At 43.4% G+C, this 115343-nt stretch carries 106 protein-coding genes and 1 riboswitch (2 of these 107 cut by a window edge); of the genes, 84 read left to right on the top strand and 22 right to left on the bottom strand.

The window, feature by feature from the left end; genetic code table 11:
- On the bottom strand, positions 1–684 hold the start of the coding sequence (locus tag N780_RS03670) for a phytoene desaturase family protein (protein ID WP_232299485.1). 786 nt of this gene lie to the left of the window's left edge; the window shows 684 of its 1470 coding nt (coding positions 1–684); its start codon is at positions 682–684; its stop codon lies off the left edge, out of view.
- Positions 685–948: 264 nt separating this feature from the next.
- Here N780_RS03670 and N780_RS03665 point away from each other — a divergent pair, with 264 nt between their 5' ends.
- From N780_RS03665 to N780_RS03640, 6 genes are all read left to right on the top strand, one after another.
- Positions 949–1395 (top strand): OsmC family protein, encoded by a 447-nt coding sequence (locus N780_RS03665; protein WP_036780193.1) that lies wholly within the window; start codon positions 949–951, stop codon positions 1393–1395.
- Positions 1396–1566: 171 nt separating this feature from the next.
- A riboswitch (FMN riboswitch) is annotated at positions 1567–1711 on the top strand.
- A gap of 167 nt (positions 1712–1878) precedes the next feature.
- A complete protein-coding gene (gene ribD, locus N780_RS03660) occupies positions 1879–2949 on the top strand; it encodes a bifunctional diaminohydroxyphosphoribosylaminopyrimidine deaminase/5-amino-6-(5-phosphoribosylamino)uracil reductase RibD (RefSeq protein ID WP_232299491.1) in 1071 nt (356 codons plus the stop codon).
- A gap of 10 nt (positions 2950–2959) precedes the next feature.
- Positions 2960–3610, top strand: coding sequence for a riboflavin synthase (gene ribE / locus N780_RS03655; protein WP_036780191.1), 651 nt, complete (start codon positions 2960–2962; stop codon positions 3608–3610).
- 25 nt (positions 3611–3635) lie between these two features.
- Complete coding sequence (locus N780_RS03650; RefSeq protein ID WP_036780189.1) at positions 3636–4829, top strand: bifunctional 3,4-dihydroxy-2-butanone-4-phosphate synthase/GTP cyclohydrolase II; 1194 nt, start codon at positions 3636–3638, stop codon at positions 4827–4829.
- Between the two features lie 18 nt (positions 4830–4847).
- A complete protein-coding gene (gene ribH / locus N780_RS03645) occupies positions 4848–5318 on the top strand; it encodes a 6,7-dimethyl-8-ribityllumazine synthase (RefSeq protein WP_036780188.1) in 471 nt (156 codons plus the stop codon).
- Positions 5319–5428: 110 nt separating this feature from the next.
- Positions 5429–6421, top strand: coding sequence for a DUF4003 family protein (locus N780_RS03640; protein ID WP_036780187.1), 993 nt, complete (start codon positions 5429–5431; stop codon positions 6419–6421).
- A gap of 47 nt (positions 6422–6468) precedes the next feature.
- On the opposite strand, the gene N780_RS19405 is transcribed toward N780_RS03640, so the two are convergent.
- Together N780_RS19405 and N780_RS03635 are read right to left on the bottom strand one after the other, a co-directional pair.
- Complete coding sequence (locus tag N780_RS19405; RefSeq protein WP_084599317.1) at positions 6469–6570, bottom strand: YjcZ family sporulation protein; 102 nt, start codon at positions 6568–6570, stop codon at positions 6469–6471.
- A gap of 90 nt (positions 6571–6660) precedes the next feature.
- The gene (locus tag N780_RS03635) at positions 6661–7656 is read right to left on the bottom strand and encodes a YeiH family protein (RefSeq protein ID WP_036780186.1); all 996 of its coding nucleotides are present in this window, start codon (positions 7654–7656) and stop codon (positions 6661–6663) included.
- A 106-nt stretch (positions 7657–7762) separates the two neighbouring features.
- Between N780_RS03635 and N780_RS03630 the strand changes: the two genes are divergently transcribed.
- From N780_RS03630 to N780_RS03610, 5 genes are all read left to right on the top strand, one after another.
- Complete coding sequence (locus N780_RS03630) at positions 7763–8650, top strand: LysR family transcriptional regulator (protein ID WP_036780183.1); 888 nt, start codon at positions 7763–7765, stop codon at positions 8648–8650.
- Positions 8651–8826: 176 nt separating this feature from the next.
- Positions 8827–10269, top strand: a complete 1443-nt coding sequence (locus N780_RS03625) for a cryptochrome/photolyase family protein (RefSeq protein ID WP_036780181.1) — start codon at positions 8827–8829, stop codon at positions 10267–10269.
- Between the two features lie 95 nt (positions 10270–10364).
- Positions 10365–11606, top strand: coding sequence for an aminopeptidase (locus N780_RS03620; RefSeq protein WP_036780179.1), 1242 nt, complete (start codon positions 10365–10367; stop codon positions 11604–11606).
- Positions 11607–11989: 383 nt separating this feature from the next.
- Positions 11990–12433 carry a YueI family protein gene (locus tag N780_RS03615; protein WP_036780176.1) on the top strand — a complete coding sequence of 148 codons (444 nt, stop codon included), beginning with the start codon at positions 11990–11992 and terminating at the stop codon, positions 12431–12433.
- 64 nt (positions 12434–12497) lie between these two features.
- Positions 12498–13730: a Glu/Leu/Phe/Val family dehydrogenase gene (locus tag N780_RS03610; protein ID WP_232299484.1), complete on the top strand. Its 1233-nt coding sequence runs from the start codon at positions 12498–12500 to the stop codon at positions 13728–13730.
- A 66-nt stretch (positions 13731–13796) separates the two neighbouring features.
- On the opposite strand, the gene N780_RS03605 is transcribed toward N780_RS03610, so the two are convergent.
- A complete protein-coding gene (locus tag N780_RS03605) occupies positions 13797–14555 on the bottom strand; it encodes a TrmB family transcriptional regulator (RefSeq protein WP_036780171.1) in 759 nt (252 codons plus the stop codon).
- 206 nt (positions 14556–14761) lie between these two features.
- Here N780_RS03605 and N780_RS03600 point away from each other — a divergent pair, with 206 nt between their 5' ends.
- Complete coding sequence (locus tag N780_RS03600; RefSeq protein ID WP_036780169.1) at positions 14762–15922, top strand: MFS transporter; 1161 nt, start codon at positions 14762–14764, stop codon at positions 15920–15922.
- 188 nt (positions 15923–16110) lie between these two features.
- On the opposite strand, the gene N780_RS03595 is transcribed toward N780_RS03600, so the two are convergent.
- Entirely contained in the window at positions 16111–17883 is a 1773-nt protein-coding gene (locus N780_RS03595) for a DNA ligase D (RefSeq protein ID WP_036780733.1), read from the bottom strand.
- A gap of 454 nt (positions 17884–18337) precedes the next feature.
- Here N780_RS03595 and ku point away from each other — a divergent pair, with 454 nt between their 5' ends.
- Positions 18338–19192 (top strand): non-homologous end joining protein Ku, encoded by an 855-nt coding sequence (gene ku / locus N780_RS03590; protein ID WP_036780165.1) that lies wholly within the window; start codon positions 18338–18340, stop codon positions 19190–19192.
- A gap of 111 nt (positions 19193–19303) precedes the next feature.
- Entirely contained in the window at positions 19304–20317 is a 1014-nt protein-coding gene (locus tag N780_RS03585) for an acyltransferase family protein (protein WP_036780162.1), read from the top strand.
- A gap of 133 nt (positions 20318–20450) precedes the next feature.
- Here the strand turns inward: N780_RS03585 and N780_RS03580 are convergent, their stop codons facing one another.
- Positions 20451–20684 carry a hypothetical protein gene (locus tag N780_RS03580; protein WP_036780160.1) on the bottom strand — a complete coding sequence of 78 codons (234 nt, stop codon included), beginning with the start codon at positions 20682–20684 and terminating at the stop codon, positions 20451–20453.
- A gap of 199 nt (positions 20685–20883) precedes the next feature.
- Here N780_RS03580 and N780_RS03575 point away from each other — a divergent pair, with 199 nt between their 5' ends.
- Positions 20884–21546 (top strand): type 1 glutamine amidotransferase domain-containing protein, encoded by a 663-nt coding sequence (locus tag N780_RS03575; protein WP_198135828.1) that lies wholly within the window; start codon positions 20884–20886, stop codon positions 21544–21546.
- 600 nt (positions 21547–22146) lie between these two features.
- Here the strand turns inward: N780_RS03575 and N780_RS03570 are convergent.
- Complete coding sequence (locus N780_RS03570; protein WP_052114869.1) at positions 22147–23514, bottom strand: YjiH family protein; 1368 nt, start codon at positions 23512–23514, stop codon at positions 22147–22149.
- Positions 23515–23979: 465 nt separating this feature from the next.
- Between N780_RS03570 and N780_RS03565 the strand changes: the two genes are divergently transcribed.
- The 6 genes from N780_RS03565 (at position 23980) to N780_RS03540 (ending at position 29635) form a co-directional block, all read left to right on the top strand.
- On the top strand, positions 23980–24951 hold the full coding sequence (locus N780_RS03565; RefSeq protein WP_036780158.1) for a YbgA family protein: 972 nt from the start codon (positions 23980–23982) through the stop codon (positions 24949–24951).
- 258 nt (positions 24952–25209) lie between these two features.
- On the top strand, positions 25210–26382 hold the full coding sequence (locus N780_RS03560) for an MFS transporter (RefSeq protein ID WP_036780156.1): 1173 nt from the start codon (positions 25210–25212) through the stop codon (positions 26380–26382).
- A 189-nt stretch (positions 26383–26571) separates the two neighbouring features.
- On the top strand, positions 26572–27174 hold the full coding sequence (gene pcp / locus N780_RS03555) for a pyroglutamyl-peptidase I (protein WP_036780152.1): 603 nt from the start codon (positions 26572–26574) through the stop codon (positions 27172–27174).
- Positions 27175–27186: 12 nt separating this feature from the next.
- Positions 27187–27918, top strand: coding sequence for a 5-oxoprolinase subunit PxpB (gene pxpB, locus N780_RS03550; protein WP_036780150.1), 732 nt, complete (start codon positions 27187–27189; stop codon positions 27916–27918).
- Positions 27919–27920: 2 nt separating this feature from the next.
- The gene (locus N780_RS03545) at positions 27921–28685 is read left to right on the top strand and encodes a LamB/YcsF family protein (protein ID WP_036780147.1); all 765 of its coding nucleotides are present in this window, start codon (positions 27921–27923) and stop codon (positions 28683–28685) included.
- Between the two features lie 2 nt (positions 28686–28687).
- The gene (locus N780_RS03540) at positions 28688–29635 is read left to right on the top strand and encodes a 5-oxoprolinase subunit C family protein (RefSeq protein WP_052114868.1); all 948 of its coding nucleotides are present in this window, start codon (positions 28688–28690) and stop codon (positions 29633–29635) included.
- 523 nt (positions 29636–30158) lie between these two features.
- Here N780_RS03540 and N780_RS03535 read toward each other — a convergent pair.
- The 3 genes from N780_RS03535 to N780_RS03525 all read right to left on the bottom strand — a co-directional run bounded on the left by N780_RS03535 (position 30159) and on the right by N780_RS03525 (position 32955).
- Complete coding sequence (locus N780_RS03535) at positions 30159–31028, bottom strand: fructosamine kinase family protein (protein ID WP_036780144.1); 870 nt, start codon at positions 31026–31028, stop codon at positions 30159–30161.
- Positions 31029–31206: 178 nt separating this feature from the next.
- On the bottom strand, positions 31207–31968 hold the full coding sequence (locus N780_RS03530) for an AraC family transcriptional regulator (RefSeq protein WP_052114867.1): 762 nt from the start codon (positions 31966–31968) through the stop codon (positions 31207–31209).
- Positions 31969–32082: 114 nt separating this feature from the next.
- Complete coding sequence (locus N780_RS03525; RefSeq protein WP_036780142.1) at positions 32083–32955, bottom strand: GNAT family N-acetyltransferase; 873 nt, start codon at positions 32953–32955, stop codon at positions 32083–32085.
- 171 nt (positions 32956–33126) lie between these two features.
- Between N780_RS03525 and N780_RS03520 the strand changes: the two genes are divergently transcribed.
- From N780_RS03520 to N780_RS03510, 3 genes are all read left to right on the top strand, one after another.
- Entirely contained in the window at positions 33127–34782 is a 1656-nt protein-coding gene (locus N780_RS03520) for an ABC1 kinase family protein (RefSeq protein ID WP_036780724.1), read from the top strand.
- On the top strand, positions 34775–35092 hold the full coding sequence (locus tag N780_RS03515; protein WP_036780141.1) for a phasin family protein: 318 nt from the start codon (positions 34775–34777) through the stop codon (positions 35090–35092). The genes N780_RS03520 and N780_RS03515 overlap by 8 nt, the downstream gene beginning before the upstream one ends.
- 155 nt (positions 35093–35247) lie before the next feature.
- Positions 35248–35649 carry an IS3 family transposase gene (locus N780_RS03510; RefSeq protein ID WP_036780138.1) on the top strand — a complete coding sequence of 134 codons (402 nt, stop codon included), beginning with the start codon at positions 35248–35250 and terminating at the stop codon, positions 35647–35649.
- 68 nt (positions 35650–35717) lie between these two features.
- Here the strand turns inward: N780_RS03510 and N780_RS03505 are convergent, their stop codons facing one another.
- Positions 35718–36578, bottom strand: a complete 861-nt coding sequence (locus N780_RS03505) for an STAS domain-containing protein (protein ID WP_036780135.1) — start codon at positions 36576–36578, stop codon at positions 35718–35720.
- A gap of 190 nt (positions 36579–36768) precedes the next feature.
- Between N780_RS03505 and coxB the strand changes: the two genes are divergently transcribed.
- The 6 genes from coxB to N780_RS03475 all read left to right on the top strand — a co-directional run bounded on the left by coxB (position 36769) and on the right by N780_RS03475 (position 44317).
- On the top strand, positions 36769–37473 hold the full coding sequence (gene coxB, locus N780_RS03500) for a cytochrome c oxidase subunit II (protein ID WP_052114866.1): 705 nt from the start codon (positions 36769–36771) through the stop codon (positions 37471–37473).
- Positions 37474–37485: 12 nt separating this feature from the next.
- On the top strand, positions 37486–39414 hold the full coding sequence (ctaD, locus tag N780_RS03495; RefSeq protein WP_084599309.1) for a cytochrome c oxidase subunit I: 1929 nt from the start codon (positions 37486–37488) through the stop codon (positions 39412–39414).
- Positions 39401–39970: a cytochrome c oxidase subunit 3 gene (locus N780_RS03490; RefSeq protein ID WP_052114865.1), complete on the top strand. Its 570-nt coding sequence runs from the start codon at positions 39401–39403 to the stop codon at positions 39968–39970. The genes ctaD and N780_RS03490 overlap by 14 nt, the downstream gene beginning before the upstream one ends.
- Positions 39971–40231: 261 nt before the next feature.
- Entirely contained in the window at positions 40232–41650 is a 1419-nt protein-coding gene (locus N780_RS03485; protein WP_036780130.1) for a Na+/H+ antiporter NhaC family protein, read from the top strand.
- 19 nt (positions 41651–41669) lie between these two features.
- Positions 41670–42914 (top strand): NAD(P)/FAD-dependent oxidoreductase, encoded by a 1245-nt coding sequence (locus N780_RS03480; protein ID WP_052114864.1) that lies wholly within the window; start codon positions 41670–41672, stop codon positions 42912–42914.
- A gap of 128 nt (positions 42915–43042) precedes the next feature.
- Positions 43043–44317 (top strand): ammonium transporter, encoded by a 1275-nt coding sequence (locus N780_RS03475; protein WP_232299483.1) that lies wholly within the window; start codon positions 43043–43045, stop codon positions 44315–44317.
- 431 nt (positions 44318–44748) lie between these two features.
- Here N780_RS03475 and N780_RS03470 read toward each other — a convergent pair whose 3' ends face one another.
- Positions 44749–45492, bottom strand: a complete 744-nt coding sequence (locus tag N780_RS03470) for a YwaF family protein (protein ID WP_036780128.1) — start codon at positions 45490–45492, stop codon at positions 44749–44751.
- Positions 45493–45917: 425 nt separating this feature from the next.
- Here N780_RS03470 and N780_RS03465 point away from each other — a divergent pair, with 425 nt between their 5' ends.
- The 5 genes from N780_RS03465 (at position 45918) to N780_RS03445 (ending at position 50600) form a co-directional block, all read left to right on the top strand.
- Positions 45918–47258, top strand: coding sequence for a sodium-dependent transporter (locus tag N780_RS03465; RefSeq protein WP_036780716.1), 1341 nt, complete (start codon positions 45918–45920; stop codon positions 47256–47258).
- Positions 47259–47270: 12 nt separating this feature from the next.
- Positions 47271–47717, top strand: a complete 447-nt coding sequence (locus N780_RS03460; protein ID WP_036780126.1) for a GNAT family N-acetyltransferase — start codon at positions 47271–47273, stop codon at positions 47715–47717.
- A 455-nt stretch (positions 47718–48172) separates the two neighbouring features.
- Entirely contained in the window at positions 48173–49513 is a 1341-nt protein-coding gene (locus tag N780_RS03455; RefSeq protein ID WP_084599305.1) for an IS4 family transposase, read from the top strand.
- Positions 49514–49930: 417 nt separating this feature from the next.
- Entirely contained in the window at positions 49931–50212 is a 282-nt protein-coding gene (locus tag N780_RS03450; RefSeq protein WP_036780121.1) for a YwdI family protein, read from the top strand.
- A gap of 22 nt (positions 50213–50234) precedes the next feature.
- Positions 50235–50600 carry a DUF423 domain-containing protein gene (locus tag N780_RS03445; protein WP_036780117.1) on the top strand — a complete coding sequence of 122 codons (366 nt, stop codon included), beginning with the start codon at positions 50235–50237 and terminating at the stop codon, positions 50598–50600.
- Here N780_RS03445 and N780_RS03440 read toward each other — a convergent pair.
- The 3 genes from N780_RS03440 to hemQ form a co-directional block, all read right to left on the bottom strand.
- Positions 50597–50845: a hypothetical protein gene (locus N780_RS03440; RefSeq protein ID WP_036780115.1), complete on the bottom strand. Its 249-nt coding sequence runs from the start codon at positions 50843–50845 to the stop codon at positions 50597–50599. The two genes, N780_RS03445 and N780_RS03440, sit on opposite strands and share 4 nt — an antisense overlap.
- 139 nt (positions 50846–50984) lie before the next feature.
- Complete coding sequence (gene gerQ / locus N780_RS03435; RefSeq protein ID WP_084599303.1) at positions 50985–51467, bottom strand: spore coat protein GerQ; 483 nt, start codon at positions 51465–51467, stop codon at positions 50985–50987.
- A 436-nt stretch (positions 51468–51903) separates the two neighbouring features.
- The gene (hemQ, locus tag N780_RS03430; RefSeq protein ID WP_036780113.1) at positions 51904–52647 is read right to left on the bottom strand and encodes a hydrogen peroxide-dependent heme synthase; all 744 of its coding nucleotides are present in this window, start codon (positions 52645–52647) and stop codon (positions 51904–51906) included.
- Positions 52648–52877: 230 nt separating this feature from the next.
- Between hemQ and pta the strand changes: the two genes are divergently transcribed.
- On the top strand, positions 52878–53849 hold the full coding sequence (gene pta, locus N780_RS03425; protein ID WP_036780111.1) for a phosphate acetyltransferase: 972 nt from the start codon (positions 52878–52880) through the stop codon (positions 53847–53849).
- Positions 53850–54277: 428 nt separating this feature from the next.
- Here the strand turns inward: pta and N780_RS03420 are convergent, their stop codons facing one another.
- The gene (locus tag N780_RS03420; protein ID WP_036780109.1) at positions 54278–55120 is read right to left on the bottom strand and encodes a lipoate--protein ligase family protein; all 843 of its coding nucleotides are present in this window, start codon (positions 55118–55120) and stop codon (positions 54278–54280) included.
- Between the two features lie 648 nt (positions 55121–55768).
- On the opposite strand from N780_RS03420, the gene N780_RS03415 reads away from it, so the two are divergent.
- The 3 genes from N780_RS03415 (at position 55769) to N780_RS03405 (ending at position 58310) form a co-directional block, all read left to right on the top strand.
- A complete protein-coding gene (locus N780_RS03415; RefSeq protein ID WP_036780105.1) occupies positions 55769–57064 on the top strand; it encodes an HD domain-containing protein in 1296 nt (431 codons plus the stop codon).
- Between the two features lie 13 nt (positions 57065–57077).
- A complete protein-coding gene (locus N780_RS03410) occupies positions 57078–57575 on the top strand; it encodes a YwgA family protein (protein WP_036780103.1) in 498 nt (165 codons plus the stop codon).
- 207 nt (positions 57576–57782) lie between these two features.
- Positions 57783–58310, top strand: a complete 528-nt coding sequence (locus N780_RS03405) for a YwhD family protein (RefSeq protein ID WP_036780102.1) — start codon at positions 57783–57785, stop codon at positions 58308–58310.
- A gap of 142 nt (positions 58311–58452) precedes the next feature.
- Here N780_RS03405 and N780_RS03400 read toward each other — a convergent pair whose 3' ends face one another.
- Positions 58453–60525 carry a transglycosylase domain-containing protein gene (locus N780_RS03400; protein WP_036780101.1) on the bottom strand — a complete coding sequence of 691 codons (2073 nt, stop codon included), beginning with the start codon at positions 60523–60525 and terminating at the stop codon, positions 58453–58455.
- A 277-nt stretch (positions 60526–60802) separates the two neighbouring features.
- Between N780_RS03400 and speE the strand changes: the two genes are divergently transcribed.
- From speE to N780_RS03370, 6 genes are all read left to right on the top strand, one after another.
- Entirely contained in the window at positions 60803–61630 is an 828-nt protein-coding gene (gene speE, locus N780_RS03395) for a spermidine synthase (RefSeq protein WP_036780100.1), read from the top strand.
- 12 nt (positions 61631–61642) lie between these two features.
- Positions 61643–62515 carry an agmatinase gene (gene speB, locus N780_RS03390; RefSeq protein WP_036780099.1) on the top strand — a complete coding sequence of 291 codons (873 nt, stop codon included), beginning with the start codon at positions 61643–61645 and terminating at the stop codon, positions 62513–62515.
- 244 nt (positions 62516–62759) lie between these two features.
- Entirely contained in the window at positions 62760–63782 is a 1023-nt protein-coding gene (locus N780_RS03385) for an AimR family lysis-lysogeny pheromone receptor (protein WP_036780096.1), read from the top strand.
- 796 nt (positions 63783–64578) lie between these two features.
- Positions 64579–65022, top strand: a complete 444-nt coding sequence (locus N780_RS03380; protein WP_052114863.1) for a YwiB family protein — start codon at positions 64579–64581, stop codon at positions 65020–65022.
- Positions 65019–66689 carry an arginine--tRNA ligase gene (gene argS, locus N780_RS03375; RefSeq protein WP_036780094.1) on the top strand — a complete coding sequence of 557 codons (1671 nt, stop codon included), beginning with the start codon at positions 65019–65021 and terminating at the stop codon, positions 66687–66689. The genes N780_RS03380 and argS overlap by 4 nt, the downstream gene beginning before the upstream one ends.
- A 598-nt stretch (positions 66690–67287) precedes the next feature.
- Positions 67288–67467: a XapX domain-containing protein gene (locus tag N780_RS03370; RefSeq protein ID WP_036780091.1), complete on the top strand. Its 180-nt coding sequence runs from the start codon at positions 67288–67290 to the stop codon at positions 67465–67467.
- On the opposite strand, the gene uvsE is transcribed toward N780_RS03370, so the two are convergent.
- Both uvsE and cls read right to left on the bottom strand, forming a co-directional pair.
- A complete protein-coding gene (uvsE, locus tag N780_RS03365) occupies positions 67468–68421 on the bottom strand; it encodes a UV DNA damage repair endonuclease UvsE (RefSeq protein ID WP_036780089.1) in 954 nt (317 codons plus the stop codon).
- 15 nt (positions 68422–68436) lie between these two features.
- Positions 68437–69627 (bottom strand): cardiolipin synthase, encoded by a 1191-nt coding sequence (gene cls, locus N780_RS03360; protein WP_036780087.1) that lies wholly within the window; start codon positions 69625–69627, stop codon positions 68437–68439.
- Positions 69628–69856: 229 nt separating this feature from the next.
- Here cls and N780_RS03355 point away from each other — a divergent pair, with 229 nt between their 5' ends.
- The 10 genes from N780_RS03355 (at position 69857) to pyrG (ending at position 84093) form a co-directional block, all read left to right on the top strand.
- A complete protein-coding gene (locus tag N780_RS03355) occupies positions 69857–71983 on the top strand; it encodes a (Fe-S)-binding protein (protein ID WP_036780084.1) in 2127 nt (708 codons plus the stop codon).
- Between the two features lie 245 nt (positions 71984–72228).
- Complete coding sequence (locus N780_RS03350) at positions 72229–73416, top strand: acetyl-CoA C-acetyltransferase (RefSeq protein ID WP_036780080.1); 1188 nt, start codon at positions 72229–72231, stop codon at positions 73414–73416.
- Positions 73417–73436: 20 nt separating this feature from the next.
- Positions 73437–74288 carry a 3-hydroxybutyryl-CoA dehydrogenase gene (locus tag N780_RS03345; RefSeq protein WP_036780077.1) on the top strand — a complete coding sequence of 284 codons (852 nt, stop codon included), beginning with the start codon at positions 73437–73439 and terminating at the stop codon, positions 74286–74288.
- Between the two features lie 11 nt (positions 74289–74299).
- Positions 74300–75442, top strand: a complete 1143-nt coding sequence (locus tag N780_RS03340; protein WP_036780075.1) for an acyl-CoA dehydrogenase — start codon at positions 74300–74302, stop codon at positions 75440–75442.
- A gap of 15 nt (positions 75443–75457) precedes the next feature.
- The gene (locus N780_RS03335) at positions 75458–76600 is read left to right on the top strand and encodes an acyl-CoA dehydrogenase (RefSeq protein WP_036780072.1); all 1143 of its coding nucleotides are present in this window, start codon (positions 75458–75460) and stop codon (positions 76598–76600) included.
- 13 nt (positions 76601–76613) lie between these two features.
- Positions 76614–77567, top strand: coding sequence for a methylmalonyl Co-A mutase-associated GTPase MeaB (gene meaB / locus N780_RS03330; RefSeq protein ID WP_036780069.1), 954 nt, complete (start codon positions 76614–76616; stop codon positions 77565–77567).
- Positions 77564–78184, top strand: coding sequence for a TetR/AcrR family transcriptional regulator (locus N780_RS03325; protein WP_036780067.1), 621 nt, complete (start codon positions 77564–77566; stop codon positions 78182–78184). The genes meaB and N780_RS03325 overlap by 4 nt, the downstream gene beginning before the upstream one ends.
- Before the next feature lie 16 nt (positions 78185–78200).
- On the top strand, positions 78201–81443 hold the full coding sequence (gene icmF / locus N780_RS03320) for a fused isobutyryl-CoA mutase/GTPase IcmF (RefSeq protein WP_036780065.1): 3243 nt from the start codon (positions 78201–78203) through the stop codon (positions 81441–81443).
- 289 nt (positions 81444–81732) lie between these two features.
- A complete protein-coding gene (rpoE, locus tag N780_RS03315; protein WP_036780062.1) occupies positions 81733–82305 on the top strand; it encodes a DNA-directed RNA polymerase subunit delta in 573 nt (190 codons plus the stop codon).
- Between the two features lie 189 nt (positions 82306–82494).
- Positions 82495–84093, top strand: a complete 1599-nt coding sequence (gene pyrG / locus N780_RS03310; RefSeq protein WP_036780059.1) for a CTP synthase — start codon at positions 82495–82497, stop codon at positions 84091–84093.
- 290 nt (positions 84094–84383) lie between these two features.
- Here the strand turns inward: pyrG and N780_RS03305 are convergent, their stop codons facing one another.
- Positions 84384–84896 (bottom strand): DUF2529 family protein, encoded by a 513-nt coding sequence (locus tag N780_RS03305; protein ID WP_232299489.1) that lies wholly within the window; start codon positions 84894–84896, stop codon positions 84384–84386.
- A gap of 204 nt (positions 84897–85100) precedes the next feature.
- Here N780_RS03305 and N780_RS03300 point away from each other — a divergent pair, with 204 nt between their 5' ends.
- The 13 genes from N780_RS03300 (at position 85101) to N780_RS03240 (ending at position 96988) form a co-directional block, all read left to right on the top strand.
- The gene (locus tag N780_RS03300; RefSeq protein WP_036780052.1) at positions 85101–85460 is read left to right on the top strand and encodes a response regulator; all 360 of its coding nucleotides are present in this window, start codon (positions 85101–85103) and stop codon (positions 85458–85460) included.
- Positions 85461–85648: 188 nt separating this feature from the next.
- Positions 85649–86512 (top strand): class II fructose-1,6-bisphosphate aldolase, encoded by an 864-nt coding sequence (gene fba, locus N780_RS03295; protein WP_036780048.1) that lies wholly within the window; start codon positions 85649–85651, stop codon positions 86510–86512.
- 173 nt (positions 86513–86685) lie between these two features.
- A complete protein-coding gene (fsa, locus tag N780_RS03290; protein ID WP_036780705.1) occupies positions 86686–87324 on the top strand; it encodes a fructose-6-phosphate aldolase in 639 nt (212 codons plus the stop codon).
- A gap of 77 nt (positions 87325–87401) precedes the next feature.
- The gene (murA, locus tag N780_RS03285) at positions 87402–88688 is read left to right on the top strand and encodes a UDP-N-acetylglucosamine 1-carboxyvinyltransferase (RefSeq protein WP_036780046.1); all 1287 of its coding nucleotides are present in this window, start codon (positions 87402–87404) and stop codon (positions 88686–88688) included.
- A 112-nt stretch (positions 88689–88800) separates the two neighbouring features.
- Positions 88801–89769 carry a class II fructose-bisphosphatase gene (gene glpX / locus N780_RS03280; protein WP_036780043.1) on the top strand — a complete coding sequence of 323 codons (969 nt, stop codon included), beginning with the start codon at positions 88801–88803 and terminating at the stop codon, positions 89767–89769.
- 361 nt (positions 89770–90130) lie between these two features.
- The gene (gene rho / locus N780_RS03275; RefSeq protein ID WP_036780041.1) at positions 90131–91423 is read left to right on the top strand and encodes a transcription termination factor Rho; all 1293 of its coding nucleotides are present in this window, start codon (positions 90131–90133) and stop codon (positions 91421–91423) included.
- Positions 91424–91610: 187 nt separating this feature from the next.
- Positions 91611–91856: a type B 50S ribosomal protein L31 gene (locus N780_RS03270; RefSeq protein ID WP_036780038.1), complete on the top strand. Its 246-nt coding sequence runs from the start codon at positions 91611–91613 to the stop codon at positions 91854–91856.
- 209 nt (positions 91857–92065) lie between these two features.
- Positions 92066–92683 (top strand): thymidine kinase, encoded by a 618-nt coding sequence (locus N780_RS03265; RefSeq protein ID WP_036780035.1) that lies wholly within the window; start codon positions 92066–92068, stop codon positions 92681–92683.
- A 272-nt stretch (positions 92684–92955) separates the two neighbouring features.
- Positions 92956–93381, top strand: a complete 426-nt coding sequence (locus tag N780_RS19150; RefSeq protein WP_052114861.1) for a putative periplasmic lipoprotein — start codon at positions 92956–92958, stop codon at positions 93379–93381.
- Positions 93382–93596: 215 nt separating this feature from the next.
- Positions 93597–94667, top strand: a complete 1071-nt coding sequence (prfA, locus tag N780_RS03255; protein WP_036780032.1) for a peptide chain release factor 1 — start codon at positions 93597–93599, stop codon at positions 94665–94667.
- 1 nt (position 94668) lies between these two features.
- Positions 94669–95532: a peptide chain release factor N(5)-glutamine methyltransferase gene (gene prmC / locus N780_RS03250; protein WP_036780029.1), complete on the top strand. Its 864-nt coding sequence runs from the start codon at positions 94669–94671 to the stop codon at positions 95530–95532.
- A gap of 256 nt (positions 95533–95788) precedes the next feature.
- A complete protein-coding gene (gene spoIIR, locus N780_RS03245) occupies positions 95789–96493 on the top strand; it encodes a stage II sporulation protein R (RefSeq protein WP_232299482.1) in 705 nt (234 codons plus the stop codon).
- A 66-nt stretch (positions 96494–96559) separates the two neighbouring features.
- Positions 96560–96988: a GNAT family N-acetyltransferase gene (locus tag N780_RS03240; protein WP_036780026.1), complete on the top strand. Its 429-nt coding sequence runs from the start codon at positions 96560–96562 to the stop codon at positions 96986–96988.
- Positions 96989–97124: 136 nt separating this feature from the next.
- Here N780_RS03240 and N780_RS03235 read toward each other — a convergent pair whose 3' ends face one another.
- Entirely contained in the window at positions 97125–97541 is a 417-nt protein-coding gene (locus tag N780_RS03235; RefSeq protein ID WP_036780024.1) for an organic hydroperoxide resistance protein, read from the bottom strand.
- Between the two features lie 156 nt (positions 97542–97697).
- Between N780_RS03235 and N780_RS03230 the strand changes: the two genes are divergently transcribed.
- From N780_RS03230 to N780_RS03180, 11 genes are all read left to right on the top strand, one after another.
- A complete protein-coding gene (locus N780_RS03230; protein ID WP_052114860.1) occupies positions 97698–98741 on the top strand; it encodes an L-threonylcarbamoyladenylate synthase in 1044 nt (347 codons plus the stop codon).
- A 64-nt stretch (positions 98742–98805) separates the two neighbouring features.
- Complete coding sequence (locus N780_RS03225) at positions 98806–99360, top strand: manganese efflux pump MntP (RefSeq protein WP_036780022.1); 555 nt, start codon at positions 98806–98808, stop codon at positions 99358–99360.
- A 236-nt stretch (positions 99361–99596) separates the two neighbouring features.
- Positions 99597–100373 carry a sulfite exporter TauE/SafE family protein gene (locus tag N780_RS03220; RefSeq protein ID WP_036780018.1) on the top strand — a complete coding sequence of 259 codons (777 nt, stop codon included), beginning with the start codon at positions 99597–99599 and terminating at the stop codon, positions 100371–100373.
- Positions 100374–100394: 21 nt separating this feature from the next.
- Positions 100395–101516: an MBL fold metallo-hydrolase gene (locus N780_RS03215; protein ID WP_036780015.1), complete on the top strand. Its 1122-nt coding sequence runs from the start codon at positions 100395–100397 to the stop codon at positions 101514–101516.
- 99 nt (positions 101517–101615) lie between these two features.
- Positions 101616–103016 (top strand): WG repeat-containing protein, encoded by a 1401-nt coding sequence (locus tag N780_RS19145; RefSeq protein ID WP_052114859.1) that lies wholly within the window; start codon positions 101616–101618, stop codon positions 103014–103016.
- A 125-nt stretch (positions 103017–103141) separates the two neighbouring features.
- Complete coding sequence (locus tag N780_RS03205) at positions 103142–103756, top strand: low molecular weight protein arginine phosphatase (protein WP_036780012.1); 615 nt, start codon at positions 103142–103144, stop codon at positions 103754–103756.
- Between the two features lie 20 nt (positions 103757–103776).
- Complete coding sequence (locus tag N780_RS03200) at positions 103777–105099, top strand: methyl-accepting chemotaxis protein (RefSeq protein ID WP_036780009.1); 1323 nt, start codon at positions 103777–103779, stop codon at positions 105097–105099.
- 5 nt (positions 105100–105104) lie between these two features.
- Positions 105105–105542 carry a ribose 5-phosphate isomerase B gene (gene rpiB, locus N780_RS03195; protein ID WP_036780007.1) on the top strand — a complete coding sequence of 146 codons (438 nt, stop codon included), beginning with the start codon at positions 105105–105107 and terminating at the stop codon, positions 105540–105542.
- Between the two features lie 85 nt (positions 105543–105627).
- Complete coding sequence (locus N780_RS03190) at positions 105628–106197, top strand: TIGR01440 family protein (protein ID WP_036780004.1); 570 nt, start codon at positions 105628–105630, stop codon at positions 106195–106197.
- Positions 106198–106231: 34 nt separating this feature from the next.
- Positions 106232–107467 carry a serine hydroxymethyltransferase gene (gene glyA / locus N780_RS03185; protein WP_036780002.1) on the top strand — a complete coding sequence of 412 codons (1236 nt, stop codon included), beginning with the start codon at positions 106232–106234 and terminating at the stop codon, positions 107465–107467.
- Between the two features lie 470 nt (positions 107468–107937).
- Positions 107938–109236, top strand: a complete 1299-nt coding sequence (locus N780_RS03180; protein WP_036780000.1) for a globin-coupled sensor protein — start codon at positions 107938–107940, stop codon at positions 109234–109236.
- A 66-nt stretch (positions 109237–109302) separates the two neighbouring features.
- Here the strand turns inward: N780_RS03180 and N780_RS03175 are convergent, their stop codons facing one another.
- Positions 109303–109749 (bottom strand): GNAT family N-acetyltransferase, encoded by a 447-nt coding sequence (locus N780_RS03175; RefSeq protein ID WP_036779998.1) that lies wholly within the window; start codon positions 109747–109749, stop codon positions 109303–109305.
- A gap of 251 nt (positions 109750–110000) precedes the next feature.
- On the opposite strand from N780_RS03175, the gene upp reads away from it, so the two are divergent.
- The 5 genes from upp to N780_RS03150 form a co-directional block, all read left to right on the top strand.
- Entirely contained in the window at positions 110001–110630 is a 630-nt protein-coding gene (gene upp, locus N780_RS03170) for a uracil phosphoribosyltransferase (protein WP_036779997.1), read from the top strand.
- Between the two features lie 21 nt (positions 110631–110651).
- Positions 110652–111806: a non-hydrolyzing UDP-N-acetylglucosamine 2-epimerase gene (gene wecB / locus N780_RS03165; protein ID WP_036779994.1), complete on the top strand. Its 1155-nt coding sequence runs from the start codon at positions 110652–110654 to the stop codon at positions 111804–111806.
- Positions 111807–112071: 265 nt separating this feature from the next.
- A complete protein-coding gene (locus N780_RS03160; RefSeq protein ID WP_269746687.1) occupies positions 112072–114255 on the top strand; it encodes a S8 family serine peptidase in 2184 nt (727 codons plus the stop codon).
- Between the two features lie 723 nt (positions 114256–114978).
- Complete coding sequence (locus tag N780_RS03155; protein WP_036779991.1) at positions 114979–115197, top strand: AtpZ/AtpI family protein; 219 nt, start codon at positions 114979–114981, stop codon at positions 115195–115197.
- 2 nt (positions 115198–115199) lie between these two features.
- Positions 115200–115343, top strand: the 5' end (the start) of a protein-coding gene (locus N780_RS03150; RefSeq protein WP_036779989.1) for an ATP synthase subunit I. It continues 237 nt past the right edge of the window; the window shows 144 of its 381 coding nt (coding positions 1–144); the start codon lies at positions 115200–115202; its stop codon lies beyond the right edge, outside the window.

The following is a 115343-nucleotide window of genomic DNA, read 5'->3' as shown; positions in this document are numbered from 1 at the left end:
TGAAAAAGCACCTTTATGAAACGTTTGTAGGGCTGCATATCCAAGAAAGGCAGGACACTGGTCCGCAGTCGTTTGAACACTGTCCATCAACTGTCCATTCAAGAAGGACATAAATGCCTCATCTTGATGAAGGTTATATGATTTAAGCCGATCCATTACCGTTTGAGTCATGTATGGAGTGAGTGCGATTGAATTAGGGTTCACGTATTTAAGAAGCTTTGGCCAGTCTTTCCAACGGTTTGGTGGGAATACCGGCAGATCTAAGAGGAGCTGGTCAATGCGAGAGCCGATTCTAAAGACTTCTTCATAAAAACGTTTCACTTGTTGGCTGTTAGTAGGGAATACTCGATCGACCTCTTGATACCATTGGTCTGTTTTCTGATAGTAATGAATCGTATCATCTGGTGTATAAATGTTCATGATCGTTTCAAGGGAGGTCATAGGAGGTAACTCCATTTCAAGCTCTTCAAACAGCCGTTTTAGTACACCACCTTCTTCAAACCCCATCCCAACAGTAGCACCAGCCCCGAAGCGGTACCCATGGCGATCGAATTTGCCAGCACAACCTCCAAGCTCACTAGAGGCTTCAAGCACAGCAACCGAATATCCCTTTTTAGCAAGCCTTGCAGCTGACGTTAATCCTCCAAACCCTGCGCCAACAACAATCACATCATACCGCTCCATATCCATACACCCTCTCACGAAACTTTACACCCATTATACAGCACCCCCCTCACACTGTCTTACATTAGTAGGCTAAAGCGTGCCAGACACGCGTTACTGCTTTAGAGACATGCAGGGTGTCTGGCACGCCTCAATGCTTTAGAGGACTGCAGGGTGTCTGGCACCCTGCAGTGCATTACTGTGGTGAAGCGGGTGGCTTTGTTTTGAGAGTGAGGTGTGGTACGTTGGAGATAGATAGGTTTTACTCTTAAAGGAGGCAACACCATGCCAAAGCATTCTTTTCAACTCACAGCAGAATGGCCCGGTGGGCGCAATACTGTTGGTCAAATAGAGACAGATCGATTGAAAACCGAAATTTCAATTCCGCCAGAGATGGATGGACCAGGAGTGGGGACGAATCCTGATGAAATGCTTCTTGGAGCGGCGGCAACGTGTTATATCATCACACTTGGCGCGATGATTGAACGCGCTGAACTCCCACTTCATGAGATGAGCATGACTTCAGAAGGAATTGTGGATGTAACGAAAGGGGTCATTTCGTACGAAGAAATCATTCACCGCCCAGTAGTTTCTCTAAAAGAAGGGGCCACAGAGGCTCAGTTTGAGAAGCTAAAGAAGCTAGTCGAAAAGGCTGAAGCAAGCTGCATGATCTCAAGAGCGGTACAGGGCAATGTGAAGATTTCGCTTGAACCAACTCTCTCGATTCAATAACTTTAGCATAGTGAAGCGTGCCAGGCACCCTGTAAGACTTTACAGTATGAAAGCGTGTCTGGCACGCCTTGGTACGTTAGTGTGATAAAGCGCACGGAGGAGTGTTTTTTCGTTGCGTGAGATTGTAAAATAAATTATAGTGTAAGTGTACAATGGATTTTGACAATCGAATAGTTCCTTCGGGGTCGGGTGCAAATCCCAACCGGCGGTGATCAAGATTCGTCTTGCTAGCCCGCGACCCGCAGAGCATGCTCTTGCGGTTGATTTGGTGAGAAACCAGAGCCGACGGTAAAAGTCCGGATGGGAGAAGGAATAAGAGTAGACTTTACTGGTGCAAAGTAAAAACCAGCAGTAGTCAGAAAATTCTGGACGTATGTCCGTTTTTTAACACTCAATTTAGACCCTGGGGTAAGTGTATCTTCCTCAGGGTTTTTTATATGGAATGAGACAGGAGGTGGCAATGTGAACCAGGATAAGATGTATATGAGAACAGCCATTGAAATGGCTCAGGCTACCCAGGGCCAGACTTCACCAAATCCAGCCGTTGGAGCTGTTGTGGTTAAGAATGGAGAAGTGATCGGTATGGGTGCTCACCTAAAAGCAGGGCATGCGCACGCTGAAGTCCATGCATTGAACATGGCAGGAAGTGATGCTGAGGGAGCGACCATTTATGTCACGCTCGAGCCTTGCAGTCACCACGGCAAAACGCCACCCTGTGCAGACCGTATTGTGGAAGCAGGGGTTAAACGAGCTGTCATTGCTACTCTTGATCCGAATCCTCAGGTAGCCGGACGGGGTGTAGAGAAGCTGAAGAAAGCAGGCATTGAGGTCATCATCAATGTATTAAAAGAACAAGCAGATGATCTGAATGAAGTCTTTTACCACTATATTTCAACAAAAACACCTTACGTGACTCTTAAAAATGCAATGTCACTAGACGGGAAGATTGCAACGGTTACGGGTGAAAGCCAGTGGATAACTGGTGAAGAGGCAAGGGCTGATGTTCATCAGGATCGTCATAAACACGATGCCATTTTAGTCGGTGTGAACACGGTCATTCAAGACCAGCCGCGGCTAACGACGCGTTTACCTGATGGAGGAAAAAATCCTATTCGCATTGTACTGGATACGCATTTGCGCACTCCTGTTGAAACACCCCTCATTCAAAACCCCGATGCCCCAACTTGGTTAGTAGCAGGGAATAAAGTTACGAAAGAACAAATCGAAAAATATAAAGCATTTCCACATGTGGAAGTCCTCACTGTAGCTAATTCACATGTAAACGTAGAAGAGGCTCTCCATCTGCTTGGAGAAAAGGGGATTACCTCCATTTATGTAGAAGGAGGAGCGACAGTGAATGATGCATTCTTGAGAGCAGGTTCTGTACAGCAGGTCATTACTTATATCGCTCCTAAAATGATCGGAGGTCAAGATGCCCCGACGCCTGTTGGTGGTCAAGGAATCCATGCCCTCAAAGAAGCTCTAAACCTTCAAATGAAAGAAGTTGTTCATCTTGGCAACGACTTGAAAATCGTATCTAAACCTAACTGTTAGAGGTGAAACGATGTTTACTGGAATTATAGAAGAAATGGGTTCTGTAAAAGGAATCAAACAAGGACAAGAAGCAATGGAAATCACGGTAACGGCTCAAACCGTTTTAGAAGATGTCCATCTCGGGGATAGCATATCCGTTAACGGCGTATGCTTAACGGTAACAGAGTTTACTTCCCAAGAAGCGCGGTTTGATGTAATGCCTGAGACATTTCATGCAACAAATTTACGTGAAATCAAAACAGGAAGCAAGGTAAACCTGGAACGCTCAATGAAAGCAGATGGACGTTTTGGCGGTCATATGGTTTCAGGGCACGTAGATGGTGTAGGAACAATTACGAGTAAGAAACAAGACTCCAATGCTATTTATTATACGATTGAGCTTCCGGAAGATTTAATGGACTATTTTGTTTATAAAGGCTCAGTTGCCGTAGATGGCACAAGTTTAACGGTATTTGGTGTAGAAGGGCAGACCATTACCATCTCCCTTATTCCTCACACAGTAGAGCACACCGTTCTTGGTGATAAAGGCGAAGGGGACCGTGTAAATATTGAGATTGATATGCTTGGCAAATACGTTGTTAATTTCTTATCCAAGCAACAGCAACAAGCGAAATCCTCGTCGATTACAGAAGGGTTTCTAGCAGAAAACGGATTTAAATAATCCATAAAAAATGGAGTGAACGAATATGTTCGATTCAATACAAGATGCGCTAAACGATTTGAAACAAGGAAAAGTCGTCATTGTTTGTGACGACGAAGATCGTGAGAACGAAGGCGATCTGATTGCGCTCGCTGAACATGCAACACCTGAAGTGATCAACTTTATGATCACATATGGGAAAGGGCTTGTGTGTACTCCTGTAACAGAAGAACTAGCTGAGCGTTTAGAGCTTTTCCCAATGGTTGAACGAAACACCGATCCACATGGAACAGCTTTTACAGTAAGCATTGACCATAAAACAACTTCAACCGGGATCTCAGCCGCAGAGCGTTCTGTTACGGTTCAACAGCTTTTAAACAAAGAAGCAAAGTCTCAAGATTTCAAGCGTCCAGGTCACGTCTTCCCTCTTCTTGCTAAAGAAGGTGGTGTTCTTCGCCGAGCGGGTCATACAGAAGCGGCGGTAGATTTGGCTAAATTGGCAGGGGGCCAGCCCGCTGGTGTGATTTGTGAAATTATTAAAGACGACGGCGAAATGGCGCGAGTACCAGATCTCCGTCAGATGGCCGATGAGCATAACTTAAAGATGGTTACGATTCAAGACCTTATTCAATATCGAAATCGTGAAGATAAGCTCGTCCAACGAGAAGTTGAAATTAACCTCCCAACGGAATACGGTGAGTTTAGAGCTGTTGGATATTCGAATGAGATTGACGGAAAAGAACACGTCGCTCTTGTAAAAGGCGATATTAAGCCAGGTGAACCTACTCTTGTTCGTGTGCATTCAGAGTGCCTCACTGGAGATGTATTTGGTTCTTACCGATGTGACTGTGGTCCACAGTTACATGCTGCTTTAAAGCAAATTGATGAAGCTGGCCAAGGTGTATTGCTATACATGCGTCAGGAAGGCCGAGGGATTGGACTCCTCAATAAAATGCATGCTTATAAGCTACAAGAGCAAGGCCTAGATACGGTTGAGGCAAATGAAAAATTAGGATTTGCTGCTGACCTTCGTGATTACGGAATTGGAGCACAAATCTTAAAAGATCTTGGCATTACCAAATTAAATCTACTCACGAACAACCCTAAGAAAATCACAGGGTTAAAAGGTTATGGTTTAGAAGTCGTTGACCGCGTTCCCATTCAAATGGATCAACGCCTAGAAAATGAGCGCTATTTAAGCACAAAGCAATCTAAATTGGGTCACTTATTTCACTATTAATTCGAGGAGGAATCGTACATGGGACAAACATTTGAAGGACATTTAGTAGGGACGGGATTAAAAGTTGGGATTGTTGTTGGTCGATTCAACGACTTTATCACAAGTAAACTAAACGAAGGGGCTCAAGATGCCCTGAAGCGTCATGGTGTGGCAGAGAGTGACGTGGATGTAGCGTATGTGCCAGGAGCTTACGAGATTCCAATGATCGCAAAGCGCATGGCTGATACGGGCAAATATGACGCTGTAATTACGCTTGGTGCTGTTATTCGTGGTTCCACTCCTCACTTCGATTATGTGTGCGGAGAAGCCGCTAAAGGTGTTTCCCAGGCCTCTATGCAAACAGGAGTACCGGTAATTTTTGGTGTTATTACAACAGAAAACATCGAGCAAGCCATTGAACGTGCAGGTACTAAGGCAGGTAACAAAGGATGGGAAGCTGCAACCGCAGCCATTGAAATGGCAACATTAAATAAGGCTTTTGAACAATAAGTCGAATGGAAAAAGGGGGCCAATAGGCCTCCTTTTTATATTTATTGAAACAAAATTCAGAATACGCTCGTACATTATAGTAGTAACCGAACGATAAGGAGCGTGTTTGAATGGAACAGCAACGTTTAGAGCGCAAAATGGAAAGATACATAGAGATCGTAAGCCAGTTGAAGAGCAAGCTAAAGTGGTCTGTTTCGAACAATCAAACCTATATGATGATTGCTTCCATGTACATCGTGAATGAGAAAGAGTTTGATATGGACCGGTTTTTAGATATTAGTGAGTATATTAAAGATGAAGTGGGGTTGTTTTCGACTTTAAAATCACAAACTCGATTTACAACAGCCGCGATGCTTGATATTCATTTTGATACGCCTAAAGAAATGTTTCATAAATATTTAGAAGTGTATGAGGCTTTCGTTGATCAGAGATTCCAACGTGGGGTATTCACATATATTGCAGCTATGGTTCATTTTTTAAAGCATAAAGAACTTAATCTTCCGCTCGTTCAGCGTGCAAGGTCGATCTATAAGGGAATGCGCGTCGAACATCCATTTCTTACAACGAACATGGATTACCCGCTTTCTGTTCTGTTAGGAGAGGTAGATAAAGAAGAAGACGCCTTAATTAATTATGTGGAGGCCTTTTATGCTCATTTAAATGAGAATGGGTTTACGAAAGGGAATCAACTGCAATTTCTAAGTCATATCCTTGCCCTCCCTTCAGAGGAGTCAGAAAAGGTTCTGGTGGAGCGTGTACAAAAGGTCAAATCAACCTTTGTAGATTTTCGCTTGAAAGGAAAGCAAGCGTATTATCCGGAAATGGGTATGCTTTCTTTAATAGAAAATGGGGCAACGCATGTAAGCACTGTAAAGCAGCTTTCTAGTAAGCTTGATAAAGAGAAATTATTTAAATGGTATCCGGATATGAACGTAAAAATCACGACGAATATAGTTGTTAGTGAAATTACAGAAGATACAAATGTATCGGAGACGAATTTATATACAGCGATAGAAGCAATTGTGCAAGCTCAGCAGGCGGCTATGGTTGCTGTTTTGGCAAGTAGTTCAGCTGTAGTAGCTGGCGGTGGAGATGGATCATAAGGAAAGCGGACGCCCCTTTTGGTAAGGAGCGCCCGCTTTTTTCATTATTAGTATCCGTATCCGCCACTAAATGCGCCGGCACCGATGATGATAAGAAGAATAAATAACACAACGACTAAGGCGAATCCTCCGCCATAATTATGAGACATGTGTTCCACCTCTTTAATTTGAATTATAGTACTCTTTCATACCATATGCGTTTTCATCAAAAGAGGAAGGGCGAATGTCCCGGTTTCATTTTATAATGTTAAATAAGTCATGAAGGATAAGAGTACTGACGTAATGAGCATAGCCACCAGGGGTCGCATCGCCTTTGATTTAATACTAGCTATACTAACATTTAGTCCTAAGCCACTCATCGCCATTGCTAATAAGAATGTAGTGATGTTTGACACACCCGTCAAGAAAGAGTCGGAAGTTGGAATAACTTCTCCCAACACGTACGTTCCAACTACACTCATAATGATAAAACCAATTAGGAACCAAGGGAAGTTGACCTGTGCCTGAGTATCATCATGGTGCTTACGACGCATCCAAAATACAAGGATGAAAGAAAGAGGAATCAGGAGTAGAACCCGCCCCAACTTAGCTAGCAAGGCCATACCAAGTGAATCTTCACCAGCTGGTTCAGCAGCCAGAGCCACGTGTGCAATTTCATGTAAACTTAAGCCTGACCAAATACCGTATTGTTCAGGTGTAATTGGAAGAAAAGGCCCGACAATCGTGTAGGCAATACCAAATACTGTTCCTACAAGAGCAATAATTCCAACGCTCAAAGCGGTATCTTCTTCCTTTGATTTTAAAATGGGGGATACTGCCGCAATCGCTGCAGCTCCACACACCCCGGTACCCACTGCAAGTAACATAGAAATCATCCAGTTTGCTTTAAGCCATCTTGATAAAACCATCGTTACGACAATGGCTACAATAATCGTGCCAGCTCCTTTGGCTAGTAAGCCTAGACCTTCATTTAACACAACATCTATGTTGAGCTTTAGGCCAAATAATATAATGGCAACCCGAAGCAATTTCTTCGTTGAGAATTGTAGACCAGGCTGAAGGGCAGTTGGATAACCAAATGCTTGGCGAAACACAATGGCTAATAGAATGGATGTGGCTAAAGCTCCTATATACTGAAACCCAGGAAGCTCTGCAAGAAGAATGCCCATAGCAGCTAATATAAAAGTAAATCCGATCCCACCGAAGAAAGGATATCGGGATAAGAATGTATACATAACGTGCACCTCCGTTCATTTATGTTACGCTCCTTATGGGTATAAGTTAAATAAATCATGTTAATATAGATTATAAGTAAATGCTTATAGTAAAGAGGTGGTAAAGGTGAATGACACATTTAAAGTATTTATTACTGTAGTGGAGCAAAAAGGTTTCTCTAAAGCGGCTGAATCTTTATATATGACACAACCTGCAGTAAGTCAGTACATTAAGTCCCTTGAGTCTAAGATGGGTGTACAGTTATTGGACCGTAATTATAAAAGAATAGTACCGACAAAAGCAGGGGAGATCGTTTATGAACACGCTAAGCAAATGATCGGTCACCAAGAAACGATGCATCATTTAATTCATGAGTTGTTTAATGAACCAAAAGGTGAGCTCTCCATTGGAGCAAGCTACACGTTTGGCGAATATGTACTCCCTCGTATTATTGCAAAAATGCGGAAAGAGTATCCTTCTATTCACCCAAGGATCCATATTGGGAATACACAGGATGTCGCAAAGCAAGTAGCAAATATGGAGCTTGATATTGGAATTGTAGAAGGCGATGTGGATGAACCTTCTATTCATGCTCATCCATTTGCTGAGGATGAAATGAAAATCGTAGCCTCGATCAATCATCCTTTGGCGAAGAAGAAACATGTAACGTTGAGTGATATAGAACAAGCTATATGGATTACGAGGGAAAGGGGTTCAGGAACGCGTGAAGCAACGGAACGAATGTTTCATAATCTCTCCATATCACCAATAGAGCGCATGGAGTTTGGCAGCACTCAAATTATTAAGGAATCTGTAGAAGCAGGACTTGGTGTCACTTTCTTATCCTTATGGACCATACGAAAAGAGATTGCGATGGATAGCCTTGCTATGATTGATATACCAGAAGCAACCCTGAAGCGAAGCTTCTCCATTTTATTACGCCAAAAACCCATGCACACCAAAGCCACCACCATCTTTCAACAACTCATCCAATCCAACACTTTACCACAATAGAGTCATACAGCGTGCCAGACACCCTTTATCGCTTTAGCGAACAGCAGGGTGTCTGGCACGCTTTGTTGCTTTAACGGGTAATGGCTATGTTGTTGTGCCGGGGGACGCATTGAGAGTTTATGTGGGGGATGTGAGTTGGTTAGGATGAGGGTATAGTTTGGTATAGGAGGTGCCTTATGAATAAGGTAAATGTAGTATGGTTTCGGCAGGATTTACGTTTGAGTGATCATAAGGCGTTATATTATGCACTGAAAGACGCTGAGCAGTCAGGGGCTAAAGTGATTGGGCTGTTTCATATTCATCCGTCTCTAAACGATGAGTTTACGATTCGTCATGATTATTTCTTCAGGAGTCTAGAAGATCTTGTTCATCAAGCCGCTGATTATCAGTTCCCGGTTCATTTTATTACAGGGAAAGCAGAAGAAGCCTTTCAGCAATTGCTTGATCAAGACTTTACGGTTCAATCCGTATTTTATAATAAAGATGAAGTCGGTTTTGGCCGAGAGCGCGATCAGTCGGTTAATAAGTGGCTGGAAGCTCAAGACATACAAGTTGAAAGCTTTGTAGATGCTCATATTCACGGGGCTGAAGAAGTTCACAAAAAGGATGGGGGCCATTACAAAGTATTTACGCCTTATTACCGAATGTGGTCCTCTTTAGACAAGCCTGCAGTGTTTTCTGTTGATAAGAAGAAGCTTTCAGAGTTAGGGGCCGATTTCACAGATCAATTTCAGGAAGGGGAGGAAGCTTTCCGAGATTTGCTTTCAAAGTGCACGAAAGAATGGAAGCATATAGGAGAGCGCTCAGCCATTCAGCGACTGGCCCATTTTCTCCACAATAAGGTGCACCAATATGAAGAAAATCGTGACTTCCCTGCGAAGAATGCTACGAGTATGGTTTCGCCATATTTAAAGAATGGTGTACTTTCTCCCCGTACGGTCTATCATAAAGCGATGGAAGTGAAAAAGGAGAATGGTGGGGAGTCAAAAGGATTAGAAACGTACATCTCTGAAATTGCCTGGCGTGATTTCTATAATATGATTCACTACATGTATCCAAACAGTAAGCATGAGGAAGTAAGTGAGCAGTATCAAGGCATCGATTGGAATCAGGATGAAGATTACTTTGAAAAATGGAAAGAGGGTCAGACAGGTTACCCAATCGTTGATGCAGCCATGCGTCAGTTAAATACAATCGGATGGATGCACAATCGTCTGCGTATGGTTGTAGCTTCCTTTTTGACGAAAGATTACCTCGTTGATTGGCGAAAAGGAGAACAGTATTTTGAAGAACGCCTTATTGATTATGACGCTTCTTCAAACATCGGGGGATGGCAATGGGCGGCATCTACAGGCACAGATGCTGTGCCGTACTTTCGCGTATTTAATCCAACCCGGCAGTCTGAACGTTTTGACCCAGAAGGAGAATTCATCAAATCCTATCTTCCTCAACTAAAAGATGTACCTAAGAAGTATATCCATGAGCCTTCTAAGATGTCAGCAGAAGAGCAGGAGCAATACAATTGCAAAATAGGTGAAGATTATCCTGAACCAAGCGTCGATCATAAAACGATGCGTAAACGGGCGATTGAAGTTTTTGAAAAACAAAAGGATTCCTAATGAACGATAAAACCTTGCCTAAGTCCCCTTTACTAGGCAAGGTTTTGAAAATATGAAATAATAAGAAAAAAGCGATTGATGGAGGGAATGTTACGATGAAGCCAACAGAACAACAGTTGCAAAAATATGCTGATCTTGCGATACATACGGGTGTTAACTTACAAGAAGGACAAGCTCTAGTCATTAACTCCAGCGTAGAAAATGCTGAGTTTGTTCGTATTGTAGCAAAGCGAGCGTATGAAGCAGGAGCGAAGGATGTGCACGTTCGTTGGTCTGATGAGGACCTAACGTACTTGAAGATGAAGAATGCTCCAATGGAAGTATTAGAGAATGTACCAGGATGGAAAGTAGATGAAGTAATGAGTTATGCAAAAGACGGTGCTTCTGTTCTTTCGATTTATGCTCCTAACCCTGATCTGTTAAAAGACATCGACCCAGCTCGTGTTGCTGCAGCCAATAAAGCTGGCGGACAGGCAATGAAAGAATACCAGCAGTATGTAATGAACGATAAAATTACGTGGTCCATAGTATCTGTTCCTACTGTAAACTGGGCGAAGAAGGTTTATCCTAATGCCACTCAAGAAGAAGCAATGGATCAGTTGTGGGATCAAATCTTTAAGATTACAAGAATCGACCAGGAAGACCCAATCGCAGCTTGGGAAGAGCATAACGCTACATTACGCAAAGCTCGTGCTTATTTAAATGAAAAGCAGTACAAAAAGCTTGTATACAAAGCTCCTGGCACAGATTTATCAGTACAGCTCGTTGATAACCACATTTGGCATGGAGGAGATACAAAATCTCAGGACGGAGTGAAGTTTAATCCAAATATGCCTACTGAAGAAGTATTTACAATGCCGCATAAAGAAGGTATCAATGGTACCGTCACGAGCACGAAACCATTAAATTATGCAGGTAATCTAATTGAAAACTTCACACTTACATTTGATAACGGAAAAGTTGTAGACTTTAAGGCAGAAGAGGGAGAAGAAACGTTAAAACTACTCCTGGATACAGACGAAGGAGCCCGTCGTTTAGGAGAAGTAGCATTAGTCCCACACCACTCTCCAATATCCCAGTCAGGTCTGATCTTCTTCAACACGTTATATGATGAGAATGCTTCATGTCACTTAGCTCTAGGCGGCGCCTACCCTACCAACGTAGAAGGCGGATCTAACATGACCGAAGACGAGAAAGCCAAACATGGTGTGAACGAAAGCATGGTACACGAAGACTTTATGATGGGTTCATCCGACATGGATATCGACGGTGTCTATGAAGATGGCACAACCGAGCCAATCTTCCGAAACGGAAACTGGGCCATCGATTTTGAATAAAGAATGAACGAAAAAGCCCAAGCCTTGTGTTTGGGCTTTTCTTCTTTTTCTTAGGCTCTGTTAAAGTTTAATGTTATTTTTATTCTAGGTTCGTTTCAGGGCAGTACGATATGACATGCTTCCGTTACTACTAATATGGCAATGGTGGTTCGGGAAATTGCGAGACTCCTGCGGCAGTAGGAGCTTAGGGGAGACCCCACAGAGAGCGTTAGCGAACGAGGAGGCTTCCCAGCTCGCCGCGGAAAGCGAGTGATTTCCCGAGCCACCTTAAGCTCAATTAAGCAAACGGAAGCATACTCTTAACTTACATAGTGAAAGGACTCACATGGTTCCCAAATATTCGGGGAATCTAAATACCAGAACAGAAACAAAGGATGAGGAACATGAGTGATAAACAAGTAGAAGATTACCTGCAAAATGGAATCTATGGCACACCTGAAACGAAGCCGTCTGAGAGGAAGCGTTTCTTAGGAACCATTCGGGAACGAGTGGTTTTCGCCCTTACTAAAGGTCAGGTGATGAATAAAAAAGGTATACAAGAGATGGAAGCGAAGATAGCAAACAACAAAGGTGCACATCTTCTCATAAACGGCAAAATCAGTTCACGATACTATAAGAATTATCGTGACTTAGCTTTGAAATATGGGCTGGAGTATACAGTTGTTAATAACAAAGAGGCAGATTCAGATTTGGGAGCAGTCCTTACTTACGAGCATGCCGTCGATCATGAAGAAATTTTTTTACAAGAACATAAATCCCAACAGAAGCCAGCACCGAGGGGGAATTTCGTGAAGCGTTTTCTTAATTTCTTAAGAAGAACACCATAATTTGGTTTTGGGGGACTCTCCTTTGGGAAGAGGTCTTATAGACTAAGACGAAGGAGTGACCTCTGTGAGTACATTAGATTGGTTAAACAAACAGATCAACGAGGTAGTAGAAGAGCTGGATTTATCCTCTTCCGTCTACCAAATCTTGAAAGAACCGAAGCACTGCATTAAAGTATCGATTCCCCTTGAGAAGGATGACGGTACTGTAGAAACCTACACAGGCTTTCGCTCTGTTCATAGCGATCTACTTGGGCCAGGTAAGGGTGGCATTCGCTTTCACGAGAATGTAAGCGAGGAAGAAGTTGTGGCCCTTTCCATGTGGATGACAATGAAAACTGCTATTCTAAAACTTCCTTTTGGGGGAGCAAAAGGTGGCGTTCAAATTGATCCCAGCACACTCTCTAAACGCGAGCTTCAACAACTAAGCCGCCAATACATCCAGCAGATTGAACCTGTAATAGGTCCACAGAAAGACATCCCGGCCCCTGATGTAAATACAAATGGACGTGTCATGGGCTGGATGATGGATGAATTCTTTAAATTAAGAGGACGTAATATACCTGGATTTATTACAGGGAAACCTCCGGTGATAGGAGGTTCTGAAGGGCGTGTAGAAGCAACCGGAAAAGGCGTGGTTATTAATATATTAGAAGCCTTGAAGAAATTAGATATGGACGCTGATCAGGCAAAAGTCGCCATTCAAGGTTTCGGCAATGTTGGTTCCGTTACAGCGAAATCTCTTTCAGAAAAGGGCATGAAGGTTACCGCCGTAGCTGACGTGGATACGCTTGTTTATGACGAAAATGGACTTGATATCCCTGACATGCTTGAATATATGGAAGACAACCAGTCTCTAAAAGGGTACGCAGAAGAGAAGGACCCGAAAGAAATCTTTGATATAGATTGTGATATTTTCATTCCTGCAGCGCTTGAGGACCAGATTACAGAAGAAACAGCGCCAAAGATTAAAGCGAAAATTGTGGCCGAAGCAGCAAATGGCCCAACTACGGAAAAAGGGGACGATATTTTAGCCAAAAATGGCGTGTTTGTTATCCCTGATATTCTATGTAACGCAGGAGGCGTTATGGTATCTGCGTTTGAATGGATGCAAAACGATATGCACGACCATTGGGCAAAAGAAGTCGTTAATGAACGCTTAGAGAAAGACATGTCTACTGCCTTTCAGGAAGTGTACGACATGAAGGAAGAAATTGATAAAAGCATGCGCCATGCTGCGTTCTACTTAGCAGTGAAGCGGTTAGGTGATGCCATGTACGCACGCGGTTGGGTTGTTTAGGAGAAGAATGGCTTTACGCATGTACAAACAAAAACCCCGTCCACTATAGTGGACGGGATTTTTAGGTTAATAGCGCAACTTTAACAGTAATTCTCGAATAGAAGGATCCTCTAGGATGGTATCACTATATTTTTTAGTGATCTCTGTTAAAGCAACATCATGATAGAAAAATTCTTTGAAGAAGGTCACAAGAGGACGAGATTGAGTCTGTATGGCTTGCCATGCGTTTTGTTCAATACCAGCAAAAATCATTTCCTGGTTATCGATAATGAGAGTACGACTTCTTTCTAATGTTTGATGCATGGAGTTTGGTACCAGGATCGATACATTAGCGATGCTTGTATCCAATTCACCAATCGTATGGATTTCAACCTGTCCACCATTTCGGTCAAACTGTTCAAGAATAGGGAGGTGAACACGTAAATCATCTGCCCAGCCTGAAATGATAATGGAATCCTTTGCCCCTTGAATCATTTCTTTTTGAACAGCTTGAATGGATTGATCATCCTTCAATGTCCATACTCGATCATCTGAGGGCGCCTCTGTTATAGGAACATTTCTTAAATGCTCGACGTTGGCTTCAAAGTCAGATTTTAGTTTGTCGATTGTGGATTCAATGGGTAAGGCAGTATATTGTCTTTTCTTATCAACAGTTGACTCCAAAATCATTCCTTTTTCACTCATTCGTTGAAGCACTTCATATACCTTCGAGCGCGGAATGCCTGAACGCTTTACAATCCCTGTTGCGTCCAATGGCTCATTCACAGAAATAAGTGCCTCATATACTTTGCTTTCATACTGTGTAAATCCAAATGGTTGAAGCATGATTCATTAGCTCCTTACGTTCTAGTCGTTAGTTCTATCTTAGCATACCAAGCGCGAGATTTCGTTTCACATGAGAAGCTGTGGTATAAGTCGGTCTTTTCTTTCTGCAAAATTTTAACTCATAGGTGGGGAGATTTAGGTCTTGTGCTTTCACCATTTTAAAGTTACCATTATGGTGGTAACTTAAACGGAGAGGACGAGACATTATGGATAAGCGTGTCTATTTGTTAACGATCGTCGCCTTTGTCGTGGGCATGGTCGAACTTATTATAGGTGGTATTTTAGATTTAGTAGCAGGAGATCTTGGTGTTTCAGTAGGGAAAGCAGGTCTTTTGATCTCGATTTTTTCAGTTGTATTTGCGATTGCTGGCCCTGTCCTATTAGCTTTAACTGCTAAAATTGAACGGAAGAAACTGACCTTATGGACACTCGTTGTCTTCTTGATAGGGAATTTAATTGCTGTATTTGCACCGTCTTATTCGATTTTGATGGCAGCTAGAATGGTTTCAGCTGCTAGTGGTGCATTGCTTGTCGTTCTTTGTGTGACGCTTGCATCTAACATTGTAAGTGAAGCATACCGAGCAAGAGCGATTGGGATTGTATTTATGGGAATCAGCGGTTCGCTCGTATTAGGAGTTCCTTTTGGACTAATGCTTGGGAATGCGTTTGGATGGCGTGCTCCTTTTATCCTTATTACAGGCTTAACATTGCTTTCGATGGCCGGGGTTTATTTCTTTATGGAACGTATTGCACCTAAACCTTCTATTCCGATGAAAGAGCAACTGAAGACGTTAAAAGATAACAAGATCCTATTTGCCCAAATGACCTCTTTTCTGTTCCTGGCCGGTCATTTGACGTTATACGGATATTTAACCCCTTTCTTAAAAACAACAATGGGTCTGAATGGAACATGGGTTAGTATCGTGTACCTTATATTCGGTGTAGCAGCCGTACTAGGTGGGGGCATAGGTGGTATGTTAGCTGATCGATTTGGTACGAAACCTTCTGTATTAGGGATTATTGCCGTATTTGCGGTTTCGATTTTCTTAATTCCTTATACAACATTCTCGTTCCCACTCTTCTTAATCGTAATGGTCATCTGGAGTATGCTCAGCTGGGCCGTAACACCAGCTCAACAAAGTTATCTGATCGAATCAGCCCCTGAATCATCAGACATTCAGCAAAGCTTAAACAACTCAGCGCTTCACCTGGGTATTGCCCTTGGATCGTCAATTGGAAGTATTGTCATTGAACAATCATCAGTAGAATACAACGCAACAGTGGGCGGTATCTTCATCGTAATCGCTCTAGCCACAGCCGTATTTTCAATGACCAGAAACCGCAGTGAAGTAGCCGTAAGTGAATAAAAGTAGAAAGACCTCGTTCCTTCCAAAACGAGGTCTTTTTTATGAGTTAGATAGAGACGTTTCCCTCAGCTTTAATGGAGCGTAAGGTGGTCCTGGAAACTACTCGCTTTCCCGCAGGAAAGCGAGTTGTCCCCAAGCCTTCCCTAGCCTTCCCATACGCTAACAGACCTACCCTTAACAAAAGCAGGTTAATCTTCCTCGATTAGTTCTTTAACCAACTGTAAATCCTGCGTTTCACGTGCTTCCTGGTAGGAGGCAAATGGGCACCCTCTAGTTTCCACGCGTTCTAAAACATTTCCAATATGAAAATCAGCTGGATCTAATGATTCATTCACTTCTGACCAGTAGAGAGGTGTTGCTACGCTTGCGCCTTCACGGCCACGTGGTGAATAGGGGGCGACGATGGTCTTTCCTTCTGCGTGTTGGACGTAATCAATGTAAAGTCGGTTCCCTCGCTTTTTCTTTAATCGCTCTGTTGTAAAAAGGTCTGGCTCCTGGTTAATGAGTAATTGTGCGACATGTTCAGTGAATAAGCGGGTTTCTTCATACGTTAAACTTCCTGCTTGGATTGGAATATGAATTTGCATCCCTTTCCCGCCACTTGTCTTCACATAAGCTTCAAGGTTCAATCGGTCAAAGATGATTTTAAGAAGGTTGGCAGCCTTTATAGCCAGAGAGAAGGATTCTCTGTCAGGAGGATCAAGGTCAAATACAATCTCATCTGGGGCTGATGCTTGTACAGTCTCAAATGGGATGTGATATTCAATGGCTCCTTGGTTCCCGTGCCAGAGTAGAGAATTCAAATCGTTACAAACCATGTACGTTTCCTTAGATCCTTCTATACGATTTACATAGTCTGGCGCATAATCTGGCAAGTGTTTTTGAAAGAAAGACTCCTGATTAATCCCATCAGGAAATCGAATGACCGTTAACTTCTTATCTTTTAAAAATGGAAGCATGTAAGGAGCAATCTGCCTTAAATACAAGAGGAGATGTCTTTTTTGAAAATGGGAGTCTTTCCACAGTATTTTCTCTGTATTTGAATAGTCCACATGTGGAAAAAGGGCTAAATCCCACTCGATTTGCTCCCTTGTACATTCTTCTGGGGATAACTCAAGTAAAAATGAAGAAAACATGGGCTCGCGTAGATCATTCTTCTGCGCATGGAGACAGTTGATCCCTACACAGATGCTCGGCTCAAGCGTATAAACACCCGCGGTTTTATCACCTTTATTTGTAAAGAAAGTTTGAAGAGTTTGTTGATCCTCTGTGGACAGACCATGCTTTACAGATCCTACATCCACAATGTTATCCCCGTTATACACAGCAGCAGTGAAATACCCGTTCTCAGGCTTGTAGGTTGTTAAGAAAGCTTGAATGGTTCTCCAATTTTTAATTTTGATCCAATCTTCACTTCTTTCACCAGGTTTGTACAAGCTCTTTTTATTCTTAGCGACTAATCCCTCTCCCCTATGTAAAAAGACAAGATCTTGCACCTCTCGAGCGTCCGAATAACTGTCCACAACATGTACACAATGCTCCCACTTAAGAAGCCTATCTCGTCTTTTATGATAAGGAGAGTTCGTATAGGATTCCTCTTTTTCCTTGAGGAGGTCAAATGCTAAGAAAGTCGCAGGGCGCTCCTCAGCCGCTTGCACAATAGACTGCTCACTCCTCATCCGATTTCGCTTCTGCAACAAAGGGAAGTGACTTTGAAAAGGTGTATTCAGTATACAAATCTCTCCATCTAATAAAAGCGGAAGGTCCTTTTTAACAGAAGATGTCTGCTTGGAAAGCTCACTAATAATCTCAGGAAAACGATCAGACAAATCATTCCCATTTCGGCTCATCAACCTCACACCATCCTCCGCCCAATGAAGCAAAGCTCTGAACCCATCATATTTCACCTCATAAACCCAATCCTCTCCTGTAGGTATGTCTTCTAAAAGCGTTGGAAGCATTGGCTGCAAAATAAGAACCTCCCTTTTTTAAATGTTTTTTGGAATATATTCATTCAAGAACAGGGCAGTGTACACGAACTGAGATGATGTTTCTGTTAGCTTGAAACGAGCGTAAGGCGGTGCGGTAAATCACTCGCTTTGCGCGGCAAGGGTTCTTCACTCCTCCCTCATTTATGCTGTGGGGCCGTTTAATAAAATTTAGCCAGGGGTGTCTTGGGAACGGGGAGACTCCTGCGGGAGAAAGAGGTAGACGAGACCCCGGACTGAACGGAGTGAGGGAGGAGGCTCGACAGCTCGCCCGCGGAAAGCGAGTCGTTCCAAAGACACACCCCAACCACCCAACAAACGTAACGGCCCCTTTCACTTTAGTGTACGTAAGACAACATGATTTACTCACACTCAACATAAAACCCACCCCATTAGCAAACGCTAAAAGAAAAAGGAGAGTGAAGACGTGCATACAATGTGGAAAGGGACCATTAGCTTTGGACTTGTGAACATCCCGGTTAAATTACACTCCGCAACAGAGAACAAAGATATTAGCCTACGTCAGCTCCATGAAGAGTGTAAATCACCTATTGAATATGAACGTACGTGTCCAGTTTGTGAAAGAGAAGTTGAGAAAGAAGAGATTGTGAAGGCGTATGAATATGCAAAGAATAAGTTTGTTGTATTGGATGATGAAGAACTAGAGGAGTTAAAGAAAGAACAGACAGATAAGGCTGTTGAAATTATGGACTTCGTAAAACTATCCGACATTGATCCCATCTATTTTGAAAAGAGTTATTACCTTTCTCCTGACGAAGGTGGAACAAAGGCCTATTCACTTCTGAGACAAACCCTTTTAGATACGGAAAAAATCGGGGTAGCTAAGATCATCATCCGTTCTAAGGAACAGTTAGCTATGGTAAGAGTGTATGAGAACACATTGGTGATGGAGACCATCCACTATCCGGATGAGGTAAGGGATGTGAAGGAAGTTCCGAATGTCCCGGAAGAAACTGAATTAGGGAAAAAGGAATTAGAAACGGCTAAAACCCTCGTAGAACAGCTAACAAGTGAATTTGATCCTGAACAGTATAAAGACGATTATCGCCAAGCTTTATTAGACCTTATAGAAGCGAAGAAAAATAATGAAGACATATCTACTGCTGAACCAAAGCCAACACCTGATAACGTCACAGATCTAATGGAAGCACTAGAAAAGTCTCTTGATAAGAATCAGAAAAAGACGAAAAAGAAAACAACGAAGAAGAAGTCTGCTAAAACAGGGAACGAGCAGAAGTCAACTTCAAAAAAAACCTCTTAATAATAAACATTACATTTCCATTTTACGCATTTTACAATTTGGTAACATCCTCCTTAAAACCCCCACCTTTTACGAATGTCTATAGTAACCGTTCTGAAGGAGGGGGTTACTTTGAAAAGGGAAGCCTATTTCGACAATGCGAAATGGATTTTAATGTTCCTTGTTGTATTTGGCCACGTCATTCAGCCGTATAAGGATCAACATTCAATATATAGTGTTCTTTACCAGTGGGTTTACACATTTCACATGCCTGCATTTATTATTGTTTCAGGTTATTTCGCTCAAGCCACGATGAGCAAAGCGTATGTGGGAAAATTATTTAAAAAACTCCTGCTTCCATATTTAAGTTTTCAAGCTATTTATACAATCTATTATGCTCTAATTGGAAAGTCAGGATGGTGGAAGCCTCCGTTTGAGCCACAATGGGCGCTTTGGTTCTTAGTTAGTCTGTTTTGCTGGCATATTATGCTTTATTGGTACAGGCGACTACCTAAGCACGTAGCCATATTTATCTCTATTCAAATCGGAGTGTTAGTGGGATATATGAGTGGGATTGATCATTCGTTCAGCCTATCGAGAACTTTCGTGTTCTTCCCGTTTTTCCTTATTGGTCATTGGATTGGCTCAGACGAATTAAATTGGCTTCGTGAAACAAGAACCAAAGTGCTAGCTCTTGGAATCATGCTTTCTGTAGCGTTAGCCATTATATTTGGACCAACATATGAAACTGAGTGGTTCTTTGGCTCAAAATCTTATGTAACCCTTGGAATGCCAGAGTGGGGAGGTCTCATGCGATTCGGAAGTTATATAGTAAGCATACTAATGGCGTTCAGTGTACTATCCTGGATCCCAACAAAAACGTACACATGGACAAAGTATGGAGCCTATACTCTTTATGTCTATTTATTGCATGGCTTCGTCGTTCAAGTCATTCGTGAGCACGATCTAATTTCCGTTTATTCCCCTTTTGATTTAGTTTATTTAGCAACGTTTTCCCTTTTATTAATGGGGCTCTTCGTTTCTAGACCTGTCGTATCCTTTGTTTCCCCAATTATTCAATGGAGCTCAATAGGCTGGAAGGTAAGGAAGTACCCTGCAAAGGTACACTCAGGTTCTTCATCATAGGGAATATGCTGCTTATATAAATAAATGGATTAAAAAAGAGGCGTCTCTATTAAGAGGCGCCTCTTTTCCATGCCTGCCTGTCACATAAGGACTTCCTTAAAAGGGATACAGACAGTTACCCAGCCCATACCTATTACACACTTGTTGTACTTTTTACGTAGTGCCGGAATTCTGGCCCTCTCTCAATCAAAGAAGGATGCCCGAATTCCATAGACTCGATGATGCTTTCTTCAGAATATCCAGTGAAAAGGGAAAGGGTCTGGATACTCGGTTTCCTGGCTCCACGCCAATTTTTCACCCATTCTTGGGTCTGAAAAAATATGATTAAATGCCTTCGGTGAACAGAATACGGACGTTTTTGTTTCAACTGTTCAACTCTCCTTTTCTTTTGTTATAGAAAGAGGTGTAAGATATGGTAGCTGGGTGATTACGTTTTAACTTCCCAAATGGCATCTTCTTAAACATGTATAGGATATGCAACATGACGTTTAGAAACGTTTATTTGGTGTAAATAAAGTAGTAGAGACGAAGATAAAAGCGTGTTGGATAAAAGGAGTGTGTAAAAAGTGGCAAATAAAATGTTAATGATCGTAACGAATGCAGGAGTGCTAGACGATGATCATCAAACAGGCTTATGGCTTTCAGAGTTTGCTGAACCTTATATGGAATTTACACAAGCAGGATATGACGTTACCGTAGCAAGTGTGGCAGGTGGCGAAATTCCGATTGATCCGAACAGTATTTCTGGCGAGGAGCCGGATGAATGGGAAGGGGTAATGGAACCTCTAAAAGATACTGCAGTCCTTAGCGATGTGAACCCTGAAGACTACTCAGGGGTATTCTTGCCAGGTGGACACGGTACAATGGTAGATTTCCCGGACAACGAAGCTATTAAGAAAGCTCTGCAACCTTTCTTTGAACAAAACAAAGTAATTGGTTCCGTATGCCACGGTCCTGCCGCTTTTGTAGGCGTAACGGATCATAGCGGGAAGTCATATATCGATGGGATGCGCCTGACAGCCTTCACTAACGCCGAAGAGAAGGACCAAGGACTAGACGGAAAAGTACCATTCCTTCTAGAGACCCGACTGACAGAGCTCGGTGCTACTTTCATGGCTGAACCAAACTACACGGAACATGTTGAAGCAGATGGAAATCTTGTAACTGGACAAAACCCACAATCAAGCTTAGCCGCTGCTCGCAAGGTTGTTCAAAAGCTTGGTCAATAATGTGTAAACCGTAACCTAATGAAGGCTTTGCCTCTCAGGGGGATACGTTTTATAAAGGAAGGCAGGGGAGTCATCCCCTGCCTTTTGTTATGTTTAATAGTTAGGCTCGGGGTATAAGCCTTCTTATATGGAAGACTTGAAACTGAAATAGAGATGTTTTGAGATAGATGGAGAGAGGTTTCCGTCAGCTTTAATGGAGCCTAAGGTGGGCCTGGAAATCACTCGCTTTCCGCGGGCGAGCTGTCGAGCCTCCTCGGGGAAACCACCCTGCGGGGTCTCGTCGACCTCTTTCTCCCGCAGGAGTCTCGCAATTTCCAGGCCCACCTTTGCCAAATGAGGAGAGACGGAAACGCGCTATATTTGTGGGATGGGGGGCTGAGGAGTAACTATAATAAGCAGGTCCTTTCCCCTGCCCAAGCTCTTTTATTGCAAAGGACCTATACTGACTAAATGTCTCAGCTTCGAGTCTTCAATAATCATGCCCTATTCTTGAACAAGCTTGTTATAAAGAATAACAATATTAAGCTTTAACAGAGCCAAGATATAATTAAAAACCCCCGAAAAGTTATGAAACTTTTCGGGGGTTTTTATAAAACATTCTTAGAATATCCAATGAGCTACAAGTGTAATGACAGGCAGTGTAATGAGAGTACGTTCAATGAAGAGAATGAATAGCTCTTTAAAGTCAATTGGAATCTTAGATCCTAATACAACTCCACCGACTTCTGACATATAAATAAGCTGGGTAACAGAAAGAGCAGCGATAATGAAGCGGGTCATTTCACTTTCGATTGAGCTTCCGAGCAGAGCTGGAAGGAACATGTCAGCAAAACCAACTAGAATGGTTTCAGACGCTGCTGCTGCTTCTGGTATTTGCAACAGTTCTAATAAAGGAATGAACGGCATTCCGATCCATGAGAAGAACGGTGTGTGTTCTGCAATGATGAGTGTCACGGTTCCGATTGCCATGATAATTGGTGCAACACCCATCCACATGTCTAAAATATTTTGACAACCTTGTTTGATAAACTGAGGAAGGCTAGGCGCCTGCTTTGTACGTTCGACTGCCTTGTAATATCCCCATGTAAGAGCGTTATAGCCTTTTGGCGTTCCGGGTTCAGGTTTCTTTTCCTCACCATTAACATAAGAATCTTCTTTTCTTGATAAAGGTGGTATGCGGGGCATGATGATTGCTGCAATGACACCTGCTAAAAGAACCGTTCCGTAGAATGGAGCAAACATATGACCCAACTTTACCTGATCGATTACAACTAAGGTGAATGTGATTGAAACGACTGAGAATGTTGTCCCTACAACAGCAGCCTCACGCTTTGTATAATGCCCTTCTTCGTACTGCTTGCTCGTTAACAGAACCCCGATGGTCCCATCTCCAAGCCAAGAAGCTAAGGAGTCGATGGAAGAGCGACCTGGAAGCGTGAAAAGGGGACGCATGATTTTGGTTAATAAGATACCGAAGAATTCAAGCAGTCCAAAATTTAAAAGCAGTGGCAAGAACATTCCTGCAAATAGGAAGACAGTAAATAAGATGTGTAACAAACTACCCTCTCCACCAAGCAGAAGCCCTCCGGTAGCGCTTGAATAAACTTCTTCTGGACCTAACTTGTAAAAGGTCATAATGGCAAAGACAGCCCCGACTACACGGATGATCGTCCAAGACCAAGGGACGAATAAAAGTCCAGTAAAGAACGGTGATTTCTTTACAGCCTGTCCATTTGTTAGCTTCGCGATGAGCGTCAGAATGGCTGTAATGGTAATAATAAACGTCATGATCGCAGGTAACTGACCTTGCAATGCTGTTTGAAGATTAGATGCAAAATGTGCAATTGGGATCGTGATACTATCTTCAAATTTTATTGGCGTCATAAATAAAAGAATTCCGATAAGAGATGGAATAATAAATAGAAAATGATTCATTGGTTTGAACGGAAATTTATTTTTAGAGTTCATGGTTCTAATCCTCCAGGTACACAGTATATCCGACATAAAAATGCAACAAAATTCATTTTAATACATACAAGGATGAAATGCTAATAAAAATTTATGGAAGTGAATAGTTATACGTCATAGAAACAATGCAACCATTAGGCTCTGTTCATGTTTACTATTGTTAATTTTATAACAAGTTCGTTCAAAATTAGGGTGGTAATCTTGAACGAATCGAAATTGAGACACTTGTTCAGGATGGGTCTGTTGCCAAAAGAGTGATTTCCAGGCCCACCTTAAGCTCCATTAAAGCAGACGGAAACTTATTTCAGAAAGCGATTACGAATTCATTATAAAATAACATCGGTCTAAAAGAGAAGTCATGAAATAATCGGTTCCAGGAAACAATAGAAACTATTGAAATTCGAATAGAACGGGAATGGACTCTACAATGAACCTACACTATTTCTAAAAATGAGGGATTTTGATATGCGGACTTTTGCAACACCTAAACTTGTCGTAAGTAAATGCTTAGAGTTCGATCATGTGCGATACAATGGCGAACTCATTCCGGACAAAGTGGTTCAACGATTAATGCCATATGTAACATTTATACCTGTATGCCCTGAGATGGAAATCGGGCTAGGTGTTCCACGTGACGTTATTCGGATTGTTCGAGAAGGGGAGGAAGAGCGTCTAATGCAACCTTCAAGCGGGGATGATTTAACAGATGCTATGACTCATTTCGCTAAAGGGTTTCTTAGTTCTTTACCGGATGTGGATGGCTTTTTACTTAAGAACCGATCACCTACGTGTGGGATTCAGGATGTAAAAGTTTATGACAAGTTAGAAAAGTCTCCAGTAGTCGGAAAGACAAAAGGTCTCTTCGCTCAAGAAGTGCTAAATGAACACGAAGCTTTAGCGATTGAAGAAGAAGGACGACTGAAGAATTTCCGAATCAGGGAGCATTTCTTTACGAAACTTTTTACTTTAGCAAGCTTTCGTGAAATGAAGCAAACACCATCTATGAAGGACCTGGTCGCTTTTCATTCTGAAAACAAATACTTATTTATGTCTTACAACCAAAAGACATTAAAAGACATGGGGCGAATTGTAGCCAATCATGATCAATTATCGATTGAAGAAGTTCTGGATGCTTATGAAGAAAAATTAGGTTGGATGTTAAGAAGGGCTCCAAGTCGAAAGTCAAATGTAAACGTATGTCAGCATATTTCGGGGTATTTCAAAAACGAGCTGACAAGAGGAGAAAAGCAATACTTTCTTGATGAATTGGATAAGTATTATGATGAAAAAATACCGCTTAGCACGGTGCTAGGTATACTAAAATCATGGGTAATCCGCTTTCAGGATGATTACTTATTAGGACAAACCTATTTTCAGCCCTACCCAGAAGACCTTGTTGAAATAAGTGACTCAGGCAAAGGAAGAGCCTACACATAAACGCACAAAAGCGCCCAAGAGGCGCTTTTGTGCTGTATAAGTATAAAGGGTGTCAGACACGCATTCGCGCTTCACCGCGGTGAAGAGTAGATGCGTGTCTGACACCCTTTATTATGTTAAAGAAAATCGTGAGATAAATTTTTTCTTATAGGTAAACGTTGTCATTATTTTTTGGAGTTTTAGATAGAAGTGTGGTGGGAATCACTCCATCAGAATCACTTACTAAAACTATACCAAAATAGTTGGAGGGCCTGAACGATGTCAACAAAAGGAAAAAGCATACACGCCCTGGTCATATTAATGTTTACCCAGTTTATATCTGGTGGTGTAACAAATACAAAGGGGATCGTTTTAGACCAAGTGGAGAAAGATCTTGGTCTGGATATGAGTCAATTTGGTCTTGTCGTATTTATATTTCAGCTTGGATTTACATTAGCAAGTTTACTAATTGGTTATTATACCGATAAAAAGGGCTTAAGAATTATGACGATTATCGGTTCAATCGTCATGGGTATTGGGTTCCTTGGAACAGGAATTGCTCCTAATATTACGTTCTTCTTAGGTTTCTATATGATTGTCGGTTTTGGACTTGGCTCGCTTGGAGTCGCATCAAATGCAATTATTCCATCCGCTTATCCAGATAAGCAAAATCGAATGTTTAACTTAGCCATGGGTGTTTATGGTCTAGGTATGGTTGTATTTCCACAGTTCTTAAACTTCATGTTCCAATTCGCTTCATGGAGATATTTCTATATCGGAATTGCAGCCAGTTTAATCGCAGTTATTATCTATGTAACATCTACTAACTTCCCGGATGGCCGTGCTGAGAAGATTGATATTAAAGCATTCATTCCTATGCTGAAAGACGCACAGTTTGTGTTCTTAATGGTCTTCTTAATGCTTGAAGTGTCAGCAGAGGTTTCCTTCATGAACTTCTTCCCATCATATCTTAAAAGTCTTGATTTAGGAGGAATGTCAACGGCTGATAAGGAAGCAATGGTGGCAGGAATCCTGTCCTTATTCTCTGTATTCTTTATGATCGGACGTTTAGGGGTAGCTTATCTAACGAATTGGCTAAATGAACGCATTATTCTAATCGTATTCTCACTAGGTTCTGTTGTTATGATTGGGATCAGCTTCCTATTCGCAAACAGCTTTCCTTGGTTATTCGCTGGTGCAGGGTTCTTCTTCTCCACGCTATTCCCGACCGGTACAGCCTTTGGTACATCTATTTCAAAAGCAGGAGGATCAGCTCTTGGTTTAATCTATATCGCAGCCGGAATTGGCGGTGGTATTGCAGGTTATATCGTCGGAATTGCATCAGAAATGTTTGGCAAAACAGGCGGCTTCAGCGTCGTACTCATTTTCCTTGCACTAATGACCTTAACCACATTCTTTATGGATACCAACAAATCAAACCAAGCCAAGTAACATCAGCTCTCTAATAGAGTAAAGCGTGCCAGACACCCTTTAGCTAGCTAAAGGGTGTCTGGCACGCGCTGTTTTGGTAGTGAGATAAAGGATTTCCTGTCATCGGGTTAGGGTGGCAGGATTTTTATATGGGCGTATGGAATAGGGTTTAGGAGTGGATTATTCCATACTTGAGGAGGAATGACAGCGATGAAGAAACTTCTTTTAACCGGTTTTGAACCGTTTTTAGACTTTCCGGTTAATCCAACGATGAAGATCGTCGAGGAGCTTGACGGGCAAGAAATCAATGGATATCAAATAGTGGGGAAGATTTTAACGGTAGAGTTTAATCAATCTGGAGAACAACTTGTTCATCATATTCAGGAAGTTGAACCAGATGCCGTAATTTCTCTTGGTCTAGCAGGTGGTCGATACAAGATCACACCAGAACGTATCGCTATTAACTGTAATGATGGGGATGCTGATAATTCAGGAAGAACACCACGTGATGAGTGGATCGAAAAGAATGGCCCTGATGCAATCTTCTCTACTTTGCCTATTCGTAAAATGGTAGACCGATTAACACAACAAGAACTACCGGCTGATATATCAAATACAGCAGGTACATATTTGTGTAATAATGTCATGTATCAAGCCTTGTTTTATATACAATCTCACAATTTGAATACCCAGGCAGGATTTATTCATATACCTGCTTCTCACGAATTAGCTATCAAGCATAAACGGATCCCGAGTTGGTCCCATCGTGATTTGCTTCAAGGTGTTAGAACATGTATCGAGAGTATAGAATAGCAGGTGATAATAATGAGAGATATACAGTACGTACCGTTTGGAGAAAACGGGATTAAGATCGTTTTTCCAAATCATATTTCACAAGAAATACATGAACGAATTCTCAAGCTTTACCAATCTGTTAAGCGGCATACAGTAGAATCCATCACAGATATTGTACCAAGTTATACAGTATTGACGGTTTATTTTAATGAGACACTAACTTCTTTCAATCAAATGAAAGAGAAACTAGAGAGCATATGGGCTTCTGCAGATGCAAGGGATGAAACACCCTCTTCAAGAGTAGTCACCCTCCCTGTATATTACGGCGGAGAGGTAGGAGAGGACTTGCCAAAAGTCGCTTCAGCCAATAACTTTTCACAAGAAGATGTCATTAACCTTCATTCTTCGAGAGATTACCTCACGTATATGATTGGCTTTTTGCCTGGTTTTCCTTACCTTGGAGGGATGGATGAGCGTATTGCTACTCCTCGTCTAGAGAAGCCTCGTGGTCGGGTTGAAGCTGGGTCTGTAGGCATTGCGGGAAGCCAGACAGGGGTCTATCCTATTGGGGCTCCAGGTGGTTGGAATATTATTGGTCAAACGCCAATCCCAATTGTTGACTTTACTAGAGAAGAGCCCTTTTTGATTGAAATGGGTGACTATATTCGTTTTCGCCCTGTTCAACATAAGGAATATGAAGAAATTAAGCAACGGATTAAGAATGGATCTTACACCATTGAAATCGTAGACAAGGAGGCGTAATAATGACGCAACTAGATATTAATGCAGACCTTGGAGAAAGTTACGGCGCCTTTCAAGTAGGGGAAGATGAGCAATTAATGAAAGTAATCACGTCCGCAAACGTGGCTTGTGGATTCCACGCAGGTGATTACAATGTTATAGCAGATACAATCGAAAGAGCTAAGTCAGAAGGAGTAGCTGTTGGCGCGCATCCGGGCTTTCCTGATCTATTTGGTTTTGGTCGCCGTGAATTTAATATGAGTACGAAAGAGATTTATAATTTGATTACGTATCAACTGGGTGCGATCGCTGGAGTGTGCAAAGTGAAAAATGTGGAACTTCAGAATGTGAAACCGCATGGCGCTTTATACAACATGGCAGCCAAAGATTATGAGATGGCAAGCTCAATCGCAAAGGCTGTGCGGGATTTTGATTCGAGTCTCATCCTATATGGTCTTAGTAATAGTGAACTCGTACGAGCAGGCCAAGACATGGGGCTGAAGGTGGCTCAAGAAGCATTCGCCGATCGGGCCTATACATCAGAGGGATACCTTGCCCCGCGCTCAATGGAAGGATCTGTGATCTCGAGTTTAGAGGAAATCGAGAAACAAGTCCTCTCCATTGTTCAAAACGGCTGCACAACATCTCTTGATGGAAAGCAAATTCCGTTAGAGGCCCAAACGATTTGTTTTCATGGAGATGGAGATTCAGCTTATCATCATGCAGAACACATTAAAAGCGTGTTAGAACATCACAATGTTAGCGTACAAAAAGTGGGGGGATCCTAAACGTGTCCTACCTATTATGTTCAATAGAAAAAGCAGGGATTTTAACAAGCATTCAGGACCTGGGACGCTTTGGGTATCAACATTACGGTGTACCGATATCAGGGGCGATGGATAAGGTTGCCCTTCAAATTGGGAATGGATTAGTCGGAAACGATTTGGGAGCTGCTTGCTTGGAAGTGACCATGGGAGGCACAACCCTCCAAGCATCTCATGATCATCTTGTTGCCATAACAGGAGCAGACTTAGATGCAAAGTTGAACGGACGAAGAGCTCCTCTGTGGTCCACATTTATTTGGAGAAAAGGAGACACCCTTACATTTAAAGGACCTGTAGAAGGAATCAGAGCTTACATAGCGGTTCAAGGAGGATTAGATTCTGATTCAATCTTAGGAAGTCAATCGGTTTATGAACGAGGGCAAATGGGGCGTCATATTCAATCAGGGGACCAACTATATAGCCATTCAAACCAAATCGATCGTAAAAAGATAGGTCTGAGTCACGACAAGCGCCCATCCTACGATAAAGACATTGATGTACGGATGGTTGTAAGCCAACACGAATCCTATATAAAAAAAGAAAGTATAGAAGCGTTCTTTAACACAACGTATACAGTCTCTGCAGGAGACCGTATGGGCATTCAACTAGACGGAGAAGCAATGACCTTTCAAGATACAGGAGACATTATCTCCGAGGCAGTCACATTCGGAACCGTACAAGTTCCTTCAAGTGGAACTCCTGTCATCTTAATGGCTGACAGTCAAACAACAGGAGGCTATGTCACCATCGGTAATATCATTCGAGCTGACCTATGGAAAATCGCCCAGCTTCCACCAGGTGGAAAGATCAACTTCCATAAAATTTCCCATGAAGAAGCGAGAAAACTCTCCAAAGACCTCCACGCCTTTCTCTCTTCCTTACAAAAAGAAGCCAAATATATCCCATCCAAATAAAAAAGCGCAGCTAGCTATCCCAGCTGCGCTTTTTGGGCTAATCAAAGTTCGAAGGTGATGCGCTTATGGTTGGCCCGTTACAGTATAGGGGCTAGGACTTGCTGGGGAACAACTCGCTTTCCTGCGGGGAGCTGGGAAGCCTCCTCAATCGCTACGCGCTTTCCGGGGTCTCCCCTATGCTCCTTTCCCCGCGGGAGTCTCGTCGTTCCCCAGCAAGTCCTGACGTTAATTGGATAAACGGACCACGTACTTATATTATTATAGATATTTTCAAGCCCCTTGAACCTCACATATAACGCGTTTCCGTTTACTCATACTTGGAAAAGGTGGGCCTGGAAACTGCGAGACTCCCGTGGGCAGAAGAGTCTAGGTGAGACCCCGGAGACCGGCTTTGCCGGTTGAGGAGGCTCACCAGCTCCCCACAGGAAAGCGAGTGGTTTCCAGGCCCACCTTAGACTCAACTAAAATTAACGGAAACTTTCTCAGCTTCGAGTCTTCCATATAAGCGGCCTTATATGGATAATTACCCCACATAACGCTTCAAGATACGATCCACGCTACCGGCATAGGCCTCACCGAACAAGTTCAAATGAGCGAGCAAGTAGTACAACTGATAGAGAGGCTTGATATCCTCATAATTCTCAGACAAAGGCATTTCTTCCTGATACGCTCGGTAGAATGCTTCTGAATAACCTCCAAATACTTCAGTAAACGCTAATTCAAAGGCATGGTCACCGTAAAAAACAGAAGGGTCGATTAAACAAGGTTCTCCATTTGGCCCAGCCATCCAGTTTCCGCCCCATAGATCTCCGTGCAGTAAAGAAGGTTTCACTTCATGGGTGAGCCACTGAGGCAAGCGTTCCATTAGCTTTTTTAACCGTTGCTTTCTTTCTAGTGGCAACTGTCCTCTTTCTGCAGCTATATTAAATTGAGGAACAAGGCGATAGTCGTGGTAGTATGTTGTCCAGTCCCCTACAAGGCGATTTGGTTGTGGTAGAGCCCCAATAAAAGTATCTTCTTCAAAGCCGAACTTCTCTCCGTAAGTTTTATGCATGTTGGCGATCCCGCGTCCTAACCGCTCTTCCGTATCACCAGTTGGTTCCCCTTTTAGCCACTCCATCACGAGCGCAACTTGCTCATTTCCTGCTGGTTCACCATAGTAATACACCTCTGGTACACGGATTGCTTTCGTATCACGAATGAACGAAAGCCCCTTTGCTTCTACGCGAAAGAAATGTTCAGGAACGTCTTTGTTTGTTTTTACGAAGTATTCTTCTTCTTTTGTGCGAACATAAAAGGCCTGGTTAATGTCACCGCCAGATATTGATGTTGTTTCTTGAATAGAAGACGTGTCTCCAATGGCTTCTAGTGATTGCTGAATTAATGGATTCATTACGTTCACTCCCTGCTAGTTCTCTTGTGTTCATTTTACACTCTACCTCTTCTAACACGAACCATAACGTGTAAAAGAGTGTTTTATAGAAGGGCGCATCTTAGGTGAGTCCTGACTTTAGTACTGAAAAAGGACCCGGAGCATTGGCTGCCGGGCCCTATTCACATACATACTTCTTTTAAGATAAAGCGGTTTCGTGCCCCACTTTAGAATGGGATTCTCTAAATTCTTTTGGCGTGACGTTTGTATACTTCTTAAACAAGGAGGTGTAGTAGCTTTGGTTACAGAATTGAAAGAGGGTAGCAATATCGGAAATAGGAGTAGTAGTGTGAAGAAGGAAGTATTTGGATTCCTCAATTCGTTTTTGATTGATGTACTGAACGACAGATACGCTTACTTCTTTCTTAAACAAGTGAGACAAATAACTTGGACTAACTAAACTATTCTGAGCAATTGAATCGAGTGTAAGATCATCTAAAATGTGGTCATGAATAAAAGCAATGGCTTGATTAACCACTTTACTGTACGGAAGAGTCTCTTCTTTGTTGAGGCGCTCAATAAACTTCGTCAGCATGTCTCTTTCTAGCTGAAAGAGTTCATCAACATCGTTAATCTTTTCAATCTGTTCCAAGTACTGATCGCTCAACAAGAACGCATCTTCTGGTTGAACACCACTATGAATAATCGTGCGTGTAAATAGGGTGCAAGAACTAACGAGGACATTTTTAACGGAACGCAGGGTTGGATTCGGCGATATAATCGCTCGTTCTTCGTTTATGGAATGTAAGAGTTGATGGGCTTTGTTAGGATCCCCTTGTGAGACAGCGACAAGAAGTTGGCGTTCCATCAGATAGGATGGATGTAAGTAATCATGGTTGCGATTCTGTAAGCGAACTTTCATAAACTGTTCAATTGTGGCCTGTTTAATAGACGTACTCATTATGTCACCTACAAATCTAGTTTTTTAACGATTTTAATATAATTGTAAGCGATTTCGCAACAAAATCAAGACGTTTTGAAATATTTTTTGTAAAATTGGAAAATTTAATCTTTTTCATCCTTGGTTAATCGTTTTAGTGTACGCAACAATCGTTGTGTGTTCCTGAAAACCAAGCTCTTTGTATAACTTCTCGGCTTGAGGGTTCGTAGACCGTACAGGAACGGTTACAAAAGATAAACCTTGCTCTAGGAAAGCTTGATGGCAAGCATAACGGATTAAGGCTGAACCAATGCCTTGACCTTGTTCGCTATCTTCAACCTGAAGAAAGCAAATTTCACCCTCGTCCATACCTTCAATTCGTTCAAAGAAGATATACCCTTTTACGGTGTCTTTTTCTTTATAGCACCATAATGAAAAATGCGGGTCTTGGATTAAATGAGTCATCTCTGATGCGTTGAAATAGGCTGCATCTGGGTGCAACTGCTGCAATTTATTAAAGGACCCTTCGTAAGGGACTACATGTTCACTAAGGGGAGTGGGTAGGTGAGCTTGTTTAGGGAGAATCAAGTTTTTCTCCCGGTTATAAAGATGAAAACCATTTGATTCACAAAAATGAAGAACGTCTTGGTTTTCCTCAAAGAAAGCGACTTTTAGCTCCGAGTATATGTTTTTCCATTCTACGAGCGCCTTTTCCCAAAGCGCTTCCATCACGTTTGAGGCATCTTTTCCATAGGCGAATGGGCCGAGTAATCTCCCTACCTGTTCCCCTTCAAACGGCTCTAGTCCTATAAAGCCTTTTATATTTCCTTCCTCCAAAGCGACCCAAGCATGGGGCTCGTTAAATGGGAGTAACGCTCCTATTTGTTCTTCAATCGCACTCGGTTCTGATTCCAACCAGGCAATATAGTGAATGTCCTGTTCGTTACATTGAGCTAGCCACTCGCTTACAGCGGTGAGCTGGTCGTCTTGCAGAATTTGAATTTCCATAGTGACCTCCTGACGTTTCTTTAGGTTTTGGATCCGGCTCATATAGGGAACATCCTTCCCATGGTCTCTTTTCACCATACCAAAATACATACAATACCCCAAACATGAGGGTTGTGAGTGCTGAAAAAGGGTACAAATACAATAGAGAGATGAGAGGGGGAAGGGTTGCAGTTGAGGTATAATGCACTTTATCGAATTACTATTATCGTAGCAATGGCTATAAAATTTTTCTGGCAGATCTTTTGGTTCCAACGTTTTCATCGTATTTGGGACGAACGAACAAGGAATAAATGGCAAGAACTTCTGGTGAAACAAGCAAAAGAATATAGAAAGAAGGCGCTAATGCTTGAGGGGTTGCTTATTAAATTTGGGCAATTCTTAAGTACACGTGCCGATCTACTCCCTCCAGTGTTTTTGAAAGAATTAGAAGGGCTGGTCGACAGGGTTGAGCCCGTTCCGTTTGAAAAATCGAAAGCAATATTGGAGCGAGAATGGGGAGGGGACGTTTCCAAGCACCTCCAGGAAATCGGAGATGAACCCGTAGCATCAGCTTCCATTGGTGAAGTTTATAAAGGTAAGCTCCATAATGGTCAGGATGTGGCTGTGAAGATCCAACGATACCGTGTGGAGAAGATCTTCCATACCGACTTTAAGGCACTTCGGATCGTATTCTGGTTACTCGGCCGCTTAACCTCCATTGGAAAGAAAGCGGATCTTGGCGCATTATACCGTGAACTCGTATACGTTATGGGGAAAGAGCTCGATTTCACCGAAGAATTAAAGCATTCCCTATACTTTAAAAAGCGTTTCTCTGGATTTAAAGGAGTTTATGTCCCTGATTATCATGAAGATCTATCAACCAGACGTGTTCTTGTGATGGAATGGATTGAAGGAGTAAAGATTACAGACGAATCATTCATACAGGAAAACAATTTAAAGCGTGAAGATTTGGCGAAGCGAGTATTTGATTTGTTTGTCGAGCAACTCGTCTCTGATGGCATGTTTCATGCGGACCCTCACTCAGGAAACTTAATGGTACGTTCTGATGGCACCATTGTTATGATTGATTTCGGTATGGTTGGTGAAATTAGTAAAGAAGATGCTAGTTACATTCGGATGATTATACAAGGGTTTATCATGGATGATTACGATAAGGTCATCGGTGCCTTAGAAGATATGGATTTCTTACTCCCATATGCAAATCGTCAGAAGGTGAAACGACTCTTAAAAGAAACAGCTGATATGTATTTGCAGGGTGACTTTGAGAAATTTGATCAGGAAGCGTTAAATCAAATTATGAAGGACCTCCAAGAGTTTGTGAAAGAACAACCTATACAAATGCCAGCAGACTACGCGTTTCTCGGTAGAGCAGCATCCATCGTGATTGGAGTTTTAACGACAGTATATCCGGATATCGATTTAATGAAGTGGGGAAAACCTGTTATTAAGCAGTGGGTGTCTGGTGGAGAATCAGACGCAAGCCTGTATAAGGAAGTAATAAAAGATACAGCCAAGCCCCTTCTTTCCTTACCAAAAAGCTTAAACGAATACTTAACAGATGCACCAAGGCAACGAGCTTTTGAAGAAAGGAAGCAACAGAGGCAGATGTTTCATCATTACTACTTCTTTTATGCGTTCCTATCCTTCTTCTTGTTTATAGGTGGAGGAGGGTTTGCTTTATATAGCTTAGAGAACCTTGCATCCCTGTACATGTATATCGGTTTTATAACAGGAGCAACGGGCCTTGCTGCCTTTATATTAGTAGCAAGTGTCCATTTTAGAACCATTAAGATTACGACAAAAGATAGGAGGAATAAGGGTGAGTGATTTACTACGCAAAGGGTTTTTAATCGGGATTGGTGCCGCTTTAAATGGAAAAGAGAAAGTGGAAAAAGTGTATAACGAGATGGTGGAAAAAGGGCAAATGAGTCCAACAGAAGCTAAAGAAGCCATTCGTGAATTTCGTGAAAAAGGTGAAGCACAAAACGAAAAGTGGAATGCTCAAACAGAAGCCTACTTTCGTGAGCAAATTCGTGATCTTGGCTTCGTGACGAAAGAAGAATACCATGCACTTGAGGAACGTGTACAGAAGTTAGAGCAACTGCATGAATCATCAACTGATACAGGTGAAGAATAAAGAAACTTTAACTGAAGGATTATGGTATGAAGACAAAAAGCTCATCCAATTTTGGTTGGGCTTTTTGTAGTTTATTAGATAGGTACACTTTTAAAAAATAAAGTTTTTTAGATAAACTATTATGTAATTAAAAATAGTTGAAAGAAGGTATGATGGTGGCACCAAAAAATGAAAAACTTAATAAAACGCCTCAGGAGATTGATGCAGATATAGAGGGAGCATACTTACAGAAAATTAGAAGTATGGGTTCAGATAACTCAATCTTATCGAAAAGAGAAAGAGCACAAGTTGTTCATGAGCTAAATTGCGAATATCAGTTTCCAATAAATCGCTTAATAAAGGTGGCGGGGTTGTCACGTAGCACGTATTATTATACAAGGTCGAAGATGAATGAGCCTGATCCTGACTTTGAGTTAAAAGAGCTCACCTCTTCTATTTACTATGAATATGAAGGCTGTTATGGATATCGACGTATTCAAAAAGAGCTAGAAAACAGAGGCCACAAGGTCAATCACAAGAAAGTATATCGAATTATGAAAGAGCTAGGGTTTAGTTAAATGGTTTAATACATGAATACAACCATCCCATTAAGACATCGGAGTCAAAAGGGATGGTTGTTTATGTTTTAAGAAAGTTTTGTAGTTTGATTGTAAAGCATAGACACGGCTTGTTTTAACGTAGCCTTTGTAGTAACATCTTCTTTTGTTTTAGATACAAGCCCCATTTGAACGGCCCGCATGCTCAAGTCCGGACGCATGCCGGTTAAGATCGGCTTAAGACCCAAGATCTCAAGAGAAGTGAGTAATTTTTCTAAGTGACTCATGAAAAGGTCATCCACTTTGTAAACTCCTGACAAGTCAATAACAAGCCAATCAATATCAAGCTCATTCGACTCCCTTAATGTTTCCTCAATGATCACATTGGCGCGCTTCTCATCGATTTCTCCAATGATAGGTAATATGGCCACATGATCCATAATCGGCACAATAGGGGTCGATAACTTCAAATATTTTTCTTCATAATCATTTACTTTTCGTTGTTCGGCCTTAGAAAAAGCCAGTGTAAATCCATGCACAATGTAATTAAATAACAAATCAATGCGATTCACAATCTCCATTAGCTGTTTGAAAGATTCGTTTCTCCCACGCGTCTGGTTCTCTACAAAAGTCCAGATGGCCTCTTTGTATAGGCTTAGCTTCGAGATATAGTCAGATAAGACACCATCACGTTGGCTGACCTTTTCACCGATCCTTTCCCCGAGATCTGTCGCACGTTGAATAGAATCCCCCTTCTCAACGATGTTCTCTCCAATCATGTTAACGAGTTTGTTTAAAAAAGTGATCAGTTCTTCATGTTCCTTATCTTCTAATCCGCCATATTCTTTTGGGTAATGTTTTTCTAGTAAATGTAGAATATCGGAAGCAACTGAAGATGAGTGAGCTTGCAATTGTGCTTGAAAGAAAGAGTAGTAATTTGATTGAGTCATAGTACTTCAATCCTCCATTTAAGTTCCATTTTCTAAAAATCATTATAATCATTAAAGGAAAAGAAGTAAATCTATGATGCCTTTTAAATTTCAGGAAGTTTTATACATTTATGTAATCTTTAGTTTGATTGAGTAAGGAGAGGGTTATAGAGTAAGAAATCACCATCTGTTCTAAAAGTGAGGGGAATCTATGAAGAAAATCAAATGGCTAGTGGCTTCATTATTCATCTTTTTAACAGGGTGCAATTTAAGAGTGTTGGATCCTAAGAGTGAAACAGCGCGTGATCAATCTTTTCTTATCCAGTTTAGTTTTGCTCTAATGATGATTGTATTTGCAATCGTTATCATACTGTTTGTTTGGTTTTTATCGAAATACCGTGAAAATGATCAAAACAAAGATTACATACCTGCTGACGAAAAGGGGAGTCCGTGGCTCGAAATTACATGGACCGTCATCCCTTTTATTTTGTTAGCTATTTTGGCTGTTCCGACAGTATCCATAACCTTTGAGCAGTCAGCTCAAGTAGAGTCCACGCCAGCTAATGCAGTCCAAATTGAAGTGACAGGCCAACAGTTTAGTTGGACCTTCTCCTATCAAAATGGAGTAGAAACAGTAAATAATCTTCGTTTGCCTGTAGACCGACCTGTAGAGTTTACCCTGCGCTCAGAAGATATTATTCATTCCTTTTGGATACCAAAGCTTGGAGGGAAGAAGGATCTCATACCAGGGAAGACAAGGCGAATGATTGTAACTCCTGAAGAAACCGGAACTTATCAAGGGAAATGTGCGGAGTTTTGTGGACGTGAACATACGAAGATGAGGTTTACGACAACCGTTATGGAAGAATCAGAGTACGAACAGTGGTTACAGGAAATGAAGGAGAAAATTGAGTAAAGGGTGGGTTAGATGACATTTGAGCTTTTCAATCGGACGTTCTTTATAGCGACGGACGTTTTATTAGCGTATATAGCACTCATAGGCACCGGTTTAGGAGTGTTATATTTAGTAAATCGAGCGAATAAATGGTCTGTGATTAAAGATTATGTGACAACCACTCACCACCGAAAGATCGGTGTACTTTATTTGCTTTCGGCGACGCTTTTCTTCTTAAGAGCAGGAATAGAAGCATTGATTATCCGTACACAACTGGCTGTGCCTGAAAATGATTTCTGGGTGTTTCAAGGGGATAAATTCAATGAGGCATTCACTACTCATGGAACGATCATGATCTTTTTTGTAGCGATGCCTCTTTTGATTGGACTCATGAACGTAGCTGTTCCTCTCCAAATTGGAGCCCAGGATATGGCCTTTCCTTATATGAATGCGCTAAGTTTTTGGCTGTTTCTGGCTGGGGCGATCCTAGTTAACATGAGCTTCTTCATGACAGCTTCGCCAAACGCTGGTTGGACAGCCTATGCCCCTTTATCTACTGCTGAATTCACACCAGAAGCGGGGAATGATTACTACATATTCGGCTTACAGGTGTCAGGGGTTGGGACGATTTTAGCTGCAATCAATATGATTGTGACGATTGTCCGTCACCGTGCACCAGGCATGAAGATGACCCGAATGCCCCTATTCGCATGGTCGACTCTTGTAACAGCATTTCTAATTCTTATTGCTTTCCCAGTACTAACAATTGCGCTTTATATCTTAATGTTTGACCGATTATTTGGCACCTCCTTTTTCTCAGGAGAGGCAGGTTCGCCGATATATTGGCAACATTTATTCTGGATTTTTGGTCATCCGGAGGTATATATCATCGTTATACCCGCATTTGGAATATTCTCTGATGTTATTTCTACATTCTCAAAGAAGCGAGTGTTTGGCTATACGTCTATGGTTGTCGCAATCGTCATCATCGGGTTACTTGGTTTCATGGTATGGGTGCACCATATGTTCACGGTGGGGCTTGGTCCGGTAGTGAATACCGTTTTTGCGATTACAACAATGCTCATTGCTGTGCCTACAGGCATCAAGATCTTTAACTGGCTCTTTACAATGCGAAAAGGTGTTATTCATTTAGGGACACCCATGCTCTTTGCGGCCGGTTTCATACCTACGTTCGTCATAGGTGGTGTCACTGGGGTTATGCTAGCGGTGGCTGCAGCAGACTTTCAGTTTCATGATACTTACTTTGTCGTAGCTCATTTTCATTACACCATGGTTGGGGGTACTGTTCTTGGAGCTTTTGCTGGAATTTATTATTGGTTCCCAAAAATGTTTGGATTTAAGTTGAAGGACGGACTGGGAAAAGCTCATTTCTGGTTATTCTTAATTGGCTTTCATATCACCTTCTTCCCACAGCATTTTGCCGGACTGAATGGAATGCCTCGAAGAGTGTATACGTATACAGCTGAAGACAATATCTTTATCTTTAATTTCATTAGTACAATTGGAGCTTTTATGATGGGGATTGGTACCTTGTTCTTCGTCTGGAATATCTATAAAAGCTTTAAAAATCCGGACAGATGCGGAAATGACCCTTGGAATGGACGGACGCTTGAGTGGAGTGTACCATCTCCTGCTCCAGAGCATCCGTTTGACCCAATGCCACAGGTGACAACAATCGATCCGCTCTGGGAAGCGAAGCGAAACCGAGGTGGCAAGCTACCGGTCGCAAACACATCCAGATCAGCCCCAATTGATGTTACATCCTGGCAACCTGTGGGCTTCTCTGGTCTGATCATGCTATTCTCATTGTCATTCATCTATCACGTAACGTGGCTCCAAATCGTATTAGGTATTATGGTGCTAGCATTTTTTGCACTTCGCACATTAACAGATGAACACACCAAAATGGCGAGAGAGGGGGAGGATCATGACAACATATAAGAGTGATCGATTCGGTGACAAACAGTTAGGGTTTGCCCTATATTTAATCGGTGAACTCATTATGTTTGCTACATTGTTTGCTACCTACTTTCTGTTCACACCCTCTGCTATAAACCCGACTCCAAGTGAAACATTTGAACTTCGAACGGTGGTGATCACATCTATATGTCTCCTTAGTAGCAGTGCAACCATTCACTACGCGGAGAAAGCATTTGAAAAGGGGAAAGAAAAAGGAGTTTGGATTGGGTTAATATCGACACTGATCTTAGCCACGGCTTTCATGGGATTTGAAATACACGAATTTTATAAATACGCTTCAGAAGGCTACACACTGACGGAAAACCTATTCTTATCTTCCTTTTACATCCTGGTAGGCCTCCACGCTGCCCATGTTTTATTTGGAATAGGATGGATGGCCTTACTCTGCTATCACTACCCACGCATACCCAATGCAATTTACGGGCAAAAGCAAAAAATATTCACCTACTACTGGCACTTCGTTGATGTCATTTGGGTATTCATTATTACATTTGTGTACGGACCATATCTATTCTAGCAACAATGGTTACACAAGGTATAAATGGGTATTTTTATATGCAGAATAAGTTAAGAAATGCTTACACATCAAGGATTTTGTCGAAAAGTTACACGTGAAACAATAGTGAGAATTTTAACTATATTCCTTAAATAAACCTTCAAGGACGTTAACGTTTTTGAAGGTTTTTTTGTGGTTCAGTCGATCGCTAGTGAATTCAAGCATAAAATAACGTCTTTCTCACATGCTATGAACAGCAATTCTAGAAATGAGGAGAAGCGTATGAACTGGTTTTCAATTATTCCTTTTATTGTCGTAGTCATAACAGCAATTGCTACAAAACAAGTCATCCCAAGTTTATTCTTTGGGGTTGTCGTTGCTGGCTACCTCGTTACCCCTGATTGGTTAGGTGGTATGACGCAGGCGCTGGAATTTGTTATTAAAGGCTTGTCTGATCCGAACAATTTAAAGATTATTATCTTTCTCTATGCTTTTTCTGGACTGATAGGGTTAGTCCGAATCTCAGGTGGCATTAAGGGATTTGTGCAAACGGCAACAGAAAAAATTTCAGGTCGTAAAGGCGCTTTCGCCCTTACATGGTTGTCGGCGCTTGGAACGTTCAGTGCTCCGAGCTTTCGTATCGTAACCATTGCTCCAGTTATGAAGGCAATGGTGAAGAAATTACCGATGACAAAACAAGAACTCGGATTTGTTATTGAAACAACGGCCTCCCCTTTTGTCGTTCTTGTGCCTGTAGCAACGGCTTTTGTGGGCTACATGTCTTCTGTTATTGGTTTATCAATGGACCAAAACGGGATAGAAGGGGATCCGTACATGTATTTCTTAAGAAGTATTCCCTATAATTTCTTCGCCATTTCTATGATTCTTATTGGGTTTTACTTAAGCTTCTTTCATAAGAGCAAAAAGCAAGCTACAGATGCAGAAAATAAAGCTTCCGAACAACAGGGAAAAGAGGACGATGATCAGTGGGAAGATTGTCATCCATCTGTATCAAAAGACCTTCCTTCTAACTATTGGCATCTAATCCTTCCGTTAGTTAGTGTTATTATCTTTACATTTTTCTTCATGTACATGCTCGGTGTAAAAAAGGAAGGAGCTGAAGGGTTTGAAGCTTTAATAAATGCCAGTGTGTTAGATGCAATGGTGTTAGCCGTAGTAATCTCCATTGCCTGGTTCATTATTTATTTGAAAATAAGGTCCTATCCTCTAAGGAAGCAAATGAATGAGCTTGTCACAGGTGGGAATGAGATGATGAGCGTAATCCTCTTGTTAGCTATGGTCTGGGGGCTAAGTAAAGGATCAGAAGCCCTTAACTTCGCTCAAACCATCTCTCAGTCTCTTCAATGGATACCGGCTTCTTTCGTTGCAGTGCTCGTCTTCCTGATTGGATGCGCGCTGTCTTATTTTATCGGTTCTTCTTGGGGAACGTGGGGGATTTTAATGCCTGTAGGAGTTTCGATTGCTACTGTCAGTGGGAGTTCATTGCCAATCGTAATCGGAGCCGTGTTTGCAAGTGGTACATTCGGAGCTTTTTCTTCCCCTCTTAGTGACAATACCAACACAACAGCAGGCATTTTGAACTTAAACGCTGTGCGCTATGCGAAGTTCAAGTTTAAGCCAGCGGCCATGGCGGCAGGGGTAGCAGCGGTTCTGTATTTAGCTCTACCATTTTTCTTATAACAACTTGGAGGCTAAGGAAATGAATTTAAAATCCGGGTCATTATTGTGGATGGATACGTTAAAACAAGCGAAATCATACCCAAGGATCACCGAGAATATGACTTGTGATGTGGTTGTAGTTGGAGGTGGTGTTTCTGGTGCGATCATATCCCGGGAACTTGTTGAAGCTGGTATTGATACGATTGTTGTAGAGAAGCGGAAGGTGGGCCATGGTTCTACATCGGCTAATACAGGGCTCCTTCAGTTTTCGAATGATAAGCCCCTGACGTCTTGTATTGAAACCTATGGAGAGGAACATGGGCTTCGCTACTACCAACTTTGCTTGGCGGGGATAGACAAAGTCGAGGCTTTAGCTCGAGAATGTACAATAGATCCAGAATTTATAAGGCGCGATAGTTTATACTATGCTTCTTCTGAGCAGGATCTCTCTTTACTTCAAACAGAATACAAAACGTTAGATAAATATGGTTTCTGTGTGGACTATTTGGAACGCTCAGATTTAGAACGTTCCTTTTCCTTCTCTAAACCTGGGGCTATATATTCGAAAGGTGATGCTGAAGTGAATCCTTTTAAGTTAACTGTAGGTCTCATGGAGGCAAGTGCTAAGAAAGGTCTTCGAGTCTTTGAAGAGACAGAGGTGGTAGATCACCATGAAGAAGAGGAAGAGGTTACACTCCTTGTGAAAGGGGATTATACGATTCGCACCAAGTTTGTTGTCTATGCGACGGGCTATGAAGCTCAGCAAATGAAGCGTAACCGGAACGCAATATTGGAGACCACTTTTGCTATTGCGACAGAACCTGTAACTCACTTTCCGGGTTGGAAAGATCGCTGTTTAATTTGGGAAACAGCTCGGCCATACTTATATGCCCGGACCACAAAAGACAATCGCATCATAATAGGTGGGTTGGACGAAGCTTATGTAACGAAAGACAAGAGGGAGCGTCAACTCGTATCGAAACGCGATCAACTTCTAAGGTCACTTCTTTCTCTCTTTCCTGATTTAGAAGGGACTCATGTTGACTATTATTGGGGAGCGGTTTTTGGAAGTACTCATGATGGTTTTCCGATTATTGGCCCACAACCTGAGTTCCCTCGTAGCTTCTTCGCTTTAAACTACGGAGGTAATGGGACGATGTATTGCACCATTGCAGCAGACCTGATTAGGGACTTTATCGTAAAAGGGGAGCACCCGGATGCGCCTATTTTTTCAAATTTTCGCTTACCGATCAAATCCAATAAAATCAACAATGGAAACGCTTAACTAACTGCGGTTATATCGAGCGTTTCTTATTTTTTTGTTTAAATTGTTGACAATTATCTGAAAACTTGTAATATTATATACAAGATAATGTTAGGAAACCTAACATAAAATGTTAAGGAGGAGTTACAGTGAGTGAATTAGGTATGATGAACAGTTTATGGACGATGGTATCTGCTGTTTTGGTCATTTTAATGATTGGTGGTTTTATTCTTTTAGAAGCAGGTTCAACCCGTATGAAAAACGCTGGCCATATTGCTGGAAAAACGATTTTTACATTCGGAATTTCATCTTTGGTCTTTTGGGCAGTTGGATATGGAATGATCTTTGGGGAAGGCAACGCATTTGTAGGCCTATCGAACTTCTTTTATGGTGGAACGATTGATGCCGGGGGAGATTTAGCTGAAACAGTCTTCTTCGTATTCCAGCTAGCATTTGCAGGAATTGCTTTAACGATTGCATTCGGAGGATTTGCAGAACGTGCAAAGCTATCATCTTATATTTGGTTCGCTGTATTATTCTCTGTTTTTATTTATCCAGTTGTAGCGCATTGGATCTGGGGAGGAGGCTGGTTATCTGAACACGGTAAGCAGGATTTCGCAGGATCTACCGTTGTTCACCTAACAGGTGCGATGGCAGCTCTTGCAGCCACGATGATCTTGAAGCCTCGAAGTGGGAAGTACAATAAAGACGGAAGCGTGAATGAAATCGAAGGTCACAACCAGGTCTATACTTCACTCGCTGTACTCCTTTTATGGGTCGGTTGGTTCGGTTTCAATGCAGGTAGTACGGTATCGGTTGATGGGGCATTCTTTGGATATGTTGCACTAAATACTCAATTAGCTGCAGCGGCAGGGGCGGTTGCTGCAATGTTTATTACAATGATCGTCACGAAGAAAGCGCAAATTACAACGATGCTTAACGGTGCACTTGCTGGTCTTGTTGCTATTACCGCATCTTGTGCCTTTGTAGCTCCTTGGGCGGCTGTTGTCATCGGTCTTATTGCGGGTGTAATTGTACACTATAGCATGTCCTTCTTTGAGAAGAAGCAGATTGACGATCCAATCTTCGCTCTATCTGTACACGGCGTAGCTGGTATTTGGGGAACTCTTTCAACTGGTTTCTTCGCCACTCCAGAACTTGCCGCTGCCAATGGCGGTCGAGCAGGACTATTATATGGTGGAGGGTTTGAACAATTAGGTGTTCAGGCTTTAGGTGTAGGAGCTAGTGGGCTATATGCCTTCGTTGTCTCCTTTGTCTTCCTTAAAATTATTCAAAAAGCATTGGGCGGCATGCGTGTATCAAAAGAAGAAGAACTTCTTGGTCTTGATATGAGTGAGCACGGAAGCTACGGATATCCAGAAGTCTTTTCTAGAACACCACAAAAACAGCAGCAAACAAGTTAATAAACACACATCAAAAAACCGCCTGGGATCCTCCTCCCAGGCGGTTTTATTTGGGTATTACACCATTTTTGTTACATAGTCCTTCTACTATAGATTAATGAGGCAGCTCTTTGTCTTCTTTATGTAGTATGTTTCCGTCTCTCAAAACGGAAAAGGAGGGCCTGGAAGCTGCGAGACTCCCGTGGGCAGATGAGCCAGTCTAGTTCCGGCGTGGAGGACCTAGCGTGATAAGTCATCTTTTTTACAAAGGCTAGTCGCCTTTTTCAAAAAGCTGTCTTATCCGTACGGTCCTAGGCACCACGCCTGCACTTTTCAATCTAGGGGAGACCCCGGAAAGCGCGTAGCGATTGAAGAGGCTCCCCAGCTCGCCGCGGAAAGCGAGTGATTTCCCGGACCACCCTGCGCTCAATCAGGCTAACGGATACATTCTCTCATTCAGCAAGAGCTTCTTTAAAAGGATTCTTCCTAGATTGGGTCACGCGATAAACACAATATAATAGAAGAAAAACGGAAAAAGTGAGTAGCTCTAAATTAATATAATACCAAACCCCTGATCCTAATAAGTCCAACGGTGTCTCCGCTGTCGGGGCGCTTGAAAGGAATAGATAATTCGATCCAATCTCTCTATTAACAAAGAATATAACAATAGCGTACAGGTTTAGCACTCCGAAGGTTCCTAATAGCGAGCGGAATGTAATGGTAACATTTGATGTTAGGATTAAGAACAAGCTTGCCCAAGAGATCGCCATGTGATGAGAGAAAAATTTCAGAAAGCGATAATGAGGAAAAGCATTTGGTAGTTCTGGTGTGAGAAGAGCCAGAAACGCTGGTATAATGCCTATAAAGAAATTAAATTGTATGAGGGCTTTGTTCCTTGTTATAAGAGCAATCATAGCTAATATGGAGGCCACTCCGCACAAATGCAATGGTACGAATTCTCTTGTGCTCCAAATATCATTTGAAATAGCAAATATCTGATAAGTAAGTTCTGAAAGTAGTAATATGGTAAATAATGTCCATCTAATAAATGTCGTGTAACGCGTGGAGCGTTTGAATAGACGGTAACTCAATATGAGTGTTAGGAGGCCTGCGAAGAAAAGGCTAAGAATGATAATATGACTTGTCATCAGTGGCTCAAACGGCTGATGGACTTCATTGCTAAACCAACGCCCCATAGCTTCTCTCCTCTCTGATTGGGATTTTCACCATTTTATCACAAGGAGAAGTTGTGGGCAGTATAGTGATTTCAGGAAAGGGGAAAATAGGTGAAGAACAAAGTGAACTGTTTTCAGTGTAGGCATTTTTATACGACATGGAACCCCGCTTTTCCGAGGGGGTGTAAAGCGTACGGGTTCAAGACGAAAGAAATCCCCTCTATTCTTGTAGAGAAGACGACCGGCTCCCCGTGTAGAGCTTTTCAAAAGAAAGCTGTCCAATCCTCATCGCACCAGTCTTCAAATTCGAGCTTTGATATTCGTCTGTAAAATGTAAATGATTTGAAATGTCTGAAAGTATATCGCTAATCCTTGAGATTTGTGATATAGTTTTCCGTATTTCAGAGAAAAAGAGAGAGAAAATGAGTGAAGGGAGTTCTTTGTTTATGGCAAGAGAGAAATGGCAGTCCAAACTAGGGTTTATGCTAGCTGCCATGGGATCGGCGGTCGGACTGGGTAATATATGGCGCTTTTCTTATGTAGCAGGTGAGAATGGGGGAGGTGCCTTTCTTTTATTATATTTAGCATTTGTGCTGCTGATCGGGATTCCGGTTCTATTGTCTGAATTTAGTATCGGAAGACAGGCCCAAAGTGATGTGGTTGGTTCCTATCAAAAATTAGCACCTAAAAAGCCTTGGTTTATTCAAGGGTATATGGGTTTAATTTGTTCGTTTCTCATACTAGGCTTTTATAGCGTGGTAGCGGGTTGGTCTCTTTATTATTTTTGGAATTATCTAAATACTTCATTCTTTACAGCGCCTAGTGGCGGCTATGAGGCAGCCTTTGGTACTTTTATAACGAATCCTATATCTCCATTGTTTTGGCATGGTTTGTTTATGGCCATCACGATTCTTGTTGTATTAACAGGAGTGAAGGATGGAATCGAACGCGCTAGTAAAATCTTTATGCCGACGCTAGCGGTGTTGTTGGTCTTGCTAGCTGTTTATAGCGTTACACTAGAAGGTGCTGGTGAGGGTTTGAAATTCTTATTCCAGCCTAACTGGTCCATTCTTGAAGACCCTTCCGTCTATTTAGCTGCGTTAGGTCAAGCGTTCTTCTCCTTAAGTCTTGGTATGGGAGGAATGTTGACGTACGGAAGTTACTTGTCAAAAGATGAGTCGCTGCCCTCAGCAACCGTAGGAATCGGTTTAATGGATACATTCTTTGCCATTATCGCGGGCGTTGTGATCTTCCCGGCCGTGTTTGCATTTAATATATCACCTGAATCTGGGCCGAACCTCGTCTTTATTACGCTTCCAAGTGTATTTGAACAGATGCCGTTTGGTGGGGTTGTGGGCCTTGTCTTCTTCTTCCTCCTTTGTTTAGCGGCTTTATCATCATCTATTTCAATCTTGGAAGTTCCTGTCGCTTACTTTATGCGAAAGTTTGGTTGGGGACGTACGTTCTCCAGTGCCGTTCTTGGTGCGCTTATGTATCTCCTCGGAGTTGCAGCGTCTCTTGGTATGGGGAGATGGTCTGACGTTACACTTATCGGTGATCGAGATATTATGGGCTCAATGGAGTTTGTGGCTTCGGATGTCTTCCTGCCGCTTGGTGGCTTAATCATCGCGTTATTCGTTGGTTGGCACTGGTCAAAGGCGGAGGCTTTTGAGGCAACAGATATGGCTTCTGCAGGTCCTATTCGACACATTTGGCGTTTTCTAGTAAAATTTGTAGCGCCCGTTTGTATTGCGATTATCTTCTTATCGTCTGTCGGGATCCTGTAATGAGGTGATGAAGTGATCGAACGTTTACAGAACAACCTCCCTGATGTAGCGAAAGAGATTATTGAGCTGCAGAAAAGGAGTTATCCCATTGAGGCGAGGCTTCTTGGAGTTAAGAAGCTGCCTCCGATGGCAGACACAGCCGAGCAAATCGAGAATACGAATGAGATGTTTTTCGGTTATCGAGAAGAGAATAGACTCTTAGGAGTTATCGGCTGTGAAGAATTACGTGAAGTGAATGTCCTAGCCAGGCTAGCAGTCCATCCTGATTATTTGCAACAAGGAATCGCTTCTAGATTGCTTGAACATTTACTTGAAGAAGTGCCACTACCATTAGAGGTCATGACTGGGAGAAGTAACACCCCCGCCATTGAATTATATGAGAAATATGGATTTCACTATGAAGGTGACTCTGTCATGACAGAAGAAGGCATCGAATTAGTAAGGTTAGTGAAAACGTAAGAAATGGAGGAACCGTTCGAAGCCGAGCGGTTTCTTTTTTGTGGGGAGGGGTTGTGACTTAGGGAGGTAGAACACTAGCTCATAGAAGAGCGATCGATTCAAAAAATAAATTCGACCTCTCATGCCAACACTCCCGTATTTCCCCGGAAATATGACAAAATATCTCATCATGAGGGTCCGTTACGTTTATAGTGCTTGGGCTTGCCCGGGTACAACGCGCTTTCTCCCAGCAGTCTAGCAGTCCTGGAGCAAGCCCTGGCGTTATATAGGTTAACGGCCCTGCGATCACATCAAGTAATCTTGTTTCCCCTTATATGACGTGTTTCCGTTCATCCTAATATGGCAAAGGTGGGCCTGGAAACTGCGCATAGCCGTCAAGCTAAGCTGAACGATTTCGTAATCCCTCATCTAAACGTTATCCTTCCATGAAGAAATTTCTATGGAAGGATGATTTTATGATGCTTAACAAACAGATTAAAACCATGGCTAAAGTCATATTTAATACTTTCAATCCAGAATTCGTTAAGGGAGTAGCCCAAGAAACCGGTTTTCAGCAACGTACAGGAAAGCTAAAACCCGAGGCCTTTTTAGTTCTTTGTACGCTTCTTAAAAACTCAATCGGAAAGAATAGTTTACCGAACTTATGTAGTGCGATTGGCTATCAATTCAAAACGTCCATTTCCAAACAAGCGCTGAATGAACGGTTTAACGCAAAAGCCGTTTCTTTCTTAAAAAAGATGTACCACCAGCTATCTGATCAACAAGAAGGCATTCCATCTCTTATCGAAAAGCATGCCTTATTCTCGCGTATTCGAATTATGGATGCGACATCTTTCCGTCTTCCAAAAGACTATGAAGATTATCCCGGAATTCAAGGCAATGGTGTAAAAGTGCAGTTGGAATATGAGTATCTCGAAGGAAAATTCTTGTACCATTCAGTTGATCCAGAAACCAGAAGCGATAAAGACGCGGCTCGTGAACTTATTAAATCGGAGAGATTGGGAGATTTAATTTTAAGGGATTTAGGGTTTTATTCGGCAAGTATTATTAATGAAATTTTCAAGAGTGAAGCTTCTTTAATTACTCGAGTACCAAGTCAAACCAAGTTTTGGACAGGGAATCCAAATGAAGGATGGACTCAAATTAAGCCTGAAGAAGACTTAAAAGATGAAGAGCCGGGGGAAATCGTGGATTATGGCTTCATAAAAGTCGGTGGTGATAAGCGCAGTTCTGTTATGGCGCGCGTAGTGGCGCAAAAACTTACCGCGGACCAGCGTAAAAGCCGGGACAGGGCTCTGAAATTAAAAAGGCAGAAAGGCCACCAGACCCTTTCTGCCCAAGAAAGAAACAATATCCAAATTCTTGTGACCAATATAACACAAGAAAATTTAGAGGCTCAAGACCTCTATCCTTTGTATACCCTGAGATGGCAAATTGAAATCTTATTTAAAACATGGAAGTCATTATTTGAGGTGGATGAGGTCCGGAAGATGAAGCAAGAGCGTTTTGAATGCCACTTATATGGAACGTTAATCGAAATTCTTCTTTCGTCTATGTTGGCGTTTCAATGTCGGTTATATCTGTATAGAGATTATCAACTAGAGGCTAGTGAATACAAATGTATTGATTTGGCTAAAGAAGCACTTCCTCACCTGATTACAGCCGTTCAAACGGGCAAAGAAAATCTGATAACTATCTTAGAAATTCTATATGAAAACGCCAGGAAGCATGGGAAGAAAGATCACAGGAAAAGCCACGTAAGTCCGTTTGATGTTTTAGGTATCCCGTACAAGTAGCTTTATGACCAGTTTTTTTAGGTTATTGACGCAGGATTTATATTCATAAATAAAACTGTAAAATTTTTGAACAAGATCTTATAATGATGCTTCTATTGAGAGAGTCATCCATTAGCTTGACGGCTATGGGAAACTGCGAGACTCCCGTGGGCAGAAGAGCCTAGGTGAGACCCCGGAAGCCGGCGTGCCGGCTGAGGAGGCTCACCAGCTCCCCACAGGAAAGCGAGTGGTTTCCAGGCCCACCTTACACCACACTATCATTAACGGAAACATTCTCTGAGTTTCGAGCCTAGATTTTATTAGAGGTACGTTGGAGAATTTGTGACAGGTAGAGAGAATAAAAGGAATCCGTGTTATACTTTTTGAGAGAAACAAGCACATAATAACTAGAAATAGAACGTGCAAGGAGGCAACGGTATGTCCGTTTCATATGATCAAATTTTACAGAAAATGATGAAAGAGGTTCAGGAAGCAAGCCTTGGACAACGAAATCCAGAGAAAGTTAAAGAACATGTTCGAGCGGTTAAGCTGCTTAGTGATTTAATATTAGATGAACAAGGGACTGCTTCTTACACACAAGCACCCCCGCAACCATACGTACAACCACAAAGAACGGTGGAGTCACCAAAGGCTGCGCCGAAACCAGAACCAGAAATAGATCATGAAGAGGCGAACGGGAGCTCGTTATTTGATTTTTAATAGGAAATAGGGGGAGAGGAACATGAAAGTTTTTTTACTTTTAGGTGTCATTAACGGATTTCTTGCAGTAGCGCTAGGGGCCTTTGGAGCTCATGGCCTTGAGGGTCGGATTTCGGAGAAAATGATTAAGACATGGGAGAAGGCAGTTAACTATCAAATGTTCCATACGATGGCATTGTTAGTCGTTGGTCTCTTATTTACCAAAGTTACCGGAAATATTGCTTCTGCTGGATGGGCTTTCTTTATAGGGATTCTATTGTTTTCCGGTAGTTTGTACATTTATAGTGTATCCTCCATTAAATTATTCGCCATGATTACACCATTCGGAGGCGTTGCCTTCTTAGTCGGCTGGGTCATTCTTGGTTACGCTGTTATCCGCTACATTTAAAAATAGAGGATTGTTGAGAATAGTAAAATGATGGCTGCCCGTAAAGCTTGCTCAATGAATACGGCTGTATTTCTTTGAGCGAAATGGGCCATTCCTTCAAATACAAAACTAAAGGCAAGCGTGTAAAACATCAACAAGGTTAAAATGGACCACCCATCTTTCATAAGAGAAATGATGCCTATAAAAATGGCTAAGGCAAGCATCAAATATTGAAGCTGGGCGAACTTTTGAGACGGATGTTTCATAGTAAACGCTCCTTTTTCGTTTAGTAGAAAATGCGGCTGACCCTATGCAGGGTCAGCCGTTTTTGTGTGCAATGTCCTAAACGAGACGAATTCGTGCAACGTTGCTAATAGGGTCAGGGCTATATTCCACCTTCGCTTTTTACCTTGGTCTGTTACTCGAATTTCCGCCGAATGGGTAGGCGTAGTTGATTTCTTCCGGGAATGTAATGTAGTCAAGATAGACCATTAGCAGTAAGTATCGCATGCCGGTTTCTGGATCACTTATAATGATATGGTCGCGCCCAGCTGCTTCTATGATTCCTTTAAAGATTTTGGCGTTCCAGTTGTCATTGTTCTCAAAAGTCATATATACGGTTGCTTGCTTGCCTTTATTTAATCGTAGAATGTTCTCGATATAGGATTCCTCTTCAAGTGGCAAGTTCCCACCATTTTGTGAAGGGGGGAGCTGCTGACCACTTTGCCCGCCTGGCTGTTGAGGCATTTGTCCCATACCCATCTGATTTTGGTAATAGGGGTACATCATCGGCTGTCCTCCTTGCATCCCTTGCATAGGGTAGCCTCCATACGAGCCTTGCCCCCCTTGACCTGAACCATAATAACCGCCTTGCTTTTGATTAGCCATGTAAGCCTGCACTCCTTTCAGTGATTAATATCATTCACACGACCCCCGTTGGTAGAAAAGATTTTATGAATTGCTTCAAATCCCCCTGACGTTTACACACCAATCTGTCGTTCCTGTTCACTTTTTCGGGTCGCCTGTGAGGAACAACGGTCGTAAACTTACTTGTTTCAAAAGCATATGAAGTAAGCGTATGACTAGACGTGAGGATTTGTTTCTTGTGATCTGAAAATCTCACAATCCTCTTAGAAACATGTTTATGTAATGAAGAAGATAGATATGAACAAAAGAATGGGGGTCGGAGAGAGTCGTATGTGGCTATAGGAGCGAGTTTCTTGAGCTGGATTGGCCTCACGCCTCCGGGCATTCTAGTGTAAATAAAAAACGATCCTGAAAAGTGTTATTGAACACTTTTCAGGATCGTTTGAGGAGAAGGTTACTAAACGGCTAAGAACGATTCGATCTCGTCTTGTTTCAGGAGATTTCCTACATAGAAGGAACCGAACTCTCCGTAACGAGCGCTTACTTCGTCAAAGCGCATTTCATATACAAGTTTTTTAAATTGAAGAACATCGTGGGCAAATAAGGTTACGCCCCATTCCCAATCGTCGAAACCGACTGAACCCGTTATGATTTGGCGGACTTTTCCTGCATACTTCCGACCAATCATGCCGTGAGAATACATAAGTTTTCCGCGGTCTTCCATAGGAAGCATGTACCAGTTGTCGTCGCCTTCACGACGCTTGTCCATTGGATAGAAGCAAATGTACTCCCATTTTGGAAGAATTGGCTTCAAGCGTGCTTGGATTTCAGGGTCGGTTTCAGGGTCTTTTCCTCGTGCCATATAAGTGGATAGTTCCACGACGGATACGTAAGAATAAGAAGGAACTGTATATTCGGCTAGTTTTGTTTTATTAAATTCCGTTTCAATCGCATTTAATTCTTCCATTGTTGGGCGTAAGATCATTAAGATGAAATCAGCTTTTTGGCCCACAACGGTGTAAAGAGCGTGACTTCCTTCTTTATTCTGTTCCGTTTGGTTCCACTTCTCTAAAAGTTGGTGGAATTCATGGATAGCAGACTCTCGCTCGTCGCTTGATGCGTGCTTCCAAGACGTCCAATCAATAGAACGAAGGTCATGTAAACAATACCAACCGTCTAAGGTTTCAACTGCTTCTGGCATGGACACTCTCTCCTTTATATAAATGAGTTCATGATTTTTTCTTCCGTTTTTTACTATAACATAACTTCTTTACAATATGGAAACGCTGAAGATAGCAGGTGTGAGGGATTGGGTGAAAGAGTGTATTCGTCTGAAAATAAAGAAATTTTAATATGGTTTCCTCTTTTCTTTCAATTGCACACAAAAAGATTTATCATATAGTACAGATATGAACTTGGAGGGATAACATTATGAGTAACCTGTTCGACACTTTACGAGATAAATTATCAAATACAACGAAGCGTATCGTGCTTCCAGAGGGTTCTGATGAGCGTATTTTAGAAGCGGCATCTAAGCTCGCTCAAGAAGGTGCTGTTACACCTGTACTAGTAGGTAACCCTGATGAATTGAAACAGAAGGCTTCAGATTTAAACTTGGATCTTGGAAGTGCTGACATTTTAGATCCAAATAATTATAGTGAATTTGACGCAATGGTAGCGAGCTTCGTTGAACGTCGTAAAGGAAAAGCGACAGAAGAGAAAGCGCGCGAAATTCTTAAAGATGAAAATTACTTCGGTACAATGCTTGTTTACATGGGAGAAGCAGACGGCCTAGTAAGTGGCGCGGCTCATTCAACTGCAGACACAGTACGCCCAGCTCTCCAGATTATTAAAACAAAACCAGGCATCAAGAAAACATCTGGTATCTTCATTATGGTAAAAGACGAAGAGAAGTACGCTTTCGCAGATTGTGCAATCAATATCTCACCTGACAGCCAGGACCTAGCAGAGATCGCTCTAGCAAGTGCGGACACAGCGAAACTGTTCGATATCGACCCACGTGTTGCAATGCTTAGCTTCTCAACAAAAGGTTCTGCCCAATCTCCAGAAACGGAAAAAGTGACAGAAGCTGTGAAGATCGCAAAAGAACAAAACCCTGAGCTTGCACTTGATGGAGAATTCCAATTCGACGCTGCATTCGTTCCATCTGTAGCAGAGAAGAAAGCACCAGGTTCTGAGCTTAACGGAGACGCGAATGTATTCGTATTCCCAAGCCTAGAAGCAGGAAACATCGGTTACAAAATCGCACAACGCATGGGCGGATTCGACGCAGTTGGCCCAGTTCTTCAAGGGCTAAACCAACCCGTAAACGACCTATCCCGCGGCTGTAGCGCTGATGATGTGTACAAGCTTTCCCTGATCACAGCAGCACAGTCTCTATAATTTAATATTCATTACTAAAGAAGGAAGTCAAATTGGCTTCCTTTTTTTATTTGTTTAGGAAGGTTCGTTACGGTAAAAGTACTCCAGCCAGCCCACCTCATAAATATATGACCCAGAATGATAGAGCGCTCCCGCTTCATATAGGTTGTTTCCGTTTTTCTCGTTTGGCAAAGGTGGTCCTGGAAAATGCGAGACTCCCGTGGAAAAACGGGCTTCCGAGATCCCGCAGAGAGCGTAGCGAACGAGGAAGATCGGGATATAAAAGAAGAAGTTCAACTAAGACCGTCACGTCCTGTGACAACGTCGAACGACCCCACATCGTGTGGGGCCACAGGAAAGCGAGTGTTTTCCAGGACCACCTTTCACTCTACCTTGGAACGGAAACGCACCAATCCCCCAAATTTGAAACAGAAAAGCACTGCGAGCCCTTATTTAAGGGAGCGCAGTGCTTTCTCGTTACGGGCAACCATTTGATCAAACCGTTTATCAAACCAGCCCATCTCAGTATCATCTAACGGACTTGTATCCACGTGTCCGCTTAAGTTATAGAGAAGGTACAGAATTCGATTTCGTACATCCTGAACGGTAAGCTCTTTCCCAAATAATTCGGATAAAGAAGCCATCGTTTCAGGTTCAATAGTAGGGTAATCAAATGTGGTCTCTTGATCGCTTATGCCAATTTCATAAAACTGACGAATCAGTTCTGCCCGATCAGAACCGCTTCCTTCTACACATAAATAAATCTGGACAGCGCTGCCGTTTTTGACACGTCTTTGAGAGATGCCAGCAAATTTCTTACCATTAATACTTAAATCATACGTACCAGGGCAGTAAGAGCCTTTAATTTCAAAAGCTTCAATCGGAAATCCCTCTTCTTCAAATAGCTTCTGAATAAACGAAACCATAGCTTCATAACCGTCGTGAATATCAACCTGCTTCGCATCTGGGAAAATAAAGGATAGGTTAAGAACCCCTGCATCAAGTGCAACAGCTAAACCGCCAGAATTTCTCACAATCGCTTGGTACCCTCTTTCACTTAAGAAGCTCAATCCTTCGTCAATGGAAGGAAGGCGAGCATCAGGAATCCCCAACACAACCGTTTGGTGATGCACCCACAAACGAGCCGTCACCGGCGAACGCCCCTGACCAACACTCATCGCTAACGCATCATCTGTTGCAAACGACTGAAGCGCAGAAAAAGTCGGCCCGAGCTCACTTTGATCTATAAATCGATAGGAGTTGGTTTGTAGTAGTTCATGAATCTCTTGCATGATCGGTCTCCTTTACGTGCTAAACTAACAGACCTATTATACCAAAAATCCACCCACATGCATCATCAAGAATAGGACAGTCATCGAGAGAATGTTTCCGTTAGCTATGACCTGAGCGTAGGTGGTTCGGGAAATCACTCGCTTTCCGCGGCGAGCTGGGAAGCCTCCTCGTTCGCTAGCGCTCTCTGCGGGGTCTCCCCTAGGCTCCTATTGCCGCAGGAGTCTCGCAATTTCCCGAACCACCTCTACCATATATGAGTGTAACGGAAACATGCCGTATGTGGAATTTTGCACTCTCACCACCCTGAAGATGCAGGGCCGTTCGCATAACTGTAGCCAGGGGTGTCTGGGGAACGGGGAGACTCCTGCGGGAGAAAGAGGTCGACGAGACCCCGCAGGGTGGTTTTCCCGAGGAGGCTCGACAGCTCGCCCGCGGAAAGCGAGTCGTTCCCCAGACACCCCACGCACTCAACAAACGTAACGGCCTCTCCTCATAAATATGCCGATTCGACATATTGCGGGGTTGTTCATGGTGGAGCTAGCATCTAGAATGGGTAGAGGACAAAAGATCGCCAGAATGCTTTAAGAATTGGAAATTATCGTATATAATAGAACAAATATTGTCGGGAATAGGAAGGGCAGAATGTTATGGCGTATAAAGACGAAAAATTAAACGAAGAAAAAGTATTTAAAGACCCTGTTCATCGGTATGTACACGTTCGAGATCGCGTCATCTGGGACCTGATTGGGACTCCGGAATTCCAGCGCCTTCGACGAGTAAAGCAACTCGGGACGTCCTATACAACCTTCCACGGGGCTGAACATAGTCGCTTTAATCATTCACTAGGGGTTTATGAAATCGTTCGCCGTATCATTAATAATTTTGAAAACCGACCAAATTGGAATGAAGATGAACGCTTACTATGTCTGGCTGCAGCGCTCCTCCATGATTTGGGTCATGGCCCATTTTCCCATAGCTTTGAGAAAGTATTTAAGCTTGATCATGAAGATTTTACAAGAAAGATTATCCTTGGAGACACTGGGGTAAATGCCATATTAAGAAGAGTAGATGACAATTTTCCCCATAAAGTAGCAGAAGTCATCAACAAAACGTATGAGAATAAGCTTGTTGTTAGTTTAATTTCGAGTCAGATTGATGCTGATCGGATGGATTACCTTCAGAGAGATGCTTATTTTACTGGCGTAAGCTACGGTCACTTTGATATGGAGCGTATACTTCGTGTGATGCGACCGATGGAAGATCAGGTCGTTGTGAAGGAAAGTGGCATGCACGCTGTCGAAGATTATATAATGAGCCGCTATCAGATGTATTGGCAAGTATACTTCCACCCAGTAACAAGAAGTGCGGAAGTTATCCTCACGAAGATTTTACATAGAGCGAAAGAATTGTATGAGAATCAATACTCGTTCTATCTTGAACCGTATCACTTCACGTCCTTTTTTGCAGGTGAAGTGGACCTTCAGGATTATTTAAAGTTAGATGAAAATGTTGTCATGTATTACTTCCAAATTTGGAAAGATGAGATAGACCCGGTTTTAAGCGATCTGTGTAAACGCTTTGTGGATCGTCATTTATTCAAATACGTTGAATTCAATCCAAACCAGCAAATGAGTGAGTGGATGGAATTGCATAAGCTTTTCCAAAAAGCAGGTATTGATCCTGACTACTATCTCGTAGTAGACTCCTCGTCGGACCTTCCTTATGACTTTTATCGTCCTGGGGAAGAAGGCGAACGTTTACCGATTCACTTATTGCGACCGAACGGAGAATTAAAAGAGTTGTCAAGACAGTCAGACATCGTAGAATCCATTTCAGGAAAGAAACGTACAGATCACAAGCTATATTTCCCTAAAGATCTTATTGAAGGGTTATCCAATCGGAGTAAAACGAAGAAACGTATTTTGGAAATCTTGTACGGATAGGAGATGAGCCGTTGTGTTAAATAATCACGCCAAGCTGGTTCGGTTTTTTTCACAATGTGAAGAAGTTGTCGGCCGTAAACGACTACAGAAAATGATTTATATTTTAAAGAAGGCAGGGTATCCGTTCGAAGAGCGCTATGAGTTCCATTTCTACGGACCGTATTCCGAGGAACTTACGCTACGCGTGGAGGAGTTGTGTAACCTTGGCTTTCTTAATGAAACACATGAGAAGAAGAGCAACTACCATCAGTATCGTTACAGCTTAACAGAAGGCGGAGAAGAATTTTTAACTCACTACGAGGACATGCCATTTAAGGACATGACTGAACACATCCACAACATGAATGAAGAAAGCTCGCGTTTTTTAGAGCTTGTCTCAACGATGCTTTACTTTGATCAACTCTCGCGCGATGAATGTGAAGAAAAAGTCAGAGCCGTAAAGAAAAAGATGAATTATACTGACGACGAACTCCAACAAGCCTGGAGCTTCATCGACCGACTTCTTAACTAATCAAACCCTTGCCACCGCAAGGGTCTTTTTTTATGCACTAGAGTACTAAAGGGTGCCAGACACCCTTTAGTGCTCTAGTGAAGTGACGCGTGCCAGACACCCTTTAACGCTTTAGTGTGTTGCTTTGGTTGTGGGAGGTGATGGGGAGTGGGTGGTTGTGTTAGAATAAGGGAATAAATGATTTCGTGTAAGAAGGAGGATCACGCGATGAGTTCAAATGATCAGTCTAATAACAAGAAGAAGAATCAGTTTACGATATTAAAGGATGACTCAACGGATGGTCATGGCGGTTATGGTGTTGGTTCGGTAAGTTTAGAGAACATGTCGCCTGTTATGATTGATCCAAATGAGGGAGAAGCCTACATTGATATGGGTGCTATGCACGCACGTAGTAAGCTTGAGAGAAGAATCAAGTTTAAGCCAGACCGTGAGATCGCTCCTAACGGGAAGACGTTCTGGATTGTTTGGGTAACCGTTGCTCATAACGAGAACGGCCCTTATTATGCTGGTGTAACCGGCTGTGAAATGGTCATTGATCATGAGACACGTCGCGGCTATAAGTCGCTTCCGGAACATGTGAACAATATGGATAAATCGCTAAAAGGTAAGATTATCGTTGAGAACATGGACGATCCATCGAAGAAACTACTAGGAGACTTCTTACGTTCTCACAATGCGGATATGTGGGCTAATTCTGCTGATGAATTAAAGGCTTCTCTTCCGGCTGAACAGTAAAAATTTGTGAATAGAAGTTGAATAATGATTGAAAATCTTGAGTATTTTGATAGAAATTTGTAAAATATGAATCACATGGATACCACACATGTTTATTAGGACACAGAAAAAGGTCGGCCCACACAGCCGACCTTTTTCTATATTAAAAGAATAAATCATAGAGCCAACTCTTCTTTTCTTTCTCTTCTTCAGAGTCTGGCGGATTTGGTAAGCTTCCTTCAGGGGCGTCCCCTGGGAAGTGGTGATCACAATACGTTGTAGGCTCAGACCCTTTCTCAAAATAAGCGAGACGTTGATGCGGGCAATACGGGGTAGCTAACTGACCACTGTCTGGATCAATATACACACCGACTACATCATCTGTAGGCGAGAAGGTCTTGTACGGACGATCTTCGTGCACCGACTCCATATACGCAGCCCATATATCTTTGGCGTACTCGTGATCAACGATCTTTTCGATAGGTTCGTTATCATCGTAGCCTGTCCAAATACCTGTTGCTACTTGAGGACTGAATCCAATCATCCAACTATCTGTGTTGGTCGTCCCCGATTTTCCTGCATACGTACGAGTTAACTGATTGGCAATGGAAGAACCGGTTACGGTCATATAATCATTCAGCGATTCATCAAACATCCCTGTCATCAGATGAGCTAACACAAACGCTTTATCCCGGTCGATGACTTGCTTTTCTTTTCCTTCCTTGCGTTCATAAACAACATGTCCATAGGAGTCCGTGATCTTTTCAATGGTATGTGGCTTGACTTCAACGCCGCCATTGGCGAATAAACTGTATGCCCCAACCATTTCTTGCACAGATACAGAAGCGGTACCAAGTGCGAGGGACGGAACAGCTGGGAGGTCACTCGAGATTCCCATTCGTTCTGCTGTCTCGACGAGTGTCTCTTCACCAAGAAACACATTCGTTTTAACAGCATATACGTTATCTGAAAGGGCAATGGCCTGAGCTAACGTAATGGGTTCATAGGCATAGTAGCCGTTATAGTTACTAGGCTCGTAAACGGTCCCATCCTCTAGTTCAAAATACGTCGGTTTACTCAGCAATGTTGTTGCAGGTGTATAGCCGTTTTCAAGTGCTGCATAGTAAAGGAATGGTTTAAACGTAGACCCAGGCATTCGCTTGGCTTGAACGGCTCGGTTGTAAGGGCTGTCTGTATAAGAGCGTCCCCCGACCATCGCAAGAATTCCGCCTGTTTCTGGATTAATACTGACGGCACCGATTTGGATATCTGATTTTGGATCTATTTTTTCTTCAACCGTCTTTTCTAATTCTTCCTGCATTGGAACTTTCAAGCTTGTGTAAATATGATATCCCCCAGACCGAATGGACTCAGCGTCTAGATCAAGTATTCTGGTCGCCTCCTGCATGACGCGATCTTGGAAATAAGGAGCCACTTGAGCGACAACCTTCTCGGATTGAGGCGCTAGCTTGATGGTTTGTTGGGAAGCCGTCACATATTGATCTTCTGTAATCACATTGTTCTCTTTCATATGATGTAAAATTAAAGACTGCCTTGCTTTCGCATTCTCGAGATTTGCATATGGAGAATAGTAGGAAGGCCCCTTTGGAATAGATGTGAGAAGAGCGGCCTCGGCTAGAGTGATTTCATCAGCGTGTTTGTCGAAATAGTACCGACTAGCCGCCTCGATCCCGTATGCCCCGTGACCGTAGTAGATCGTGTTTAAATAACCTTCTAAGATCTTATCTTTCTCATAAAACATTTCTAAACGAGCTGCGTAAAGAGCTTCTTTAATCTTACGGGTCCACGTTTTTTCGTGTGATAAGTACAAATTCCTGGCATATTGCTGTGTAATTGTGCTGGCCCCTTGAACCTTCGCCATAGCTTTTATATCCTGAATGACAGCCGCTGCGATTCGCTTCACGTCAAATCCAAAGTGATCGTAAAAACGCTTATCTTCGGTTAAGAGGGTGGCTGCAATAAAAGCAGGGCTCATATCCTTAAGCTCTACCCAATAGCGATTCTCACCGCCATGTTCTTCTCCAATCACCCTATTATCCTGGGCGTAAACAATCGTATTCTGATCATTTTTTAATAATGGAGGTCCCGCGATATAGCAATACAAAAGAACCCCTATTAAACTTGTAATAAAAAGCGTAATAAGGGATGCAGTCGTTAAACTAATCCACTTCAATGGTTTATTTTCATATAAAATGTGAGGTATTCGTAGTTTCATGGAACGATCTCCCCTTATAAATAGACGATCTATTAGTACAATCAGTATGGGTTAGCGGAGAGGGTTTTAAACATTGGGAGGAAAGACAAGAAAAAAAGACTTGATTTTTTCCCGGGCTTCTCTATAATTTGATTGTTTGAAAGGTTTTCATCCGTGCAAGATAACAATGAAGAAGGTACAAATGGAAACCGCATCGAATGGTATAATGTTAAGGACATTCTCATAATTGAACTTTTATAAAAAAAGACACCGCGATTCGCGAAGGGAGTATGAATACATGAGTATTTGGTATACAGAGAAGCAAACAGAAAACTTCGGCATCACAGCGAAGATTAATAAAACGCACCATACAGAAAAGACGGAATTTCAAGATCTAGCAATGCTAGAGACAAAAGAGTGGGGCAACATGCTGACCCTGGATGATATGGTAATGACAACAGAACGAGATGAGTTCGTCTATCACGAAATGGTGGCACACGTACCGTTATTTACCCACCCAAATCCTAAGCATGTTTTGGTTGTAGGTGGAGGCGACGGCGGAGTGATTCGCGAAGTCTTGAAGCACCCAAGTGTCGAGAAAGCCACACTTGTAGAGATCGATGGAAAAGTAATTGAGTACTCTAAACAGTACCTTCCGTCAATCGCAGGCGCACTTGATGATCCCCGTGTAGATGTGAAAGTGGATGACGGGTTTATGCACATTGCGAAAAGCGAGGGAGCATATGACGTGATTATGGTAGATTCAACAGAGCCAGTTGGACCCGCGGTGAACTTGTTCACGAAAGGATTCTACTCAGGCATTTCAAATGCATTAAAAGAAGACGGGATCTTTGTTGCGCAAACGGACAACCCTTGGTTTAAAGCTGACTTAATCCAGCAGGTTATGGGGGATGTTCGTGAAATCTTCCCAGTCACTCGTCTATACACGGCTAATATTCCAACGTACCCAAGCGGATTATGGACGTTTACAATAGGAAGTAAAACGTACGACCCGTTAGAAGTGAGTGAAGAGCGCTTCCACGAAATCGATACTAATTATTATACAAAAGAGCTTCACAAAGCGGCATTTGTGCTTCCGAAGTTCGTCCAAGACTTAACTAAATAAAGGGGAGATACAATGCGCTTTGACGAAGCCTATTCAGGTAAAGTATTTATAATGAGCCGACCAACAGCGGACGAGTCAGACGTTATTTTATATGGCATGCCAATGGACTGGACGGTTAGCTTTCGTCCAGGCTCTCGCTTCGGACCAAACCGAATCCGTGAAGCATCGCTTGGTTTAGAAGAATATAGCCCGTACGTCGACAAGCATCTTGAAGAGGTTACGTACTTTGATGCTGGCGACATTCCGTTGCCATTTGGGAACCCGCAACGTAGCCTGGATATGATTCAGGATTATGTGACAAAGATTCTCGATCAAGGGAAATTCCCACTCGGCCTGGGAGGGGAGCACCTTGTAACATGGCCCATCATTCAAGCCGTTCACAAAAAGTACAACGATATGGCCTTGATCCACATTGATGCCCATGCGGACCTTCGCGAAGAGTACGAAGGAGAAACTCTATCTCACTCCACTCCTGTCCGAAAGATTTGTAATCTGATAGGTCCTGAGAATGTGTATTCATTTGGCATTCGCTCAGGAATGCGTGAAGAATTCCAATATGCAAAAGAAAGCGGCATGCACATGTCGAAGTTCGATGTTGTGGAACCTTTAAAAAAGATCATCCCAACCCTCGCAGGCCGAAACGTATATGTAACAATTGATATCGACGTACTTGACCCGGCGCATGCACCAGGAACAGGAACTGCAGAAGCTGGAGGCATCTCTTCGAAAGAGCTGCTAGAAGCCATTCACATGATTGCAGGTTCAGACATTAATGTAATCGGCGCAGATCTTGTAGAAGTCGCGCCAGCCTACGACCCATCTGAACAAACCCAAATCACAGCAAGCAAAATGATTCGCGAAATCCTCCTAGGATGGACCAAATAAACCCAAATCCCCTTCCCCTAAACAGAGAAGGGGATTTTTCGCCCTCATAACTTCACCCAACTAAAGCGTGCCAGACACCCTGCTTCACTTCACCGTAATAAAGGGTGTCTGGCACGCTGTTATCCTATGCAGTGATAAAGCGCGCTTTTTTCTTGATAGTCTGTTCGATATGTGAAAAAATGGTTTTTGTGCAAACATTCGAACGGTAACAGCTAAGGTAGACGCCGATAAAGGAAGTGGAGATGTGGATGAGAGTATAAATATTGAAGCCATTATTAGCCCTTTTCAGAAGCCGGAAGAGGCGCCGATTTTTGCTGTATATAAGATCCTGTCGCGTCAGTATGATAGAGCAGAAGTGCTAGAATACATGACGCATTTTTGTTTAACGTCACATAGTGAAGAAAACCAGCGCAAAGGGTTAGAATTTCTGTATATTATAGGGTCTCACGAGGATTGTGCGAGGCTCATTAAAATAAACGAGGCCAGTTCAAATCCTTTGAATCAGCAATGGGGAAAGATTTATAAGATCGTATTAGAGCGAAAAACCCATTACAACGACCCTAATGAAATACTGATGGAGCTCAATCGAATCAAACCCCTCAGTAAAGAAATTCATGTTATTATGCTCTTCTTAAAATTGTATGCTCACGTAGATTTAAACCAATATGGCAAGGTGGGGAACGATGTAGAGGCTATTGCAGAGGAGATGTCACAGATCCGTGATTCCTTTTTGTTCCTTTGTTATGAGGAACGATTGGATGAAGCCTTTTTCGTGTACCATTTTTCTAAGAATGAACTGCTGTTAGGTCGTAAATATGCATTCAGGTTATTAAATAAGACCTTTAATCAAAGAAAGAAGTCCTTTGTTCATAACCTCCTAGCTATTAGTTATGCACTCGATAGCTATCAACAAGCCATGTATCATGTGAATGAATCGTTGCGTATTGCTGAAGAATCTGGCGACATGCGTTATCTTGAAAGTATAAAAAACCATAACATCCCTTTCGTTTCAGCATTAAATGGAATTTATGAAGGAATTACAACGAATGATCCATCTGAACAAGCTCACTTGGCCATCGCAAAAGGTGATATTCAAACCGCTATTAACATACTCGAACCGATTCAAGACCGAAGTCCTTTTCAGAATTATTACTTAGGTAAAGCAAAGAAAGATAAAGAACTTCTTACAAAATCTCATCAAGCCTTTATCAGACAGGGACATTATCTATTTGCTAGAATTCCGTTAAGTGAACTTAAGAAGCTATAAAGAAAAGAATACCCTAGTATGGAAGACTCGCTTATGCCGGGTCTTTTTTTATTGAACAGTTTTCTTGTGGGGAGAGCGTCGAGACGCTGGGGGAAAGTGTCGGAACGTGGGTGGATAGTGTCCGGATGAGGGGAGGAGTGTCTGGATGAGAGGCGGAAGAGTCCGGACGAGCGGCGATAGTGTCTGGATGAGAGGTTGAAGAGTCCGGACAAGAGGCAAAAGAGTCAGAACAAGCGCCAAGAGCGTCAGGACAAGAGCCGAAAGAGTCAGAACGAGCGCCAAGAGTGTCCGGACAAGAGCCGAAAGAGTCGGAACGAGCGCTAAGAGTGTCCGGACAAGAGCCGAAAGAGTCGGAACACGTCGAGAGCGTCAGGACAAGAGGCAAAAGAGTCAGAACAAGCGCCCAGAGCGTCCGGACAAGAGCCGAAAGAGTCGGAACGAGCGCCAAGAGTGTCCGGACAAGAGCCGAAAGAGTCAGAACAAGCGCCAAGAGTGTCCGGACAAAAGACAAAAGTGTCTAAATGCGCGCCAAAAGTGTCGAGATTCACAACAAGAGTGTCCAGACTCCGCCCCCTGCGCTTTTCTGGATCTAGCTCCGGCTCCTAGCCCCTAGCGCGATAAGCAATCTACCTCCAGTCTGCTGCGCAGACCTACAGTAGCTCGCTTATCCGTACGGGGCTGAACAGTCGCCTGCGCTTTTCTAGTAATCATCTATTGAGTTTTTCGTCTGGAATTCTTATAATGGTTAAGTTAAGAAGATCGGGATTGACGACTGGTTAGAAAGAAGAGGTGACGTATGATGGCGGAGGATCGTACTCTTGTACGTGTTCGACTAGAGACAGAGATTAAAGATGAAGATCAGAAGCAGAATATTGTTGTAGACGAGCCCGGAGATTATGTTCAGAAAGGGGATACTCACATTATTCGTTTCACGGAAAAGACAGAGGATGAAGCGAAAGTGGATAACCTTGTAACGATTCATCCGGACAAAGTCATCATTCGTCGGACGGGTCCTATACGAATGAATCAGGTATTCCGTGAGAAACAAAGTACCGAAAGTGTCTATCACCACCAGTACGGAAAATTTCACCTGCAGACCACAACGAAAACGATATCCTTCCAAGAATCTAATGACGTCTTGAAGGGCATGCTGAAAATAAATTACGACTTAGAAGTGAACGGACAACAGAAACAACGTCATCGTTTATCCTTACGATTTAAAGAGGAGGGCCAATCATGAATATTGTTGAACAAACGGAACAAAAGTTAAAACAGGAAATTATTCAAGCCGTATTGAAAGCCGAATTAGCAAGTGAAAGTGAATTACCCCCTGTCGTTTTAGAAACGCCAAAAGACAAGAGCCACGGTGACTATGCGACGAACATGGCAATGCAGCTAGCTCGTGTTGCGCGTAAAGCGCCCCGTCAAATCGCAGAAGATATTGTAGCGAATTTTGACCAATCGAAAGCATCCATTAAACAAATGGAGATTGCAGGTCCTGGTTTCATTAACTTCTTTATGAACAATCAGTACCTGACAGACCTTGTCCCAACCATCCTGAAAGCAGGCGAAAGCTATGGTTCTAGTCAGGTTGGAAACGGCCACAAGATTCAAGTTGAGTTTGTATCAGCAAACCCGACAGGTGACCTTCACCTTGGCCACGCGCGTGGTGCCTCTGTAGGGGATGCGCTTTGCAACATCTTAGACAAAGCAGGTTACAATGTGACTCGTGAATACTATATTAACGATGCCGGTAACCAGATCAACAACCTGGCTACATCCATGGAAGCGCGCTACATGCAGGCGCTTGGTGAAGACTTCCCAATGCCTGAAGACGGGTACAACGGAAAAGACATCATCGAGCTTGGTAACAGCCTTGTAGAGGAATATGGCGACAAGTGGAAGCACACATCAGAAGAAGAGCGCCTGAAGTTCTTCCGCGAATACGGGTTGAAATATGAACTGAAGAAAATCGAAGACGACTTAGCGATGTACCGCGTTCCGTTCGATGAGTGGTTCTCTGAAACATCTCTATACGATTCCGGAAAAGTCCAACAAGCCGTTGAGACACTAAAGGAAAAAGGCTACGTTTACGAACAAGACGGAGCAACGTGGTTCCGCACGACAGACTTTGGTGACGATAAAGACCGCGTTCTTATTAAAAATGACGGCAGCTACACGTACCTGACGCCAGACATCGCTTACCACCAAAACAAATTAGAGCGTGGCTACGAAACGCTTATTAACATTTGGGGAGCAGACCACCATGGGTATATTCCACGTATGAAAGCAGCAATACAAGCGCTTGGTAATGATGAAGGTACGCTTGAAGTGGAAATCATCCAAATGGTGAACCTATTCCAAGACGGTGAAAAAGTGAAAATGAGTAAGCGTACAGGGAAAGCTGTTACACTACGTGAACTTATGGATGAAGTCGGAATTGACGCAATGCGTTACTTCTTCAGCATGCGTTCTAGTGACTCTCACCTTGACTTTGATATGGACTTAGCGAAGTCTGAATCAAACGACAACCCGGTTTACTACGTTCAATACGCGCACGCACGTATTTGCAGCATGCTTCGTTCTGCGAAAGAGAAAGGCTTCGAATTCACACAAGAAATCGATGGCACGCATCTTTCTTCAGAAAAAGAAGAAGCGCTATTGAAGCGTCTTGGCGACTTCCCACAACTAGTGGCTGATTCTGCTGAGAAGCGCATGCCTCACCGCGTGACGCAGTATGTGTTCGACTTAGCATCTGACTTACACAGCTTCTACAACGCAGAGAAAGTGTTAGATACAGAGCAAGTAGAACGCACACAAGCACGTATGGCACTCATGGAAGCGACTCGTCAAACAATTGAAAACGCACTGAAACTAATTGGAGTATCCGCTCCAGAAAGAATGTAAGTGTATAGAAAAAAGGGATCTTCATGGAGAAGATCCCTTTTTTTAATATGGCTCTTTTAGTGTTTATTATTGAATTTCATTTAATCCATATAAGCCCCTTATGAAGGCTCGAGGCTGAGAGAATGTTTCCGTTTGCTTTAATTGAGTGTAAGGTGGGCCTGGAAACCACTCGCTTTCCTGTGGGAACTAGACTGGCTCTTTTTCCCACGGGAGTCTCGCAGTTCTTGGGCCCACCTTTTCCATAGTGAGAGATACGTAAACAAGCGACATGTAGCTTCAAGTAAGCATCAGCAACGCTCGAGCGGGGGGCCGTTCAACCACTTTTGGCAATGGGTGTCTGGGGAGCGGGGAGACTCCTGCAGGAGAAAGAGGTCGACGAGACCCCGGAGCGAACGGGGTGAGTGAGGAGGCTCGACAGCTCGCCTGCGGAAAGCGAGTCGTTCCCCAGACACCCCTAGCTCTCATTAAACGCGAACGGCCTAAAATCAAATAAAGTGTCTCGGCTATAACAGAGCTTTTAATAGAGAACCACCTTGATAACAAATATAAAAAAAGACTATACTAAAACCAACTTCTAACAACAAAGGGGCACGTCGTTATGAAAGTAATCCTTCTTTCCATTTTTACAGGATTTTTAGTTGGCTTCATATTTGCTCTTTTTAAACTCCCCATTCCAGCACCGCCGGCCTTAGCGGGTGTAACGGGCATTGTAGGCATTTACCTGGGCTTTAAAGCTTACGAGCAAGTAAGTCCATTAATTGAATCCTGGTTCAAATAATTAAAACTCAATTTCACCACCACGCACACGTTTCACACCGCGGATCGCGCTCAAATCTTCTACAATCTGGAGGAGGGCTCGATCTTTTTCTTTTGCTTCAATCATCACATCAAGAACATCGGTTTCTTTCTTGCATGCTTTTAAAAACGGAAGCGCATATTCTGGATCAACGAAGTCTGCATGAGCTCGGTACTTTTCTGTTGATTTAGGTGAAGATATGTGCACTTTAGGTGGATAGCCAGTACCTGACCAGGTCTGAAACAAACGAGGGAGAAGAGATTCGTAATCCTCCGTGCCAGGGTTCGCCATTTCATGGTGATAATCAAACATAACAGGAAGTCCAGCTTGCTCAGCAGCTTCGAGCGTTTCAGAGGTCGTATACGTTTTATCATCATTTTCAATTGTCATCCGTTTACGGACTTCATCAGGCATCTGATATATGTTTTTGTGAAACCGGTCTAAAGCAGACGTTTTATCCCCGTAGGCTCCGCCAATATGGATGTTGATGAACCCTTCCTTTTCAAGGCCCATCGCTTCGAGCATCTTATAGTGGTACACCATGTCGGTTACTGCATTTTCTGTAATATGGGGCTTGTCACTTGTGAAAACCGTAAATTGATTCGGGTGAAAACTAATTCGCTGACCGCCAGCTCTTACAAGATCACCAATCTCTTTCCAATCTTTTTTAAAAGGGGTGACGAAATCCCATGCTACTTCAGGATGAGTAGCCAAGGGCACGATGGATGAGGAGAATCGGTAAAGCGGGATTTCAGCTGCTCTGCTAAACCAGAGGGCGCGCTTCGTATGGTATAAATTTTTAGCTGTCACCTCTAAAAGTTTATCCTTGCGCTCATCTTCTGTCATGGCGGAATAGCGTTTAAATGTTAAAGTCTTAGCAGGAACTGCCTCCCACAGAGACAACGTGTGGGAAACAAATCCAAAGCGTATGCGCATGAAGGTCATCCTTTCTTATAGTAGGGGGCGGAAAAAACGGGCAATTCCTATTTTGATTTTAGTTCGAATGGTAAAGAGCTGGATCAGATGATCATTAAGCGGCTGGCTGTCTTGTACGTCTCTTAAAAAGGCCAAGCGCAGGTCCATCACAAAACGGGGGTTATGAATAATCGTGTTTACTTCTTTATTTAAGAATAGGCTTCTGCGGTCAAAGTTAGCTGTTCCAATATCACATAATTGTTGATCCACAATAACCACTTTGGCGTGATAGAAACCCTGATCAAACATATACACCTCGCCACCTGCATCGATGAGGCGCATCATATAAGGAAGACCTGCTTCTTTAACAAGCGGGTGATCGGCCTTCATAGGCACGATTACTTTTACATTGACCCCGCGCTCTAGAGCATCAGTCAGGCATTTAAACAAACGTTCACTCGGTATGAAATAAGGTGTACCGATGAATATTTCCTCTTTTGCCTGACAGATTAAGCTTTCAAAAACATCTTCAAGCTGCACCCCATCTGTTGCAGCAATTTCGATCCATTTCTCCCCCTCCGTTTCAGTAGGGACCGGCTCTTCATCATGATGCCCCGTCGCTAGGTACCAATCATCGAAGAAGGTAGACTGAAGGTGCTGGACAATATCCCCTAGTAATCGAAGGTGATAATCTCGCCACTTGCCAAGTTCAGCATCCTTACCTAAGTATTCCCGTCCTACATTAAAGCCTCCTATGTACCCTACATCACCATCAATAATTGTAATCTTACGGTGGTTACGCCGTTGTGAGCGGTAGAAGAAATAAGGGAATTTTGGCTTTTCACTAAAGGCAAACTCGACTCCTGATTGGTTTAATTCCTTAATGACTTTGGAATTAATGCGGTAGCTGCCAATTCGATCAAGTAGTAGTCGAACTTGAAGACCTTCTTCTGCCTTTTGCTTTAGAATCTCCAATAGTTCCCGGCTGATTTCATCGGTCTTAATGATAAAGAACATCATATCAATCTTCTTCTTAGCGTGTCTTAAGTCTTGAAAGAGATCTTCAAACAAGGGGTCGCCGGATGTGTAGATTTGATAATCGCCTGTTGTACTTTCAAAATCGAGAAAGCGTACGTTTTTTCTGTGATTTTTCTTCCCCAATGAGAAATCCAATAATAGTAAACCAATTAATAAAAAAATAGCTACAATAATATATATAAAGATCATAAACGGAGATAAGCTCCTTTCAAGGCTTTCAAATAAATAAGCATACTTCTATCTTTCCCTGAATTATATAAAATTGAACATAAATAAGAAGGAAAGATGTTGACTGAATGTTCATTCATTCTGTAATATAAAGATATAGAAGTCAGAATATTTTTGTTGTTTTCTTATTTTGTTGTTAAAAAGGGGTCAGGGGAAGAAGATACGCATATAAACAAAGGGGGCGCAGTGAATGGATTTACTGTTGTTAAATTGGATTATGTTTTTAATTGTAACCGCTTACGGTTTGTATTTGTTTGTACGAGTTGTTAGAACGCGCATTGCCTACATTCAACTTGGGAAGAAAATGGATTTTGACCTGCAGTTAAAAGAACGTCTGAAGGATATTATGGTCTACGTGTTCGGACAGAAGAAGTTATTAAAAGATAAGAAATCAGGCGCTATTCACGTCATGATGTTTTATGGGTTTATTTTAGTTCAATTTGGTGCTATTGACTTTATTATCAAAGGTCTTAGTGAAGAAGGTCATTTACCGCTTGGCCCGCTCTATCCTGGCTTTACATTCTTCCAGGAACTTGTGACCTTAACCATTATTACAGCGGTGGTGTGGGCGTTTTATCGTCGTTACATTGAGAAGCTCGTTCGTCTGAAACGTGGCTTGAAAGCTGGGCTAGTTCTAATCTTTATCGGAACATTAATGGTTTCTGTTTTACTTGGTAACGGCATGGAGATTATTTGGCACGGGGAAGAGCTAACATGGTCAGAGCCAGTCGCTTCAGGCATTGCTTTCTTATTTAGCTGGATCGGCGAAACGGCAGCCGCAGCCATATTCTTTATCTCCTGGTGGATTCACTTATTAATTTTACTTACATTCCTTGTTTACGTACCACAATCGAAGCACGCTCACCTACTCGCAGGACCTGTAAACGTATTTATGGCAAAAGACAAACGTGCAGGAAAGCTTGAAAAGATCGACTTCGACATCGAAGGGGAAGATGAAGAAGAAGTTACCTTTGGGGCGGGCAAGATTGAAGACTTTACTTATCTGCAAATGATTGATCTATATGCTTGTGTAGAGTGTGGCCGCTGTACAAATGCTTGTCCTGCAACAGGGACAGGGAAGATGCTGAGCCCTATGGATTTAATCATTAAACTACGTGATCACCTAACAGAAAAAGGAGCTGCCGTAACAGGTCAGTCACCTTGGGTACCGACTTATGCATTCTCGAACACAGATGGGAATCAGTTGGCTCAAATGGCGAAAGCTTCTCAGAATGAAACAGCGGCAAGCTTGGAAAATGTTGAAACATCAAGCTTAATCGGGGACGTCATTACAGAAGAAGAGATCTGGGCTTGTACGACGTGCCGTAACTGTGAAGATCAGTGCCCGGTTATGAATGAACACGTTGATAAGATTATCGACCTTCGTCGTTACCTTGTTCTAACGGAAGGGAAGATGGACCAAGATGCTCAGCGTGCGATGATGAACATTGAGCGCCAGGGGAACCCTTGGGGTCTTTCTAAGAAAGAGCGTGAGAATTGGAAGAAAGAGAACGAATCTGTTCGTATTCCAACGGTTAAGGAACTTCAAAAAGACGGAGAAGAATTTGAGTATCTGTTCTGGGTAAGTTCAATGGGTTCTTACGACAACCGTTCACAGAAGATTGCGATGTCATTCGCTCGCTTGTTAAATGAAGCGGGTGTGAAGTTCGCCATACTCGGTAACAAAGAGCGAAACTCAGGGGACACAGCACGCCGTTTAGGAAACGAGTTCTTATTCCAGGACCTTGCTGAGAAGAACATTAAAGAATTTGAGAAAGCGGAAGTGAAGAAGATCGTCACGATCGACCCACACGCGTATAACGTATTCAAGAATGAGTATCCGGACTTTGGTTTCGAAGCGGAAGTATATCATCATACAGAGCTATTAGCAGAGCTTGTGAAAGATGGTCGCTTACAGCCGAGTCACGAAGTAAAAGAAAAGATCACGTATCATGATTCTTGTTACCTTGGCCGTTATAACGAAGTGTACGAACCACCTCGCGATATCCTGAAGCAAATCCCAGGAGTTGAGGTCGTTGAAATGCAGCGAAATCGCCAAAACGGAATGTGTTGCGGAGCTGGTGGAGGCTTAATGTGGTCAGAAGAGAAAACCGGAAACCGCGTGAACGTAGCGCGAACAGAGCAGGCGCTGAAAGTAGAACCAACGACGATCTCTAGTGGTTGTCCGTTCTGCTTAACGATGCTTAGTGACGGAACAAAAGCGAAAGAAGTAGAAGAAGATGTATCAACAGAAGATGTGGCAGAAATCTTAGCTCGTTCCATTTTCGGTTCAGAAAAAGAGGAACAAACGGCTTAATTGTCGAAATAGAGTGACTATAAAGAATGTGTGGCGTCCACTGAACTGGACGCCTCCTCATTCTGTTAAAGAAAGCCTTGGTTAGTGGTTCAATGAGCGTCAGAGTCACTTTAACTTAAATCCTGATTAGTTCTTTTATGCTTGTTTGTTGAACGAGCGTTCAATCAGGGTGGAGAAACGTTGTCGAAAGAAGAAAAGTTGTTGGGATTTTTGAAAGCGTTATCAAAAAGAGGGAGGAATAAAGTATGGCGAAGACAGTGATTGTAGCAGGAGCAAGAACACCTTTTGGGAAATTGGGAGGATCGATTAGTTCTTTAACAGCCTCACAGCTTGGTGGTACGGCGATTAAAGCGACACTAGAGCGAGCGAATTTTAAACCAGAAGACGTGGGCGAAGTCATTATGGGAACCGTTCTTCAAGGTGGGCAAGGGCAGATCCCTTCTCGTCAGGCTGCTCGTCACGCTGGCATTCCGTGGGAAGTAAAGACTGAAACCATTAATAAGGTATGTGCATCTGGTATGCGCTCTGTAACGCTTGGAGATCAGCTCATTCGCTTAGGGGATGAACAGGTCATTGTGGCCGGAGGTATGGAAAGCATGTCGAATGCACCATATTTCCTGCCAAAAGCACGTTGGGGCTTCCGAATGGGCGACCAGCAAGTGAAAGATATGATGGTGCATGACGGTTTGACGTGTTCATTTGAGGGCGTTCATATGGGGAACTACGGCAACAATACAGCAACGAAGTATGAGGTGAGTCGTGAAGCGCAGGATGAATGGGCTTATCGCTCTCATCAAAGAGCTGTTAAAGCAATGGAAGAGGGCAAATTGGCTGAAGAAATTACTAAAGTTGAAGTCCCACAGCGTAAAGGCGATCCGGTTGTTGTCGATCAGGATGAAGCGCCTCGTAAAGACACCTCCGTTGAAGCTCTAGCGAAATTACGTCCGGTATTTGATCCGACCGGAACGATCACAGCAGGAAACGCACCTGGTGTGAATGACGGTGCAGGGGCCATGCTTCTTATGTCAGATGAGTATGCCAAAGAGAACGGATACACGCCTCTTGCTACGGTAATGGGTCACGCAGAAGTGGCTGTTGAAGCGCAAGACTTCCCAGAAACACCGGGACGCGTCATCAACGCTATTTTGGAGAAAACAGGTAAGTCCATTGATGAGATTGATCTTTTTGAAGTGAATGAAGCATTTGCTGCTGTGTCCCTTGCGAGTGGGAAGATCGCTGGACTAGATGAAGAGAAAGTGAACGTAAATGGTGGTGCTGTAGCTTTAGGTCACCCGATTGGCGCGAGTGGAGCACGCATTATTTTAACCCTTATGTATGAGTTGAAACGTCGTGGAGGCGGAACAGGCATTGCGGCGATTTGTAGCGGTGGCGGCCAAGGCGATGCCATCATGATTGAAGTACCGAAACAGTAACACAGGGGAGGACACGACACATGAATGTGAAAACAATGATGGTCATTGGAGCCGGACAAATGGGAGCTGGCATTGCCCAGGTCTTTGCGCAGGCCGGGTTTCAAGTGAAGTTGAACGACCTTTCTGAAGACGCCCTTCAGAAAGGGAAAAGCGGGATTGAAAAGCGGCTCTCCCGCGCTGTTGAGAAAGAACGGATATCTGAGGGGGAAAAGGCGGCAACATTAGAGCGTCTGCAAACAACAACAAAGCTAGAAGACAGCTATGACTGTGACCTTGTGATCGAAGCGGTAGTAGAGAATATGGACGTGAAAACGAACGTGTTTCAAACACTAGATAAACATGCACCATCTCATGCCATCTTAGCTTCTAACACATCTTCTTTACCGATTACTGAAATCGCCGCAGTGACGGAGCGGCCATCTCAAGTTATTGGGATGCACTTTATGAATCCTGTCCCGGTGATGAAGCTTGTTGAAATTATTCGAGCCCTGCAAACAAGTGATGAAACCTATGAAGCAATTGAGACGATTACAAAGCAATTAAGCAAAACGCCTGTAGAGGTGAATGACTTTCCGGGCTTTGTCTCGAATCGCGTGTTGATGCCGATGATTAACGAAGCGATTTATACAGTTTATGAAGGCGTGGCAACACCTGAGGCAGTCGATGAAGTGATGAAGCTCGGTATGAATCATCCGATGGGGCCGCTTACGCTTGCTGACTTTATCGGTCTTGATACGTGCTTATACATTATGGAAGTCCTTCATGAAGGATTTGGTGACAGCAAGTACCGACCATGTCCGCTGCTCCGTCAGTATGTGAAGGCAGGATGGCTTGGTAAGAAGTCCGGACGAGGATTTTACCAGTACAGCTAGGAGGTTAAATCATGAACCTGCAATTTACAGAAGAACAAGAGATGATGCGCAAAATGGTCCGTGACTTTGCCGAACGTGAAGTGGCTCCTGCTGTGGAGCGAATGGAACGAGAAGATCGTTTCCCGACAGAGCTCATTGAGAAAATGGGGGAACTCGGGTTGATGGGAGTTCCGATCCCAGAGCAGTATGGCGGTGCCGGAATGGATTTTACGTCTTATATTATTGCGATCCATGAGCTGTCTCGCGTGAGTGGTTCTGTTGGGGTCATATTGTCTGTGCACACATCAGTCGGCACAAATCCAATTCTTTATTTCGGAACAGAAGAGCAAAAGAAAACCTATATTCCGAAGCTTGCTAGTGGAGAATACATCGGCGCATTCGCTTTAACAGAACCAGGCGCAGGTTCTGATGCAGGCGGACTTCGCACACGAGCCAAGAAAGATGGCGATCACTACGTGCTGAACGGCTCGAAAGTGTTTATTACAAACGGCACGGATGCCAACACGTTTATCGTATTCGCAAGAACTGATCCAGAAGCCGGATCAAAAGGAATTTCGGCTTTCATCGTCGAGCGAGGGACGCCTGGATTTGAAGTAGGAAAGAAAGAGAAGAAAATGGGCATGCACGGATCTGGTACGGTGCAGCTTAATTTCGACCAATGCCGTATTGCGGCAGGCCAGCTTTTAGGGGAAGAAGGGGAAGGATTTAAGATTGCCATGGCAAACCTTGATGTCGGGCGAATTGGCATTGCAGCTCAATCTCTTGGCATTTTAGAAGCAGCGGTTGAGCAATCTGTTGCCTACGCAAAAGAGCGCGAGCAATTTGGCAAACCGATCGCACAGCAACAAGGTGTTTCGTTTAAATTGGCGGATATGGCAACGTCCCTTGAAGCTTCCAGACTATTAACCTACCATGCCGCATCTCTCAGGTCCGAAGGCATTGCTTGTGGCAAAGAGGCCTCTATGGCGAAACGCTACGCTTCAAGTGCAGCAATGGAAGCAAGCATTGAAGCTGTACAGATTCATGGGGGATATGGATACACAGAAGATTACGACGCAGAGCGCTTATTCCGCGATGCAAAAGTATGTGAGATTTACGAAGGTACAAACGAGATTCAGCGTATGGTCATTAGCAAACATTTACTAGCTAAGTAACGGAGGGGAACGAGGATGAATTTTCAATTAACAGAAGAACAAGAAATGCTTCGTAAAATGGTACGTGACTTTGCAAAGAACGAAGTGGAACCAACAGCAGCGGAGAGAGATGAAGAAGAACGTTTCGACCGTGAGATTTTCGATAAGATGGCTGAGCTTGGACTAACGGGGATTCCTTGGTCAGAAGAATACGGAGGGATCGGATCGGATTACGTCAGCTATGTGATTGCTGTGGAAGAACTCTCTCGCGTCTGTGCTTCAACAGGGGTAACGCTCTCTGCTCACATTTCCCTTGCAAGCTGGCCGCTATATAAATACGGAAACGAAGAACAGAAGAAAACATACTTAGCCGAACTAGCGCGAGGAGAGAAGCTTGGCGCCTATGCCCTCTCTGAACCAGGGGCAGGGTCTGATGTGGCGTCCATGCGTACAACAGCGAAGAAAGACGGAGACCACTACGTGTTAAACGGAAGCAAGGTATGGATTACAAACGGTGGTGTCGCTGACACGTACATCGTGTTCGCTAAAACGGATGTAGACGCGAAACATAGAGGCATTAGTGCTTTTATCGTCGAGAAGGGAACGCCTGGATTCACTTTCGGTAAGAAGGAGAAAAAGTTGGGCATTCGTTCCTCGCCTACAACAGAGTTAATTTTTGAAGAGTGTAAAGTTCCGGCGAAAAATATGCTCGGAGATGAAGGGGAAGGGTTCAAGATTGCGATGACAACGCTTGATGGCGGGCGTAATGGGATTGCCGCGCAAGCGCTTGGAATTGCTCAAGGAGCACTTGATGCATCCGTTGGTTACGCGAAGGAACGAGAACAGTTCGGTAAACCGATTGCTCAAAACCAGGGGATTTCTTTTAAACTAGCTGATATGGCAACAGAAGTAGAAGCAGCAAGACTTCTTACCTATCAGGCGGCATGGCTTGAGTCAGAAGGAAAGCCTTACGGGAAAGCATCCGCGATGTCGAAACTATTTGCAGGGGATGCGGCCATGCGCATAACCGTTGAAGCGGTGCAAGTTTACGGAGGCTATGGGTATACGAAAGATTATCCGGTCGAGCGCTACATGCGTGACGCGAAGATCACACAAATCTATGAAGGCACGAACGAGATTCAGCGTCTCGTTATTGGACGGATGTTGACGAAAGAATAGAAAGGAAGGTTCGATGCACGAGCTAGCTGAACGCATTCAGGCAGGGGATATTAGGGCGATGGCGAGGGCGATTACGTTAGTAGAAAACAATCATCCTGACAAATTGACCCTCCTTAGTGATGTATTTTCGATAAAGAAACAAGCTCATTATATTGGCATTACAGGCTCACCTGGTGCGGGGAAGAGCTCGCTCGTTAATCGACTGCTTGCGCATTTACGGGAGCTTGGGTTAACGGTAGCGGTGATTGCTGTTGACCCAACAAGTCCGTTTAGTGGAGGGGCACTCCTTGGAGACCGAATCCGCATGCAACAGCACTTCACAGACCCAGGGATCTTTATTCGGAGTATGGCAACGCGCGGTAGTCTTGGTGGCTTATCAAGAGCAACCAAGGATTCTATTCGGATTTGTGACGCTTACGGATTCGATGTCGTCCTCGTTGAAACGGTAGGAGTGGGCCAGTCGGAACTCGATATTATGAAAGTGGTCGATACAACGGCTGTTGTACTGACACCGAATAGCGGAGACGTTTTGCAGATTTTTAAAGCAGGCATTATGGAAATAGCGGATCTATTCGTGTTGAATAAAGCCGACCTTCCTGGTGTCCGCAAGCTGAAGGTGCAGCTTGAAGAACTGTTGATGATTTCAGGACAAACCGAATGGGTGAATCCGATTATTGAGACGATTTCTACGGAGAACAAGGGGATTGACGCTCTTTGGCAAGAGTTCGTTCAGCATCGTACCTATTTAGACGAAACTGAAGCGGGCAGGAAAAAGCGGAAGGACCAGCTTGAGCTTGAGGTCTATGACCTGATGCGAGAGGAACTTTGGAAAGACGTTCAGGCGTTCGTGGAAGCGGATGAGGCAAAGCAGGAACAATTAAAAGAAGACAATCTTGATCCGTATGAACAGGCAAGTGCCTGGCTTGAAGAATGGAAGAAGCAGCGGGGAAGGATGGGGAGTTCGTGACGAAAAAGGTGCCATCATCAATTAAAGATGAACGATTGATTAAGAAGCGGCGAGATCAGATGATCAAAGGTGCCGTTGCCTTATTTAAAGAGAAAGGCTTTCATAAGACAACAACACGAGAACTGGCAAAAGCGTCCGGCTTCAGCATCGGAACGCTTTATGAATACATCCGAACGAAGGAAGATGTATTGTTCCTCGTCTGTGACTTCATCTATGAACATGTTAAAGAACGAATGGAAGCTGTCATTGATATGAATGAAACGGGGATGGACAGTCTTGAGCGCGCGATCCGATCTTATTTTCAACTCATGGATGACATGCAGGATGAGGTTGTTGTGATGTATCAGGAAGTAAAGTCTCTTCCGAAGGATGCACAAGATTACGTCCTCGAAAAGGAGCGTGACATGCTCCATATGATTGAATGTGTGATTGAGAACTGCCTTCCGGAACCGATTCATGAGAAAGACCGCAAGCTTTTGGCCAATAACATCTTCGTTCAGGGACAGATGTGGGGATTCAGGCGCTGGGTGCTCCAGAAGGAATTTACCCTGCAATCATACACAGAGCGACAGATGCATTTTTTATTTCAAGGATTATCACTGTCAGAGCCTATCTAAGTAGGAGGGAAACGAAATGGAACAAGCACAAATCTATCAGCCTAAGAACGCCGTTCGTTTTGTAACGGCTTCTAGTTTGTTCGATGGTCACGACGCGTCCATTAATATTATGCGCCGGATTCTTCAGGCAAGCGGGGCTGAGGTGATTCACCTCGGGCATAACCGTTCAGTAGAAGAAGTGGTAAATGCGGCCATTCATGAAGATGCACAAGGGATTGCCATCTCATCATACCAGGGTGGTCACGTTGAGTATTTTAAATATATGGTGGATTTACTTCAGGAAAAAGGTGCCGGTCATATCCGCGTTTACGGAGGCGGGGGCGGGGTTATTATCCCGCGTGAGATTAAAGAACTCCATGAATACGGTGTTTCGAGGATTTTTTCACCGGAAGATGGGCGTCAATACGGCCTTCAAGGCATGATTAACAGAATGCTAGAAGAATGTGACTTTGTTACACCGCTTGAATTAGACGAGGGACTTGCGAGTTTAAAAAATGGAAGTCCTCAGGCCATTGCTCGTTTTATTACGTATGTGGAGAACACCGATCACGAAAATGAGGAAGTGGCTTCAGCTGTTGAGCAATTATTGGCTGAGAAACCTTCACAGGCGCCGATTCTTGGAATTACAGGAACAGGAGGAGCGGGGAAGAGTTCTCTGACGGATGAGCTGATTCGTCGTTTCTTAAATGAGATTCCCGATAAAAAGGTAGCGATTCTATCCGTTGACCCAACTAAGAAAAAGACGGGCGGGGCGCTGTTAGGGGACCGCATACGTATGAATGCGATCTTCTCAGACAGAGTTTATATGCGTTCCCTGGCAACCCGTGACTCTAGAAGTGAACTGTCGAAATCCATTAAAGAAGCGATTGATGTGGTAAAAGTGGCTGGTTTTGACTTAATTATTGTTGAAACAAGCGGTATTGGTCAGGGCGATGCGGCGATTACGGATGTGACGGATCTCTCTATGTACGTCATGACAGCGGAGTTCGGTGCGCCGTCTCAGCTTGAGAAAATCGATATGATTGATTTTGCTGATTTTATTGTTATTAATAAATTTGAACAAAAAGGATCCGCTGATGCGTTAAGGCAAGTCCGTAAGCAATATGAGCGAAGTCACGGTTTGTTCCACCAGGACCCATCAGCATTTCCTGTATATGGAACGATTGCGAGTCAGTTTAATGACCCAGGCACGAACACACTATTTGCTGCGGTGGTTGATAAGCTGAATGAAACGCATCATTGGCAGGAAAGCACATCTTTTGAAAGGGTAACAGATGTGGAGAAGCAAAATCTGATTATCCCACCAGAACGACGCCAATACTTACGCGATATTGTGCAATCTGTTAGGGGGTACCATGAAGAGGCTCATAAACAAAGTGAAGTGGCCAGGAAGTGGTATCAGCTAAAAGGTGCCGTAAGTGTCTTAGAGAATGAAGACTTAAGAGAACAAGTGGATGAAATGGCAGACTTCTATGAGAAAAAGCTCGAACCAGATTTCAAGAAGATGCTAGAAAATTGGGATGAGACGAAGGAACGCTATGCTCAGGATAAGATGACTTTTAAAGTCCGAGATAAGGAAATTACGATGGATTTAAATACGGAAACGTTGTCAGGACTAAAGATTCCGAAAGTCGCGCTCCCTCATTATCAGGACTGGGGCGATCGTCTATTGTGGATGCTGAAGGAAAACGTACCAGGCGCTTTTCCGTTTACAGCCGGAGTGTTTCCATTTAAGCGAAAAGGGGAGGATCCTACTCGTCAGTTTGCTGGAGAAGGCACACCAGAGCGCACAAATCGCCGCTTCCACTACTTGTCAGAAGGCGAGCCAGCTAAGCGTTTAAGCACAGCTTTTGACTCGGTGACGCTGTACGGGGAAGACCCGGATGAGCGTCCAGATATTTACGGCAAGGTCGGCGAGAGTGGCGTTTCCATTTGTACGCTTGAGGATATGAAGAAGCTGTATGATGGGTTTGATTTATGTCAGCCGACAACTTCTGTGTCCATGACCATTAACGGACCTGCTCCGATTATTCTGGCCATGTTCTTTAATACAGCGATCGATCAGCAGCTTGAGCTGTTTAAGGAGCGCGAAGGTCGACAGCCATCCGTTGAAGAACGTGAGCGAATCAGAGAGGAAACGCTATCTGTAGTCCGAGGGACGGTTCAGGCAGATATTTTAAAAGAAGACCAGGGGCAGAATACGTGCATCTTCTCGACAGAATTTGCCCTCCGTATGATGGGGGACATTCAGCAGTACTTTATCGATCACGAAGTGCGAAACTACTATTCTGTTTCTATATCTGGATACCATATTGCAGAAGCCGGAGCGAATCCAATTACGCAACTTGCCTTTACGCTTGCTAATGGATTTACGTACGTGGAGTATTACTTAAGCCGCGGCATGGATATTAACAAGTTTGCTCCGAATCTATCCTTCTTCTTCTCAAATGGACTTGATCCGGAATACACCGTGATTGGTCGTGTGGCCCGTCGCATTTGGGCCATTGTGATGCGAGATAAATACGGAGCGAATGAACGAAGTCAGAAGCTGAAATATCATATTCAAACATCAGGTCGCTCCTTGCACGCGCAAGAGATTGACTTTAACGATATCCGTACAACGCTTCAGGCATTGATCGCTATTCAGGATAACTGTAACTCGCTTCATACGAATTCTTATGATGAAGCCATTACGACTCCGACTGAGGAATCGGTTCGCCGGGCAATGGCGATTCAGATGATCATTAATAAAGAATTTGGCCTGACGAAGAACGAGAATTCCTTGCAAGGATCATTCGTTGTGGAAGAACTAACGGATTTAGTCGAAGAAGCGGTTATGCAAGAGTTTGAACGGATAAACGATCGTGGCGGAGTACTTGGTGCGATGGAGCGTCAGTATCAGCGTGGTAAGATTCAAGAAGAATCGCTCTACTATGAAGGAAAGAAACATAGTGGGGAGTTACCGATTGTTGGGGTGAATACGTATCTGAACCCGAATCCATCATCAGAGGATGACATTAACTCCATGCAGCTTGCCCGAGCAGCGAAAGAAGAGAAGATGCATCAGATTACGTCTCTGCGGGAATTCCAAGGAAAACATCAAGGGGTTACAGAAGAAGCACTGAAGCAATTGAAGGAAGTCGCCGCAAGCGGTGGCAACATCTTCGAAGAGCTCATGAATACCGTAAGAGTCGCAAGTCTCGGCCAAATCACCAACGCCCTATACGAAGTCGGTGGCCAATACCGACGCAACATGTAACAAAAAGGGGAACCTATCCGGTTCCCCTTTCTCACGCTATCGCGCATTAGCGAAGTAAAGCGTGCCAAGCACGCTGTAGTGCAGTAGTGAAGTGAAGGGTGTCTGACACCCTGCTGTGCTGTAGTGTGTTAAAGAGGGTGAGTGGGTTCTTGTGAAAAAACTCAGCGAAACTCTAGCATAAACAATATTCAATTGTTTATAATGTATGATATGGTTGAAAGCGAGCAACGTAGAATTTATACTATTATGTTATGATGAGTAAATATTTGATATAAAGGGAGTGCTGTACGTGAGCTTTAAAAACTATAGCCACGACGAAATTGCTGAAATGTCTATGCTAGAAATCGCGCATGAGATCCTACTTGACGAAAAGCAAGCGCTAGATTTTCAAGACCTATTTAATAAAATTAGCGAGATTAAAGGACTTTCAAAACAAGAGAAAACGGACCGTATTGCACAATTCTATACGGATTTAAATACAGATGGCCGTTTCCTTACCATTGGTTCTAACATGTGGGGACTAAAACGTTGGTACCCAGTAGAACAAGCAGAAGAAGAGATTCAAGCTCCAGTTAAGAAGAAAAAGAAAGCTGCTCCTAAGAAGAAAAAAGCAGCAGCTCCTGTTGAAGAAGAGGAAGACATCGAAGAGGAAGAGATTGAAGACGATCTTGACCTTGATGACGAAGAACTTGACCTCGACGAAGACGGTGAAGAGAATAGTGGCTTAGATGGAGACTACGACTTAGCAGAAGACGAAGATACGGATCCAAGTTACGATGATGATGAAGAAAAGAATCTCTATGATGACGATGAAGAAGATGATGATGAGGAAGAGGAAGAAGAAGAGAACAAAGATTTATAAGCGTTCTTGACTTTCTTACCCTGAGTCAGTATTATTTTATTTGGGCTCTCTAAAAGAGATCGGAATTAATAAGCGCTCCCGTTAGATTTAACGGGAGCGCTTTTCTATTTTATAAAAAGATAATGAAATGTGTAGCATATAAGTATCGAAGACCTCCTAAGGATTAAATAAAGGAAGAGGGATGACGAAATGGCAGAAACGAAATATATCTTTGTAACAGGTGGGGTTGTTTCTTCACTTGGTAAAGGGATTACAGCAGCATCACTTGGTCGTTTATTGAAGAACCGTGGAATGAAGGTAACGATTCAAAAGTTTGACCCATACATTAACGTAGACCCAGGGACGATGAGCCCTTATCAGCACGGTGAAGTATTCGTAACAGAAGACGGAGCTGAAACGGACTTAGACCTTGGTCACTATGAGCGTTTTATCGATATTAACCTTAGCCAATACAGCAACGTTACAACAGGTAAAATCTATTCTACTGTCATCAAGAAAGAGCGTCGTGGTGATTACTTAGGAGGAACGGTGCAGGTTATTCCTCACATCACAAACGAAATTAAAGAGCGCGTTTTCCGTGCTGGTAAAGAAACAAATGCAGACGTAGTCATTACAGAGATCGGCGGAACAGTAGGGGACATTGAGTCTCTTCCATTCTTAGAAGCCATTCGCCAGATCAAGAGTGACATCGGCAAAGAAAACGTGATGTACCTACACTGTACGCTTGTGCCATACATTAAAGCGGCAGGAGAAATGAAAACAAAGCCAACGCAACACTCTGTAAAAGAACTGCGTTCACTTGGAATTCAGCCAGACGTGATTGTTCTTCGTACAGAGAGCGCAATCAGCCAGGATATGAAAAACAAAATAGCGCTATTCTGCGATATTAATGAGAACTCCGTTATTGAAGCTGGAGATGCAGAGACACTTTACGATGTACCACTTATGCTTCAACAACAGCGTCTTGACCAAATCACATGTGATCACTTCGGATTAAAATGCGGCGAAGCGGATATGACAGAGTGGAACGGACTTGTAGATCGCGTGAAGAACTTAAAAGCAGAAACGACAATTGCGCTAGTTGGTAAGTATGTGGAACTGCCAGATGCATATATTTCAGTTGTTGAAGCACTAAAACACGCAGGATATGCATTTGATAGCGATATTAAAATCGACTGGGTAAACTCTGAAGAAGTTACACCTTCAAACGTTGAGGAAAAACTTTCTCACGCTGACGGTATTTTAGTGCCAGGCGGATTCGGTGACCGCGGCATTGAAGGAAAAATCGAAGCGATCCGCTACGCTCGTGAAAAGAAAGTACCATTCCTTGGCATCTGCTTAGGTATGCAACTAGCAACAGTAGAATTTGCCCGTAACGTACTTGGTTACACAAGTGCACACTCTGCTGAAATCGACCCAACAACGGCTCACCCGATCATTGACCTTCTTCCTGAACAAAAGGACGTAGAAGATATGGGTGGAACGCTTCGTTTAGGCGTATACCCTGCGAAATTAACGGCAGGAACACGTACAAAAGAAGCATACGGCGAAGAAGTCATTTATGAGCGTCACCGTCATCGCTACGAATTCAACAATCAATACCGTGAAGAAATGGAAAACCAAGGCTTCCTATTCTCTGGGACAAGCCCAGACGGCCGCCTTGTTGAGATCATTGAACTTCAAGATCACCCTTGGTTCGTCGCATCTCAGTTCCACCCAGAATTCAAATCACGCCCGACAAACCCACAAAGCCTATTCCACGGCTTCATCGGAGCTTGTCAGAAATAAGCAAAAAAGCCTGCCAGGGGTCTGGCAGGCTTTTTCAATAGCACCAGCTTTAACACAGTAAAAGAACAGAGGGTGTCAGACACCCTGCACTGCGGTAAAGCACTAAATGGGGTCAGACACCCTGCACTGCGGTAGAGCGCTAAACGGTGCCAGACACCCTGCACTGCAGTAAAGCGCTAAACGGTGCCAGACACCCTGCACTGCGGTAGAGCACTAAACGGTGCCAGACACCCTGCACTGCGGTAGAGCACTAAACGGTGTCAGACACCCTTCATTACGGTAAAGCACTCTTAGTCGATGTCGTACTCGTCAGTGATTTCTTTGACGGTGACGAAGAGGGCGTGATGGACGTACAGCATTGCGATGGTGCTCGGAAATCCGACGCGTTCCATTTCAAATGGGAGAAGTGGTCCGTTTGCTTTCGTGTCGATAAAGAAATCCGCCTGGTCCTTGGCTGGGTTATCTTCCTTCGTCGCTGCTGCAATAAGGATCACTTCTGCACCCTCATTTTGAACCTTTTGAATAAAGGAGAGAGCCGCTTCATCATCTGCGAATCGAGAAGCAACAATTACACGGTCTAAGTGACTTAACTGAACAGATGGTTCGTACACATATTGCTTCGGTAATGGCTCAGGACCTGAGCGCACCTCTGACTCAATGGCTTCCATTTCTCCAAAGCCCTTCACATAAATGGCTCCATCTCCAACAATAGCTTGCGAGAGGGAACGTGCGACATCTTCTATTTGAAATTCTTCCTTTTCATGAATACCTCTGAAAAGGCCGGTAATTTGAGTAGCTAACATCTTAAGCACCGGCATGCCCTCCTTTTGCTTGAACTCGGTCATATTGTACCGAGTTTTTCGCCCCGGGTAAAATAATAGCTGATAAGGGAATATAAGGGTTTTCTAGAAAAGAAGCAGGAATTAACCATCTTATAGGCGAATTTACATAACGTAGAGACCATACATAACACAAATATGGATGATTGATTCGGATGGAGGGGAACTATGACGAAAACCGTATTGGTGGTTGATGACCAACCTGGAATACGCATGCTATTAAGAGAAGTCATTAAAACACTAGAATATAACGTAATTGAAGCGAAAACTGGGCAAGAAGCAGTCGATTTCGTCAAAGAACAGCACCCAGATCTTATGTTACTGGACTATAAATTACCGATTAAAGATGGTCTTGAAGTACTAAATGAATTACAGTCAGAGGACTATCAAGTTCCAGCTATACTTATGAGCGGTTTAGCAGAGGATGATCTGCAGGGGGCTCACACTCATTCTCTTGTAAAATCAGTTGTTGGAAAGCCTTTTGATGTACAAAAGATTAGAGAGATTATTTTGAATATTTTGCAATAAAACAGTGTTGCAAGGAAATTTTTATATGTAAGCGCTAACGATTGATTGTGTTGTTGCACCAGTGGTACGGACTTGGTATGCTATACATGGAAAAGGTGTTAAATTCCTATATCAGAGAATCGGAACGTATGTCAGTGTATACACTATACGTTGAGATTCTGTGAAAGTATATAAAGGAGGACTAGTCCATGCCGCTAGTATCAATGAAAGAAATGTTAGAAACGGCTAAAGAAAACCGTTATGGTGTTGGCCAATTTAACCTAAACAACTTGGAGTACGCTCAAGCGATTCTTCAGGCTGCTGAAGAAGAGAAATCTCCAGTAATCTTAGGTGTATCTGAAGGCGCAGCACGTTACATGGGTGGCTTCAAAGTTGTTGTATCAATGGTAGAAGCACTTATGGAATCTTACGGTACAACCGTTCCAGTTGCGATTCACTTAGACCACGGTTCTAGCTTCGAAAAGTGTGCGGAAGCGATCCACGCTGGTTTCACATCCGTAATGATCGATGCTTCTCATGATCCACTAGAAGAAAACATCGCTGTTACGAAAAAAGTTGTAGAATTAGCTCACATCCACGGAGTATCTGTTGAAGCAGAACTTGGCCGTGTTGGTGGTCAAGAAGATGACATCATCGTTGACGATGCTGAAGCAGCTTATGCAATTCCATCTGAGTGTAAACAACTTGTTGATGAAACAAACGTTGACGTATTCGCTCCAGCACTAGGTTCTGTTCACGGCCCTTACAAAGGCGAACCAAACCTAGGCTTCGACCGTATGGAAGAAATCATGGGTCTTGTAGACAAGCCTCTAGTTCTTCACGGTGGTACTGGAATCCCAACTGATGACATCAAAAAAGCAATCTCCTTCGGTACTGCAAAAATTAACGTAAACACTGAGAACCAAGTATCCCAAGGTAAAGCGATTCGCGAAGTTCTTGCTGAAAAGCCAGACCTTTACGACCCTCGTAAATACATGGGCCCTGGTCGCGATGCGATTAAAGCAACTGTAATCGGCAAAATGCGCGAATTCGGTTCTTCTCAGAAGGCATAGTAAACAAAAGAGTAACCGCCGTGTAAATCGGCGGTTTCCTTTTATATACAATGAAAACGTTTTATTGATCGAAAGTACTAGTTCATTTGAGCTAAAAGAAAGATCCCGTTCACGAAATGGCGCGTGGACAGGGAGAAAAAACAATGCACACATCATTAGGGGAGGAAATCGACATGAAATTTTTTATTGATACAGCAAACATTGAAGAAATCCGTGAGGCAAACGCATTAGGAATCTTAGCAGGAGTTACAACAAATCCTTCACTAGTTGCCAAAGAGAAAAACGTTTCGTTTCATGACCGTTTAAAAGAGATCACAGACGAAGTAGAAGGTTCTGTTAGCGCAGAAGTGATGGCTGAAGATGCAGAAGGAATGTTGCGTGAGGCAGAGGAATTAGTAAAGATCGCAAAGAATATTACCATTAAGGTTCCCATGACGCTTGAAGGGTTAAAAGCTGTTAAAAAATTATCAGAAAAGGGCGTCAAAACAAACGTCACGCTGATCTTTAATGCCAATCAAGCGCTTCTAGCTGCGCGTGCGGGTGCCACATACGTATCACCATTCTTAGGTCGCCTGGATGATATTGGTCAAAACGGCATGGACTTAATCGCGCAAATCGCCGAGATTTTCGACCGTCACAGCATTGATTCAGAAATTATCGCTGCCTCTGTGCGTCATCCAATGCACGTAACAGAAGCCGCTTTACATGGGGCGCATATTGCCACCATTCCATTGAAAGTCATTAATCAGTTAGTAAAACATCCATTAACTGATCAAGGTATTGAAAAGTTCAAGAACGATTGGAATAAATAAATCGTGCATGAACTTGGAAATATTGTGCAAAATAAGCCTATTAAAATTTAGGCTTTACTGAAAGAAGGGAGTCCGTCATGGAAAAATTACTTGTTGAAGGAGGTCACTCGCTCAAGGGTCAGGTACGTGTCAGTGGTGCAAAAAATAGTGCAGTAGCTTTATTACCTGCAGCTATATTAGCTGAATCACCTGTTACCATTGAGGGGTTACCGAATATATCTGATGTTGACACTCTAAGCCACTTGCTGCAAGAAATCGGAGGACGCGTTTCTAAGCGTGGCCAAGATATCTATATTGATCCTTCAGACATGATCTCTATGCCCCTGCCAAACGGACGGGTGAAGAAGCTTCGTGCTTCTTACTACTTTATGGGGGCGATGCTAGGTCGCTTTAAGAAAGCTGTTATTGGTTTACCTGGGGGATGTCATTTAGGTCCTCGTCCCATTGATCAGCATATTAAAGGATTTGAAGCACTCGGAGCTCAAGTGACAAATGAGCAGGGTGCGATTTACCTGAGAGCGGATGAATTACGTGGGGCGCGCATTTACCTCGATGTGGTAAGTGTAGGAGCTACCATAAACATCATGCTTGCTGCTGTAAAGGCAAAAGGACAAACCGTTATTGAAAACGCGGCAAAAGAGCCGGAAATTATAGATGTAGCGACCCTTCTAACGAGCATGGGTGCAAAGATTAAAGGCGCAGGCACAGACGTTATTCGTATTGAAGGCGTCGACCATTTAAATGGTTGCCAGCATACAATTATTCCGGACCGAATCGAAGCAGGTACTTATACAATTATGGCCGCTGCTAAAGGTGAAGAAGTCATTATTGATAATGTCATACCGCTTCACTTGGAGTCCTTAATTGCCAAGTTAAGAGAAATGGGCATAGTGGTTGAAGCGCGTGATGACCAGCTTCTTGTCAGGCGTTCGAACCCTCTGAAAAGTGTGGATATTAAGACGCTTGTCTATCCTGGTTTTCCGACGGATCTCCAGCAGCCGTTTACGTCTCTTTTAACACAGGCAACTGGGACAGGCGTTGTAACCGATACGATTTATCAAGCACGATTTAAACACATTGATGAACTGCGCCGTATGAACGCAGACATTAAAGTCGAAGGGAGTTCGGCCATTGTGAATGGACCAATTACTCTTCAAGGGGCAAAGGTAAAAGCTAGTGACTTACGAGCAGGTGCAGCTTTAGTCGCAGCTGGTTTAATGGCGAACGGCGTAACAGAAATTACAGGTCTTGAGCACATTGACCGAGGTTATGAGAATTTAGTTGAGAAGCTATCTGATCTTGGCGCTGTGATCTGGCGTGAAAAAATGACTGAAGCCGAAATCGAACAATTTCAAAATTCATAAAGTGTGTTCCATGGAGATGTGGGAAATAACCATCGCATAAACGTGAAGGAGAAGCTCTTGTGGGAGGGAGCTTCTTCGCCGCTCACGTTTACAAACAAGGGGAGGAATTACCATGGAAAGAAGTTTAACAATGGAATTAGTACGCGTAACGGAGGCTGCTGCACTAGCATCAGCTCGTTGGATGGGAAGAGGAAAGAAAGACGAAGCGGATGACGCTGCTACAAGTGCCATGCGTGACGTTTTTGATACGATTCCCATGAAAGGTACTGTCGTAATCGGCGAAGGGGAAATGGACGAGGCTCCGATGCTTTATATTGGAGAGAAACTCGGAAATGGATACGGACCACGAGTGGATGTAGCGGTCGATCCTCTAGAAGGAACGAACATTGTTGCTCAAGGAACGTGGAATGCTCTATCCGTTCTCGCCGTTGCGGATCATAGTAAACTTCTTCACGCACCAGATATGTATATGGAAAAGCTAGCCGTAGGGCCGGAAGCAGTAGGATCTGTTGATATAAATGCTTCCGTAGAAGAGAATTTGAAAGCTGTCGCAAAAGCGAAGAACAAAGATGTCGAAGATGTTGTGGCAATTGTGCTAAATCGTAAGCGACATGAAGGTCTGATTGAAGAGATTAGACAAGCAGGCGCGCGCATCAAGCTTATTTCGGATGGAGACGTAGCAGCTGCAATCAATACAGCATTCGATCATACAGGCGTTGATATTTTGTTCGGAAGCGGAGGAGCACCTGAAGGCGTTTTAGCAGCAGCCGCACTAAAATGTTTAGGTGGAGAGATTCAAGGGAAATTACTCCCGGAGAACACAGAACAAGAAGAACGTTGTATGAAGATGGGTATCGATAACATTCACAAAGTGTTACATATGGATGACTTTTGTGGTGGAGACGACGCCATATTCGCCGCAACAGGCGTAACAGATGGGGAGTTGCTCAGAGGTGTGCAGTTCAAAGGTGTACACGCAACCACTCAAACGATTGTTATGCGAGCGAAATCTGGTACGGTTCGCTTCATTGACGGTGATCATTCTCTGAAGAAGAAACCAAATCTAGTGATTAAGCCATAAATCAAACCAGTAAATGATGATAGAACAAGCGACTGCTTCATCAAGTATGAGTAGTCGCTTACCTATTCACGATCCCTTCTTTAGATCCTCTTACATCAAGATCATTTTGCTCCTTTAAAGGGTGCAGTCATTTTTTTTAATCTAGAGTTGAATAAACAGATGGATTAGGGTTAAAATGATAGTTGTTTAAAAAGCATCCATAAATTATTCGTTTTTTAAACCCCGTTGGCAAACTTCTATTCTAGCTTCTAAAGTCTTCCTTCAATTAAAATGATCCATTTATTACCCATTACAGAAGCTATATTCGAACTGTTTCCTTTCATAGATTATAAAAATAAATAAACGTAGGTGTGGTGATATTGTGTCCGTTTCACTATCCATTTCGCATCTAGAGACATTGAATCTTAAGGAATTATACTCCTTAGCACGTGAATACAAAGTCTCTTATTATGCGAAGCTAACGAAACGAGAATTAATCTTTGCGATCTTAAAGGCGCAAGCTGAAAAAGATGGCTTCCTATTCATGGACGGAATTCTAGAAATTATTCCTTCTGAAGGTTTTGGTTTCTTGCGTCCAATTAATTATTCTCCAAGTGCAGAAGATATTTATATTTCAGCATCACAAATCCGTCGCTTTGATCTTAGAAATGGCGATAAAGTATCTGGTAAAGTACGTCCACCAAAGGAAAATGAACGTTACTACGGCCTCCTTCACGTTGATGCGGTGAACGGAGAAGACCCAGATTCGGCGAAAGAGCGTGTACACTTCCCGGCCCTGACGCCATTATACCCGGATCGCATGATGGGACTTGAAACTGAGACCAAAAAGCTATCAACTAGAATCATTGATCTAATGACACCGGTTGGTTTTGGACAGCGTGGTCTTGTTGTGGCACCACCAAAAGCCGGTAAGACAATGCTTTTAAAGCAAATTGCAAACAGCATTTCTAAAAATCATCCTGATTCAAAATTAATTATTCTTCTTGTGGATGAGCGTCCTGAAGAAGTAACGGATATTGAGCGTTCTGTTCAGGCTGACGTAGATGTTGTAAGTTCAACATTCGACGAAGTGCCAGAAAACCATATCAAAGTATCGGAGCTTGTTTTAGAGCGCGCGATGCGACTTGTAGAGCATAAGAAAGACGTTATTATCTTAATGGATAGTATTACGCGTCTTGCTCGTGCGTATAACTTAGTCATCCCGCCAAGCGGTCGTACACTTTCTGGGGGTATTGACCCAGCTGCGTTCCACCGTCCGAAACGCTTCTTCGGTGCGGCTCGTAACATTGAAGAGGGTGGTAGCTTAACAATCTTAGCAACAGCCCTTGTCGATACAGGATCTCGCATGGATGATGTCATTTATGAAGAGTTCAAAGGTACTGGTAATATGGAACTTCACCTGGATCGTTCCCTTGCAGAACGTCGTATCTTCCCTGCAATCGACATCAAACGTTCAGGTACTCGTAAAGAAGAACTTCTATTGCCGAAGTCACACCTTGAGAAGATCTGGGCAATCCGGAAAACGATGGGTGACCAACACGATTTCGTCGACCGTTTCTTACGTCGCTTGAAATCTTCTAAGAACAACGACGAATTCTTCCAACTCATGGATGAAGAAATGAAAGGGAAGACGAGCTCACGTCGTTCCAACTAGGATTTTTAGCTATTTTAAAGAAAAAGAGTAGCCGTTTTAAGTATTTGAATGGCTGTTGCATTTACCAAGGGCTACTGTTATAATCTCTTTATGTGAGTTTAAGTTCGGCTGGGTCGATCCGGCCAATTAAAAGCTCTTGGAATAACTCTGTTTCCAAAGGATTCAGGGCAAAAAGGAGTGGAAAAGCATGAAGGAAGGAATTCATCCGAATTACCGTAAGGTCGTATTCTTAGATACGAGCTCTGACTACAAATTCCTAACGGGTTCAACGTTACATTCCGATGAAACAGTTGAATGGGAAGATGGCAACACTTACCCACTAATCCGTGTGGAAATTAGCTCAGCTTCACACCCATTCTACACAGGTAAGCAAAAAGCTGACAAAGCTGGTGGCCGTGTAGATCGCTTTAAGAAAAAATACAACCTTGGCTAAGTTGCGATTCGTCGCTTAGTTTTTGGAGATAAAAAACAGGCAAATTGTCTAACCTTTTGCCTGTTTTTTTATGCCATGAATAGCTGTAAGGGTGAATATTCGACCAAATTATAGGCGATTTCCCCCTTTTGACCATAGAGTTTTAATAGTACACATGAAATTGGTACAAGATAAAAAAGGAACGAGGAAGAGAAGGGAGAGACCGGCTTGTGCATGTGATGAAACACAGCGGGTGGATTGAAGTGATTTGTGGGAGTATGTTTTCAGGGAAATCAGAAGAGCTAATCCGCCGCGTCCGCCGTGCTACATACGGAAACCTTTCCGTAAAAGTATTTAAACCAGCGATTGATAACCGTTATGCAGAGGATTCCATCGTAAGTCACAATGGAACGTCTGTCTTAGCTCGACCACTGGAACATTCAACGGATATTCTTGATGTTGTGGATGAAAATGTAGATGTTGTAGGTATAGATGAAGTGCAGTTCTTTGATGAGCATGTGGTTGAGGTTGCTCAAACTCTTGCTGATCGAGGACATCGCGTCATCGTAGCCGGTTTGGATCTAGATTTTCGTGGAGAACCGTTTGGATGTATGCCAACCTTTATGGCAGTCAGTGAATCCGTTACAAAATTATCAGCGATCTGTCCAGTATGTGGCTCCCCCGCAACTCGGACGCAGCGCTTAATTGATGGACGTCCAGCTTCATATGACGAACCGATTATTCTAGTCGGAGCTTCCGAATCATATGAACCTCGTTGCCGTCATCACCATGAAGTACCCAACAAACCCAGGCACGTCGTAAAAGCGACCCAAACCCAAAAATCATAACCAAAAGCCCTTTCCTGCTCAGCGGGAGAGGGCTTTTTTAGCTTTAGCGCTATAAAGCAAAACAGCGTGCCAGACACCCTTTCGCGTAGTAGAGCAGTGCAGGGTGTCAGGCACGCTTTCGTGCGGTAGAGCAGCGCAGGATGTCTGACACCCTTCAGTGCGTTAATAAAGAACAGTTACCTCTTTTTCCTCGATTTACCTACAGAAGATGTATCATAGTCCTTTTGCTTATGGAGAAGCTAAGAGAAACAAGCCGAGAAGGAGGTTTCTCCATGAGAGCAGCTTTAGTGTCAGTAGGTTTGGCCGCAGCAACGTTGTTAAGTGCTTGCGCCTCAAACCCACAAGGAACAGATGAAGTGCGTGATGTTCAATTCTTTGCAAAGAATACGGACTCATTAATGGAACACGAGCCCAAACGCTCCCGTAATTTACAATCCGACAATCCAATGCAGATCAACCAAGTAGGCGAAACTTGGGGACTTAAGAAAGATAAGGAAAAAGTTTTTGAAGCAGTAGATACACTAGAAGGTGTAACGGTTCGGCGTGTTACGTTCAATAAAGATGTTGTCCGTGTTCGAGTTACAGTTGAAGAGGATATCAAGAGCAACGACGAACGAATGGTGAAAGCTAAGAAAATCAAAACCGCCATTCAGCGCGCACTCCCTCGTTACAACATTCGCGTCAAGATCGTTGATTAACTTTAGTGTGCTAAAGGGTGTCAGACACCGTGTAGTGCTTTAGAGTCATAAAGCGGATTATAGAAGGTCAGCTGTATTATGGCTGATCTTTTTACATAGTTAGATGAAGGCGAATAGGCAATGATTAAAAAAATGTGCGTTTATGACTTCTTTTGACTCCCATTATCGCCTATACTATAATTAGAATGTTATGGACAAAAAAGAGGTGGATGCAAGTGTTAGATAGACTTCAAACCTTAGAAGATCGGTATGAAAAACTAAACGAATTGCTTAGCGACCCGGAAATCGTGAGCGATTCAAACAAACTACGTGAATACTCTAAAGAGCAAGCGGGACTTGAAGAAACGGTTCAAGTTTACCGTGAATACAAAGATACTTCAGAGCAGCTTGATGAAGCTAAAGCCATGTTAGAAGAAGATCTTGATGAAGAAATGAAAGAAATGACGAAAGAAGAGATTTCTGAGCTCTCCGAAGAGAAAGAGAAGATGGAAGAGCGCCTGAAAATCCTTCTTATTCCTAAGGATCCAAATGACGATAAGAACGTGATCATGGAAGTCCGCGGTGCAGCAGGTGGAGACGAAGCCGCTTTATTCGCTGGCGACTTATACCGCATGTACTCTCGTTATGCGGAAGCACATGGTTGGAAGACAGAAGTCATTGAAGCTCACGAAAGTGAAGTAGGTGGTTATAAAGAGATTATCTTTATGATCAACGGTAGTGGTGCCTTCTCTAAGCTAAAATTTGAGAACGGTGCACACCGTGTACAGCGTGTTCCTCAAACGGAATCTGGTGGTCGAATTCACACATCTACAGCGACTGTTGCCTGCTTGCCAGAAGCAGAAGAAGTTGAAGTAGATATTAATGAAAAAGAGATCCGCGTTGATACGTTCGCATCAAGTGGACCAGGAGGACAGAGTGTAAACACCACTATGTCTGCTGTTCGTCTAACGCACGAACCAACTGGAATCGTTGCTTCTTGTCAGGATGAAAAATCCCAGATTAAGAACAAAGAAAAAGCGATGAAGATTTTGCGTGCTCGTATTTATGAGAAGTTCCAACAGGAAGAACAAGCGAAATACGATGAAAACCGTAAATCCGCAGTTGGTTCTGGTGACCGCTCAGAGCGTATTCGTACGTACAACTTCCCGCAAAACCGCGTGACGGACCACCGCATCGGTTTAACGATTCAGAAGCTTGATAAGATTCTCGAAGGAAACTTAAATGAGATCACAGAAGCGCTTATTTTAGAAGAACAGACAAAAGCGCTTGCTTCGATCGGAGAATAAAATGGCGAAACACACTATTTGGGAAGCCCGTCGATGGGCTTCCTCTTTTTTAACGGAATACAATCGAGAAACAAATGTAGCAGACTTGTTACTGATGCATTATTTAGAGTGCGTTCGCGCTCAGCTTTTAGCTAACGCGAAGGATGTTGTAGAAGAAGAGATTTTTAATCAATTTCAGCGAGACATCCATATTCATGCTGAAAAAGGTGTTCCTGTTCAGCATTTGATTGGAATCGAGGAGTTTTACGGCCGTGATTTTAAAGTGAATCATCACGTCTTAATCCCGCGCCCTGAAACAGAAGAACTGATTGTCGCTGTTACCAAGCAATTGAGAAGAGAAGGTTGGCATGAACGCAACTTGAACATGGTGGACGTAGGGACAGGCAGTGGAATTATCGCCATTACATTAGCGCTTGAGCTAACAAATGTAGAAATGAGAGCTGTCGATCTGTCCCCCGATGCATTGCACGTTGCAAAGCAAAACGCAGCCACACATAAAGCTGATATAGGTTTCTGTGAAGGAAGCTTTCTTGAGCCTATTATGGAATCAGGGGACAAAATGGATGTAATCGTCTCCAACCCGCCTTACATTCCAGAGGCAGATCGCTCATCCCTGTCAGATGTAGTCGTTAACCACGACCCTGAATTAGCGCTGTTCGCAGAAGATAACGGCTTAGCCGCTTATCGCACCATTGTGAGTCAAGTGCCACACGTGAAAGCAGAAGAAGCTCTTCTTGCTTTTGAAATCGGCCATAACCAAGGAGAAGCCGTCTCGACTATCATTACAGAAACCTTCCCGGATGCAACAATTCATGTCCTACAAGACATCAATCAAAAAGACCGAATCATCCTAGCCTGGCTCTAACCGAGCCAGGCTTTTTCTATATCCACCTCCGCTTTAAAGCACAACAGCGTGCCAGACACCCTTCACCCCAGCACTGTGCCAAAGCGTGCCAGACACCCTTCACTCTAGCACAGTACTAAAGCGTGCCAGACACCCTTTAGTTTGATAAAGTAATAGTTTTTATTTTTAGTAGATTTGTGGGTATAGGGTTTGAGTCCGTTGTTCATACTGTTTGTAAGAGAAAAGGACGAAGCAAAACGAAAAGGGGACGGGGGATATGAATATGTTGAAGAAAGTGAACGTGAAGAAGGCAATTGGCGTTGTGTTGTTGGTGGTTCTTGGTGCAGTGTTATTTCCTTACACGCTTGAAGGGTATAATGAAGCACCAGACCGTGGGACGGATATTCAAGTCATTCCAGATCAAGCGATTCGTTTACGTATTCTAGCAAATAGTGACGGTGATAAAGATCAGGCGATTAAGCGTAAAGTAAGAGATGCTGTGAACGCTGAAATCACTGTATGGGTAGAAGAGTTAACGTCTATTGAAGCAGCTCGTGAGCTGATCCAAAGTCGTTTAGGGGAATTAGAAGAAATTGTGGATAACGTGTTGAAAGAAGAGGGCGTTAAGCAAACTTATACTGTGGATTATGGAAAACAAGTGAAATTCCCAGCTAAACTATACGGGACGTATCTATACCCTGCTGGTGAGTATGAAGCTATTCTGATTTCGCTCGGAAAGGGAGATGGCGCGAATTGGTGGTGTGTTCTATTTCCTCCTCTTTGCTTCCTTGATTTCAACAACGGAACATCAGTAGCTGCGGAGACAACGGATCAACCTGAGCAGTCACAACAACCAGCCCAAGCAGAAGAGTCTAGCGATACAGGAGAGATCGAAGAGAATGAAGTAGAATCAGATGCAGAAGCTGAGCGAGAAGAAGTGGAAGTGAAGTTCTTCTTGACTGAATGGTTTAACTTTTTATAGAAATCTATCATATCCTCTCTAGTACTTCATATAGATGGTATTAAGAACGCTAGGGAGGGAATTGAAATGATTGAACTAACTCATATAAAAGATTATAAACCATCCACAATGGAAGACTTCTTTGGGGATAAAATGGAGGAACTTACCGACCGGGAAAGACTAATGGAACATGGTCATATCGTAACGTTGAATGGAGAGCAGCAAGGGTTTGTAGCCCTGGTTCCTGTTGACGAAGGCTCCATTTGGCTAAGATCACTCTATTTCCAGTCTGGTGTACGACCAGAACTTGTCCTGACGCTTTTTGAAGTGCTACAGCAGCACGTAGAAGAACAAGGGCTTGATAAGCTCTTTGTGTTCAGCCACCAAAAGACACTCGAGCCTTTACTTGAAACGTATCAATACCAACAGATCGACTCATCCGACGTCCCCGTAAAAGATGAAGATCGACCAGCCCAAACAGGGAACTGGTGGTGTTATACATCAAAAGCTGTTTAGTTATTCACACTTGTGGATAAATGTTGTTAATAACTTGTGCAAATATGTGGATGAACCCCCCTTTTATTCACATTTGCTATATAAAAAGAGGCTATCCAAAAAGGATAGCCTCTTCCTGCGTTCGATTAAGCCTGCTTTACACAGCCTTCGTTTCTAGAGATACTTCAATATTTCCGCGTGTCGCTTTTGAATAAGGGCATACATCGTGTGCTTTATTCACAAGCTCTTCTGCTTTCGCTTGATCCACACCGCTAATCTCAACGTGGATTTGCACGCCAAGACCTAAGCCGTCATTGCCTTTACCAATGTCAACTTTAGCCGTTACCTTGGATTCAATATCTTCACCAGATTGGTACGCAACAAGGTTTAACGCACCATCGAAGCATGCGGAATAACCACAAGCAAATAGTTGCTCAGGGTTCGTACCTTCGCCACCCGGGCCGCCAAGACCTTCAGGGGTAGACAGGTTATGTTCAACTTTGTTATCTGACGTGGAGACCGAACCTTCGCGGCCGCCTTTTGCTGTTGCTTCTGCTGTATAAAGTACTTTCATGAATAATCCCTCCATACATTTGTTTGCTTCACAATTACACTCTACCCGTTTAATCTAGATCTTACTCATAAGAATATGTTGAGGACTTGCGGAAAAGGGATAAGAAAGCTCATAATAAGAGAATAATGTTGGCAAACAAGAAAGGATGCTCGACAATTGAGTACAACCGAAACGAAATTTTGGACAATCGACCCTAGTAACGTCGATTCATTACAAATAGAAGAAGCAGCGGCACTATTACGAGATAATGAAGCAGTGGCTTTTCCAACAGAAACCGTTTATGGACTTGGAGCGAATGCGCTGAATGAACAAGCGGTGCAAGGAATTTTCGCTGCGAAAGGCCGTCCCGCGGACAACCCTCTAATTGTCCACGTGGCTAATAAAGAGCAGATTGAAGAAGTGGTAACACGTATTCCGCAAATGGCTCACAAGTTAATCGATGCCTTCACGCCAGGCCCGTTGACCCTTATTTTGGAAAGTAACGGTTCGTGTGCCTCTAATGTAACGGCTGGTTTATCCTCAGTTGGTGTGCGAATTCCGGATCACCCAGTAGCGCGCGCCTTGCTGCAGACTTGTCGCCTGCCGCTCGCGGCTCCGAGTGCAAACCGCTCAGGTCGCCCGAGTCCAACTTCAGCTGAGCACGTTTATAAAGATTTAAATGGTCGTGTAGCTGGCATTGTAGATGGTGGCCCTACAGGTGTTGGCGTTGAGTCGACTGTTGTGGACTGTACAGGTGATCGACCGGTGATTTTAAGACCAGGTGGAATTACGAAAGAGGACCTTGAGGAGGTTGTAGGGCCGACGGATTTTGATCCAGCTTTAATCAATCAAGAGGAAAAGCCGAAGTCACCAGGGATGAAATATACCCACTATGCCCCGGAAGCCCCTCTTTGGCTAGTAGAAGGCGACCTTGCTTTTCTGCAGCGTCAGATTGATCAACTACAGCAAAACGATAAGCGTGTTGGGGTAATTGTAAGCCAAGAACACGCAGGTCATATACAAGCAGATGAAATTCAAATCTGCGGTTCGCGTGACCATTTAAATGAAGTCGCTGTCCACTTATATGGAGCTCTTCGTTCGTTTTCAACCGATACGATTGATGTCATTCTATGTGAGAGTTTCCCTGAATACGGAATGGGCTACGCTGTCATGAACCGACTCAAGAAAGCAGCGACGCAAGTGATTACTCAAGATAAATAGCTTCTTCTAAACTCCTCCTCACTCGCATATGCTTAACTAGCATGTCCCGAGGGGGAGTTTTTATATGGATTCGGTATCAATTTTGGGGGAAATGATCACCCTTGCCATGATGGCGATTGCGCTAGGAATGGATGCTTTTTCAATAGGACTTGGCATGGGGATGATCCCGCTTCGCCTTCGTAAAATAGGGACCATTGGACTCACAGTAGGTATCTTTCACGTGATTATGCCTTTTGGTGGAATGGTGCTCGGGCGATTCTTATCTGCTCAACTAGGTTCAGTAGCCACAGTGGCCGGTGGCGTTTTGCTTCTCATATTAGGTGCTCAGATGTTTTATTCTTCCTTCAACAAAGACGAAACTCCTGCCTTCACACCTGTAGGCTTTGGCCTCATTATATTCTCCTTAAGCGTTAGTTTAGACAGTTTCTCAGTCGGGCTAAGCCTTGGTATGTCCGGGGCCAGGACGCTCGTTACGTTAATCCTGTTTGGTCTTGCAAGCACCGTACTGACATGGGGCGGACTCTTATTAGGTAAGAAAGTACAAGGCCTCCTCGGTACATACTCTGAAATGTTCGGAGGCAGCATTCTTTGCGCATTCGGCCTCCAACTCATCCTCTAAAACACAGGTATCTTTATCACAGTAAAGACCCACAGCGTGCCAGACACCCTGCGCTGCTCTAAAGCAAAGAAGCGTGCCAGACACCCTTCACTGCTTTAAAGCGGTGCGGGGTATTTTTTAGGTTTTGTGAGTACATGTGGTGGTATAGGTATTGGGAGAGTAATTTTAAGGATAAAAAGTGCATCTGGATTGCAGACTAAGAGAGAAGCTGTGGCAGGTAAAGAGGTGCTAGTTGTATGGAATGGTCATTATTGATCACGGTATTTGTTATTGGACTTGTCGGTTCTTTCGTGTCTGGTTTAGTCGGCATTGGCGGTGCTATTGTCAACTATCCGATGGTGCTTTATATCCCGCCACTCCTCGGTTTTGCAGGGTTTAGCGCTCATGCAGCGGCTGGCATAGTGGCTGTTCAGGTATTCGTGGCTTCATTTGGAGGCGTATGGGGGTACAGAAAAGGGAACTACCTTCACAAGAAGTTAATTCTCTACATGGGAATCAGCGTTCTCCTCGGTAGCTTATTAGGAGGATTTGGTGCCTCTTACTTATCTGAAAAAGTCGTCAATATTGTTTACGGCGTCCTCGCCCTCATAGCCGTGGCGATGATGTTCATTCCGACTCCCGAAGAGGAAGAGGAGAGCGATCACCCAGATTTCAACAAATGGATCGCCTCTATATCCGCCTTTCTGGTCGGAATTGGAGCCGGAATCGTCGGAGCAGGTGGGGCATTTTTGCTCGTCCCAATTATGCTGAGCATCCTTCACATACCGACCCGGATGACGATCGCTTCCTCATTGGCGATTACATTTATCTCATCCATCGGTGCCGTGACGGGCAAATTGTTCTCTGGTGATATCCCGATTATGCCTGCATTGGCAATTGGTATCGCAAGCATCATCACATCTCAACTTGGAGCAGAAGCCGGGAAGAAAGCCAATACGAAAGTGCTACAAACGATTCTTGCCGTACTCATTATCGGTACAGCCATCAAAATCTGGTGGGACATTCTTTTCTAATTATGAACAGGAGGGGTTTAAATGGCACTACAACCATTAACAGTTGATGTATTAGCTAAGAAGATCTTGAACAATGAAGAAGTGTTTCTATTAGACATTCGTAAAGAAGAAGATTACGAAGGATGGGCCGTTGAAGGCCGCAATGTTCGAAGTCTGAATATCCCTTTTAAACAGCTTGAGAGCGACCCGGGCGATGTGAAAGAGAAGCTTCCAAATGATCAGCCTGTTTACGTAGTCTGTGCGCGAGGCATTTCTTCACAAAAAGCAGTTGACCTTCTAAAAGAAGCAGGCCTTGAGGAAGTAACGTACCTTGAAGGAGGTATGACTTCTTGGAGTGAACACCTCGAACCTGTCAAAATTGGTGACCTAAACGGAAAAGGTGAACTGTATCAATTCCTTCGCCTCGGAAAAGGTTGCTTATCCTATATGATTATTGCAAATGGGGAAGCTGCTGTAGTCGATGCAAACCGCATGACAGGTCACTATGAAGAATTCGCTAAAAAGCAAAATGTCACGATCAAACATGTGCTCGACACACACTTACACGCTGACCACATCTCAGGTGGTAAGGAGTTAGCTGATCAAAACGGTGCGACTTACTGGTTCCCTAAACAAGACGATGTCGGAGTTGAGTTCTCCTACAGCGCTTTAGAAGATGGCAAGGAAATCTCCGTTGGGGGTGTAACGATTGCAGCATTCTATTCCCCAGGCCACACAATCGGAAGTACAAGCTTCATCGTCGATCAGGAATACCTGTTAACGGGAGACATTTTGTTCGTTCAATCCATCGGGCGTCCAGACCTTGCAGGGAAAGCAGAGGACTGGGTAGAAGACCTTCGCCAAACGCTTTATAACCGCTATAAAGAGGTATCACAAGACCTTACCGTGTTGCCGGCTCACTTTGGTAAGATGGAGGAGATCAACGAACAAGGTACCGTTCAAGCTAAGCTCGAAGACCTTTATAAGAAAAATGATCGTCTCCAAGTAGAGGACGAAAGTGAATTCCGTCATCTCGTAACGGATAATCTTCCTCCTCAGCCGAATAGTCACGAAGAAATTCGTAAAACGAACATGGGTAAAAAACAACCAGACGCAGACGAGCGACGTGAAATGGAAGTTGGTCCAAACCGCTGCGCAGTATAATGCACTAAGCCGTCCGAACTAGTTTCGGGCGGCTTTTTAATCGAAAAAACACCCCACTTCCTGCTACAATAGATATAGGAAAATTGTGGAGGTGATGTGGTGGAGGAGTGTAAGAACTGTGGGACCCCTATAGAAAAAGGGGAGACGTGCGAGAAGTGTAAAGAGCACCATGAATACATACAAGATAAAAACGAAGAATCGATGTTCGATTTTGAACCGCAACAACATACATATGAAACACCTAAGAAAAGGCAGGAAGAAACAAGTCCAGAACCAACAAGCGAAACAACGACTGAGAGTGTTCCGACTGTCCCTGTTCAGCAAGAAGCGGAGTCAGAGGACCCGTTTTTATTCTCGGAGAAAACAGAACGAAAAAGTTTCAAGCGTCCTAAAATAAAATGGCTCATAGCCGGGATTCTCCTTGTTCTTATGAGCGCTGCATTTTTCATTTATAGCCAGATTACTTCAAAGGACACGCTTTATTTTACAGTGAATAACAAGATGAAGTTAGGCTTTATTAACGGGGTAGGTGAGATGGTTCTTGAAACCGATCATGATAGTTTCTATCCCGTATTTAATATTCAAGAAGAGTCAGGTATAAATGGTAGGGGGCCCCATCACATAGTAAAAGGGTATCACTTTACAGAAGACCTTTATCCCATTATGCAGGGGGACGCAGGTGAAACGCAGCAATATGGATTCATTCATAAAAGTGGGGAGTGGGCTATTGAACCGACCTACGAACAAGCCCGTGCCTTTTATGACGAACGTGCTCTTGTAGTCAAGAATGGGGCTGCAGGGTTTATTAATTATGAAGGAGAGCTAGTCATACCGGCTCAATATCCTTCTGCTAAAGATTTTAAAGATGGCTTCGCTCCTGTTTACCAAGATAACCAATGGGGCTATATTGATAAAAATGGTGACATGCTAATTGATCCCGTTTATGATGAAGCTTATCATTTCAACGATGGCATTGCTCTTGTCGTTAAAGGTAGGGAATACCAATATATCAATACCAATGGAGAGCAAGTGATGGACAGAACATTTGATAAAGGATATGCCTTCTCTGAAGGACTAGCTCCTGTGGAAGTAGATGGGGAATTTGGCTTTGTTGATAAAGAAGGCAACATGAAAATTGAGCCTCAATTTAGGCGTGCTTATCCATTCCACGAAGGCTTCGCTACGGTTTGCCTGGATGAGAAATGTGGGGTCATTAACAAAGGGGGGCACATGGTGGTTGATGCCGAGTTTGAACAAATTGGCTGGTATGTGGATGGATTGGCTTATGCCTTTACAGGTGAAAAATCCGGTTATATTAATACAAAAGGAGAATGGAAAATTGATTTTGAAGGGCGTTCCGAGTATGCATTTCCTTTTTATGACGGGGCGGCCCTTACTGTTAGAAGGGTAGAGAATCCTTCTCGTGGAGAGGGACTTACCAATATATTTGAATACCGAAATAAAAACGGAGAGATTATTCATCGTTTTAAGCCTTTTTAACATCCATACACTCCTTTCCTCTACAAGAGCAAAGGAGTGTTTTTATATGATCTCTCTCACCGACGAGAACCGGATGGATATGTTATAATGCAGGTAAGATTAGCACAAGTAGTGGAGGTTTGAGAATGAAGCATATTTTGTTTGTGTGCACAGGGAATACGTGCAGAAGTCCGATGGCAGAGGCATTGTTAAGAGAAAAGCATGAAGACATTGAAGTGAGATCTGCTGGGATCTTTGCTCACAAGGGCTCGAAAGCTTCTAAAGGTACCGAAGAGGTGTTGAAGAAGAAAGGAATTGCGTTGAATCATGAATCGCAGCCTCTTTCTGAAGACTTGATGAGATGGGCAAATATCGTTCTGACGATGACAGCTCAGCACAAGCAAAGCGTCGTGATGGAATATCCACGCTATGAAGATAACGTGTTCACGTTAAAGGAATATGTTCTACAGAATGATCACAATCAATGGCAGCAATTGAAAGAAGCCTATTCTACGTTAGAAGATAAAAAGGCCGTCTTTTTACAAAAAAATCGTGAAAAATATAACTCGCCACAAGAGCTTGAACAAGCCCTTATCACACACTTAAATGAAGAGATTTCGCTTATTCGTGAAATCGAAGCCAACCTCCCGAATTCAGACATCTCCGATCCATTCGGAGGCGACATAGATACGTACGAAAAAACGCTTACAGAAATTGAAAAACATGTTGAACTTCTTATCGAAAAATTAGACAATAAGTAGGACAAAGGATTTGTAAGGGGATGGCTGGTTTGGAGGAGAAAAAGAAATATCGGTTTAGTCTTCGGTTAAAGCTCGTTGTGTTCATTACAACGCTTGCGGTGATTACGTATTCAACGAGTGCGTGGTTTATCTATGGACTCTATGATCGGATCAAGGATACAATCGGCATTTCTGTCGTTCCTTTTACGTTGATTACGTTCGCTTTAGGCATTCTCTGGTCAGGCATCCTTGCTTATGTGGCAGCAGGATTTATCACAAAGCCTCTCCTTAAATTGGAACAGACCGCAGCCAAAGCAGCTCTTGGGGATATCACGGACGAAGTCGCTGTATCTAAATCAGACGATGAAATCCGCTCCCTTGGTACGGCTTTTGGAACGATGATGACCAATTTGAGAGGCATGGTACATAATATCGATCACAATTTTGGCGAAACGAACAAGTCTGTCACAGCCATAAAAGAGGCCACCGAGCAAGCGACGAACCAAGCTCGGCTCATTTCGGAGACGATTGATGAAATCTCTGAAGGCTCTGAGAACTCTTCTGTCGCAATTCAGCAAACCGCCGAAGCGATTGAAGAAACAACAGAACTTGCAACCAAGGTACAGCATAAGGCCAAGCTCTCTCAAGATATGTCCACTCACATGATTACGACATTGAATGATAGCGAGAAGGTCGTGTATTCTCTTGTTGAAGGCATTCAGTCGATTGCAGAGGAACAAGAACTGTCATTAGAAGCGGTTGAACGTATGGAGACGAACGCGAAGAAAGTAGAGGACATTATATCCCTTGTTGGAAATCTCGCGGAGCAGACGAATTTACTTGCATTAAACGCCTCAATCGAAGCGGCACGAGCAGGAGAACATGGGAAAGGTTTTGCTGTTGTAGCAGAAGAAGTAAGGAAACTTGCTGATGAGAGCGGCAAAGCAGTCAAAGGGATATCAGACCTCATTCAAACGATGCAAAAAGACGTTTCCCACGTGGTTCATAAAATTAACGATCAAGTTCAATTCGCGCGCCAGGAAGCAAACAGGGGCGAGGAAACAAACAAGACGATCGCGGATATGTCTACGTCTGTAAATGAAGTAGCACTAGCGGTTCAAGAGATTTCTGCTCTTGTTGATCAACAGCTCGCATCGCTCCAATCGACAGCCATTCAATCTCAGGAAGTCTCAGCCATAGCAGAAGAAACCTCAGCCGGAACGCTTCAAGCCAGCTCCACCGTACAGCATCAGGCGGAGCTTATAGAATCAATTGACCAAATCGCTCATGCACTGGGCGAACAAGCGGATGGATTAAGACAACAAATCCACCGATTTCGAATTACAGATATTGAGAAGGGATGATCATCATGAAAGTAATCGTAGCATCAGATCACGGAGGCGTGAACATTCGTAAAGAAGTAACGAATCTATTAGAAGAAATGAACATTGAATTTGAAGACATCGGCTGTGACTGTGAAGGTTCCGTCGACTATCCAGACTACGGAATCCCGGCAGCTGAGCGCGTAGCCAATGGCGAATTTGATCGTGCCATTTTAATTTGCGGAACAGGCATTGGTATGTCCATTTCCGCTAACAAAGTAAAAGGCGTGCGCTGTGCGCTTGTTCATGACTTATTCACCGCTAAAGTAACTCGTGAACACAATGATTCTAACGTGCTTGCAATGGGAGAGCGTGTCATTGGGCCAGGCCTTGCGCGCGAGATTGCAAAGACTTGGTTAAGTGCGGAATTTGAAGGGGGACGCCACGCAAACCGCGTCTCTAAAATTAGTGAATACGAAGCATAAGTGAGAAAAGGGGGAAGAAAAGCATACGTGTTTTTACTTCTCCTTTTTGTGCCTCTGATATCCTACTAAAGGGAGTGATTCTTCCATGGCTACAACTGTTAAAGAGGACATAAAGCATATTGTCGATGAGTGGATCGAGAGTTCATACTTAAACAAGGGCGACTTGTTCGTTGTGGGGTGTTCCACAAGCGAAGTCGCAGGAGAACATATCGGAACAAGCGGAAGCGCCCGTATTGCTGAGGATCTATTTGAAGAACTCATGCGACTCAAAGAAGAAAGCGGGATTCACATAGCCTTTCAGTGCTGTGAGCATCTCAATCGAGCGCTCGTTCTAGAACGAGCCGTCATGCGCGAGCACCGCTTAGAAGAAGTGTCTGTCATACCGGTCCGCTCAGCAGGTGGTTCGATGGCAACACATGCATATCACCACCTGAATGATCCGGTCGTGGTTGAGGAGATCACAGCCAACGCCGGCATCGACATTGGAGACACATTCATTGGCATGCACATTAAGAAAGTGGCTGTACCTGTCAGGTTTAAGCAAAAGAAGATCGGAGAGGCTCACGTAACATCTGTGAGATCACGTCCGAAGTTAATTGGTGGCAACCGGGCAGTTTACACAATAGAACAACAATCGTCCGTAACTTGTGATTAGGAAGGGCGAAACGAATTTAAAGGGGGACGTACACATGAAGCACGTAAAACAAGTTGATCCAGAGATTATGGAGGCCATTCAACTCGAAAAAACGCGTCAGCAGGAGAAAATCGAACTGATTGCATCAGAAAACTTTGTTTCTGAAGCTGTTATGGAAGCCCAAGGGTCTGTATTAACGAACAAATATGCAGAAGGTTATCCGGGTAAACGCTACTACGGTGGCTGTGAACACGTAGACATCGCCGAGAATCTTGCTCGCGACCGCGCGAAGAAATTGTTCGGAGCAGATCATGCCAATGTTCAGCCACACTCTGGCGCTCAGGCTAACATGACTGTTTATTTTGCTGTGCTAGAGCCAGGCGATACAGTTCTTGGTATGAACCTAAACCACGGCGGCCATTTAACACACGGCAGCCCTGTAAACTTCAGCGGAAAACTGTACAACTTTGTGGACTACGGGGTTGACCAAGAAACAGAGCAAATCGACTACGAAGCGGTACGTGAAAAAGCGCGCGAAGTACAACCAAAACTAATCGTAGCCGGTGCTTCTGCGTACCCTCGCTCCATCGACTTTAAGAAATTCCGTGAAATCGCAGACGAAGTAGGAGCATACCTGCTTGTGGATATGGCGCACGTAGCCGGACTAGTGGCAACAGGCCACCACCCAAACCCGGTTCCATATGCAGATTTCGTTACAACAACAACGCACAAAACCCTTCGCGGCCCACGCGGTGGTATGGTGCTTTGTAAAGAAGAGTACGCTAAGAAAATCGACAAATCTTTATTCCCGGGCATGCAAGGTGGCCCGCTCATGCACGTGATCGCAGCTAAAGCTGTTAGCTTCCAAGAAGCGCTTCAAGATGATTTCAAGGACTACTCCGAGAAGATTATCAACAATGCCAAGCGCCTCGGCGAGTCCTTGCAAAAAGAAGGCGTCCGTCTCGTATCAGGTGGAACAGACAACCACTTGCTTCTACTAGACCTGCGTCCATTAAACCTAACTGGTAAAGTCGCTGAACAAGCTCTTGATGACATCGGCATCACAGTAAACAAAAACACGATCCCGTTCGATCCTGAGAGCCCATTCGTTACAAGTGGCATCCGTATCGGAACAGCAGCCGTTACGTCCCGTGGCTTCGGAGAAGAAGAAATGGATGAGATCGCATCCATCATCGCCTTCACCCTGAACAACCACGAAGACGAAGGCAAACTGGCCGAAGCCCGCGACCGCGTGCTTGCCTTAACATCCCGCTTTGAGCTATACGTTTAAATGACTGAACCGCCTCTTCCTTTTTTGGAAGAGGCGTTTTTAGTATCTCTACATAAAGTTTATTGGAGTCACAGGATCAGCGGGCTATTGAGAGTGTGTAAACCAGGAGGGACTTTATAAAGAGAGGGTGCAGTTCCTAAAGAGGTAATAGAAGTTACTAAAGCGAAGGAGAATTTCCTAAAGGGGTCCTAGAAATTACGAAAAGGTAGAATGAAGTTACGAAAAATCTAATAGAAGTTACCAAAACCTCAAGAGGAGTTATTAAACCAGAAGAAGAACTTACTAAAGCGAGATCGAAGTTACGAAAGAGCTTACCGAATTACCAAAAATCAAAGTACTCATCACCAAAAACCTCAACCCACTTTCACAAAAAGTCCCATGCGCAGTTGCACCAAACCAAATGTGCAACGATGATTAAGATTCCCCTAACTAGATCCGATATAAGAAGAAGGAATGAAGGGGGAATCACGATGAGTATTTTTACAAAAAAGAGACAACTTCCAAGGTTTGAAGCGGTTCATACCTATTCAGAAATGGGCGAGCCCGTAAAAGTAGATGATCAAGATTTAACTGGGCGTTTAAGCTATATGAGTTTAACAGATAAACAACTTGCGACGCTGAAGGAAGTAAAACCAAGTGTATTAGCACTCAGTGATCAGCTTTTAGATAAGGTGTTGGAGCATTTGTATGCCCACCCTCGGCTGAATGCGATTGCTACGAATCATAGTTCTCACGATAAGCTAAAGCAAGTATTCGTTGAGTATTTTGACAGTGCGTTTTCCGGAAACATTGATGAAGCGTATTTGAACATGAGAAAGCGGATCGGACGTACTCATGGTGGGGTCGAGCTTCCGGTGGCGTGGTTCTTAGCGACCTATTCGGCACTGAGCAATCTGCTTATTCCAAAAGTGGTTGAGTCCTATCAGGATCAGCCTCATAAACTGTCAGATATCCTAGTAGCCGTAACCAACATTATGAACCTAGACAGTCAACTCGTCGTAGACCATTACCTGGCTGTAAAAGCGGTAGAAGCGAACGAAGCGAACGAACGAAATGAACTTCTGCGCAGGGAACTCGTTGCAATCAGCCAGGAGGTAGCTGCCTCTGTGGAGCAGACAGATGCATCGATGAACGAAACCTCTGAGAAAGCGGATCGCATTCGCAAAGACACGGAGAATACACAGAAGAGTAGTCAGAACCTGATCTCATTAACGGAAATGAATGATAATAAAGTCAATGAAATGCTAGCTTCGTTCCAAACTGTCTTGGAGCAGTTTAACAATAGCATGGCAACAATGGAGAAGCTCGACGATCTCTCCCAACAGATCACGTCAATCACAAACCAAATAGAGGGCATTGCTGACCAGACTAATCTCCTTGCTTTAAATGCTTCAATTGAAGCAGCTCGTGCTGGAGAGAGTGGGAAAGGATTTGCTGTCGTAGCTGAAGAAGTGCGTAAATTAGCCGAGAACTCGAAGCAAATGAGTAATCAGATTAATACGATCACAAATGAAAGTAACGAAAACATTCAAACGCTTCAGACTTCCATGCAAGAGATGAACGCCTCTACGAAACAGTCTCAAACAGATATGAAGCAAGTAACGAACGGGTTGGCTACTGTGAAGATGGAAATGAACCAGTACGTAGACATGTTCAATCGAAATAAAGAAGACCTCGATCAGATTGTCGATGCCATCCAAGATATCCATGGCACAACCGACAACCTATCAGGACTTGCGCAGAAACTATTGAACAAAACAGAAGAATAGAATGAGGAACACTTCAATTCATCTAGAGTTGAAGTGTTTTTTTAGCTTGAGAGTTAGAAGAACGAACTACTTTCTCATAAATAGAAAGACGGTTTCTTCTCGTGGGAGTTTTTCTTTTTTATAACCTAAATAGCCAAGCTTTTCATAGAACGCAATGTTCTCATAGCTTTTACTCCCGGTGAATAGTTCAAAAGTGTAGCCTGGAAACTGACGTTCAATCGCGTACATAAGCTCACGGCCGATGCCCCGCTTTTGGTAATCAGGGTGAACCATGACTTTACCAATGTGACACGTCCCTCCATCTTTCTTTGCGCGAGCGGAACCAATTACTTGATCGTTATGTACGTACTTTAGAATATAAGCATGGTCGAAATCTGCCTTTACTTGATCAAGCGTTTGAGTAAGAGGTTGTATGGAATAGTCGTTATACCGTTCAGCCTCTTGAATATATGCTTTTCTTTGTAAATTTAAAATAGCCTCTGCATCTTGAGGATTAGCTTGGGTGATCGACATGAATTTCTCTCCTTTCTATTACAAAATTATAGAGGAACCTTTCCGCTCATGAAACAGTAAACCTTGTGGTAAACTAAGAAGGAACATGTATCGCCTATATAATAGAAGAAAAAATTCACAAAACCGTCACAAATGCCAAATGACTTTTAGAATATTTTGTCGAGAGATTGTATGATTCACCTTGAAACGCATCCCATAATTCAGTACAATTTTAAGGATGCAAACTATTCAATTAAAGGAGAGATCGGCTCATGGGTAAGGTATATGTATTTGATCATCCTCTTATTCAGCACAAACTAACGTACATACGGAAGACAGAAACAGGAACAAAGGAATTCCGTGAACTTGTAGATGAAGTAGCAGCTTTAATGGCGTTTGAAATTACACGCGATTTACCATTAGAAGAAGTAACGATTCAAACACCCGTTTCAGAAGCAACATCTCAAGTGATTTCAGGTAAGAAGATTGCTATCATCCCAATTCTCCGCGCAGGACTAGGAATGGTAGACGGTATTTTAGACCTTATTCCAGCGGCAAAGGTAGGACACGTAGGACTTTATCGTGATCCGGAAACACTGAAGCCAGTTGAATATTACGTGAAGCTTCCAAGCGACGTTCAAGAACGTGAAATGATCGTTGTAGACCCAATGCTTGCTACAGGTGGTTCAGCGATCGAAGCCATCCACTCTCTTAAGAAGCGTGGCGCTAAACAAATTCGCCTGATGTGTCTAGTAGGCGCGCCTGAAGGTGTAGAAGAAATTCATGCAGCACACCCTGATGTAGACATCTATCTTGCAGCAATGGACGAGAAACTGAACGAAAAAGGTTACATCGTACCAGGTTTAGGAGACGCAGGAGACCGTCTGTTCGGAACGAAATAAGTTTTGTTTGGAGTGAACGACATGAGCCAACGAATTAAGGTGATGACGATTTTTGGGACAAGACCAGAAGCGATTAAAATGGCGCCTCTTGTTTTGGAACTTAAAAAACGTTCAGACCAATTTGAACCAATTGTAACCGTGACAGCCCAGCATCGTGAAATGCTTGACCAAGTGATGAGCATTTTCGGTATTGCCCCTGATTACGATCTAAACATTATGAAATCGCGTCAGACTCTAGCAGAGATTACAACGCGTGCGCTTGAAGGTTTAGACAACGTTATGAAGGAAACGAAGCCAGATGTGGTGCTTGTGCATGGTGATACAACAACAACATTTGCAGCAAGCCTTGCCGCTTACTACAACCAGATTCCAGTCGGACACGTAGAAGCAGGCCTGCGCACGTGGAATAAATACTCTCCATTCCCAGAAGAAATGAATCGTCAGCTAACAGGCGTTATGGCCGATCTTCATTTCACACCAACGAATCAATCCAAGCAGAATCTATTGGATGAAAATAAATCTGAAGACAGCTTGTTTGTTACAGGAAACACAGCAATTGATGCGCTGAAAACAACCGTTAAAGATGATTATGCACACGAGATCTTAGAGAAGACGAAAGATAAGCGTCTTGTCCTCGTGACCGCTCACCGTCGTGAAAACTTAGGTGACAAAATGCGCGGCATGTTCAAAGCCATCAAGCGTTTAGTTGATACACATGAAGATGTTGAAGTCGTTTACCCGGTTCACTTAAACCCGGCGGTTCAAGAAGCAGCCAACGAAATCTTAGGCAGCGATGACCGTATTCATTTAATTGAACCACTAGACGTTATTGACTTCCACAACTTCGCGTCAAGATCTCATCTGATCATGACAGACAGTGGCGGCGTTCAAGAAGAAGCGCCTTCTCTTGGTGTACCGGTTCTTGTCCTTCGTGACACAACCGAGCGCCCTGAAGGAATTAAAGCTGGAACATTAAAGCTTGCCGGAACAGATGAAGAAAACATCTTCTCCATGGCAAACGAATTGCTCTCAGACGATACAGCATACGAAGCCATGGCCAAAGCCAGCAACCCATACGGAGACGGCCAAGCATCCGCCCGTATCGCAGAAGCCATGCGCTACTTCTTCAACTACCAAGAAGAAAAACCACAACCATTCACAACCAAAGACGACTAACCAAAAAAGCAAGAGGCCCCGCGCCCCTTGCTTTTTTTCTTTACCCACCTAAAGCGTGCCAGACACCCGTTATCACAGCACAGCACTAAAGCGTGCCAGACACCCAGCATCACAGCACAGCACTAAAGCGTGCCAGACACCCGGCGTCACAGCACAGCGCTAAAGGGTGTCAGGCACCCAGCACTACTGCACAGCACAAAAGTGTTTTTTGTATGTATGAAGGGGAGGGTTCTTTCAGAAGATAGAGTAAAAGGGTGGTGGTTTTGTGAGGAAGTTTTTTGTGGGGTTCATGCTAATGGGACTTCTTTTTATGAATATCCCAAATCAGGTCACGCTAGCTCAGCGCGAGCTGGAGTCGATTATTATAGAGGTTGAAGATGATGCGCACAAGTGGAAAGAGTATATTGAGAAGTACCACCCTCGTGTTGAAGTCATTCATGTATACGATACACTTCTTCAAGGGTTAGCTCTTAAAGGAACGGTCCGAAATCTAGAACGGGTGGAAAAATTGGATTTCGTTGAACATTCTTTCCCTGAGCAAACGTATCAGGTACATATTAATGAAAGTGTTCCTTTCGTTTTAGAAGATAAGGATCCATTCCGATCAACCCCTTATACCGGTAAAGGGGTTAAAGTTGGGGTGATTGATACTGGCATTGATTACACACATCCTGACCTGAAGAAGAATTACAAGGGTGGCTATGATGTTGTAGATCTAGACGAAGATCCGATGGAAACACTAGAAACGCAAGGGGAGCCGACCCTTCATGGATCACACGTTGCAGGTATTATTGCAGCTGATGGAAAGCTTAAAGGGATGGCCCCAGATGCTGAACTTTATGGGTATCGCGCCCTTGGTCCGGGTGGGATTGGTTCATCTGTTCAAGTCATTGCGGCGATCGAGCAGGCTGTAGAAGACGGAATGGATATTATCAACCTCTCCCTGGGCAGTTCTGTAAACGGTCCTGACTGGCCGACAAGTATTGCCGTCAACCAAGCTGTAGAAATGGGTGTGGCCATGGTCATTTCAAACGGCAATTCAGGCCCTGCCGAATGGACGGTTGGTTCACCTGCGACAGCAGTTAAGTCCATTGCAGTCGGAGCTTCGACGCCACCTATTCAAATCCCTTACCTGTATGATTCTCTTTCTCGTAAAGCGATACCCGTTTCACCCATGATGGGCTCAGTTCCATGGGATCTTAGAAAAACGTACTCCGTTGCTTCGGCCGGTCTCGGTAAGCAAATCTCAACCAATCTTCGTGGCAGAATTGCCTTGCTTGAGCGTGGTGACATCACGTTTACGGAAAAAGCCATGATGGCTCAAAAAGCCGGAGCCGTAGCAGTTCTCATCTATAACAATGAAGACGGAAAACTACAAGGGGCGATCGAAGGAGAAGTTACCATCCCTGTCGCTTCTCTAACACAGCAACAAGGCAAATGGCTGAAGAAACAAATTGCAGATACGAATAACTGGCTCGAAACGAAGTACCAAACGCATCAGGATACAATGGCAAGTTTTAGTTCAAAAGGACCTGTGACATGGAATTGGGACATTAAGCCTGACATCGTCGCGCCGGGAGTTGCCATTACAAGCACCGTGCCTGGGGGGTATCGTGACCTTCAAGGAACGAGTATGGCATCTCCTCATGTCGCCGGTGCATTAGCATTACTTAAAGAAGCGCACCCAGAATGGGGCCCGGAAAAACTAAAAGCAGCCCTCCTTTCGACTGCTACTGTCTTAAAAGAAGAGAACGGAGAGAACGTTCAGCCGATATCACAAGGGATGGGTCGCATTGAACCACTAGAAGCCATAAAGCCTTCATCGATTCTGTACAATGGTCGTTTAGCGTTCGGCCGAATACTCGATGACACAGAAACACGGAAGACCACAATGACAGTGGAAAATGCTAGTGACGAACCACAAGATTACCGATTTACGATTCCGAAACAAGAGCGAGGCGTGCGTTTCCAGTTGCCGTTAAGTTTCACACTGCAACCTGGTGAAAAGAAAACCGTCCCCATATCATTAGCCATCCACCAGCGTCATTTACAAACGGAACAGTCATTTGTTCAAGGATGGCTAGAGTTGAAAGATAATCACAAAACCTATCAACTCCCCTATTTAGCCTTAACAAAAGAAGCAAAGTTCCCGCGCGCCATGGGACTAGAGTTCTCGCTTAAGCCGTTCTCAGATGAGGAGTATCAGTACAAACTCTATCTCCCATTAGCAGCAGACGTACTAGAAGTGGACTTGTATGACCCAGAAACGCTCCGCTACATTAGACCGCTATTTACAGAGGAAGAAGTTGAACGAGGCGTGGTAGAAGGAACGCTTAGTGAAAAAGAAGTCGGACAAGAAGGAACCTATCTTGCCGTTGTAACAGTTAAAAAAGACGGAGTAACACAGTCATTCGAAACACCGATTACAATTGGCCAAACCTTTCCTTAAAAAGAGGGGAGGGGAAGTTGCGCTTCAATTAGGGAGGCGGTGACCCTGACAGAACGGCCTGAATATGGTTGAGCACGGCTTAAAAAGCATGCAAACAAGGCCTGAAAGCATCAGAGCACGGCCTGAGATCGCGCCACAACGGCCCGAATACAGCCAGGCAAGGCCCAAAATCGCGTCGGAACAGCCTGAATCCAGTTGGGCGCGACTTTAAATCACACAACAGCTCAAATCCAGCAGAATCGGCCTAATGCCAATTAAACATACCGTACCAATAAGCGTACCTTTTACCAAAAGAACTAAGTAAGATTTTACAACATAATTCGCCTGATTCTGACGTGATTTAACAGGTGGACATAAGTCCGATAAAAAGAGGCTGTTCTAAAAGTTTGTAACATAACTTTTAGAACAGCCTCTATTAAAAAATTCACAAAAACTTCACAAATTACCCTATTTCAAAATACGCAAGTGAGTAAGCGTTTAATAACCAAAAAATACTTTTGATTTCCTCAAGGGATTTGTGTACAATACGGGTGCACTTGTGAAATAATGAATTTGTGATATTAAGAATGCGTTCTCACATATTTTTACAGCGATGACTTTTCTTCACAAACGGATTGACAATAGAAAACCCCTATTGTATGCTAATTTAAGCGGAATGATAAGGTTTTCATAAATCGACAAAATTTTTAAGAAATCTATGAAAACTTGGTGGGAGCTGTTTTCATGGCCTCGAACGATAATCCATTTAAAGCAATGGCATTAACAAGTGGGATCTTATCCCAACTATCCGGATGCACATTAGTAGGAATTTTTTTTGGACGTTGGCTTGATAACCAGTTTACCACATCACCACTCTTTTTAATCCTAGGTCTTTTCACCGGACTAGCCGCAGGTACATATGGCACGATCTATTTAGTGCGAAAATACACGGGAGAAGATTAAACATGCCACAACAATTCCAACAGATGATTACCCGCCAAAGAAAATGGATGTTATACCTTCTCGCATTGATTGTACTCGGTGCTGGGTTTACGGACTACCAGGTCATTTTTTTGAGCTTGCTCCTTGGATCTGTTATTAGCTTTTTT

Origin of the sequence: Pontibacillus chungwhensis BH030062 (assembly GCF_000770675.1) — a bacterium.
GTDB classification, from domain to species: Bacteria; Bacillota; Bacilli; order Bacillales; family BH030062; genus Pontibacillus; species Pontibacillus chungwhensis.
This window is presented reverse-complemented; position numbering and strand designations above follow the sequence as displayed.

Excerpts from the sequence above, each read along its gene's own strand:
- N780_RS03665 (WP_036780193.1), top strand. The coding sequence starts at position 949 with ATGCCAAAGCATTCTTTTCAACTCACAGCAGAATGGCCCGGTGGGCGC.
- ribD (WP_232299491.1), top strand. The coding sequence starts at position 1,879 with ATGAGAACAGCCATTGAAATGGCTCAGGCTACCCAGGGCCAGACTTCA.
- ribE (WP_036780191.1), top strand. The coding sequence starts at position 2,960 with ATGTTTACTGGAATTATAGAAGAAATGGGTTCTGTAAAAGGAATCAAA.
- N780_RS03650 (WP_036780189.1), top strand. The coding sequence starts at position 3,636 with ATGTTCGATTCAATACAAGATGCGCTAAACGATTTGAAACAAGGAAAA.
- ribH (WP_036780188.1), top strand. The coding sequence starts at position 4,848 with ATGGGACAAACATTTGAAGGACATTTAGTAGGGACGGGATTAAAAGTT.
- N780_RS03640 (WP_036780187.1), top strand. The coding sequence starts at position 5,429 with ATGGAACAGCAACGTTTAGAGCGCAAAATGGAAAGATACATAGAGATC.
- N780_RS19405 (WP_084599317.1), bottom strand. The coding sequence starts at position 6,570 with ATGTCTCATAATTATGGCGGAGGATTCGCCTTAGTCGTTGTGTTATTT.
- N780_RS03635 (WP_036780186.1), bottom strand. The coding sequence starts at position 7,656 with ATGTATACATTCTTATCCCGATATCCTTTCTTCGGTGGGATCGGATTT.
- N780_RS03625 (WP_036780181.1), top strand. The coding sequence starts at position 8,827 with ATGAATAAGGTAAATGTAGTATGGTTTCGGCAGGATTTACGTTTGAGT.
- N780_RS03620 (WP_036780179.1), top strand. The coding sequence starts at position 10,365 with ATGAAGCCAACAGAACAACAGTTGCAAAAATATGCTGATCTTGCGATA.
- N780_RS03615 (WP_036780176.1), top strand. The coding sequence starts at position 11,990 with ATGAGTGATAAACAAGTAGAAGATTACCTGCAAAATGGAATCTATGGC.
- N780_RS03605 (WP_036780171.1), bottom strand. The coding sequence starts at position 14,555 with ATGCTTCAACCATTTGGATTTACACAGTATGAAAGCAAAGTATATGAG.
- N780_RS03600 (WP_036780169.1), top strand. The coding sequence starts at position 14,762 with ATGGATAAGCGTGTCTATTTGTTAACGATCGTCGCCTTTGTCGTGGGC.
- N780_RS03595 (WP_036780733.1), bottom strand. The coding sequence starts at position 17,883 with ATGCTTCCAACGCTTTTAGAAGACATACCTACAGGAGAGGATTGGGTT.
- N780_RS03570 (WP_052114869.1), bottom strand. The coding sequence starts at position 23,514 with ATGAACTCTAAAAATAAATTTCCGTTCAAACCAATGAATCATTTTCTA.
- N780_RS03565 (WP_036780158.1), top strand. The coding sequence starts at position 23,980 with ATGCGGACTTTTGCAACACCTAAACTTGTCGTAAGTAAATGCTTAGAG.
- N780_RS03560 (WP_036780156.1), top strand. The coding sequence starts at position 25,210 with ATGTCAACAAAAGGAAAAAGCATACACGCCCTGGTCATATTAATGTTT.
- pcp (WP_036780152.1), top strand. The coding sequence starts at position 26,572 with ATGAAGAAACTTCTTTTAACCGGTTTTGAACCGTTTTTAGACTTTCCG.
- pxpB (WP_036780150.1), top strand. The coding sequence starts at position 27,187 with ATGAGAGATATACAGTACGTACCGTTTGGAGAAAACGGGATTAAGATC.
- N780_RS03545 (WP_036780147.1), top strand. The coding sequence starts at position 27,921 with ATGACGCAACTAGATATTAATGCAGACCTTGGAGAAAGTTACGGCGCC.
- N780_RS03535 (WP_036780144.1), bottom strand. The coding sequence starts at position 31,028 with ATGAATCCATTAATTCAGCAATCACTAGAAGCCATTGGAGACACGTCT.
- N780_RS03530 (WP_052114867.1), bottom strand. The coding sequence starts at position 31,968 with ATGAGTACGTCTATTAAACAGGCCACAATTGAACAGTTTATGAAAGTT.
- N780_RS03525 (WP_036780142.1), bottom strand. The coding sequence starts at position 32,955 with ATGGAAATTCAAATTCTGCAAGACGACCAGCTCACCGCTGTAAGCGAG.
- N780_RS03505 (WP_036780135.1), bottom strand. The coding sequence starts at position 36,578 with ATGACTCAATCAAATTACTACTCTTTCTTTCAAGCACAATTGCAAGCT.
- coxB (WP_052114866.1), top strand. The coding sequence starts at position 36,769 with ATGAAGAAAATCAAATGGCTAGTGGCTTCATTATTCATCTTTTTAACA.
- ctaD (WP_084599309.1), top strand. The coding sequence starts at position 37,486 with ATGACATTTGAGCTTTTCAATCGGACGTTCTTTATAGCGACGGACGTT.
- N780_RS03490 (WP_052114865.1), top strand. The coding sequence starts at position 39,401 with ATGACAACATATAAGAGTGATCGATTCGGTGACAAACAGTTAGGGTTT.
- N780_RS03485 (WP_036780130.1), top strand. The coding sequence starts at position 40,232 with ATGAACTGGTTTTCAATTATTCCTTTTATTGTCGTAGTCATAACAGCA.
- N780_RS03480 (WP_052114864.1), top strand. The coding sequence starts at position 41,670 with ATGAATTTAAAATCCGGGTCATTATTGTGGATGGATACGTTAAAACAA.
- N780_RS03470 (WP_036780128.1), bottom strand. The coding sequence starts at position 45,492 with ATGGGGCGTTGGTTTAGCAATGAAGTCCATCAGCCGTTTGAGCCACTG.
- N780_RS03465 (WP_036780716.1), top strand. The coding sequence starts at position 45,918 with ATGGCAAGAGAGAAATGGCAGTCCAAACTAGGGTTTATGCTAGCTGCC.
- N780_RS03455 (WP_084599305.1), top strand. The coding sequence starts at position 48,173 with ATGATGCTTAACAAACAGATTAAAACCATGGCTAAAGTCATATTTAAT.
- N780_RS03450 (WP_036780121.1), top strand. The coding sequence starts at position 49,931 with ATGTCCGTTTCATATGATCAAATTTTACAGAAAATGATGAAAGAGGTT.
- N780_RS03445 (WP_036780117.1), top strand. The coding sequence starts at position 50,235 with ATGAAAGTTTTTTTACTTTTAGGTGTCATTAACGGATTTCTTGCAGTA.
- N780_RS03440 (WP_036780115.1), bottom strand. The coding sequence starts at position 50,845 with ATGAAACATCCGTCTCAAAAGTTCGCCCAGCTTCAATATTTGATGCTT.
- gerQ (WP_084599303.1), bottom strand. The coding sequence starts at position 51,467 with ATGGCTAATCAAAAGCAAGGCGGTTATTATGGTTCAGGTCAAGGGGGG.
- hemQ (WP_036780113.1), bottom strand. The coding sequence starts at position 52,647 with ATGCCAGAAGCAGTTGAAACCTTAGACGGTTGGTATTGTTTACATGAC.
- pta (WP_036780111.1), top strand. The coding sequence starts at position 52,878 with ATGAGTAACCTGTTCGACACTTTACGAGATAAATTATCAAATACAACG.
- N780_RS03420 (WP_036780109.1), bottom strand. The coding sequence starts at position 55,120 with ATGCAAGAGATTCATGAACTACTACAAACCAACTCCTATCGATTTATA.
- N780_RS03415 (WP_036780105.1), top strand. The coding sequence starts at position 55,769 with ATGGCGTATAAAGACGAAAAATTAAACGAAGAAAAAGTATTTAAAGAC.
- N780_RS03405 (WP_036780102.1), top strand. The coding sequence starts at position 57,783 with ATGAGTTCAAATGATCAGTCTAATAACAAGAAGAAGAATCAGTTTACG.
- N780_RS03400 (WP_036780101.1), bottom strand. The coding sequence starts at position 60,525 with ATGAAACTACGAATACCTCACATTTTATATGAAAATAAACCATTGAAG.
- speE (WP_036780100.1), top strand. The coding sequence starts at position 60,803 with ATGAGTATTTGGTATACAGAGAAGCAAACAGAAAACTTCGGCATCACA.
- speB (WP_036780099.1), top strand. The coding sequence starts at position 61,643 with ATGCGCTTTGACGAAGCCTATTCAGGTAAAGTATTTATAATGAGCCGA.
- N780_RS03380 (WP_052114863.1), top strand. The coding sequence starts at position 64,579 with ATGATGGCGGAGGATCGTACTCTTGTACGTGTTCGACTAGAGACAGAG.
- argS (WP_036780094.1), top strand. The coding sequence starts at position 65,019 with ATGAATATTGTTGAACAAACGGAACAAAAGTTAAAACAGGAAATTATT.
- N780_RS03370 (WP_036780091.1), top strand. The coding sequence starts at position 67,288 with ATGAAAGTAATCCTTCTTTCCATTTTTACAGGATTTTTAGTTGGCTTC.
- uvsE (WP_036780089.1), bottom strand. The coding sequence starts at position 68,421 with ATGCGCATACGCTTTGGATTTGTTTCCCACACGTTGTCTCTGTGGGAG.
- cls (WP_036780087.1), bottom strand. The coding sequence starts at position 69,627 with ATGATCTTTATATATATTATTGTAGCTATTTTTTTATTAATTGGTTTA.
- N780_RS03355 (WP_036780084.1), top strand. The coding sequence starts at position 69,857 with ATGGATTTACTGTTGTTAAATTGGATTATGTTTTTAATTGTAACCGCT.
- N780_RS03350 (WP_036780080.1), top strand. The coding sequence starts at position 72,229 with ATGGCGAAGACAGTGATTGTAGCAGGAGCAAGAACACCTTTTGGGAAA.
- N780_RS03345 (WP_036780077.1), top strand. The coding sequence starts at position 73,437 with ATGAATGTGAAAACAATGATGGTCATTGGAGCCGGACAAATGGGAGCT.
- N780_RS03340 (WP_036780075.1), top strand. The coding sequence starts at position 74,300 with ATGAACCTGCAATTTACAGAAGAACAAGAGATGATGCGCAAAATGGTC.
- N780_RS03335 (WP_036780072.1), top strand. The coding sequence starts at position 75,458 with ATGAATTTTCAATTAACAGAAGAACAAGAAATGCTTCGTAAAATGGTA.
- meaB (WP_036780069.1), top strand. The coding sequence starts at position 76,614 with ATGCACGAGCTAGCTGAACGCATTCAGGCAGGGGATATTAGGGCGATG.
- icmF (WP_036780065.1), top strand. The coding sequence starts at position 78,201 with ATGGAACAAGCACAAATCTATCAGCCTAAGAACGCCGTTCGTTTTGTA.
- pyrG (WP_036780059.1), top strand. The coding sequence starts at position 82,495 with ATGGCAGAAACGAAATATATCTTTGTAACAGGTGGGGTTGTTTCTTCA.
- N780_RS03305 (WP_232299489.1), bottom strand. The coding sequence starts at position 84,896 with ATGTTAGCTACTCAAATTACCGGCCTTTTCAGAGGTATTCATGAAAAG.
- N780_RS03300 (WP_036780052.1), top strand. The coding sequence starts at position 85,101 with ATGACGAAAACCGTATTGGTGGTTGATGACCAACCTGGAATACGCATG.
- fba (WP_036780048.1), top strand. The coding sequence starts at position 85,649 with ATGCCGCTAGTATCAATGAAAGAAATGTTAGAAACGGCTAAAGAAAAC.
- fsa (WP_036780705.1), top strand. The coding sequence starts at position 86,686 with ATGAAATTTTTTATTGATACAGCAAACATTGAAGAAATCCGTGAGGCA.
- murA (WP_036780046.1), top strand. The coding sequence starts at position 87,402 with ATGGAAAAATTACTTGTTGAAGGAGGTCACTCGCTCAAGGGTCAGGTA.
- glpX (WP_036780043.1), top strand. The coding sequence starts at position 88,801 with ATGGAAAGAAGTTTAACAATGGAATTAGTACGCGTAACGGAGGCTGCT.
- N780_RS03270 (WP_036780038.1), top strand. The coding sequence starts at position 91,611 with ATGAAGGAAGGAATTCATCCGAATTACCGTAAGGTCGTATTCTTAGAT.
- N780_RS19150 (WP_052114861.1), top strand. The coding sequence starts at position 92,956 with ATGAGAGCAGCTTTAGTGTCAGTAGGTTTGGCCGCAGCAACGTTGTTA.
- prmC (WP_036780029.1), top strand. The coding sequence starts at position 94,669 with ATGGCGAAACACACTATTTGGGAAGCCCGTCGATGGGCTTCCTCTTTT.
- spoIIR (WP_232299482.1), top strand. The coding sequence starts at position 95,789 with ATGAATATGTTGAAGAAAGTGAACGTGAAGAAGGCAATTGGCGTTGTG.
- N780_RS03240 (WP_036780026.1), top strand. The coding sequence starts at position 96,560 with ATGATTGAACTAACTCATATAAAAGATTATAAACCATCCACAATGGAA.
- N780_RS03235 (WP_036780024.1), bottom strand. The coding sequence starts at position 97,541 with ATGAAAGTACTTTATACAGCAGAAGCAACAGCAAAAGGCGGCCGCGAA.
- N780_RS03225 (WP_036780022.1), top strand. The coding sequence starts at position 98,806 with ATGGATTCGGTATCAATTTTGGGGGAAATGATCACCCTTGCCATGATG.
- N780_RS03220 (WP_036780018.1), top strand. The coding sequence starts at position 99,597 with ATGGAATGGTCATTATTGATCACGGTATTTGTTATTGGACTTGTCGGT.
- N780_RS03215 (WP_036780015.1), top strand. The coding sequence starts at position 100,395 with ATGGCACTACAACCATTAACAGTTGATGTATTAGCTAAGAAGATCTTG.
- N780_RS03205 (WP_036780012.1), top strand. The coding sequence starts at position 103,142 with ATGAAGCATATTTTGTTTGTGTGCACAGGGAATACGTGCAGAAGTCCG.
- N780_RS03200 (WP_036780009.1), top strand. The coding sequence starts at position 103,777 with ATGGCTGGTTTGGAGGAGAAAAAGAAATATCGGTTTAGTCTTCGGTTA.
- rpiB (WP_036780007.1), top strand. The coding sequence starts at position 105,105 with ATGAAAGTAATCGTAGCATCAGATCACGGAGGCGTGAACATTCGTAAA.
- N780_RS03190 (WP_036780004.1), top strand. The coding sequence starts at position 105,628 with ATGGCTACAACTGTTAAAGAGGACATAAAGCATATTGTCGATGAGTGG.
- glyA (WP_036780002.1), top strand. The coding sequence starts at position 106,232 with ATGAAGCACGTAAAACAAGTTGATCCAGAGATTATGGAGGCCATTCAA.
- N780_RS03180 (WP_036780000.1), top strand. The coding sequence starts at position 107,938 with ATGAGTATTTTTACAAAAAAGAGACAACTTCCAAGGTTTGAAGCGGTT.
- N780_RS03175 (WP_036779998.1), bottom strand. The coding sequence starts at position 109,749 with ATGTCGATCACCCAAGCTAATCCTCAAGATGCAGAGGCTATTTTAAAT.
- upp (WP_036779997.1), top strand. The coding sequence starts at position 110,001 with ATGGGTAAGGTATATGTATTTGATCATCCTCTTATTCAGCACAAACTA.
- wecB (WP_036779994.1), top strand. The coding sequence starts at position 110,652 with ATGAGCCAACGAATTAAGGTGATGACGATTTTTGGGACAAGACCAGAA.
- N780_RS03155 (WP_036779991.1), top strand. The coding sequence starts at position 114,979 with ATGGCCTCGAACGATAATCCATTTAAAGCAATGGCATTAACAAGTGGG.